This is a genomic window from Nicoliella spurrieriana (genome assembly GCF_023380205.1).
GTDB lineage: Bacteria > Bacillota > Bacilli > Lactobacillales > Lactobacillaceae > Nicoliella > Nicoliella spurrieriana.
Genome location: NZ_CP093361.1, coordinates 749,728 through 865,070 on the forward strand (window position 1 = coordinate 749,728; position 115,343 = coordinate 865,070).

General features: G+C 46.5%; 84 protein-coding genes, 3 pseudogenes and 1 riboswitch (2 of these 88 only partly in view). Of the genes and pseudogenes, 67 read left to right on the top strand and 20 right to left on the bottom strand.

Translation table 11 applies throughout. From position 1 onward, the window contains the following. The 4 genes from MOO44_RS04390 to MOO44_RS04405 all read right to left on the bottom strand — a co-directional run. Positions 1 to 130, bottom strand: the 5' portion of a protein-coding gene (locus MOO44_RS04390; RefSeq protein ID WP_260117200.1) for a MarR family winged helix-turn-helix transcriptional regulator. It extends 320 nt beyond the left edge of the window; 130 of the gene's 450 nt are visible here — the first part of the coding sequence; its start codon is at positions 128 to 130; the stop codon falls past the left edge of the window. Positions 131 to 196: 66 nt separating this feature from the next. Then, positions 197 to 952 carry a hypothetical protein gene (locus MOO44_RS04395; RefSeq protein ID WP_260117201.1) on the bottom strand — a complete coding sequence of 252 codons (756 nt, stop codon included), beginning with the start codon at positions 950 to 952 and terminating at the stop codon, positions 197 to 199. Between the two features lie 138 nt (positions 953 to 1,090). After that, complete coding sequence (locus MOO44_RS04400) at positions 1,091 to 1,840, bottom strand: ABC transporter permease (RefSeq protein ID WP_260117202.1); 750 nt, start codon at positions 1,838 to 1,840, stop codon at positions 1,091 to 1,093. After that, the gene (locus MOO44_RS04405) at positions 1,840 to 2,751 is read right to left on the bottom strand and encodes an ABC transporter ATP-binding protein (protein WP_260117203.1); all 912 of its coding nucleotides are present in this window, start codon (positions 2,749 to 2,751) and stop codon (positions 1,840 to 1,842) included. The genes MOO44_RS04400 and MOO44_RS04405 overlap by 1 nt, the downstream gene beginning before the upstream one ends. A 204-nt stretch (positions 2,752 to 2,955) precedes the next feature. On the opposite strand from MOO44_RS04405, the gene MOO44_RS04410 reads away from it, so the two are divergent. Continuing rightward, the gene (locus MOO44_RS04410) at positions 2,956 to 3,294 is read left to right on the top strand and encodes an aggregation-promoting factor C-terminal-like domain-containing protein (RefSeq protein ID WP_260117204.1); all 339 of its coding nucleotides are present in this window, start codon (positions 2,956 to 2,958) and stop codon (positions 3,292 to 3,294) included. Positions 3,295 to 3,405: 111 nt separating this feature from the next. Continuing rightward, on the top strand, positions 3,406 to 4,059 hold the full coding sequence (gene trhA / locus MOO44_RS04415) for a PAQR family membrane homeostasis protein TrhA (protein ID WP_260117205.1): 654 nt from the start codon (positions 3,406 to 3,408) through the stop codon (positions 4,057 to 4,059). Positions 4,060 to 4,098: 39 nt separating this feature from the next. Here trhA and MOO44_RS04420 read toward each other — a convergent pair whose 3' ends face one another. Further along, positions 4,099 to 4,422: a DMT family transporter gene (locus MOO44_RS04420; protein WP_260117206.1), complete on the bottom strand. Its 324-nt coding sequence runs from the start codon at positions 4,420 to 4,422 to the stop codon at positions 4,099 to 4,101. A gap of 158 nt (positions 4,423 to 4,580) precedes the next feature. On the opposite strand from MOO44_RS04420, the gene MOO44_RS04425 reads away from it, so the two are divergent. Together MOO44_RS04425 and MOO44_RS04430 are read left to right on the top strand one after the other, a co-directional pair. Further along, on the top strand, positions 4,581 to 5,186 hold the full coding sequence (locus tag MOO44_RS04425) for a nitroreductase family protein (RefSeq protein ID WP_260117207.1): 606 nt from the start codon (positions 4,581 to 4,583) through the stop codon (positions 5,184 to 5,186). Positions 5,187 to 5,330: 144 nt separating this feature from the next. Beyond that, the gene (locus MOO44_RS04430) at positions 5,331 to 6,524 is read left to right on the top strand and encodes an aminotransferase-like domain-containing protein (protein WP_260117208.1); all 1,194 of its coding nucleotides are present in this window, start codon (positions 5,331 to 5,333) and stop codon (positions 6,522 to 6,524) included. Positions 6,525 to 6,590: 66 nt separating this feature from the next. On the opposite strand, the gene MOO44_RS04435 is transcribed toward MOO44_RS04430, so the two are convergent. Further along, complete coding sequence (locus tag MOO44_RS04435) at positions 6,591 to 7,745, bottom strand: DUF3290 family protein (RefSeq protein WP_260117209.1); 1,155 nt, start codon at positions 7,743 to 7,745, stop codon at positions 6,591 to 6,593. Positions 7,746 to 7,979: 234 nt separating this feature from the next. Between MOO44_RS04435 and MOO44_RS04440 the strand changes: the two genes are divergently transcribed. From MOO44_RS04440 to MOO44_RS04495, 12 genes and pseudogenes are all read left to right on the top strand, one after another. Then, positions 7,980 to 8,453, top strand: a complete 474-nt coding sequence (locus MOO44_RS04440) for a C40 family peptidase (protein WP_260117210.1) — start codon at positions 7,980 to 7,982, stop codon at positions 8,451 to 8,453. A gap of 36 nt (positions 8,454 to 8,489) precedes the next feature. Continuing rightward, complete coding sequence (locus MOO44_RS04445) at positions 8,490 to 8,729, top strand: hypothetical protein (protein ID WP_260117211.1); 240 nt, start codon at positions 8,490 to 8,492, stop codon at positions 8,727 to 8,729. A gap of 190 nt (positions 8,730 to 8,919) precedes the next feature. Next, positions 8,920 to 10,215, top strand: coding sequence for an MFS transporter (locus MOO44_RS04450; protein WP_260117212.1), 1,296 nt, complete (start codon positions 8,920 to 8,922; stop codon positions 10,213 to 10,215). Between the two features lie 117 nt (positions 10,216 to 10,332). Beyond that, entirely contained in the window at positions 10,333 to 10,848 is a 516-nt protein-coding gene (locus tag MOO44_RS04455; protein WP_260117213.1) for an MGMT family protein, read from the top strand. 43 nt (positions 10,849 to 10,891) lie between these two features. Continuing rightward, a pseudogene (locus MOO44_RS04460) lies at positions 10,892 to 11,608 on the top strand (DNA/RNA non-specific endonuclease); the annotation flags it as partial. 284 nt (positions 11,609 to 11,892) lie between these two features. Next, a complete protein-coding gene (locus MOO44_RS04465) occupies positions 11,893 to 12,249 on the top strand; it encodes an iron-sulfur cluster biosynthesis family protein (protein WP_260117214.1) in 357 nt (118 codons plus the stop codon). Positions 12,250 to 12,379: 130 nt separating this feature from the next. Further along, complete coding sequence (locus MOO44_RS04470) at positions 12,380 to 13,036, top strand: SDR family oxidoreductase (protein ID WP_260117215.1); 657 nt, start codon at positions 12,380 to 12,382, stop codon at positions 13,034 to 13,036. A gap of 94 nt (positions 13,037 to 13,130) precedes the next feature. Further along, positions 13,131 to 14,753 carry an ABC-F family ATP-binding cassette domain-containing protein gene (locus MOO44_RS04475; RefSeq protein WP_260117216.1) on the top strand — a complete coding sequence of 541 codons (1,623 nt, stop codon included), beginning with the start codon at positions 13,131 to 13,133 and terminating at the stop codon, positions 14,751 to 14,753. Between the two features lie 69 nt (positions 14,754 to 14,822). Next, positions 14,823 to 15,524, top strand: a complete 702-nt coding sequence (locus MOO44_RS04480) for a class A sortase (protein ID WP_260117217.1) — start codon at positions 14,823 to 14,825, stop codon at positions 15,522 to 15,524. An 84-nt stretch (positions 15,525 to 15,608) separates the two neighbouring features. Further along, positions 15,609 to 16,355, top strand: a complete 747-nt coding sequence (locus MOO44_RS04485) for a hypothetical protein (RefSeq protein WP_260117218.1) — start codon at positions 15,609 to 15,611, stop codon at positions 16,353 to 16,355. 194 nt (positions 16,356 to 16,549) lie between these two features. Next, the gene (locus MOO44_RS04490; RefSeq protein WP_260117219.1) at positions 16,550 to 22,252 is read left to right on the top strand and encodes a glycoside hydrolase family 70 protein; all 5,703 of its coding nucleotides are present in this window, start codon (positions 16,550 to 16,552) and stop codon (positions 22,250 to 22,252) included. A gap of 80 nt (positions 22,253 to 22,332) precedes the next feature. Then, entirely contained in the window at positions 22,333 to 28,071 is a 5,739-nt protein-coding gene (locus MOO44_RS04495; RefSeq protein ID WP_260117220.1) for a glycoside hydrolase family 70 protein, read from the top strand. 61 nt (positions 28,072 to 28,132) lie between these two features. On the opposite strand, the gene MOO44_RS04500 is transcribed toward MOO44_RS04495, so the two are convergent. After that, a complete protein-coding gene (locus tag MOO44_RS04500) occupies positions 28,133 to 29,443 on the bottom strand; it encodes a DUF5776 domain-containing protein (protein ID WP_260117221.1) in 1,311 nt (436 codons plus the stop codon). Positions 29,444 to 29,669: 226 nt separating this feature from the next. On the opposite strand from MOO44_RS04500, the gene MOO44_RS04505 reads away from it, so the two are divergent. Continuing rightward, a complete protein-coding gene (locus tag MOO44_RS04505) occupies positions 29,670 to 30,215 on the top strand; it encodes a TetR/AcrR family transcriptional regulator (protein ID WP_260117222.1) in 546 nt (181 codons plus the stop codon). 16 nt (positions 30,216 to 30,231) lie between these two features. Beyond that, the gene (locus tag MOO44_RS04510) at positions 30,232 to 30,780 is read left to right on the top strand and encodes a TetR/AcrR family transcriptional regulator (protein WP_260117223.1); all 549 of its coding nucleotides are present in this window, start codon (positions 30,232 to 30,234) and stop codon (positions 30,778 to 30,780) included. A gap of 33 nt (positions 30,781 to 30,813) precedes the next feature. Here MOO44_RS04510 and MOO44_RS04515 read toward each other — a convergent pair whose 3' ends face one another. Next, entirely contained in the window at positions 30,814 to 30,999 is a 186-nt protein-coding gene (locus MOO44_RS04515) for a hypothetical protein (protein WP_260117224.1), read from the bottom strand. Positions 31,000 to 31,040: 41 nt separating this feature from the next. Beyond that, positions 31,041 to 32,261, bottom strand: coding sequence for a DUF2075 domain-containing protein (locus MOO44_RS04520; protein WP_260117225.1), 1,221 nt, complete (start codon positions 32,259 to 32,261; stop codon positions 31,041 to 31,043). Between the two features lie 303 nt (positions 32,262 to 32,564). On the opposite strand from MOO44_RS04520, the pseudogene MOO44_RS08725 reads away from it, so the two are divergent. Continuing rightward, positions 32,565 to 32,669, top strand: a pseudogene (locus tag MOO44_RS08725) (KxYKxGKxW signal peptide domain-containing protein); the annotation flags it as partial. A 59-nt stretch (positions 32,670 to 32,728) separates the two neighbouring features. Here MOO44_RS08725 and MOO44_RS08730 read toward each other — a convergent pair. Beyond that, positions 32,729 to 33,310 carry a magnesium transporter MgtE N-terminal domain-containing protein gene (locus MOO44_RS08730; protein ID WP_423802929.1) on the bottom strand — a complete coding sequence of 194 codons (582 nt, stop codon included), beginning with the start codon at positions 33,308 to 33,310 and terminating at the stop codon, positions 32,729 to 32,731. Between the two features lie 898 nt (positions 33,311 to 34,208). On the opposite strand from MOO44_RS08730, the gene MOO44_RS04530 reads away from it, so the two are divergent. The 3 genes from MOO44_RS04530 (at position 34,209) to MOO44_RS04540 (ending at position 38,714) form a co-directional block, all read left to right on the top strand. Then, complete coding sequence (locus tag MOO44_RS04530) at positions 34,209 to 35,792, top strand: KxYKxGKxW signal peptide domain-containing protein (RefSeq protein ID WP_260117227.1); 1,584 nt, start codon at positions 34,209 to 34,211, stop codon at positions 35,790 to 35,792. Between the two features lie 222 nt (positions 35,793 to 36,014). Next, entirely contained in the window at positions 36,015 to 37,631 is a 1,617-nt protein-coding gene (locus tag MOO44_RS04535) for a KxYKxGKxW signal peptide domain-containing protein (protein ID WP_260117228.1), read from the top strand. 282 nt (positions 37,632 to 37,913) lie between these two features. Continuing rightward, positions 37,914 to 38,714 (top strand): KxYKxGKxW signal peptide domain-containing protein, encoded by an 801-nt coding sequence (locus tag MOO44_RS04540; RefSeq protein ID WP_260117229.1) that lies wholly within the window; start codon positions 37,914 to 37,916, stop codon positions 38,712 to 38,714. A gap of 108 nt (positions 38,715 to 38,822) precedes the next feature. Here the strand turns inward: MOO44_RS04540 and MOO44_RS04545 are convergent, their stop codons facing one another. Continuing rightward, the gene (locus tag MOO44_RS04545) at positions 38,823 to 40,565 is read right to left on the bottom strand and encodes a phospho-sugar mutase (protein WP_260117230.1); all 1,743 of its coding nucleotides are present in this window, start codon (positions 40,563 to 40,565) and stop codon (positions 38,823 to 38,825) included. A 339-nt stretch (positions 40,566 to 40,904) separates the two neighbouring features. On the opposite strand from MOO44_RS04545, the gene MOO44_RS04550 reads away from it, so the two are divergent. From MOO44_RS04550 to MOO44_RS04655, 22 genes are all read left to right on the top strand, one after another. Then, positions 40,905 to 41,888, top strand: coding sequence for a beta-ketoacyl-ACP synthase III (locus MOO44_RS04550; RefSeq protein WP_260117231.1), 984 nt, complete (start codon positions 40,905 to 40,907; stop codon positions 41,886 to 41,888). Positions 41,889 to 41,918: 30 nt separating this feature from the next. Then, positions 41,919 to 42,167: an acyl carrier protein gene (locus MOO44_RS04555; protein WP_260117232.1), complete on the top strand. Its 249-nt coding sequence runs from the start codon at positions 41,919 to 41,921 to the stop codon at positions 42,165 to 42,167. A 29-nt stretch (positions 42,168 to 42,196) separates the two neighbouring features. Continuing rightward, positions 42,197 to 43,099: an ACP S-malonyltransferase gene (locus MOO44_RS04560; protein WP_260117233.1), complete on the top strand. Its 903-nt coding sequence runs from the start codon at positions 42,197 to 42,199 to the stop codon at positions 43,097 to 43,099. Position 43,100: 1 nt separating this feature from the next. After that, positions 43,101 to 43,835: a 3-oxoacyl-ACP reductase FabG gene (fabG, locus tag MOO44_RS04565; protein WP_260117234.1), complete on the top strand. Its 735-nt coding sequence runs from the start codon at positions 43,101 to 43,103 to the stop codon at positions 43,833 to 43,835. A 25-nt stretch (positions 43,836 to 43,860) separates the two neighbouring features. Continuing rightward, entirely contained in the window at positions 43,861 to 44,286 is a 426-nt protein-coding gene (locus MOO44_RS04570; RefSeq protein WP_260117235.1) for an acetyl-CoA carboxylase biotin carboxyl carrier protein, read from the top strand. 3 nt (positions 44,287 to 44,289) lie between these two features. Beyond that, complete coding sequence (locus MOO44_RS04575) at positions 44,290 to 44,700, top strand: 3-hydroxyacyl-ACP dehydratase FabZ family protein (protein ID WP_260117236.1); 411 nt, start codon at positions 44,290 to 44,292, stop codon at positions 44,698 to 44,700. A gap of 15 nt (positions 44,701 to 44,715) precedes the next feature. Beyond that, positions 44,716 to 46,098, top strand: a complete 1,383-nt coding sequence (locus MOO44_RS04580) for an acetyl-CoA carboxylase biotin carboxylase subunit (protein ID WP_260117237.1) — start codon at positions 44,716 to 44,718, stop codon at positions 46,096 to 46,098. Continuing rightward, positions 46,079 to 46,906, top strand: coding sequence for an acetyl-CoA carboxylase, carboxyltransferase subunit beta (accD, locus tag MOO44_RS04585; protein ID WP_260117238.1), 828 nt, complete (start codon positions 46,079 to 46,081; stop codon positions 46,904 to 46,906). Before MOO44_RS04580 ends, accD begins: the two co-directional genes overlap by 20 nt. 16 nt (positions 46,907 to 46,922) lie before the next feature. Next, entirely contained in the window at positions 46,923 to 47,696 is a 774-nt protein-coding gene (gene accA, locus MOO44_RS04590) for an acetyl-CoA carboxylase carboxyltransferase subunit alpha (RefSeq protein ID WP_260117239.1), read from the top strand. 21 nt (positions 47,697 to 47,717) lie between these two features. Continuing rightward, on the top strand, positions 47,718 to 48,485 hold the full coding sequence (gene fabI, locus MOO44_RS04595) for an enoyl-ACP reductase FabI (protein WP_260117240.1): 768 nt from the start codon (positions 47,718 to 47,720) through the stop codon (positions 48,483 to 48,485). Between the two features lie 2 nt (positions 48,486 to 48,487). Beyond that, positions 48,488 to 49,066 carry a 4'-phosphopantetheinyl transferase family protein gene (locus MOO44_RS04600; RefSeq protein WP_260117241.1) on the top strand — a complete coding sequence of 193 codons (579 nt, stop codon included), beginning with the start codon at positions 48,488 to 48,490 and terminating at the stop codon, positions 49,064 to 49,066. A 21-nt stretch (positions 49,067 to 49,087) separates the two neighbouring features. After that, the gene (gene fabZ / locus MOO44_RS04605; protein ID WP_260117242.1) at positions 49,088 to 49,540 is read left to right on the top strand and encodes a 3-hydroxyacyl-ACP dehydratase FabZ; all 453 of its coding nucleotides are present in this window, start codon (positions 49,088 to 49,090) and stop codon (positions 49,538 to 49,540) included. A 12-nt stretch (positions 49,541 to 49,552) separates the two neighbouring features. After that, a complete protein-coding gene (gene fabF, locus MOO44_RS04610) occupies positions 49,553 to 50,788 on the top strand; it encodes a beta-ketoacyl-ACP synthase II (protein ID WP_260117243.1) in 1,236 nt (411 codons plus the stop codon). Between the two features lie 376 nt (positions 50,789 to 51,164). Next, positions 51,165 to 54,677: a hypothetical protein gene (locus MOO44_RS04615; RefSeq protein ID WP_260117244.1), complete on the top strand. Its 3,513-nt coding sequence runs from the start codon at positions 51,165 to 51,167 to the stop codon at positions 54,675 to 54,677. 137 nt (positions 54,678 to 54,814) lie between these two features. After that, positions 54,815 to 58,150 (top strand): KxYKxGKxW signal peptide domain-containing protein, encoded by a 3,336-nt coding sequence (locus MOO44_RS04620; protein ID WP_260117245.1) that lies wholly within the window; start codon positions 54,815 to 54,817, stop codon positions 58,148 to 58,150. A 403-nt stretch (positions 58,151 to 58,553) separates the two neighbouring features. Continuing rightward, positions 58,554 to 58,724 carry a hypothetical protein gene (locus MOO44_RS04625; protein WP_260117246.1) on the top strand — a complete coding sequence of 57 codons (171 nt, stop codon included), beginning with the start codon at positions 58,554 to 58,556 and terminating at the stop codon, positions 58,722 to 58,724. Between the two features lie 580 nt (positions 58,725 to 59,304). Then, positions 59,305 to 61,119: a hypothetical protein gene (locus MOO44_RS04630; protein ID WP_260117247.1), complete on the top strand. Its 1,815-nt coding sequence runs from the start codon at positions 59,305 to 59,307 to the stop codon at positions 61,117 to 61,119. Between the two features lie 109 nt (positions 61,120 to 61,228). Then, positions 61,229 to 61,330: riboswitch (TPP riboswitch) on the top strand. 87 nt (positions 61,331 to 61,417) lie between these two features. Further along, positions 61,418 to 62,734 (top strand): uracil-xanthine permease family protein, encoded by a 1,317-nt coding sequence (locus tag MOO44_RS04635; RefSeq protein ID WP_260117248.1) that lies wholly within the window; start codon positions 61,418 to 61,420, stop codon positions 62,732 to 62,734. Then, a complete protein-coding gene (locus MOO44_RS04640) occupies positions 62,721 to 63,839 on the top strand; it encodes a LuxE/PaaK family acyltransferase (protein WP_260117249.1) in 1,119 nt (372 codons plus the stop codon). Before MOO44_RS04635 ends, MOO44_RS04640 begins: the two co-directional genes overlap by 14 nt. Further along, the gene (locus MOO44_RS04645) at positions 63,839 to 65,308 is read left to right on the top strand and encodes an acyl-CoA reductase (protein WP_260117250.1); all 1,470 of its coding nucleotides are present in this window, start codon (positions 63,839 to 63,841) and stop codon (positions 65,306 to 65,308) included. The genes MOO44_RS04640 and MOO44_RS04645 overlap by 1 nt, the downstream gene beginning before the upstream one ends. A gap of 11 nt (positions 65,309 to 65,319) precedes the next feature. Continuing rightward, positions 65,320 to 66,081 (top strand): SDR family oxidoreductase, encoded by a 762-nt coding sequence (locus MOO44_RS04650; protein ID WP_260117251.1) that lies wholly within the window; start codon positions 65,320 to 65,322, stop codon positions 66,079 to 66,081. A gap of 682 nt (positions 66,082 to 66,763) precedes the next feature. Next, positions 66,764 to 67,198 carry a hypothetical protein gene (locus MOO44_RS04655; RefSeq protein WP_260117252.1) on the top strand — a complete coding sequence of 145 codons (435 nt, stop codon included), beginning with the start codon at positions 66,764 to 66,766 and terminating at the stop codon, positions 67,196 to 67,198. 200 nt (positions 67,199 to 67,398) lie between these two features. Here MOO44_RS04655 and MOO44_RS04660 read toward each other — a convergent pair whose 3' ends face one another. Further along, positions 67,399 to 67,785: a hypothetical protein gene (locus MOO44_RS04660; RefSeq protein ID WP_260117253.1), complete on the bottom strand. Its 387-nt coding sequence runs from the start codon at positions 67,783 to 67,785 to the stop codon at positions 67,399 to 67,401. 72 nt (positions 67,786 to 67,857) lie between these two features. Then, positions 67,858 to 68,847 (bottom strand): D-2-hydroxyacid dehydrogenase, encoded by a 990-nt coding sequence (locus MOO44_RS04665; protein WP_260117254.1) that lies wholly within the window; start codon positions 68,845 to 68,847, stop codon positions 67,858 to 67,860. 379 nt (positions 68,848 to 69,226) lie between these two features. Between MOO44_RS04665 and galE the strand changes: the two genes are divergently transcribed. The 10 genes and pseudogenes from galE to MOO44_RS04715 all read left to right on the top strand — a co-directional run bounded on the left by galE (position 69,227) and on the right by MOO44_RS04715 (position 97,640). After that, positions 69,227 to 70,219 (top strand): UDP-glucose 4-epimerase GalE, encoded by a 993-nt coding sequence (gene galE / locus MOO44_RS04670; protein WP_260117255.1) that lies wholly within the window; start codon positions 69,227 to 69,229, stop codon positions 70,217 to 70,219. 70 nt (positions 70,220 to 70,289) lie between these two features. Further along, positions 70,290 to 71,189, top strand: coding sequence for an aldo/keto reductase (locus tag MOO44_RS04675; RefSeq protein WP_260117256.1), 900 nt, complete (start codon positions 70,290 to 70,292; stop codon positions 71,187 to 71,189). 85 nt (positions 71,190 to 71,274) lie between these two features. Continuing rightward, a complete protein-coding gene (locus MOO44_RS04680; RefSeq protein WP_260117257.1) occupies positions 71,275 to 71,421 on the top strand; it encodes a hypothetical protein in 147 nt (48 codons plus the stop codon). Positions 71,422 to 71,590: 169 nt separating this feature from the next. Beyond that, a complete protein-coding gene (locus MOO44_RS04685; protein ID WP_260117258.1) occupies positions 71,591 to 71,857 on the top strand; it encodes a hypothetical protein in 267 nt (88 codons plus the stop codon). Between the two features lie 69 nt (positions 71,858 to 71,926). Further along, positions 71,927 to 91,012 carry a hypothetical protein gene (locus MOO44_RS04690; RefSeq protein ID WP_260117259.1) on the top strand — a complete coding sequence of 6,362 codons (19,086 nt, stop codon included), beginning with the start codon at positions 71,927 to 71,929 and terminating at the stop codon, positions 91,010 to 91,012. 96 nt (positions 91,013 to 91,108) lie between these two features. Continuing rightward, positions 91,109 to 92,017, top strand: a complete 909-nt coding sequence (locus MOO44_RS04695) for a DMT family transporter (protein WP_260117260.1) — start codon at positions 91,109 to 91,111, stop codon at positions 92,015 to 92,017. A gap of 280 nt (positions 92,018 to 92,297) precedes the next feature. Next, positions 92,298 to 93,689: an APC family permease gene (locus tag MOO44_RS04700; protein WP_260117261.1), complete on the top strand. Its 1,392-nt coding sequence runs from the start codon at positions 92,298 to 92,300 to the stop codon at positions 93,687 to 93,689. A gap of 75 nt (positions 93,690 to 93,764) precedes the next feature. After that, positions 93,765 to 94,745, top strand: a complete 981-nt coding sequence (locus MOO44_RS04705; protein WP_260117262.1) for a DMT family transporter — start codon at positions 93,765 to 93,767, stop codon at positions 94,743 to 94,745. 77 nt (positions 94,746 to 94,822) lie between these two features. Then, positions 94,823 to 95,804, top strand: a pseudogene (locus MOO44_RS04710) (DMT family transporter). A 108-nt stretch (positions 95,805 to 95,912) separates the two neighbouring features. Then, positions 95,913 to 97,640, top strand: coding sequence for a hypothetical protein (locus tag MOO44_RS04715; RefSeq protein WP_260117264.1), 1,728 nt, complete (start codon positions 95,913 to 95,915; stop codon positions 97,638 to 97,640). A gap of 22 nt (positions 97,641 to 97,662) precedes the next feature. Here the strand turns inward: MOO44_RS04715 and MOO44_RS04720 are convergent, their stop codons facing one another. Further along, the gene (locus tag MOO44_RS04720) at positions 97,663 to 98,340 is read right to left on the bottom strand and encodes a YczE/YyaS/YitT family protein (protein WP_480241888.1); all 678 of its coding nucleotides are present in this window, start codon (positions 98,338 to 98,340) and stop codon (positions 97,663 to 97,665) included. 73 nt (positions 98,341 to 98,413) lie between these two features. Here MOO44_RS04720 and MOO44_RS04725 point away from each other — a divergent pair, with 73 nt between their 5' ends. Then, on the top strand, positions 98,414 to 98,728 hold the full coding sequence (locus MOO44_RS04725; protein WP_260117266.1) for a DUF7671 family protein: 315 nt from the start codon (positions 98,414 to 98,416) through the stop codon (positions 98,726 to 98,728). A 49-nt stretch (positions 98,729 to 98,777) separates the two neighbouring features. On the opposite strand, the gene MOO44_RS04730 is transcribed toward MOO44_RS04725, so the two are convergent. Beyond that, positions 98,778 to 98,993, bottom strand: a complete 216-nt coding sequence (locus tag MOO44_RS04730) for a P8 family protein (RefSeq protein WP_260117267.1) — start codon at positions 98,991 to 98,993, stop codon at positions 98,778 to 98,780. Positions 98,994 to 99,147: 154 nt separating this feature from the next. On the opposite strand from MOO44_RS04730, the gene MOO44_RS04735 reads away from it, so the two are divergent. Then, complete coding sequence (locus MOO44_RS04735) at positions 99,148 to 99,669, top strand: TetR/AcrR family transcriptional regulator (RefSeq protein ID WP_260117268.1); 522 nt, start codon at positions 99,148 to 99,150, stop codon at positions 99,667 to 99,669. Positions 99,670 to 99,727: 58 nt separating this feature from the next. On the opposite strand, the gene MOO44_RS04740 is transcribed toward MOO44_RS04735, so the two are convergent. Beyond that, entirely contained in the window at positions 99,728 to 99,931 is a 204-nt protein-coding gene (locus MOO44_RS04740; protein WP_219054080.1) for a cold-shock protein, read from the bottom strand. A gap of 216 nt (positions 99,932 to 100,147) precedes the next feature. On the opposite strand from MOO44_RS04740, the gene MOO44_RS04745 reads away from it, so the two are divergent. The 3 genes from MOO44_RS04745 to MOO44_RS04755 all read left to right on the top strand — a co-directional run bounded on the left by MOO44_RS04745 (position 100,148) and on the right by MOO44_RS04755 (position 101,256). Further along, positions 100,148 to 100,855: an NAD(P)H-dependent oxidoreductase gene (locus tag MOO44_RS04745; RefSeq protein ID WP_260117269.1), complete on the top strand. Its 708-nt coding sequence runs from the start codon at positions 100,148 to 100,150 to the stop codon at positions 100,853 to 100,855. After that, positions 100,855 to 101,031 (top strand): hypothetical protein, encoded by a 177-nt coding sequence (locus MOO44_RS04750; protein WP_260117270.1) that lies wholly within the window; start codon positions 100,855 to 100,857, stop codon positions 101,029 to 101,031. The genes MOO44_RS04745 and MOO44_RS04750 overlap by 1 nt, the downstream gene beginning before the upstream one ends. 102 nt (positions 101,032 to 101,133) lie before the next feature. Then, positions 101,134 to 101,256 (top strand): hypothetical protein, encoded by a 123-nt coding sequence (locus tag MOO44_RS04755; RefSeq protein WP_255552537.1) that lies wholly within the window; start codon positions 101,134 to 101,136, stop codon positions 101,254 to 101,256. Positions 101,257 to 101,300: 44 nt separating this feature from the next. Here the strand turns inward: MOO44_RS04755 and MOO44_RS04760 are convergent, their stop codons facing one another. Then, positions 101,301 to 101,735, bottom strand: a complete 435-nt coding sequence (locus MOO44_RS04760) for a hypothetical protein (RefSeq protein ID WP_260117271.1) — start codon at positions 101,733 to 101,735, stop codon at positions 101,301 to 101,303. 78 nt (positions 101,736 to 101,813) lie between these two features. Here MOO44_RS04760 and MOO44_RS04765 point away from each other — a divergent pair, with 78 nt between their 5' ends. The 5 genes from MOO44_RS04765 to MOO44_RS04785 all read left to right on the top strand — a co-directional run bounded on the left by MOO44_RS04765 (position 101,814) and on the right by MOO44_RS04785 (position 108,203). Further along, positions 101,814 to 102,752: a ribonuclease H family protein gene (locus tag MOO44_RS04765; protein ID WP_260117272.1), complete on the top strand. Its 939-nt coding sequence runs from the start codon at positions 101,814 to 101,816 to the stop codon at positions 102,750 to 102,752. Between the two features lie 36 nt (positions 102,753 to 102,788). Further along, the gene (locus MOO44_RS04770) at positions 102,789 to 103,340 is read left to right on the top strand and encodes a sugar O-acetyltransferase (protein ID WP_260117273.1); all 552 of its coding nucleotides are present in this window, start codon (positions 102,789 to 102,791) and stop codon (positions 103,338 to 103,340) included. Positions 103,341 to 103,482: 142 nt separating this feature from the next. Beyond that, positions 103,483 to 104,850, top strand: a complete 1,368-nt coding sequence (locus MOO44_RS04775; RefSeq protein WP_260117274.1) for an MFS transporter — start codon at positions 103,483 to 103,485, stop codon at positions 104,848 to 104,850. Between the two features lie 317 nt (positions 104,851 to 105,167). Beyond that, positions 105,168 to 106,781: a BCCT family transporter gene (locus MOO44_RS04780; RefSeq protein ID WP_260117301.1), complete on the top strand. Its 1,614-nt coding sequence runs from the start codon at positions 105,168 to 105,170 to the stop codon at positions 106,779 to 106,781. Positions 106,782 to 106,847: 66 nt separating this feature from the next. Continuing rightward, complete coding sequence (locus MOO44_RS04785) at positions 106,848 to 108,203, top strand: MFS transporter (protein ID WP_260116047.1); 1,356 nt, start codon at positions 106,848 to 106,850, stop codon at positions 108,201 to 108,203. 26 nt (positions 108,204 to 108,229) lie between these two features. Here MOO44_RS04785 and map read toward each other — a convergent pair whose 3' ends face one another. Continuing rightward, complete coding sequence (map, locus tag MOO44_RS04790; RefSeq protein WP_260116048.1) at positions 108,230 to 109,024, bottom strand: type I methionyl aminopeptidase; 795 nt, start codon at positions 109,022 to 109,024, stop codon at positions 108,230 to 108,232. Positions 109,025 to 109,178: 154 nt separating this feature from the next. Here map and MOO44_RS04795 point away from each other — a divergent pair, with 154 nt between their 5' ends. The 3 genes from MOO44_RS04795 (at position 109,179) to MOO44_RS04805 (ending at position 111,755) form a co-directional block, all read left to right on the top strand. Beyond that, positions 109,179 to 110,045, top strand: a complete 867-nt coding sequence (locus MOO44_RS04795; protein WP_260116049.1) for an alpha/beta hydrolase — start codon at positions 109,179 to 109,181, stop codon at positions 110,043 to 110,045. Positions 110,046 to 110,127: 82 nt separating this feature from the next. Then, positions 110,128 to 111,558, top strand: a complete 1,431-nt coding sequence (locus tag MOO44_RS04800; protein ID WP_260116050.1) for an MDR family MFS transporter — start codon at positions 110,128 to 110,130, stop codon at positions 111,556 to 111,558. Between the two features lie 14 nt (positions 111,559 to 111,572). Next, on the top strand, positions 111,573 to 111,755 hold the full coding sequence (locus MOO44_RS04805; RefSeq protein WP_260116051.1) for a hypothetical protein: 183 nt from the start codon (positions 111,573 to 111,575) through the stop codon (positions 111,753 to 111,755). Positions 111,756 to 111,806: 51 nt separating this feature from the next. Here the strand turns inward: MOO44_RS04805 and MOO44_RS04810 are convergent, their stop codons facing one another. Further along, positions 111,807 to 113,801 (bottom strand): alpha/beta hydrolase family protein, encoded by a 1,995-nt coding sequence (locus MOO44_RS04810; RefSeq protein ID WP_260116052.1) that lies wholly within the window; start codon positions 113,799 to 113,801, stop codon positions 111,807 to 111,809. Between the two features lie 32 nt (positions 113,802 to 113,833). Then, on the bottom strand, positions 113,834 to 115,343 hold the 3' portion of the coding sequence (locus tag MOO44_RS04815; RefSeq protein WP_260116053.1) for a M13 family metallopeptidase. 410 nt of this gene lie beyond the right edge of the window; 1,510 of the gene's 1,920 nt are visible here — the last part of the coding sequence; its start codon lies off the right edge, out of view — the gene reads right to left on this strand; it ends in the stop codon at positions 113,834 to 113,836.

Sequence of the window (115,343 nt, forward strand, 5' to 3'; positions counted from 1 at the left end):
GCAAAGTAATATACTGAACGTAAGTAAGGTTAAATTTCTTTAGTGGCTTTTGGTATAGTTTATTGTATAACTGATGGGTCCGCGAAACTTGGAAACATAGCTGTCGATCCAAATCAATACTAAAATTCATAATAATCCCTCCTAGCATAATTATATTAGAACATCATACTAATTATACCAGAAAATATAGAAAGATTTAACGTTTTAGCGGTTTCATGTATAAAAAGAGACATAATGCCAAAACTGTGAAGATAACTCCGTAGATTAAACTTCCTGTAATCGCTTCTGGCCGGTATAACTTGGTCAAGGTATGGTTAATTGGCTTAATTAACTGGTTTTCGACCATCAAGAAGTTAAATGGTTCCCACTTTAAGAACCGGTGGTGGTAAACGAAGAGAAACCCGATCCAGGCAATTCCTAGTCCGACGTAATTAAGGCCGATGCCAGTGGCGATTGCGCCCATGCGACTCTTAATCCCGCGGCAGAGGACCATTAAAAACATAATCATCGTGCTCATAATGAACATGTGGATTGCATTTCCGTAAACCACGATGTTGAACTGCTTGAATGAATGCATATCCTGCCCGCCAAAGACGATTAGTTGCATTAAAATAACTAGGATCACGCTAATTAGCATGAAGAAGACGTATGAACACACCAAGAAGATGCATTGGCTGAAGAAGACATCGATCTTACGATGGCCCTTATCAATTAAACTGGCTAGGAATTCACGGGTATCGTGGCTACCAAAGGAAAGGCTAGCTAGGATCATCATTAACAGTCCGATTACCACGTTCGCGGTCCCTAATGATTCAAAAAAGTTTTCGGCGTTGATGAGGTTCCCAAAGGCCCCCCAGATAGCAACAACAATGATGTACAGTGCTAGGATCGCACCGAAGATGAGTGAGAGCTTGCCCTTTTTGGCAAACGTTTCTTTAATTGCATTAAACACAAAAACGGACCTCCTGATCCTGGTAAAATCTAAGATATTATTTAGAGTTTATCACTTTTTTAATGGTAGTCAATAGTGATAGGACGGCAATGAAAAAGCTTAAACCATTATTACGAAATGGTTTAAGCTATGGGTGAATTAGATATTGCGGCGGTTAAAAATTACATATGCAATGATTAAGAAGATGACTCCATAAATTGCTGCCCCGGCGGTGATTGCATTTAAGCTTAAGCCGGTCAGCTTATGGTAGGGGGCAAAGTTATATTGTTGTTGAACTAGGAAAAAGTTAAATGGATTGTACTTCACCCATTCGTACTTGTGGATTAAAATCGAAAGCACGCTGCCCAGTAGTTGGGTCGCTAGGATCGATGCCACCCCGATTCCAATTGAACCACCGGAACTCTTTGCGATGTTACTGATCAAAATCACGAAGGCGGCAATCAAGAACACGTAGATTGATTGTCCGATCGCAATGTGGGTCGTTTCGTGAATCATCTTTGCGCTGACCGGGGTCGAATTGAAGAAGATGACCTTAAGGATTAGCGTAAATAGGTAGTTGAAAATTACGATGCCGACGTAGATCCAAATGAGGGTGACTAACTTACTAATGAAGACCTGCAGTCTGGAATACTGGCGGGATAGTAGGTTTTTGATCGTTTTATTAACAAATTCATTGGTGATAATCGTACTAGCAATCACGACCATGATGATTTCCAAAATTTCAATTGACTGTCCGGCGCTGGTGATAAAATCACTGCCCGTCATGATGTGGAATTGCTTGGTGCCCACTGCCATCAGGAGTTGAAAAACGAATAGGATCACCAATGAGACCCATAATGACCTTCCCTTAATGGCTTTGTAGGCTTCCTGTCTTAATAGTGTCAGCATTACTTGATTTCCTCCTTTTGATTATCAGCGGTTAATAGCTTCAACAGTGATTCTTCTAGGTCTGCACTAGCCACCTGGACGTTTAAAATGGTCACGTTCGCACTTACTAATGCTACCATTGCTGCGTTTAAGGCCCCAGCGGTGTTGTTTAATTCAACCAACTTATCGTTAATATGGGCGTCTAATCCGGAAGCTTGCAATGCGGTAAGGGCTTGCTGTGCATCTGCGGTCTCAATCTTAATTAACTGGTGGTCACTATTCAAAAATTCAGCAGCGGGGGCTTGTTTCACCACGCGCCCGTGGTTAATTACAACGTATGAGTCGGCAATCCGCGCTAGTTCATCGAGTAGGTGGCTGGAAATTAAGATGCTAATTCCACGACTAGCTAGCTTTAATAGCAGGTCACGCAGGTCATGGGTCGATTGGGGATCCAAACCGTTCATCGGTTCATCTAGGATCAAAAGCTTGGGATGGTTCAGCAACGTGATTGCAATGCCCAGTCGTTGCCGCATTCCTAATGAATATTTTTTGGCCTTGCGCTTAGCGAACTTTTCAATCTGGGTATCTTCCATAATCTGCTTTATTTCAGCAGCGGTCGTTACCCCCTCATTATAGAGGTGCAGATGGTCTAAACCACTTAGGTTATCGTAGAGTGCCGGGGTCTCAATCATCGTGCCCACGTTTTTTAATGCCTTTCGATGGTGGCGATTGAGCGGTTGGTTGTTGATTGAAATCGACCCATGTGAGTAGTTGGTCAAGCCAACGATTGTTTTCATGATCGTCGACTTCCCAGCTCCATTGGGGCCGATTAATCCTAAAATCTTCCCTGCTGGAATTTCAAAGCTAACGTTATGCAGAACTTGTTTTTGACCATATTTTTTATTAAGGTTGGTCACTTTTAACATTGCCATTTCACTTCTCCTTTAGTTAATTACTTATGTAACTAACTATACCATAATAATTTAAAATATCAAGGTTTGATATTTCAAGTTCGTAATATCATGTAATTAAGCTGTAATATTTTGATAATGCTCATGTAAGATTGGTCGTGTAGAGTATTAAATATCGAATCAACCAATACATAACCAATCTTTCAAGGAGGAACAATTTCCCATATGTTAAAAAAATTAGTTTTTACTTTCTTAGCTACCGTATCAATGACCGGAGCATTTATCGCTAGTAATGAAGCATCAGAACCGACTGCAAATGCAGCTACTTCTAACTTATCAAAGAGTGACGCTGCTGCTAAAAAGTGGATCGCATGGCGCGAATCCAAAAATTCATACACTGCAAGTAATGGTAGATATTACGGTAAGTACCAATTAGGAATTGGTTTATTACATGGGAATTACTCCGCTGCCAATCAAGAAAAGGTTGCCGATAACTACGTGAAGAGTCGTTACGGGACTTGGTCAAACGCTAAGCGCCACTGGTTGACCCATAACTGGTATTAAAATTAAGCTTAAAAGATTAAGGAACCATGTTGAAATTAAAAACATGGTTCCTTTTTTGTGTTTTCGGGTATAATAAAGATGCTTTTAATAATTAGTTAGAGGGGTTTAGGAATGGAGAAGTTACCCGCATTTTTAAACAATCAAAAATATTTACTAGTTAATGAGATCTTAAGCGCCATTACCCATGGAATTGGGGTGGGGTTAAGCATTGCCGCTGCCATCGTACTAATCATTCATGGAGTCCATGAGGGTGGCGGGATGCGCATTACGACCTTTGTGATTTATGGAATCCTGTTGGTGCTTTTCTACCTGGCATCGACGTTGTTTCACAGTCTGTACTTTACAAAGGCGGAGCATTTATTCCAAATTTTTGACCACTCGGCCATCTACCTATTGATTGCCGGGACCTATCTGCCATATTCATTAGTGACGATTGGTGGAAAGCTGGGTTGGTTGATCATTACCGTGATTTGGCTAATGGCGATTATTGGGATCGTTTACAAATCGCTATGGATGGGGAAGTTTAAAATCGCCTCGACCATAATTTACGTGGTGATGGGCTGGTTTTGCATCCTGGGGGTGCACCGGTTAATTATCGGCCTGGGCTGGAGCGGCTTTTTGCTCCTGTTAGCCGGGGGGATTACCTTTACCTTCGGGGCGGTGATCTATAGTTTTCGAGCGATTCCGTTCGGCCACGTGATTTGGCACCTCTTCGTATTGGCGGGCACCACCTTGATGTATTTTTCGATTTACTTTTATGTATAAGCAAAGCTTTGCTGCGACCACCGGTCGTAACAAAGCTTTTTATTTGGGCTCAAAGAGGTTCAAAATGACCACCCCGGCAATGATCAACGTTAACCCCAAAATGGTCATTAATGTAATTTGATCCTTCCAGATCAGCACCGAAACTGCGGTGGCCAGGATTAATCCCACTCCGCTCCAGGTGGCGTACGCAATGTTTAACGGAATTTTGACCATCGCAATTGATAGGAAGTAAAAACAAAGCGTAAACGAGATGATTGATCCCAGTGCTGGGAGCCAGCGGGTAAATCCCATTGAGGCCTTTAGTAAGTTAGTGCCAATCATTTCACCAATGATTGCTAAAAATAAAAATAAGTAGTAATACATAGTCCCATACCTTCTTAAGTTAGAATCACGCCTCAATTATAGTCCAGAATGAAGCTTTTGCATTCTTTTTTAACTTTTTGAGCATTTGACTAACAAAAAGTAAGCATATGTGTTATGATGGTTCTATTAAATCATTACCCCCAGGGAGGAATTTATTCATGAAAGACGAATTTTTAAACTTAGAAAAGCAACGGCGCACGATTTACTCATTAGGGCGGAACGTTAACCAAACCCCAGAAGAATTAGTGCCATTTTTGGAATCAGTAATCAAGAACACACCATCCGCATTTAACAGTCAAACGACCCGGGTTGTATTTGCCTTTGGCAAGGCCCAAGACAAGGTATGGGATATCGTGGCTGATAATTTAAAGAAGGTCATGAACAATGACGAAGCATTCGAAAAGAACACGAAGCCAAAGATCGATGGCTTCAAGAATGCATTCGGAACGTTACTATGGTTCACTGATACCGACGTGGTTCACGGCCTAGAAGAACAATTCCCAGCTTACAAGGAAAACTTCTATGACTGGTCAGAACAAGCCCAGGGAAATGCTCAATACGCCGTTTGGACTGCCTTAGCAGAAAACGGATTGGGTGCGAACTTACAACACTATAACCCACTAATCGATGCTGATATCGCAAAGGAATTTGATATTCCAAAGAACTGGCGTTTACGGGCTCAAATGGACTTTGGTTCAATCGAAGCTCCAGCTGGTGACAAGGAATTCATGGAAGATTCCGAACGGTTCCGCGTTTTTAAATAAGCACTTCTAATTACTCATAAATGATTGATCAATCCAGGATATGAAAATATTCTGGATTTTTTTTGGCAAAAAGTTAGCAATGCTTGAAGAAATGTAATATAATTCTAACTAACATGAAATTGATTCAATTTAGGAGGCGTCAATATGACCAAGTATAATTTTTCAAGCAGAGTTCCGTTAACGAATGACAATCCCTTTGGGGAGATTTTGACCGTGGCTAGCAAGCCGAGCATTGTCTCGTTTGCAGGGGGCCTACCCGCGCCCGAACTATTCCCGGTAGCGGAAATTCAAGCGGCCGCGAATCGGGTGTTTGATGAAGCCGGTCAAACCGTCCTTCAATACAGTCTCGCGCAGGGAAACTTACAGCTTCGTCAGTTGATTAGCCAGTACATGCAAACCCGTGGGTTAAATGATGCTCCCGATGACCTGTTAATCACCACTGGTTCCCAACAGGGCCTGGATTTGATTGCTGAAATGATGGTCAATCCGGGGGATGTGGTAATCAGTGAAAAGCCGACCTACCTGAGTGCATTAGACGTCTTTAAGACCTATGGTGCCGAAACGGTCGGGGTCGACATGGATGCCGATGGGATGAAGATGGACGAATTAGAAGCCACTTTAAAGCGCCACCCGAACACCAAGTTGGTCTACGTGGTGCCCAATTTCCAAAATCCGACTGGGAATTCGATGTCATTAGCCCGTCGGCAACGGCTGGTAGCGCTAGCTGAGCAATACGACTTCTTGATCATCGAAGATGACCCGTACGGAGCTATCCGGTATGCAGGGGACCCGATTGCACCGATTAAGTCGTTGGATTCAAACGGCCGCGTTCTTTACACCGGGACCTTCTCCAAGATTTTGGCTCCCGGATTACGACTCGGCTGGATCAGCGCCGCAAGTGAATTAATTACCAAGTTGACGTTACTTAAGCAATTTGAGGACGTGCACTCTGATAATTTGACCCAGGCGATCATTGCTCAATACATGCAGGATAATGACATGCAAAAACACATTGACCACATTACTAGTAACTACCGTGACCGTGGTGAGACCATGCATGCAGCGATTGAAAAGTACTTCCCAGCGGGGACTGAATTAACGCACCCTGAGGGTGGAATGTTCCTATGGGTCAAGTTACCGGGTAATCCCGATATTGACCAACTATTCGCTGAATGTATTAAAAATAACGTTGCCTTCGTTCCCGGGGCACCATTTTTCCCGGACAATCCAGAGACTAACACGATGCGGATGAACTTCTCAAACCGTTCGGTCGCTGAAATTGAATCCGGCATCAAGAAGATGGGGGCCGTGATTAGCAGTTTAATTTACGCTAAGTAAGCCGAGTTGATACTAAAAAATGCTTCACTGGTAATTTACCAGTGAAGCATTTTTTAATTGAATTCATTATTTGATTTTATTAGTAGTATCTTGAATAAAACTCTTGACCGAACGGTGTTGGTGTTGTGGGTATGGGACTAACACTAACTTACCATTGATTAATTGGCCTAGATAAACTTGTGAAACGGAGAGGTTTTGCTTATTAACTTGCTCTTCGACCCACTTTTCATCCTTACCAATTCGATCGAGCACTGATTCATCGACCTTGCCATCGGTAATCAATGGGTATCTAATTGATTCGCTCCCGTAGGTCGTAATCGTCATCTGACCGTTTTGTTCGAGAATCGCGCTCTTCACATCTTGGAAGCTTCCGATATTTTCTAGCCGTAACTTAAAGGCTAAATCGGAACCGGTCATTCCGTTTTTAAGTGCATTATCAACGATGATGTTTCCATTCGTAATGATCTTTTGCGGGTTCCCGGTCAACATCCGTTTGAAGAAGTCGGACTGGCGAACGAGCAGCTTACTACCGAAGATGATCAATGACCAGATCAACAACACGATGAAGAACTGTAGAATCGTGATTGCATCATTGTAAATCATCCCACCAATGATACCCCCAAGCACGTAGTTTTGGAGTTGGTCGATCGCATTCGACGGCATCAAGTTCCCCTTACCGGAGAGGTTGATTTGAATGACTAACATGATGAACCCAATCAATAGCTTCATCCCTAATACCACGTAGATATTATTCATGAAGTTAAAGTTAAAGTGGTTGGCGACCACGTAGTTCGGCTTATTATACACCAGGTTAGTTGGGGTCAAGCTATACCCACTTTGGTCGTTATTGAAGTCGACTTGGTAGTATTGCTTACCGGCTTTGATCGTCATCCCGTTTTGCAACTGGGTCGAATTAGCATACATTTGCGAAAGCGGGACGTGCTTTTGCTTACTGATGTTTTTCAACATCGTCGCCGTTTGTCCGGACTGACTAGAACTAGACTGAGCGGACATGAAATTACTGAATTGCAAACTAACGAAGAGGATCGCTAGGAAACACAAGACGATGAAGAAGTCACGATACTTCAAATTGGTCCGGTTTCGTAAGTATAAAACGCCCAAGACGATAAATGCGACCACGAACGCTCCAGCGATTAAGGATAGCCATAGCGTGAGGTTGCTGAAGTTTTGGGTTAAGTAATGATATGAAAATAGATTCAATGAACTTCACTTCTCACTTAAAATTTTATTGTACATATTTATTATAATCGAATCGATTTAATTTTACTATCTTCAAATTAATTATTACAAAATTAGTCACTTCGTGTAATCTTTTTTAACCAAACTGATACATTCATGCATTCTACCTGTAGTATTGATTCTTTATAATGAACTTATTAATTAAAGAAATCGACCAATAATACTTAAACCACGGAAGGGAATTTACATTACACCATGATTAAGCATTTGACCCACTACCTATTAGCAATTGCGACCATTGTTACCTTAACGATCGTTACTGATTCATTGTCCGGCGCCCGGACCGTTCATGCTGATACTGACGGCCAAAGCGAGAATTACGACCAGATTTATAAAGTGGCTAAGGCTAAATTAGGCACGCCATATTCATATGGTGCGACCGGGCCTAGTCGGTTCGATTGTTCTGGATTTACCCAGTACGTTTACCGCAATGGGGGCGACCAAAAGATTGCCCGGACTGCTCAAGCGCAATACAACACCACCCAAAAGGTATCCAAAGCCAACCGGCAAAAGGGGGACTTAGTCTACTTCGGCAGCAGTAAGCGCAGCATTTCACACGTCGGCCTCTACATCGGGAACGGTAAGATGATCAACGCCCAAAACCGTGGCGTGATCGTCGAAGCCGTGGCATCGCCATGGTGGAACGCAGTTGGTTATTCTAGACCATAATTACATTACAATCACTTCGACCAATGGGGGCTTCCATTGGTTTTTTTAATCCCGTTTGAAATTAATATCACTTTTTCTAATTTAACTATTGAAATTATTAATGTTTGCGATATAATACTTATAAATCAACAAAGCCAGTTAATTACATACAGTAATAAATCATTAGTAGCAGCTGAAGGTGGGCTCAGCGAGTGCCAGGTCGGTGTGATGGCACCCCAGCTTAGTTGCAAAAGGGATTTGTTAGCGGTGGCTGCTTTTCGAGGCGGCCAGGTCTGATCACCTTTATTTGATCCGGGTCTTTAGTGGCGAAAGCGACTAAGGACCTGTTAAGGCCGGTGGTCGTGAGGCACCGGTGAATAAAGGTGGTAACGCGTCGGCGACGTCCTTTTCAAATCATTTCCATTCGAAATGGTTTGAAGGGGGCGTTTTTTTGTTGAAAAACTATTTTAAGAATTGGGGTATCAATATGGATATTAGTACTGATAAAGCAACTTTGATGGATCAAGTCAACCGGGCACATGAATCCAAATTATTTTACAAGATTGTCGCACTCGTTGCCGGCGGGATGTTTCTAGACGCCGTCGACGTATACTTAGCTAGCGCCATTTCTAGTTCGATCGTCAACACCCACTGGTCGGACGCCCAACATAATGCATTCTTCCTCTCAAGTGGGTTCTTAGGGCTGTTCATCGGCTCGATCCTAGCGGGAATCATCGGCGATTTGCGGGGGCGCAAAACGGCCTACCAAATCAACCTCTTGTTGTTCGGATTTTTCACCTTCTTAGGCGCCTTTTCGGTCAACGTCGACATGCTGATTATTTGCCGCTTGATCGCAAGTATCGGGCTGGGTTCTGAAATCGTGACCGGTTATTCAATGGTCAACGAGTTCGCGCCCGTCCACAGCCGTGGCAAGTGGTGTGCCATCGTTTCAACGGTCGCTAACCTCGGTGCTCCGGTAACGATCATGATTTCTAGTTTCATCATTCCGGTCTTCGGCTGGCGGGTCATGTTCATCGTGATCGGGATTCTTGCCGTCTTCATCTGGTTCTTGCGGCGTGACATTCCCGAATCACCACGCTGGTTGATCAACCACGGGAAGGAAGCAGAAGCAAAAGCGGTAATTGCCCAAATGAACGTTCAACCCGCTGCATCACAAGCAAATACGCAAGCAAAGGATAACTTTAAGCACCACGCTATGTGGGTCAACTTGGTAATCGCAACGATTGCGGTGTCTGCAGTCATCATTTGTCAATACACGTTTACTTCCTGGGTCCCAACCCTATTGGTCAAGCGCGGCATTGATGTGCATAGTTCACTATTCGCTTCTGCCATCATGTTGATGGGGGCACCGATCGGATGTGCGTTCGGGTCGTTTATGATCGACAAAATCGGTCGGAAGAAGGTCATCGTGCCAGCGTTCTTTGTTTCCGCGATTTTGGGGATGATCTATGCGCAACAAACCACCATTACCGGAGTTGAAATCATCGGGTTCGCATTAAACTTTAGTCTCTACGTCCTAATGGCGAGCGTGGTTGCCGTATACGTCTCAGAACTATTTACCACTAACGTGCGTTTCAGATGTGTGGGAATTGCGAACGGAATTTCCAAGCTCTGTACGGTGGCAATGCCAATCGTTGTCACCTGGCTATTGATGATTGCTTCACCAATGATCATCTTCATTCTGATGGGAATTATTTCAGCCTTTGCCGGCGCAATGGTGTGGTTCTTCGGGGAAGAGACCAACCATCAAAACGTCGATTAAAGTTTAATTCAATAATGAAGGACTACCGGTGGGTGGTCCTTTTTTAGTTGGCGAGCGAATTTTGTATTTTTCCACAATATGTTAAAATATTCCTATAAGAAATCTAGGGGCGTCGAAATGGAAAAATTATATTGGGATACAATTCAATTGAGCAATCAAAAATTGTATTTTACCGTAAATAATAATGGGTTGAATTTTATTTCAGACCCCAATCAAAATTTGTCGCAAGTATACGACTTCTATCCGCATGCGCAGTTCGAATTTCGGAAACAACCAGCGGTAACGAATCGGTACGTGGAAACGTTTGAAAACTACATTCTGGGCGATCAAAAACAATTACGCCTCCCGATTGACATTGCAGCGGCTGGTAATTCTGCATTGCGGAAAGTCTGGCGGGTCATTTATCAGATTCCATATGGATCGATCGAGACCGTCCAATCGGTTGCCGCCCAGGCCGGGGTTAAGAAGGAGACCGTCGAACGGGCCCTGCGTGAATCACCACTGACGATGATCATTCCGGTCCACCGCGTTTTTTGTCCCGAAAATCTGGGGCAGGATTTACGCGGCGGGGTCGCAATGCGGACCCAGTTGATTGAGATGGAAGCTATGAACGGCTTAGACGACATTGAATAGGAGCATTGCAATGAAGAAATTATTAGCGTTTTTGATTACCACGATGCTGGCTGTAACGCTAGTCGGGTGTCAAAGTAATCAGCAGCAAACCAGCCGGTCGGAGCAAAGTAGTGGGCGGGAAATTACCGCTAGTCAATTGCCACACCTGGACTATCAGGTCGGCCGCCAAGCCGTGATCGAAGTCAATGGCAATAAGAGCACCTTGAATCCAGCGGATTGGAAGCAAAACCAGATTCAATACGCAGCTTTGGATGCTAAGAACCGGACTTCAGCAGCGAATACCGCCTACCTGGAATCTAGAAACGTGGCTAGCAGTTCGCTACGGAGTCGCCAGACGGTGTATCCGACCGGGTGGCACCAAAAGTTCATTAATAATGAAGCCATCATTAACCGGGGGCATTTGATTGCCTATAGTCTATCCGGTGGCATCAATACCGATGGGGACTACCAGGCAGGCTTAAAGACCGGTGATCAGAATAATTTGAAGAACCTCTTTACCCAATCGGCCTTCAGTAACCAAAAGCTACAGACGATTTATGAAACGTTAGTCCGAAACGCCTTAAAGGACCACCGCAAGGTCATCTACCAGGCCCAACCAATTTTTCGGGGAAATGATTTGATGGCGCGGGGGATTCACCTGCAGGCGTTATCGACTGATCGAAAGTTAAACTTCAACGTCTACCTATTTAACGTGCAACCGGGGGTCAAATTTGATTATGCGACCGGTCGTTCCAAGGTCGACCACACGATGAACGTGCCCGCACCGGCGAATGCGTCCTACTATAGCGGTGGGCACCGGCAAACTAGCTCGGTCGGGGCGATTTTGGGCGCCTATGGGGCGTATAAGACCTACCAACACTACCGGAATCGGAAGGCCGAAACGGATTTTAGTTCGACCAGTAGTCACCGGACTTACCACTACCGGACGAATCACCACCGCACTTACCACCGTCGGTAAATTGATTTGCGTACAACATAATTGACAGGCTACAAATCCTGGGTATGATAGTTAATGTAGATTAAATTTAAAGGGGGATTTTAATAATGAAAATGGTAATTACCGCTGAAGCTAAGGCGAAGATCGAAAAGGTTGCCGGACCACACACGAAGTTACTATTGAGCTTAGATGACGGGGTCGGCCCATTCTCAGACGTCGGTTCATGTGCAGTCGATACTTCCTTTGACCTGGTCGTGGTCGATGCAGATTTAGATGTCCCTGATTTCAACAAAATAATTGACAGTAACATGGGTCCAGTTTATTATAAAGATTATTCAGGACAATACGTCGATGCACCAGGATTGACATTGACGGTTCAATATAACCAATTGGCGCTTAAGAACGACAGTGGGTTGATTGATTCAGGAGTGGCAATCTTGGATAAAACAAAGGCACCCAAATAATTTTGCAATCAGGTTAACTTCGTTTGAAGTTAACCTTTTTGTTTTCTTAAGAATTGAAGGCGTGTCGGTATAATTAATTGGCCATCATTGATACAATAATGACATTGAATCAATTAAGGAGGCAATTGAAATGGCAAATGTTTTAGTAGTAGGCGCCCACGGTCACGTGGGGAAGTTAATTGTGGCTAAGTTAGCAAAGGCTGGTGAACAGGTCTTTGCCGGCTTCCGGTCTGAAGCCCAGTTCCAGACGGTGGCGAACATCGCAAACGTTACCCCGGTCGAATTCGACTTGACCGCGGCGCCCGAAGCAATGGCGCAGGTCTATAGTACCCACCACATCGATACGGTCGTCTTTAGTGCCGGCTCTGGTGGTAGTACCGGCGATGACATGACCCTGCTAATTGACTTAGATGGTGCGGTCAAGACGATGGATGCCGCAAAGCAAGCGGGTGTGCAGCGCTACGTGATGGTCAGTGCAGCCGGCGCTGACGACCGCAGCTTTTGGCCTAAGTCAGGCTTGCACACTTACTATGTTGCTAAGCACTACGCCGATCGGATTTTGAAGGCAAGCGCCTTGGACTACACGATCGTGCGGCCGACCCTGTTAACTAACGATGCGGGGACCGGCAAGATTGCCGTCAACGGGGCACGCCTCGGTGGCTCGATTCCACGTGACGACGTAGCTTCAACCGTCGTTGCGGTGCTCAAAGATCCTAATACCGCGCGGAAGATTTACCAAATTACCAGTGGCGATGACGCCATTGACGCTGCTTTGCGTGTTGAGTAGTCCCAACGGTTATGGTAAAGTAATAATAAGTAAATTGTCGCAAACAACGTCCTAGTGCCTAGTTGCCGGGGCGCTTTGTGTATGGAGGATTAATATGATAACTGTTAGTAACATGGGCCTGCATTTTTCTGGTAAGAAGCTCTACGAAAACGTTAATTTAAAGTTCACTCCCGGAAATTGTTACGGGGTGATTGGGGCCAACGGGGCCGGTAAATCAACCTTTTTGAAGCTGCTTGAAGGGAAAATCCAACCCACCAGCGGAAGCATTTCAATTGGTGAACACGAGCGGATGTCGAGTTTAAATCAAGATCACTACGCATTCGAAGAGTTCACCGTCTTAGACACCGTCATCCAGGGTTACAAGAAGCTCTACGATATCATGAAGGAAAAGGATGCGCTCTACGCCAAGCCTGATTTTTCTGATGAAGATGGGGTCCGCGCGGCTGAATTGGAGGGTGAATTCGCCGAAATGGACGGCTGGAACGCCGACTCCGAAGCTTCACAACTATTGCAAAGCATGGGAATTCCGGAATCGATGCACGGCTTAAAGATGAGCGAATTGACTGAAGGTCAAAAGGTGAAGGTCTTACTCGCCCAAGCATTATTCGGCAAGCCCGATATCTTATTGCTGGACGAACCGACCAACGGGCTCGATAACCACACCGTTGAATGGCTCGAACACTTCTTGGAAGACTACCCGAATATCGTGATCGTGGTCTCCCATGACCGGTACTTCTTAAACCAAGTTTGTACCATGATGTGTGACGTGGACTTCCAAAAGATTCAAATGTACGTTGGAAACTACGACTTCTGGCTCAAGTCCAGCCAATTAGCTGCCAAGCTAAAGGCTGATTCCAACGCCAAAAAGGAAGATCAAATTAAGGAATTAAAGGAATTTATCGCCCGCTTTAGTGCGAATGCTTCCAAGTCCAAGCAAGCGACCTCCCGGAAGAAGCAATTGGACAAGATTTCTTTGGATGACATTCAGCCATCCTCGCGGAAGTATCCGTTCATTAACTTCGAGACCGAACGTGAGATTGGAAATGACTTATTGCGGGTCGACAAGGTCTCAAAGACCATCGATGGGGTCAAAATCTTAGACAACGTGACCTTTACGCTTCGGCCGGGTGAAAAGACGGCCATCATTAGCCGTAATGACCTGGCTGCAACGACGATGATGCAAATTATCGCCAGTGAAATCGAGCCCGACAGCGGGAGCGTGACTTGGGGGCAGACCACCAAGCGGTCCTACCTACCAAAGAACTTCAACGCCGAATTTGAGGGCAGCCACCTCTCGATCATGGACTGGTTACGCCAGTTCGCACCGAAGGAAGAAAGTGACAACACCTTTATCCGCGGGTTCTTAGGCCGGATGTTGTTCTCAGGCGATGCCGTTGACAAGCAGGTCGACGTGTTGTCCGGGGGTGAAAAGGTCCGCTGCATGCTTTCCAAGATGATGCTGCAAAAGGCTAACGTCCTCTTGTTCGATGACCCGACGAACCACTTGGATATGGAATCGATTACGGCCTTAAATGATAGCTTGATCGCATACCCGAGTTCGATCATCTTTACTTCCCATGACCACCAGTTCATTCAAACGATTGCTAATCACATTATCGAAATTTCCGATAAGGGCATCGTTGACCGGGCGGACACGAAGTACAATGACTTCTTGGATAACTCAGACATTCAAAAGCAAGTCGCAAAAATCTATTAATATTAAGGGGGATTGGCAGTTGGTGCCAATCCCTTTTTTGCTCTATAATGGGCGCATGGAGGGATGGATATGAGGAAAAAATGGCAACTCTGGGTCGCCATCATCCTATTGGTGGCGGGACTGGCACTACTTAGCATTGAGCCGGTCAAAACCGCACTAGTAGCGGGGTATCGACCGACAGTTACGCACGAACAGGCCGCAAAGAACCAACGCCAGACTAAGCAGGCGAATTATAATATGAATCAGGTCAAGGCGGTGACGATGAACCAAGTCATTAACGCCCGCTTGCACGCCAAGGACGTCAAGCCGGTCGGCCAGATTTTGGTCCCCACTGCTGATGTGCATTTACCAATCGCTTTGGGGGTTGCAAACAACACGTTGATGCTTGCGGCCGGGACGATGCGTGCCGACCAACAGATGGGGAAGGGTAATTACGCCCTGGCTGGCCACCACATGTTGAACAAACAGGCGTTATTTTCGCCGTTGTACTACAAGGCCCGGGTGGGCACAAAGGTCTATTTGACCGATATGAACAAGGTATATCAATACCAGATTACGACCCGTAAGATCATTAGCCCCTACGACGTGCAGGTAATTGATAACACCAAGCAGCCACTAATTACGTTGATCACTTGTAACGACAGCGGGAGCAAGCGCTTATTGCTGCGGGGCAAATTGATCGCTACGATGGCGTTAAAGCAGGCGCCGGCAGCGGTGGTCAAGCTGTTGCATCAAAAAACGAATAATTATAACGTTTTGGCGGGCTATTAAAATGATAAATAATGTTGACATCTTTTGTAATTTTATTAAGAAAATGATATATTTATTATGATTAATTTAAGGAGATGGATACATATGAAGATTAAAAAGACGCTATTAATGACGGCTTTATCACTCACGTTAGTGGCTCCCACGGTACTAGGGGCCTTCAATAGTGAAGCCCAAGTGACCGTTAACGCCGCTAAGAAGCACAAGGCGAAGTCACACAAGGCTAAGAAGACGACTAAAAAGACTAAAAAAACGACTAAGAAGGCTAAGAATGGCAAGGTCAAAAAGGTGAAGAAGACTACCAATACGACCACCACGACTACGACGACGAACCCAACAACTACTACGACGACCCAAACGCCAACGACCACGACGTCCACTGCGACGGCGTCGACGCCAGCAGCCCAACCAGCTGGCAACAGTGATCAAACTGCATTCAATAATGCGGTCGGCCCACTAGCGGTCTACGCTAACCCCGGGGGCCAAAACACCTACATCGTAGGAAATGGGACCCAGTTTAACAAGGGTAATTACACGGACTATCGGGATGCATTGAACGCCCTTACGACTGACATGGGGAGTACCGATGCTTACGATAACACTAACTACGGGAACAAGGCCGTTCAAGAATTTCAACAACAGGCTTCCCAATTAGCACAAGCATTCAACGGCCGCTTCTCCAGTTATGACAATCAAGTCATTTCCCAAGCAGCTTCGCGGGTGCAACAAAACTGGGCTAACTCAATGACCAGTTCATCTGCACGGGACCAACAATGGAATAACGTTCAAAACCTATTGAACGCCATTAGTGGTGGTTTCAGTAAGTTGAACTAATCGTTAAATAATTAGCAATTGAATTCATGAAGCCCGGCTATTACTTTGGATAGTCGGGCTTTTTACATATTTTTAAAAGTCAGGTTAATTCAAACTTTAAAAATCTTTAAACAATTTAAATATTTTGTTACAATATTAATGAGTTAAATTGGACGGCAGTGTTTGATATATCAGCTGTTTACGGAGGAATTATTATGAATAAGAACACTAATAATAAAGCAAGTAATAATAAAATTCACTATCAAAAATTTGATTATAAGGTTAATGGTTTAAACAAAAAGTGGGTGCTTTCAGGAATTGCGACCACCTTCTTTTTGATGGGGATTAGTCAGGTAAATGCCCATGCCGATGAAAAGCCGACCGACACGACTGCGGTGACGAACACCACCACCCAAAGTGCTTCGACTGATAACACTACGACACCTAGTTCATCAGCTAATAACAACTCCACTACGGTTAGTTCAAACACTACGACCAATAATTACAATCCGTCGAATGGGGCCACGCCATCCACCAATTACTCCCCATCTAATAATTACACTCCATCAAACACAGCTAATTCGTCCAGTAGTGATCAATCCACGACCGGCAGCTCGAGTGCAAGCTCCAGTAGTGCGACTGCATCTAGTACTGCATCCAGTTCTAGCACAACCAGCACGAATGCTAGCTCTACAGCTAGTCAATCAGCCGAATCCAGTGCTAGTGCATCTGCCAGTGTTAGTTCCTCATCGGACAGCACCTCCAGTTCAAGTGCCAGCACTTCCGTAAGTGCATCTGCCAGTGCCAGTTCCTCATCGGACAGCACCTCTAGTTCGAGTACCAGCGCCTCGGCCAGTGCTTCCGCTAGTGCTAGTTCCTCATCGAACAGCACCTCCAGTTCGAATGCCAGCGCCTCGGCCAGTGACTCCGCCAATGCCAGTTCCTCATCGGACAGCACCTCCAGTTCGAGTGCCAGCGCTTCGGCCAGTGACTCCGCCAATGCCAGTTCCTCATCGGACAGCACCTCCAGTTCGAGTGCCAGCGCTTCGGCTAGTGACTCCGCCAGTGCTAGTTCATCATCGGATAGCACCACCAGTTCCAGTGTCGATTTCTCAGCTAGCGCCACGAGTGCATCGAATTCAATCGTCATCATTGCATCCGGCAGCTACAACCCCCTTAGCTCAGCTTCCGGCTCTATTAGCGGTGCCACCAGTGCAGCGAGTGCAAGTAGTTCCGCTGCGGACAGTAGCTTTAGTGGCATCCAAGTGCCTGCTGATCCGACCGTCATTAGTCCAAATATCAAGGCCGTGGATGGGACTTATCACTACTACAACAATAGCGGCGAAATGCAAAAAAACGTCATCGTTAACAACGGCAATCAAATTGCCTACTTTGATAATAATGGAAACTACGTTGCACTAAGTAACAGTTTGCCAAGCACCACCGTTACCACTGTCAATAATACTTATGCACCATACAATGCGATCTACAGTCTCGATAGCAGTAACGTGACGACGACCAACGGTTTCTTGACCGCCGATAGTTGGTACCGGCCAACGGAAATCCTGCGCGATGGGACCACCTGGGAAGCATCGACGACTGCTGATTTCCGGCCACTCTTAATGGTCTGGTGGCCCGACAAGCAGACCCAGGTCAACTACTTAAACTACATGAAGGCCAACGGCCTTAGTGACGTTGCCTACACTGATAACGACAGTCTCGATGACCTCTTGACCGGGGCCCATAACGTCCAAGCCGCAATTGAAAAGAAGATCTCCGCTAATAACGGGAACACCGATTGGCTCAAGACCTTGATCTCAAACTTTGTTAACACCCAATCGATGTGGAATTCCGCCAGTGAATATGGTTCGGCTAACGATGGGTACCAGGGTGGTACGTTGGCCTTCGTCAACAACGCCTTGACCCCGTACGCTAATTCTGACTACCGGTTGGTTAATCGCTCACCGGCAATGCAGACCGGGACTGCTAAGTACAATTATGATTCATGGAACGGGTCTGAATTCCTGTTAGCCAACGACGTGGATAACTCGAACCCCATCGTGCAGGCCGAAGATTTAAACTGGCTACACTACATGATGAACATCGGGACGATTACCCAAAACGACCCGAGTGCAAACTTCGATGGGATCCGGTTGGATGCCGTTGATAACATGGACGCCGATTTATTGCAGATCATTTCCAATTACTTCAAGGATGCTTATCAAACCAACGCCAGTGATGCGAATGCGAATAACCATCTGTCGATTTTGGAAGACTGGAGTAAAAACGACGCCTACTATAATAAAGATAACGGGCAAAACCAACTCACGATTGATGACTACTTCGTCTTTAACTTGAACAAGGTCTTAAATGCCGACCCGAGCGCGCGGACCGACATCAGTAATTTGATCGACGGTAGCTTAGTAAACCGGACCGACGATAGTACTGAAAACACCGCGATTCCAAACTACACGTTCGTGCGGGCCCATGATAGTGGGGTCCAAGAAAAGCTCTTCAAGATCATCAACGACCAAATCGACCCGTCATCGACCGGGTATAACGCCACCCAACAAGAATTGGACGAAGCCTTGAAGATCTACGATCAAGACATGAACTCCACTGATAAGAAGTACAATTACTACAACATCCCATCATCGTACGCCCTGTTGTTGACCAACAAGGACACGGTCCCACGGGTGTACTACGGTGATATGTACACTGACGATGGCCAATACATGGCTAATAAGTCACTGTACTTCGATGCGATCCAATCGATGCTGACCGCCAGAATTAAGTACGTTGCTGGAGGCCAAGCAATGGCGATGGCTAACAACGGCGTGCTAACTTCCGTGCGGTACGGGAAGGGCGCTGACACCGCGACTGACCAGGGGGATGCTGAGACGCGGAACTCCGGAATTGCGGTCGTTGAAAGCAACAATCCCAAATTACAAAACACCCAGGTCACCATCAACATGGGGGCTGCGCACAAGAACCAAGCCTACCGGCCACTGCTGTTGACCACTGACGGTGGGACGCAGGAATATGATACCGATGACGCTGCCAAGGACGACGTGATTTACACCGATGCCAACGGGAACTTGACGCTGAGTGCTGACCAAGTTAAGGGTTACAGCAATCCGCAAGTCTCCGGATACCTTTCAATGTGGGTCCCAGTCGGCGCCAGTGCCACCCAAGACGTTCGAACGGCACCATCGACGACCCAAAGCACCGATGGGGAAACGCTGCACTCGAACGATGCGTTGGATTCCAACGTCATCTTCGAAAGCTTCTCGAACTTCCAATCGATGCCACAAACCACTGATCAATATGAAAACGTAGTCTTGACCAAGGTGGCCCCAATGCTCAAGCAGTGGGGAGTCACTTCCGTGCAAATGCCACCACAGTACCGCTCCGTTGACGGCAACGAATTCATTGATGCGACCGTGAAGAACGGGTACGCCTTTAGTGACCGGTATGACATTGGTTATGGCACTCCTACGAAGTACGGGACGGCCCAACAACTGACCGATGCAATCAAGGCATTGCACAGTCAGGGGATTCAAGCAATTGCCGACATCGTGCCGAACCAGTTGTACGACTTGAACACCCCCGAAGTGGTTGCTGCTACTAGACAGAACCAATTCGGTGCTTCCACTGGTGAATCTTCCATCTACAACGATTTATACTACGCGAAAACGACCGGTGGCGGGACCTACCAACAACAATATGGTGGGGCTTTCTTAAGCCAATTGGAACAGGAGTACCCAGACCTCTTTACTGATATTCAAATTTCGACTGGCAAGCCGATCGACCCAAGCACGTTGATCAAGCAATGGTCCGCTAAGTACCTAAATGGAACCAACATCCAGGGCCGGGGTGCCGACTACGTGCTAAGAAATGCTGGGAATAACCAGTACTTCATGGACGGAACCCAGGGGACGAACCTGCCTAATCAATTACTAGGTACCAGTGTCCAGACCGGGTTCGATAATGATAACGGGGACGTTGCATACTACACGATGAGTGGGCAAAAGGCCGTCAGTGCTGCGGTGAGCGTCGATGGCGATTCATACGCGTTTGATGCCAATGGCAACATGCTGACGGGTGAATACACCAGCGATGGGACCGAATACCTGGCATTGCCAGATGGAAAACGGGCTGCCAACGTCTTCTACAATGACAACGGGCAGTTGAAGTACTTCACCACCAATGGGAGTCTCTTTACCAACGGCTTCATCAGTAACCCTGCTAACCCATATGAATTCTACTACTTTGGTAGTGACGGGGTTGCCGTAACAGGACCGCAAACGATTAACGGCAGCAAGCTCTACTTTAACAGCGATGGGATTCAAGTGAAGGGTCAATTTGTACAAAATCCAGACCAAAGTTGGTCATACTATGACGCCAATAGCGGCAACATGCTAACTGGGAGTCAAACGATCAACGGCCAACGGCTGTACTTCGACGCCAATGGTGAACAGGTGAAGGGCCAAATTGTCTCCATCGGTGGTAGACAACAATACTTCGATGGGACTTCCGGGACCCTCGTTACTAATCAAAATGTGACCACCAACGGTCAGACCTACTATGCGAACTCTGAAGGGGTCTTAAGTCGGGTTGGTTCTGAAAGTAGTGATAGCGACACTTCCAGTTCCGCTAGTGCAGCCACCAGCAGCGCACCGATTTATAACGCATCCGGGGCCGCCACTGGTAACTACAGCCCATCTGGTTCAACCAGTGGGAACGACAAGCCGGCCACTAGCACCACCAGCAGTAATGCTAGCACGGCTAGTGTCCAATCCAGTTCTGCTACCAGCAGTGTGAGTGCTTCCAGTGCGCAATTCAGTTCTGCTACCAGCAGTAGTGCTAGCTCCTCGAGTGCGCAATCAAGCTCCGCTACCAGCAGTAGTGCTAGCTCCTCGAGTGCGCAATCAAGCTCTGCTACCAGCAGCAGCGCCAGCTCGTCGAGTGCGAAGTCGAGCTCCGCTACCAGCAGTAGTGCCAGCTCCTCGAGTGCACAATCCAGTTCCGCTACCAGCAGTAGTGCCAGCTCCTCAAGTGCGCAATCGAGCTCCGCTACCAGCAGTAGTGCCAGTTCTTCGAGTGCGCAATCCAGCTCCGCCACTAGCAGTAGCGCTAGTTCTTCGAGTGCGCAATCCAGCTCCGCTACCAGCAGTAGCACTAGTTCCTCGAGTGCCAAGTCGAGCTCCGCTACCAGCAGTAGCACCAGCTCCTCGAGTGCGCAATCGAGTTCTGCCACCAGTAGTGCTAGTGCTTCCAGTGCGCAATCGAGCTCCGCAAATGGCTTCATGCCATCCTATAACTTCAAAACGCTAATCTCCAGCAATAGCAGTAGCAGTCAATCAGCTAGCGCCCAAAGCGTTAGCTCCGTGACCCCGAGTGCCAGTGCAAGCAGCGCGGTTCAATACGTAAGTAGCACCGACTTCCCTGATGATTACGATCAATGGAATCAACAGACGGCCAAGAGTGCTGATACCACCACCGTCAAAAGCGCAAAGGCGACTGCGAAGGAGAAGTTGGATGCCGCCATTCAGAGTTTATCAGACATTGAAAAACTCCTCGATGAATCCAACACCAGTGCGAACAAACGGAAGTACGATAAGGCATTAAAGCAGTATTACTACGATGAAAAGGCATACTTGAAGATTGCTAAGCTCTACAGTAGTCGGTATTACCATGACTTCGATAGTGTCACTTCGGTCGTTAAGCTCAAAAAGGTGGCATATTCCCATTCCTCAAAGAAATTCACGAAGCAAAGTCGCGTGAAGAAATTTAAGAAGGGGACCGAATTAAAGGTCAAAGACATTGTCAGCCGGGGCAAGATGACCCGCTTGGTACTAAGTAATGGTAAGTACATTACCGGGCTGAAATCATTTGTAAGTCTCAAAAAACGTTAATTAATAATGGCAACAAGCGTCGTTAGGGTCATTCCTATGGGCGCTTGTTTACTACATAGAATAGATTTGGAGATCCCGCTATGAAATATAACCAATTTGAATATCGCAACCACTATCAAATGTATAAGTCTGGGAAAACCTGGGTCGTTGCTGGAATTGCCACGATCGGAATTTCAATCGCGACTGAAATGCACGTGGCTAATCAGGCCTTTGCGGATACTAACCAACCGCAAACGGTGGTCAACCAGGATCAGGGGAGCAGTGCGACTGCTTCGGCTGATCAACCTGCAGCTAGTTCCAGTAGTGCCCCGGCCGACCCGGCCGCCACGACCAGCGAATCAAGCACCAGCAGCCCCACCAGTGAAGCGCCTGCTACCGAAACTACCGCCAGCCAATCGGCCTCCAGTGCAGTTGCCAGTGCCATTACTGCCAGTGACTCCAGCGCACCCATTAGTTCTGCGTCGAGCAGTGAGACCACTAGCGCAATCACTTCGAGCAGCGCTAGTTCCAGTGTTGCTACCAGTAGTGCCAGTTCAAGCACCACGGCCAGCAGCAGTAGTAGTGTCGAGTCAGTTACTGACCGTAACTTAGGCAGTAGTAGTTCCGATTCACTAGGTTCCGGTGCGATTAGTGCTGCGGCCATCAATAGCGGAAATGCAGTGAAGAACGGCTTTATCTTTAACCACAATAACTGGTACTATGCTGATGAAAATGGGAACTTAGTGACCGGCAAACAGGTGATTGATAATCAAACCCTTTACTTTAATGCCGATGGGACCCAGTTAAAAGGGAATTTCTTGACCAATGATGGCAATAAGGAATACTTTGACCCCAATAACGGGGCGATGCTCAAGCGTTCGTTCTTTTCATTTGCGAACCAGTGGTACTATGCCGACGAAAACGGCAACGTGGTGACCGGGCCCCAAACGATTGATAATGCGACGTTATACTTCAACGCCGACGGTTCACAGGTCAAGGGCGGCTTTGTTTTAAATGACGGGCATAATCAATATTATGATCCCAATAATGGAGGCTTGGTCAAAAGCAGCTTCTTCTTAAATCAATCTCATTGGTACTACTCCGATGCAAATGGCGACGTTGTCACGGGCCTGCAGACCATTGATGGCAACACGCTGTACTTCAACGCCGACGGTTCACAGGTCAAGGGCGAAGTAGTTAATGATAACGGCAAGCAGCTGTACTTTGACCCCAACAGCGGGGGATTAGTGAAGGATAACTTCATCTCATTAAATGGCAAGTGGTACTACGCGGATGCTGACGGCTCGATCGTGGATAATCCCACGACCATCAAGGACGGTCTGTTCGTTGCCAACGGGAATTTGTATTACCACGACCCGACGACGCAACAACTAGTGAAGGGCCAAATTCTAAATGTAGACGGGAACCTGTACCAATTCGATAGCGCTACCGGGGCTGCGACTGCGCTCAACAACTACACGAACGGGAGTTGGAAGCAGGTCAAAGTGACCAGCAGTGACGGTAGCCAGGTCGATCGTTACCAATACCTGGATGCGAACGGCCAACCACTAACCGGCCTGCAAATGGTCAACGGGAGCCTCTTGTACTTTGACCCGACGACCGGGCTGCAACTAAAGGGTGGCGCTGCCAACGTTGATGGCGTGAACTACTACTTTGATGCCAACCTCGGCACCCTGGTGGGCACCGTCGATCAGGTCGTTAACAACGGGCAATATGTTACGAATAATGGCAATACCCAGTACGTCGACGCGTCCGGCAATCCGGTCAAGGGCCTGGTGGCGGTCAATAATAACCTGCAATACTTTGACCCGACCACTGGTGACATGGCGAAGAGCACCCAGATGGTGGCCAACGGGGCGACCTATTACTTTGACAAGGATGGCAACGGCCAATATCTCTTTACGAATACCGGCACCCCAGTTGCCAATGATTTTACCGAACATAACGTGGTCAACAGCACCGCTGCGAGTGACTTTACCAACACCGTGGACGGCTTTTTAACTGCGGACTCATGGTACCGGCCCAAATACATCTTAGCTGACTGCAGTAACTGGCGGTTATCCAACCCCGGTGAATACCGGCCGTTGATCACCACGTGGTGGCCAAATAAGAACGTCGAGGTGAACTACCTCAAATTGATGCAGAATAACGGGCTGTTGGCCAATAACGTGAACTACGATTTATTTACCGCGCAAAACGTGTTAGATAGCGCTGCCCAAACGGCCCAGGTAGCGATTGAGCAAAAAATTGCGCAGACCGGTAGCACCGATTGGTTAAATGACTTGTTGTTTAATGGCGACTCATCGTTCGTTAAGCAACAGTTTATTTGGAATAAGGATTCTGAATATCAATGGCAGGGGGATGCATGGTTCCAGGGTGGTTATTTAAAATACAATAATAGTCCGTTGACCCCGAATGTTAATTCTGATTATCGTAATTCTGGAAACCAATTTGATTTTTTACTGGCTAACGATATTGATAATTCCAATCCGGTCGTTCAGGCAGAAAATTTAAACTGGCTTTATTATTTAATGAACTTTGGAAGCATCACCACTAATGGAGCATCGCAGGATGCCAATTTTGATGGGGTCCGTTTAGATGCCGTTGACTTTATAAATAATGATGCAATTCAAAGAGCATATAGCTATCTGAAGGATGCTTATAATTTGACCAGTGATGCAAATGCCAATCAACATCTTTCAATTGTTGAGGCTGGTCTGGATGCCGGAACCACTAGTTTTGATAACAATGCTTTGACTGAATCTAACTTTAGAGTGGCAGTTAAGGATTCATTGTTGAATGGACCGGGCAAGGATTCATCGCTATCCAATTTAATTCAGGATATTGATAGTAACGTTGTGCTCGCTGATCACTCTGCTAATTCCACTGAGGCTGGAGTGCCGAACTACTCAATCATTCATGCCCATGATAAGGGGATTCAAGAAAATGTAGGGCAAGCAATTACTGACACCACTGGTGCAGACTGGACGAACTTCACTCCTGAGCAATTAAAACAGGGGTTGGCTGTGTACTATGCAGACCAACGGGCGACGATTAAAAAGTATAATGATTACAATATTCCAAGCGCCTATGCCATCATGCTCACTAATAAGAGCACCGTTCCGCGGGTATACTATGGTGATATGTATCAAGATGATGGCCAATACATGCAAAATCCAAGTATCTATTATGATGCGATTAACTCACTAATGTTAGCACGGAAAAAGTACGTTTCCGGTGGGCAGGCAATGAGCGTTGATAAAAACGGTTTCTTAACCAGTGTCCGGTTTGGGAAGGGCGCTAACAACAGTAGTGATGCCGGTGATAGTGATACTAGAACGCAAGGAATTGGATTAATTGTTAGCAATAATCCGAATGCTTCTTTAAGTGGGGGTAGTACGGTCAGCTTGAACATGGGGGCTGCCCATAAAAACCAAGCTTACCGGGCGTTAATGCTCACTACCAAGGATGGCATTCAAACCTATAATTCAGATGCAAACGCTCCCGTTGCATATACCGATGCCAATGGGGTCTTGACGTTTTCTAGTAATGATATCAATGGGCAAAGTAATACCGCAATTAAGGGGCAACTAAATCCACAGGTATCAGGATACGTTGCGGCCTGGGTCCCAGTCGGTGCGACTGCTGATCAGGACGCTAGTACGGCGCCATCAACGACAACGAACACCGATGGTAAAATTTTCCACTCCAATGCCGCGTTAGATTCAAATTTGATTTTTGAAGGTTTTTCTAACTTCCAACCAATGCCGACGACCCATGATGAGATGACCAACGTGGTAATTGCTAAAAATGCCCAACAGTTCAAAGATTGGGGAATTACCAGCTTTGAATTTGCGCCACAGTATAAATCAACTAAGGACAATACGTTCGTTGATTCAACCATTCAAAATGGATATGCTTTTTCTGATCGATATGACTTAGGATTAAGTGGTGATACCAAATATGGGGATGCGAACGACCTAAGAAATGCAATTAGTGCTCTTCATCAAACCGGAATTCAGTCAATTGCCGACGTTGTTTACAACCAACTATATGGATTAAATGGTAAGCAAGTCGTCTCCACTTCACGGGCTGGAGTAACTGGAAATGACGTTTCACTACCATTTGGTAACCAGCTATACGTTACGAACACCATTGGTGGTGGTCCGTATCAAGAACAATATGGGGGAGCGTTCCTAAAGCAACTCCAAGCAAAGTATCCAGATTTATTTAATGCTCAAACGTATAGTTACTATGTAAAGAATTATAGTAATAACGGTAGTGGACCAGCATACCTGACTGATGCACAAAGTACTAGATCCGCAATTCCTGATGATGAACCACTTAAGCAATGGTCAGCTAAATATATGAATGGGACCAACGTGTTAGGACTTGGAATGGGCTACGTGCTTAAGGATTGGAATACTGGTCAATACTATAAGATTGCTGGGGATGACTCATTCTTGCCAGATAGTGGGGCAACCACCGTACCAAGTAGCAGTGCTGCAGCTAGTGACAGCGTTGCCAGTTCTGCTAGTGCCTCATCAAGTGCAAGTAGTAGTGCAGTTTCGAGTGAATCTGCTAGTTTGTCATCAAGCGCAACCAGTAGCAGTGCTTCTAGTGAATTTGCCAGTGCCTCATCAAGTGCACCAAGTAGCAGTGCCTCCAGTAACTCTGCCAGTGCCTCATCGATCGCACAAAGCAGTAATGCATCTAGTGAATATACTAGTGCGTCATCCAGCGCACTAAGTAGCAGTGCTTCCAGTAATTCCGCTAGTGCATCGTCAAGCGCAACCAGTAGCAGTGCTTCCAGTAACTCTGCTAGTTCGTCATCGAGCGCCACGAGCAGTAGTGCATCCAGTAACTCTGTCAGTGCCTCATCGAGCGCCACGAGCAGCAGTGCATCGAGTAACTCTGCTAGTGCCTCATCAAGTGCACCAAATAGCAGTGCTTCCAGTAACTCCGCCAGTGCCTCATCCAGTGCCCAAAGCAGTAGTGCATCTAGTGGATCTGCTAGTGCATCATCCAGCACAACCAGTAGTAGTACTACGAGTAACTCTACCAGTTCCTCATCGAACGTAAAGAGTAGTAGTGCATCGAGCAATTCCACCAGTGCTTCATCCAGCGCCACGAGTAACAGCACTTCCAGCAACTCCACTAGCGCCTCAGCCAGCACCCAATCCGTTACTACCTTCACCGCCAGCTCGTCCAGCGCCCAAAGTAGTTCCGCGTCCGCACCGTTCTACAACTACAAAACGGTGGCATCGAGCAGCAGCGTCCCATCAGCTAGCTCACAAAGCGCAAGTTCAGTCAGTGCCGCTAGCTCCAGTAGTGCCGTGCAATCCGCAAGTAGCACTGCGCTTCCAAGCAGTACTGCCGAAACTACTGAGCAAAGCAGCGCTTCCGCTAAACCAACTGCCAAGCAAACTGCAAAGCAGCGCCTGGATGCTGCGATCGATAGCCTAACTGCGATTGAACAATTGCTCAGTGAAAACAATACGAGTGCGAATAAGCGCAAGTACGCAAAAGCACTGAACCAGTACTACTATCGCGAAAAAGTCTATCTAAAGGCCGCTAAGCTATACAGCAAGCTGTACTACTACGACTTTGACTACCTCACGACCACCGTCAAGCTCAAGCGGACGGCTTACGTTCACTCCGCAAAGCGGTTTACGAAGGGTAGTCGCATCCGGAAAATCAAACCGGGGACGAAGCTAAAGATCAAGCGCGTCGTCAGCCGGGGCAAGATGACCCGGTTCGTATTAAGTGATGGCCACTACATCACGGGCTTAAAATCATTCGTTCAGATGTTAAAATAATCCACAAAAAAATAAGCATTCCTAATCAACATTAGGGATGCTTATTTTATTTGCAATCAGCTTATTTAAAGAAACTCTTCATTCCAGTCACGTAGTTATTGCCCGTCACCTTGAAGACCGATGAATCATCAGAAGTGATCACGCTAAGCACTGACAAAGTGGTGCCCTTCTTAATCTTTTTGACCCGGTACTTCTTCACGAGGTCTTGATTATTGTAGGTATACAAAGTCTTCTTAGTCGTAATCGTCTTGAACGGCCCGTCAAATGAGTAGTAGTAATTCGAATTGTAGTTCCCGTTCGCAACTAGCAAGTCACGTTCGGCATCATTTAAAGTCTTAGTGGCCTTCTTAACCGCCTTACTGGTCTTAGCCCTCTTCAACGCGGCCTTGGCGGTCTTGACCTGCTTTTGTGCCTTTGCAATTGCTTGCTCTGCTGAATCAACATCGCTGGCGGCTGCGGAACTGGCAGCGGCGCTACTTTGGGCAGCACTCTTCGAAGCAGCGACACTACTTGCACTGGCGCTCTTCGCAGCACTCTTGGCCTTAGCCTTCGCAGCCTTTGAAGCCGCCTTGGATGCGGACTTTGTGGTCGTGGATGCTGCACTAGAAGTAGCTGAGGAAGTAGCACTAGCAGCCGAACTACTGGTAGCAGCTGAAGAACTAGCGACGGTGCCGCCACCCTCGGTCACGGCCTTATTAGCAAGGCCCAACACTAGGTTCGAAGCACTGCTCATTTGTGGCACCAGTGCATAGGCGCTGGTCATTAACCCCATTTGGACGTTGAATAACGAAGCGGCTTGGCTCGCAGCAGTGGAACCCTGGGCTAAACTGCCACCGTTTAAATTAGCGGCACTGGCGGTAATTGTTGTGACCCGCAATTGATCAGCGGTGTTGCTGGCAAGGGCGGAGAAGCTAGTCGCTTGACCGACCAAGGCTAACGCAGTCGAATTGGCGCTATTAGCAGCCGAGGCATCGTTACTAGCCGCTAGGTTAACCTTTGCTGCTGAATCAGCACTGCTTAATGCAGCTGAGTTAGCGCTGGCGTAACTATTCACCGCCTTGACCTGTTCGTCAATATTGGACTGTGCGATCGAAGCGGTACTGCTAAGCGTGAGCGTGTAAGCAAGGTACCCGGAAGTGGTGTTCACCGGAGCACTTGATGCTGACGAAGCCGAAGCTGATGATGAAGCTGCCGAACTCGCCTGGGACGTCACGGCCGCGGCACTGCTAGTGGTGGTCTTAGTGGCGGCGTTAACGGATGCACCCGCACCACCTGCAACCCCTAGTAATACGATTGATGATAAAATGACCCATTGTTTTTTGACCTTATGTAGCACTTTGTGGGCCGTTGGCATTTCTTTACGATTTTTCATTTTTAATTCAAACCTCCTATGGTAATATAATATAAAACCTTTATAACACAATCATTTTGATAATTCTATGATAAATAGTTGATTTAATCAGGATTTAATTTAAAAAATAGTTGAATGTGATTAATTTTCGTGCAATATATTGTTATAATGATAACAAAAGGTTAAGTTTATAGTAATCTTGGGGGATTAATGCTAAACCTATGTTTTAATAAAGTGAGGTGATTTGATGCTAAAGACCAAACGAATTGTTGCGGAAGCGTATTTAAGATTAGTATTGAGAAACACGATTTTAAATGTTAGTAATGATGACATCATTAACGAATCGGGCGTTTCACGGGGGACCTACTATAATAACTTTGGGAGCCAGCAAGAAATTCTAGATTACGTGCAAAATACCATGGTGGCTGAATTTGTCGATCCCATCCGGGACCGCTTAGCAGCCTTAGATGATGACGTCGACTTTGACCAAGCGGTTTCTGAAATTGCTCAGGTCAGCGTGCCATTGATTTACGACCACCAAGATCGAATTCAATTCTTAAACCAGTGTTCATTGAATAACATTTGGGAAAAGCCGCTTTTGCAGGCATTCAAACAGTTTATTAGTAAGAAGCTACCCAGCGACAAGTTAAATTCCAAGAACCTAAATATCATGATGAATTACATCATTATCATTATCGGAGCCTGGATTACCGAACCAGAGCCAGCTGATCCGGATACATTTATTGCTGAGTTTAACCAATTATACAAACAAACCATTACGGGATTAATCTAATCGGGGGATCTGTTCAATGACTACAAAATCCAAAACTAAGATTGTGAATGCATTCTTATCCTTGATTAATCAAAAGTCGATTCTGGATATTACCAATATTGATATCATCAATGAAGCGGACGTGTCGAAGGGGACTTTTTACCACCATTTCCACTCCAAAAATGAAATCATCCGGTATTCAGAGGAGCAGATTGACCAGCAGATTGTACATGCATTTATTAAAGAATATCGTCGCGAAAATAAGCCTGAATTGACTCCTGAGGTATTCGTGGACATTTTTAGCAAGACTGCCATTCCAATCGTCTACCAAAACCGGGATCAGATTCGGATCCTACACGGCAGCGACGTAAACGAAATTTGGCGCCATTACTTAGAAATTCATTACTTCCGTATCATGCGGCGCGTCTATCCGGATGACGATACTTTTCACATCCGGCTATTCATTAAATACGTGAATTTAGTCGTTTCCTTGTGGATTTCCGCATTAATTCCGATGGACGAAGCGGAATTTCAAAAGCGCTTCAAGGAACTACTTGAATCAAAGCTATTAATTAATAAAAAATAGGATTACTACCACACCTGCTGGTAGCAATCCTTTTTATTTCCGCTGATTACGAATGAACCTTACATAACTATAGATCAAAATAATTTCGACCGCGGATAACACGATTTCAATCACCGTATTGACCGTGTCCGGCAAGAAGCGCGTCAAGAAGAGGTAGTGGATCAACATAATTACTGCGACCACGACCAACGCACTTCGGAGCAAATTAAACTTCTTCAATGCAGTCACCTACCTTAATCAATACTCCCATTATACATGATTTAGGCATCTTGGTGTTGCTGCCAGAGCTGATTCAAGCGCACCCGTAACTTTGGATCGTGTACGAAGAGGTACAGCCCCTTTACCCCCCGCTTCATTAACACATTGACCGAATTAAGGACCAACGTCTGCTTGATCTGCTCAAACTCCTTCGGGTCTGTGATGTCCTTGCGTTTCTTCAACGATTCGGGATCGGTCAGCTTGCTTAGGTCCACGTAAACGTTGTCATCATCGTCCAGTTTAATCGGTGGCCCTAAAATGACGCCCACGTAGTTCAGATCGAAGCCCTGGCAGGTATACATCGAACCAACTTCGTTAATCGTCGACGGTAGCTCCGACCACGGCGTCTGGGTGTAATTATACTGGTCCCACGGGAGTTTGAAGTCGCCTTCAACGACGTAGTGCTTGCCACCATCCAAAGTCGATGGGTAGCCGGTCGTCGAAACGATCCGCGACAGTCCGACCTCCTGATTGCGCTTGACGATTTGCTTGCGCATCTCCTCGGCATCGTCAAAGAGACGGAAGTCATAGTTCTTACCAATATCGGCAGGGAAGGGGGTCAACTTACCATCGGTGAAGGTGTTGATCCACTTGACCAACCCGTCGCTGGCGTTCATGCGGAACTGGTGCTTTAAGTGGTACTCGCCGACCGTGTAGGGGGCAATTAACTGCTTGAGCCGGTCCACGGTCCAAAAGCTCTTCGTCCGCAGCACCTGCCGATGGTCAAAGACCAAAATGGTGATCTGCGAGCGCTTGATGATTTCAGCGAGTTGGTTATCCTGACGGAACTTATTGTACGCATCACGCTTGGATAACAATAGGTGGGCTTCATCAATTAGGGTGATGTCGGAATGGCCATCAGCCTTTGCCATTTGGTTAATGAACGACGTCGGGCGGTTAAAGTTCTTCTTTAGCACCCGCGCCTCATGGCCGGCGATTTGCTTGTAGACCTTGAGGATTTCAGGGTGGTTGACCAAGAAGTAGTTCTTAGTGCCCGCCAGTGGACCGTGCGAATCAGCACTCATCTGTTGAAAATCATAAAACAGTTGGCTTAAGATGACGCTCTTGCCAGTCCCTGCGTCCCCGTAGATGACGTAGACGGCGGGTTTTGAATCGTGAATGTGGGCGATGGCAAATTGCTTGATGCCATCGATCATTGATTGCTGTTCACCCGTCAATTGGTGGGTGTCGGCTTGTAACTTATTAACGGTAGAATTATCCATTATCGTTCCTCCTAACGGAATTGCTATTATTAATATAGGCCATTTATGACTAGATGAGAAATAAAAAGTAAAAAAATGACTTTAATGCGAGTAGCGATTATTCAACTACGATGCCCTGAATTAGCTGTAGCTACGGGGTTTGACGAACCAATTCATTTCTCACTTATAATTAGAAAGTGATATTTTTATTATAAAAATGGACTTTTTATTAAAAAATGGTTGCGTTTTAATTAGACGAGTGTTAGCATACTACTTGTAACATAATTCATATATATTTTATAACATATTTAGGGAGGTATTATTATGAAAAATAATAGTAAGGAACACTATCGTCTATATAAGTCAGGTAAGAGATGGGTTACTGCTATGATCGTTACGACAGCCGTAGCTGGTGCTGGGTTTGTAACGGCAAGCAACAATGCTGGTTCTACATATGGTAATGCTGTTACTGCTCATGCTGATGGCACTCAATCATCAGGCAGTGATACAAACAAGTCAGAAAGCAGTACTAACACATCCTCAACTGCATCAGGTGAGAGTGGAGCTAACACATCCTCAACTGCATCAGGTGAGAGTGGAGCTAACACATCCTCAACTGCATCAGGTGAAAGCGGTGCTAACACATCCTCAACTGCATCAGGTGAAAGCGGTGCTAACACATCCTCAACTGCATCAGGCGAAAGTGGAGCTAACACATCCTCAACTGCATCAGGTGAAAGCGGTGCTAACACATCCTCAACTGCATCAGGCGAAAGTGGAGCTAACACATCCTCAACTGCATCAGGCGAAAGTGGAGCTAACACATCCTCAACTGCATCAGGTGAGAGTGGAGCTAACACATCCTCAACTGCATCAGGTGAAAGCGGTGCTAACACATCCTCAACCGCATCAGGTGAGAGTGGAGCTAACACATCCTCAACCGCATCAGGCGAAAGTGGAGCTAACACATCCTCAACTGCATCAGGCGAAAGCGGTGCTAACACATCATCAAATGGCACAGGTACTAGCAGCACCGCGACACCATCGTCTGGTTCAAGTACCACTAGCACTACCCCATCAAGCAGTACTACACCTAGTGCCAGCTACTATGGTTACTCATACGCTAGCTTCACACCATCATTCAGCTACGCTACTCCATCTGCATACACACCAGCTTCATCCACTGCAACAAGTAGCGCACCTGCAACGACTAGTTCATCAGCAACTAGCGGATCATCTTCAGCCACTAGTTCTGCATCCAGTGCTGAATCAAGTAACTCATCCGCTGTAAGTGCTAGTTCAGCTCCTTCATCGTCCGCTACGACTTCTTCTGCATCAGCTACGCCATCTGCTAGTTCTGCTAAGAGCACTAAGTCAGATAAGGCTAAGACTTCAGAAGCTAAGAGTAAGAGTGTTAAGAAGTATAGAACTGCAGCCAACAAGGCTAAGCAGGCTGTAAATAAAGCGAAGAAAGCTGCCAAGAAGGCTAAAACAACAAAGGCCAAGAAAGCTGCCGCTAAGAAGGTTAAGGCTGCTGAGGCTAATTACAAAAAAGCAGTTAAGGCTTACAACGCCGCTAAATAGTTTTGATTAGGATACGGATTTCAATTAGGGACCGGTCGAGAGACCGGCCCTTTTTGTGATTCAATTAAATTTAGCGGAATTATATTGCTTCATCATATCGATCGTTTACTCCCAGAATAAAAATAAAATCCAGAGCAATATTTAATCATTGCTTAATTTTTAGTGGTATAATAATTATATAAACTACATAGAGGGGGAACCACAATTTAGATAGCAAATCTGATGCGGTTACATCTAATAAATGTCGTTAATTAACCACGAATTGAGCTTTGAACATCATTGGATTTTTATTAGGCAATGATTAATTTATTGCCAATATTGTTACAAATTTCATAAGTTTAGTGGTATCATAATAGAGTAATATATTTTAGGAGGTTTTTACCTATGAAAAACAATAATAAGGAACACTATCGTTTATACAAATCCGGTAAGAGATGGGTTGCAGCCATGATCATGACTGCTGCCGTAGCCGGTGTCGGTTTCGTAGCATCAACGAACGTACCAAGTGCACCATTTGCAGTGGCAGCACATGCAGATGTTGCTAATCCAGGACTTGTTGATTCGAATTATACTTCTCAAGTTAATTCAGCAGCTGGAGTAGCATCATCAGTATATGCTACCTCAGCAGTATCATCAGCATCATCAGCAGTATCATCAGCAACAAAAGTTGTAAGTAGCAAAGCTGATACTTACAGTTCTTTATCATCACAATCATTAGTAGTTAGCCTTGCATCATCAGCAGTTAGTTCTGCATCATCAAATGTAGATGCACAGACAAAGGCATCATCAAGTGCAAGTGATGAAGCATCAGCAGCATCAGTAGTAGCAGCATCAGCATCAGCATCAGCAGCAGCTGTATCTGCATCAGCAAACACTGTTATTAGCAGTGCTAGTGTTGTTGCTTCTAGTGCTTCTAGTGATGCTAGTGTTGCTTCAACTGCCGCTGTTAAAGATGCATCGTTATCAACGTCAGCATCAGCAACAGTGTCTTCTGCAGTAAAAGTTGAAGATTCTGCTAGTGCTGTACAATCAGCAGCATCATCAGCAGCATCATTAGCATTAAGTGAAGCAGCTTCATATTCAAGTGTAGCATCTTCAAAAGCTAGTGCTTCAAAGGGTGCATCAAGTGCATTAAGTACAGCAACTTCACTATTAGCTGATGCAAAAGATGCAGCAGCTAAATTCTCAACTGATGGTACTCCTACTAGTTCAGATGTAGCCAGTGCACGTAGTGAATTAGCATCTGCACAAAGCGAACTTGCATCAACAGTATCTGTTTACACGAATGTTACTGCTCCAGCATCTTCTGCAACTTCAGTTGTATCATCAATTGCTGCAGCAGCAAGTAGTGCATTTGGTGATTCATATGGTCAAACTAGCGTAGCTGCTGCTGTCAATAAGTTCAAAGCTAGGCTTAATGATTCATCATCATCATTATTATCATCAGCATCATCAGCATCATCATATGCTAATGCTTTACTTGCATCATCTAACCCATCAAATACATCAACTACTAGTGTGGTAGCACCAACCACTTACTACAACGCCCAATCAGCAACTTCATCCGCTGCTTCTAATGGGAACTACGTACCATACGCAAACTCATTGAACGGTTACTTGAACGGATCAGTATCAGCATCATCCGCTGCTAGTTCTGCTTCAAGCTCAACTAGTGCAAGCTCATCAGTTGCTAGCTCAAGTGTTGCAAAGACTGTTCCATCAACTGACTTCCCACAATACGAAGAACCAATCAAGCCATTAGTTCTTCCAGAAACTCCAGTTCTTAAGAGTGCTAAGAAAGCTGCTGCTAAGGTTGACGTAGCAGAAGCTAAGAGTGCTCTTGACAAGGCTAAGAAGTCAGCTAAGAAGGCTAAGACTTCAAAGGCTAAGAAGGCTGCTGCTAAGAAGGTTAAGGCTGCTCAAACTAAGTACAACAAGGCAGTTAAGGCTTACAAGGCTGTAAAATAATAATTGATTAATCTTTTACTTAAGGAGCTAGTTTTTACTAGTTCCTTTTTTATTTTTGTTACTATTAATATAGGACTATTAAATATAAAAATTAATTTCTTTGACGATGTTTTAAATGTATTTCTATGTACTTTTGTTACTAATAATGATAGAATGTACTTAATTAATTTAGTTTATTTACATAAGCTAGTTTGTTGTAAAATTACTAGGAGGTAATTCTTTATGAAGAATACTAATAAGGAACACTATCGTTTATATAAATCCGGTAAGAGATGGGTCGCAGCCATGATCATGACTGCTGCCGTAGCCGGTGTCGGTTTCGTAGCATCAACGAACGTACCAAGTGCACCATTTGCAGTGGCAGCACATGCAGATGTTGCTAATCCAGGACTTGTTGATTCGAATTATACTTCTCAAGTTAATTCAGCAGCTGGAGTAGCATCATCAGTATATGCTACCTCAGCAGTATCATCAGCATCATCAGCAGTATCATCAGCAACAAAAGTTGTAAGTAGCAAAGCTGATACTTACAGTTCTTTATCATCACAATCATTAGTAGTTAGCCTTGCATCATCAGCAGTTAGTTCTGCATCATCAAATGTAGATGCACAGACAAAGGCATCATCAAGTGCAAGTGATGAAGCATCAGCAGCATCAGTAGTAGCAGCATCAGCATCAGCATCAGCAGCAGCTGTATCTGCATCAGCAAACACTGTTATTAGCAGTGCTAGTGTTGTTGCTTCTAGTGCTTCTAGTGATGCTAGTGTTGCTTCAACTGCCGCTGTTAAAGATGCATCGTTATCAACGTCAGCATCAGCAACAGTGTCTTCTGCAGTAAAAGTTGAAGATTCTGCTAGTGCTGTACAATCAGCAGCATCATCAGCAGCATCATTAGCATTAAGTGAAGCAGCTTCATATTCAAGTGTAGCATCTTCAAAAGCTAGTGCTTCAAAGGGTGCATCAAGTGCATTAAGTACAGCAACTTCACTATTAGCTGATGCAAAAGATGCAGCAGCTAAATTCTCAACTGATGGTACTCCTACTAGTTCAGATGTAGCCAGTGCACGTAGTGAATTAGCATCTGCACAAAGCGAACTTGCATCAACAGTATCTGTTTACACGAATGTTACTGCTCCAGCATCTTCTGCAACTTCAGTTGTATCATCAATTGCTGCAGCAGCAAGTAGTGCATTTGGTGATTCATATGGTCAAACTAGCGTAGCTGCTGCTGTCAATAAGTTCAAAGCTAGGCTTAATGATTCATCATCATCATTATTATCATCAGCATCATCAGCATCATCATATGCTAATGCTTTACTTGCATCATCTAACCCATCAAATACATCAACTACTAGTGTGGTAGCACCAACCACTTACTACAACGCCCAATCAGCAACTTCATCCGCTGCTTCTAATGGGAACTACGTACCATACGCAAACTCATTGAACGGTTACTTGAACGGATCAGTATCAGCATCATCAGCTACTAGTTCTGCTTCAAGTGCTGCTAGCTCTGCTGCTTCATCAGCATCCTCAACTGAATCAAGCACTGCTAGTTCAGCATCATCAGCTACTAGCAAGAAGGCTAAGAAGGCTGGTACTTCTACTTCATCTAAGACCACTAAGGCTAAGAAGAAGACTACTAAGGCTGAAGTAAACAAGGCTAAGAAGGCTGCTTCAAAGGCTAAGAAGGCATCAACTAAGGCTAAGAGTGCAGTTAAGAAGGCTAAGACTACTAAGGCTAAGAAGGCTGCTAACAAGAAATACAAGGCTGCTACTAAGAAATACAAATCTGCTGAAAAGAAGTACAAGGCAGTATTAAAAGCTTACAAGAAATAATTACTAGTTAATTTTAGAATATCTGATTAACTATCTAATGATTTAATTGATTTAAGGCTAATTCCAATTCAGATTGGGATTAGCCTTTTTTATTTAGATAAGGAGTTTATATTTAAGATTGTTTCAACCCTATTCAAAACTTCTTAAATGTTTTTATATACTTTCTTAATAGTTAGTGCTAATATATAAATGTATTTATTGCTTAAGTATATTTTAGCTATGTGTTTATTAAGTATATTTTAGCTACATATATTAATTTATATTTTATTGGAGGTAATTCTTATGAATAAGAATACTAATAAGGAACACTATCGTCTATACAAATCAGGTAAAAACTGGGTTACTACAATGATTATGACTGCAGCTGTTGCTGGAGCTGCATTTGTTGCTACTCCAAATGCACAATCAGTATTTGCTGATGCTTCTGGTTCTGCAGCTCCTGCTACTGTATCAAACGCTTCAAATGCTTCTAGTGCAGCTAGTTCTGCAAGTTCTGCTCAATCAAGTGCTACCGTTAATGTTTATTCAGGGACTAGTACTACTACTTCAAGTAGCAGTAACTACGTTGTTAGAGTAGATAGTTCAGTATCAAGTACTGCTTCAAGTGCTACTTCAGCTTCAGCAACTCCTGCTGGTTCATCATCTGCATCATCATCAGCTACTAGCAGTAAGGCTAAGAAGGATACTAATTCAGCTAAGAAAGTAACTAAGTCAGAAGTAACTAAGGCTAAGAAGGCTGCTGAAAAGGCTAAGAAATCAGTTGATAAGTACAAGCAGGAAGTTGCTAAGTACAAGAAGGCTGTTAAGGCTGCTAAGACTAGCAAGGCTAAGAAAGCTGCACAAAAGAAGTATAAAGCAGCCCAAAAGAAATACAAAGCAGCTGTTAAGAAGTACGATGCTGCTACCAAGAAGCACACGAAGTTAGAAAAGGCTTACAACAAGGAACACAACAAGACTACTAAGAAGTCAAAGAAGGCCACTAAAAAGACTACTAAGAAGTCAAAGAAAGCTAAAAAAGCTAAGAAGACTGCTAAGAAAACTTCCGCAAAGAAGACTTCAGCTAAAAAAGCAGCTACTAAATAATTAATACTAATTAATTTTAAGGGATAATTGACGATTTAGTCAGTTATCCTTTTTTATTTGATTAAAGAAAAACCGAGATTGGAATTTTCCAGTCTCGGTTTTTATCTACTATTTAGTTAATTTTTCAATTAATTCATGAATCGCTTGCACGTACTTATCAAGTCGCTGCATTGCTTCGTCCTTAGACTGATCTTCAACGCCAACGTAGAACTTGACTTTGGGTTCGGTTCCAGAAGGGCGGATTGTGATCCACGTTCCATCATCGAGCCAGTACTTTAAGACGTTTGATTGTGGCATGTCAATGGTTTCGGTAGTGCCATCATCGATTGTCCGGGTGGCGGTTTGGAAGTCTTCCATTGATTTGACGTGTTCACCCGCGAATTCGGTCATCGGGTCGTTTCTGAGGCTTTCCATAATCGCAGCCATCTTCTTTTGTCCTTCGAGGCCTTCGAATAGTTTTGAAATCGTTTTTTCTTCAAAGTAACCGTATTTTTGGTACATTTCTTGGAGCCCGTCGTAAAGTGTCATCCCCCGTTGCTTATAGTAAGCAGCAACTTCGGCTAACATCATCGTCGATTGGATTGCATCCTTATCGCGCACGAACGGCCGGATTAAGTAGCCATAACTTTCTTCAAAGCCAAATTGGAAGGTGTGTTGGTGGTTTTCTTCAAAGGTCTTGATTTGTTCGGCAATGTATTTAAAGCCGGTCAAGACGTTCTTGGTATCGACGTGGTAGTGAGCGGCAATCTTAGTGGCCAGTTCGGTCGAGACGATGGACTTCACGATGATTCCATTGTCAGGGAGCGTGCATAATTCCTGCTTAGCTTGGAGGATGTAGTTTAGCATTACGCTGGCAATTTGGTTTCCGGTCATCAATTGGTATTCGCCATCCGGTTGTCTGACTGCTGCCCCAAGCCGGTCGGCATCCGGATCGGTTTCGATTAGGATATCAGCATCGACTTGCTTCCCGAGTTTAATTGCCAGGTCGAATGCTTCCCGGTATTCCGGGTTCGGGTGTGGGGTGGTTGGAAATTCAGGGTCGGCAATCGTTTGTGCGGTCACCATTTCAAAGTTCTTAAAGCCGGCAGTCGAGAGTGCCCGGCGGCCGATGTTCTTCCCGGCACCATGTAATGGCGAGTAAACAAACTTCAGGTCCTTACCGACGGTGTTAATTAAATCAGCATTAATATTGACCTGTTTGGCTTCGTCTAGGTACGCTTGGTCAATGTCTTCACCGACAACGCTAAGCAGTCCCTGCGCCCTTAAATCGCGAATTTCAAGCGTTTTAATTGCGAACAGGTCGCTAGCTTTGTGGGCGGATTCGGTAATGATTGTGGATTCCTTTGGTGGCATTTGGCCCCCGTCCTCACCGTAGATTTTAAAACCGTTGTACTGCTTAGGATTATGGGAGGCGGTGATCATGATTCCGGCGTAGGTGTGTAAGTGGCGCACCGCAAATGATAGTTCGGGCACCGGTCTGATGTCATCGACGATGAACGACTTAATACCGTGTGCACCGAGCACCTGGGCAGCATTGTAGGCGAAGTCGCGTGAACCGTACCGGGGGTCAAAGCTAATTGCGACCCCGCGGGCCTTATCGCTTGGATCCAGTTGGTCCATTAGCATCGCAAGCCCTTCGGTCGCTTGCCTTACCGTGTAAATGTTCATCCGGTTCAAACCGGCTCCGATGATGCCCCGCATCCCGGCGGTCCCAAATGATAGGGTCGCCCCGAAGGCGTCGGTGATTTGAGCTGCGTCATTTTCCATCGCCCGTAGTTCATGTTTTAAATCGACTGGCATGTCTGGTTCATTGCGCCATTGTTCGTAAGTTGATTTGATCTTTTCATCCATAGTATAATTCCTCTCTTTAATGGAACTGAATTAGTATGTAGCTTGGTTAATTGAACACTTCAAATTATAATTCAAACGCTGAATTTAAGTCAATTCAGGGCGGTGAAATTAAACGATTCATAACTAAAAGCTAATCAGATGTTACAAAATAGATTATGTATCACATTATTAAATTTGCGCAGATCGTCTTGAAAAATTGCATTAAATGGGTCTTTTCATGTTATAATATATCGTTGTCAATTAAACTTACCATTTTTAATTGGCTCAATCTTTAGATGTGAGCTATGATAAGCATTGAAGCATCAGGAATTACCATCACATGGATATTAAGGAGATATTATGAGTACTTTTTCAATTATGGCGACCGCTAAAGCTGTTCCAGATCGAGTGGTCACTAATGATGATCTAGCTCAAATAATGGACACTTCCGATGAATGGATCAGTCGACGGACCGGGATTAAGCGCCGGCACGTCGTTACCGATGAGACCAATACTTCGCTCGCGACAAACGTAGCTAAGCAATTATTAGCGAAGACCCACGTTAGCCCAGAAGCAATTGACTTCATCATTGTAGCGACGATGTCTGGCGATCAATTAATGCCATCGACTGCCGCAGCCGTTCAGGGGCAGCTCAAGGCGGGCCACGCCTTAGCCTTTGACATCAGTGCTGCGTGTTCTGGATTCTCATACGGTTTGGACGTAATGAACGCGCTACTTGCGACCCATCCGGATTCGACTGGAATCTTGATTGGGAGCGAAGCATTGAGCAAGCTCATTGACTGGCACGACCGCACGACCGCCGTCTTATTCGGCGATGGTGCCGGTGGCTTGTTGGTCACCAACCGCAGTGTGGATGCACAGGGCCAATTTTTATCCGGCCAGCTCGATACCTATGGGGCTGACGGCGATTCACTGACGATGGGTAAGATTGCGAACCGCTCGCCGTTTACCGACGGGCAGGCCCAATCAGACCTCCCATTACACATGGATGGCCACCGGGTCTTTGACTTTGCAATCCGCCGGGTCCCAGAATCGATTCAAAATGCGGTCGCTCAGGCCGGCCTTAAGCTATCCGACGTGGACTTTTTTATCTTACACCAAGCCAATCAACGCATCGTCAAGAGCGTTGCCCGCAAGTTAAAATTACCGTTTGATGACCGGTTCCCGATTAATATCGACGAATACGGAAACACTTCAGCGGCGAGCGAAGCGATTCTACTCGCTGAGTTAGTGGCAGCCGGTAAGGTTAAGCGCGGGGACATCCTAGTGATGGCCGGCTTTGGTGGCGGTCTAACGACCGGAACTGTTGTAATTAAATATTAGAATTTAAACTTTATGGAGAGTGAATTAAACATGGCAGACAAGAACGCAATTTTCGACAAGATCAAATCAATCGTAGAAGACCAAACTGACGATGTAAAGGCAGACGACATTAAGTTAGACACTAACTTCAAGGAAGACCTTGACCTTGATAGTTTAGATATTTTCGAAATCATCGACGAATTAGAAGATGAATACGATATTGAAATCGACAGTGACAACGACATGTCCACTGTTCAACAATTAGTTGATTACGTTGCAGGTCAAGTTGACGCTAACTAATTAGAACCACTTGATTAGGAGGGTTTATTTTGAATCTCTGTTATTTATTTAGCGGTCAGGGAAGTCAGTTTGCAAACATGGGTCAAGACTTATACCAGACCGAACCGCTGTACAAACAGACGGTCGATGAAGCATCAGATGTATTGAATTTAGACCTAGCCGATCCTAAAAATTTTGATGATCCAGCAAACGTTCAAATTGCCATTTTGACCATGAGCACTGGGATTGCCCGTTTATTAGACGCGCAGTTACCAATGCCTAAGGCAATGTTTGGACTCAGTCTGGGAGAGTATAGTGCTTTGGTATCTGCTAAAGCACTTTCTTTTCAATCTGGACTAAAATTAGTTCAGGATCGGTCTAGGTACATGGATGCAGCGGGGCGGGCCAATCCGGGCGCCATGGCGGCGGTTTTAAACCTCGCTCCCGACGTCGTTGCTTCCGTTTGTGATGCAATCGATGGGGTCTACCCTGCGAACTTCAATACGGAAAAGCAAACCGTGATCGGTGGGCAAGCCGATGCAGTCGCACAGGCCAGTGTGGCCCTTAAGCAACAGGGGGCTAAGCGCGTCGTGCCACTCAAGGTCGCCGTGGCTTCCCACACCCCGTTGATGCAGCCCGCTAGCGAACAGCTAGCGACCCGCTTAGCTTCGGTCGAATTTGATGCACCGCAAACGACCGTCTTGAGTAACACCTTAGTGGCACCGTTTACAAAGGAGAACCTCAAGGACACGTTGGTCAAGCAGCTGGTGAGTCCGACCCACTTCATGGGCGACGTGCAAGCCGCTGACCAACTGGGCGTGGATGCCTTCGTCGAAATCGGTCCGGGCAATACGCTCAGCAAGCTCGCCAAGAAGACCGCTAAAAAACCAACTTTCAATATCGAAAGTGTGGACACTTTAAATGATTTTAGAGCCAAATTGGAGGAATTCTAAGATGACTGACAAACGCGTAATTTTAATTACCGGTGGGACCAAGGGGATTGGGCTCGCAACTGCCCAATTACTAGCGAAAGATTCCGCTAACCTCGTGGTCGTAAATGCCCACCGGGCATTGGGGGCTGAAAAGACCGCTGCGTTAAAGGAACAATTCGCAAATGATATCGACGTCGTAATCGGTGACGTGGCTAAGGAAGCAGACGCTAAGCGGATGCTAGCCGAAGTCATTGAACGCCATGGGACGATCGACGCATTGGTGAATAACGCTGGAATCACCCAGGACAAGCTCTTGACTAGAATGGGGACCGACTCATTTGAAGAGGTGCTACGGACCAACTTGGTCGGAGCCTTTAACATGACGAAATTTGCGATGAAGACGATGCAAAAGAAGCGCACTGGGAGCATTGTGAACCTTTCCAGTATTGCTGGGTTGCACGGGAACATCGGGCAAGCCAATTACTCCGCAAGTAAGGCCGGGTTAGTCGGGTTGACTAAGACCACCGCCCAAGAAGGGGCGTTACGTGGGATTCGTTGTAACGCCGTGGCACCGGGGATGGTGAAGTCCGATATGACCGACAAGTTAAGCGACCGGAATATCGAAAAGTGGGAACAACAAATTCCATTGGGCCGCTTCGGCGATCCTGCTGACATTGCGGATGCAATTCAGTTCTTATTGAACAACAGCTACATTACCGGTCAAGTAATCACCTTAGATGGTGGTTTGACGATTTAAGAAGAAAGATTAGGAGTTTTTGTAAATGGATGAACAAGATGTCGAGAAGTTAATTGATAAGTTCGACCAGTCGAATTTGACCGAGTTAAGAATTGACGGTCAATTATACTTTAGTAAGCTAGACCATCCTGCTCAAGTGACCGCCCAACCGGCTGCCCCTGCTGCTAGTCCTGCCGCTCCCCAAACCAAGGCGGCGACTGCTAACAACGCCGGTGCGAAGATTAAGGCGCCACTAGTTGGAATCGTCTACTTTGCACCAAGTCCAGACAAGCCGGTCTTCAAAGCGGTCGGCGACCACGTTAAAAAGGGTGAGACCGTCTGTGTGATCGAAGCAATGAAGGTCATCAACGACGTGAAGAGTCCGGTTTCTGGAACGATTACCAAGCAGTTAGTATCCGATGGTGACATGGTCGAATACGACCAACCCATCTTTGCAATCGAGGAGGACTAAATCGTGAGTTTCGAAGTTGATAAATTTATCCCCCAACGCTACCCGTTTCAAATGATCGATCAAATCGATGAAGTGCGGCCTGGCGAGGGGTCCAAAGCAACTAAGTACTTAACGATCAATGAATGGTTTTTCCAAGGTCAAAATAATCCCGTGATGCCACGACCAATCGTGCTAGAATGCCTAGCACAAACGGGCGTGGTTTCGCTGTTATCAATGCCAGAATATGAGGGCCACAACGTCTTCTTTGGTGGGATTAAGGACGCCGAATATCAAGACGACTTCAGACCGGGAGACACATTATCATTAGCCGTTGAGATGACCAAGTTAAAGCGCCAAATCGGCGTGGGGCATGGGACGGTGACCCGCGATGGCGTGGTCATCTGTACCGCTGACTTAGTCTTTGCGATTGAATAGATAAAGGATGGTTTGATGTTTAAGAAAGTATTGATAGCCAACCGGGGTGAGATTGCGGTCCAAATCATCCGGGCGCTGCGCGAAATGGGGATTCAATCAGTAGCCGTGTATTCGACTGCTGATCAGGATAGCCTGTTCGTTAAGCTTGCCGATGAAGCCGTTTGTATCGGTGGTCCGCAACCGGGTGAATCATATTTAAATATGGAAGCAATCATTGATACCGCCGTTTTGACCGGCAGTGATGCAATCCATCCGGGATATGGCTTTCTATCCGAAAACGCTGAGTTCGCTGAACTCTGTGAACAATGCCACATCAAGTTCATTGGCCCCAGTGCCAGCGTGATCGATTTGATGGGGAACAAGGCCCATGCTAAGGCCACGATGAAACAGGCCGGGGTGCCCACGATTCCGGGGAGTGATGGAGCGGTTAAGACCGTCGATGATGCCATCACGGCCGCTAATCAAATTGGGTATCCGGTAATGTTAAAGGCCGCCGCTGGTGGTGGTGGGAAGGGAATCCGCAAGGTCGTTGATGACGACGCCATGCGGGCAATCTATCCGACCACCCAGCGTGAAATTAGATTGTCGTTCGATGATGATACGCTCTACTTGGAAAAGGATCTAAGCGATGCTAAGCACATTGAAATGCAGGCGATTGCTGATCAAGCCGGCCACGTCGTGTACTTTCCCGAACGGGACTGTTCACTGCAACGCGGGCACCAAAAGATCATCGAAGAAAGCCCCTGCATGTTAGTGAGCCAAGAGCAACGTGACTACCTGGGTTCACTAGTGGTCAAAGCAATGCAGGAGATCGGGTATGAAAATACCGGGACGATTGAATTTCTGCTCGACGAAAAGAACATGCAGTTCTACTTCATGGAAATGAACACCAGGCTACAGGTCGAACACACCGTTACCGAAGAAGTGGCGGGCGTGGAATTGATCAAGTCCCAGGTCATGGTGGCCCAGGGCGAAAGCTTGCCATATACGCAGGCTGACTGTGCACCGAAGGGCTTTGCAATTGAATGTCGAATTAATGCTGAAAACCCAGCGACTGGTTTTACGCCATCGCCAGGTAAGATTAAGGCGCTCCGCTTCCCATTTGGGACCAAGGGCGTTCGCATCGATGCCGGGGTCGAAGCGGGGGATGTGATTTCGCCGTTCTACGATTCGATGATTGCGAAGCTCATCGTGCACATGCCGACGAAGGCCCAGGCGGTCAATAAGATGCGCCGGGTCATCAAGGAATTTAAGATCGAGGGCGTGGCGACGAACCAAGCCTTCCTCTACGACCTCCTTGACGACGAGCACTTCAAGGCCAGTGACTTTAATAATATGTACATTGAGAATTCATTTTTGAAAGCGTGGTTGAATAAAAATGACACAACCAAATCATGAAGCCACCCATGACGACTACCAAGCCCGCATGGACCGGATTCCAGACCACCTCTTTGTGAAGTGCCCGATTTGTGAGACCAGCTTCTATTCCAAGAAGCTCGGCCGGTTCAACGAGTGTCCAAATTGCCACTACGGGTTTCGGATTGGCGCTCAACAACGGATCGATTTGATTTGTGATCCGGATTCATTTGAAGAATTGGATGCGCAAATCAAAGCACCGGAGCGCTTCAGTGACGATGCGAAGTACATGGGTAAGCTAGCGAAAGCGCGCAAGGCGACGGCCATGGATGAAAGCGTCATGACTGGCATTGGTAAGATTGACGGCCATCCAGTCGGCATCGGGGTCATGGATTCCCGCTTTATCATGGGGAGCCTAGGGACCGCGACGGGTGAAAAAATCACCCGGTTATTCGAACGGTGTACGCTCGATGGGCTGCCGGTCATCATGTTCACCGCCTCTGGTGGTGCCCGGATGCAAGAGGGCATCAATTCATTGATGCAAATGGCGAAGGTGTCCACGGCAGTTGCTGATCATGCAAAACAGGGCTTATTATACATAAGCGTCCTGACTGATCCAACGACCGGTGGGGTGACCGCTAGTTTTGCAATGGAAGGCGACATTTTGATCAGCGAACCGCATACGCTGATCGGGTTTGCTGGTCGCCGGGTGATCGAAAAAACGATTCAACAGGTTCCACCGAAAGATTTTCAACGGGCGGAAACGTTGCTCAAGAACGGCTTTTTGGACCAAATCGTCCGGCGTCCGGACCTACGACCGTTACTCGCCAGACTACTGGCTTGGCACTAATTAAGGAGGACTGATGATGAGCGATAAAAAAGCTTACGACCGGGTCTTAGCGGCCCGTAGTAGTGATAAAATTAGTATCCAAAAATTAGTTGCTGGCATCACGGAAGACTTTGTAGAGCTCCATGGTGACCGGGCATACGGTGATGACGATGCGGTTTACGCCGGCATCGGGACCTTAAATGGCAAGCCAGTAACGATTGTTGGAATTCAAAAGGGAAATAATAATGAAGAAAACCTTGCGCGTCACTTTGGTTCTGCCGAACCGGATGGCTACCGTAAGGCGCTGCGGTTAATGAAGCAGGCGGAAAAGTTTAACCGGCCGATCATCACGTTGATCAATACCCCGGGGGCCTACCCGGGCGTCGACGCTGAATACCACGGCCAGGGCTACATGATTGCCCAATCCATCATGCAGGGCTTAAACCTCACCGTCCCTTACATCAGCGTAATCGTTGGTGAAGGGGGCAGTGGGGGTGCGATTGCACTTGCGGTCGGTGATGAAGTCTGGGCGTTTGAAGATAGTGCGTACTCCGTGCTATCGCCCGAGGGCTTTGCCACCATTTTATGGAAGGATTCCAGTCGCGCCAAGGAAGCCGCTGAACAAATGGGCTTGACGGCCGAGGAACTCCTGGCTAACCACATTATTGACCGGGTGGTACCCGAAGTGAAGACCGCTGCTGATGTTGCCGCTTTTAAAACCGCATTAGATGCAAAAATCAAAGAATTAGAGATTAAACCAATCGACCAGCTGCTAGCTGATCGACATGCCCGCTATCGGAAGTTTAACTAATGAATTGGAGGAAAATAACTCATGGCAGGAATTTTAGATGGTAAAAAGATCGTCGTAATGGGGGTCGCAAATAAAAAGAGTATCGCTTGGGGTTGTGTGCAAGCATTAATGGATCAAGGGGCCCAAGTCATCTTGACCTACCAAAACGACCGGATGAAGCGGTCATTGGATAAGTTACTTTCAGACGTTGACTTACAAATGTTCGAATGTGACGTTGCTGAAGACGCCAACGTTGAAAAGACGTTCACTGCAATCCACGAATCCGTTGGGAACATCGACGGGGTCATCCATGCGATTGCATACGCCGATAAGGACACGCTTGAAGGCGGCGTTAAGAACGTTAAGAAGGACGGCTTTAACCTCGCCCAAGACGTTAGTGCCTACTCATTTATCTCCGTTTCCCGTTACGCTAGTGCCATCATGAACGAAGGCGGTAGCATCCTTACGTTGACCTACATCGGAGCAGTCCGGGCAATTCCGAACTACAACATGATGGGTGTGGCTAAGGCCGCCTTAGAAGCCGAAGTGCGCTACCTAGCTGCTGAACTTGGGAAGAAACAAAACATCCGGGTCAATGCCATTTCAGCCGGTGCGATCAAGACGCTAGCAGTGACTGGAATCAAGCACCACGGTGATTTACTTAAGATGTCAGAAGGCTTTACCGTTAATGGGAAGAGCGTGACCCCAATGGACGTAGGAAAGTCAGCTTCATTCCTATTAAGTGACCTGGCTTCCGGTGTGACCGGTGACATTATCTACGTTGATAACGGGGTTCACTTAATCGTATAGTCATGGTAACGTTAAGAATTGATTCAATTCAAAATCCACGCTACCAAGCAACGTTTGAACGTTACAAATTGGGGAAAAAGTATAATCCCCGCCAATCAATTGTGGGGACGTATTTGCTAGCCGATTGGTTAGCTGAAACCCCCGCAGTGATAGCAAGTGGCCGGTTATTTGACCACGGTCCACATGGCAAGCCGCGGTTAAAAAGCGGGGCGCCACAGTACAACCTTGCCAATTCTTATGATAAGGTAGTGCTAGCAGTTGCGGACCAGCCGATCGGCGTGGATTTAGAAAAAATCCGGCCGTACGACTACCACCGGATCCACCGTGCGTTTCGCCCCGAAGAACTGGATTACCTAGCTGGGCTCTCCGGAGCTGAGCAAGTCCGGGCGACCTTTAAGATCTGGACGATTAAAGAAGCGGTCTTAAAGTTAGTCGGGATGGGGATTCCCGGTGGCATCCGGAGCATGCAGATTGATTTAAAGACGTTCGCACATGCGAACCGTTATGGCCAATCAATCCGGTTGTCCCCGTTATACGTCGGAATGGACTATGTCGGGACGATTGCACAATTTGAAGAATAAAGCTTATTAGGAGGACCAATAATGGCTGTTTTAGATATTACCGAAATCATGGATTTGATTCCAAACCGCTACCCAATCCTATACATTGACCGGGTAGATGAATTAGTACCGGATGAAAAGATCGTAGCCACTAAGAACGTGACGATTAATGAAAACTACTTCCAGGGCCACTTCCCTGGCAACCCCGTGATGCCTGGGGTCTTGATCATTGAATCAATGGCCCAAGCCGCATCGATCTTGATTTTGAAGAGTGAAAAGTACAAGGACAAGACCGCCTACATGGGTTCGATCAAGAACGCGAAGTTCAGAAAGATGGTCCGTCCTGGCGACGTGATCCGCTTTGAAATCACCATGAAGAAACAACACAGTAACATGGGGACCGTTGATTGTATCGCATACGTTGATGACAAGAAGGCTTGCCAAGCTGAATTATCATTCATCGTCCCTGACAAGAAACGCCCAGAAGCTGAATAGGAGGACGCTAATATGGAACATCGTGTCGCAGTTGTCGGAATTGGTGCCGTGACCCCACTTGGCAACGACGCTAAGACCTTTTTAGACAATATTTTTGCTAACCAGACGGGAATTGCACCCATTACCCACTTTGATGCCACTGATACTGGCATCACGGTCGCTGCTGAAGTGAAGGATTTTGACCCATTGAAGCGGATTCCAAAGAAGGTTTCCAAGCGGATGGATGATTTTTCCCGCTATGCCGTATACTCAGCCTTCGAAGCCATGGAAATGGCCGGGCTTGAAAAGGGCAGTTACGACCCAGAAGAAATCGGGGTCATCTATGGTTCCGGAATCGGTGGCTTGACTACGATTCAAGAACAGGCCATCAAGATGCATGACAAGGGCCCTAAGCGGGTCTCACCATTCTTCGTGCCAAACTCCATCATTAACATGGCGGCCGGGAACATTTCGATTAACCTGGATACCCGCAACATTAATGAAGCTGTCGTAACCGCCTGTGCTTCTGGAACCAACGCGATTGGGGATGCCTTTGAACGGATTAAGATGGGTAAGGCGACCTACATGATCACCGGTGGTTCTGAAGCATCGATCAACGAACTAGGGATTTCCGGGTTCGCTGCGTTGACGGCATTGTCAGAATCGACCGACCCCCTTCACGCTTCGATGCCATTCGATAAGAACCGTAACGGGTTCGTGATGGGTGAAGGAGCAGGAACCTTAGTGCTTGAAGACTACGACCACGCGGTAAAGCGGGGTGCTAACATCCTCGCTGAAGTGACTGGTTATGGTTCAACTGGGGACGCCTACCACTTAACTGCTCCCCGGCCAGACGGAAGCGGAGCCATCAAGGCGATGCAAGAAGCCATCAAGGAAAGTGGGATGACCGAAGCCGACGTTGATTACATCAACGCGCACGGGACCGCGACACCAGCGAACGACTCTGCTGAATCCGAAGGGATTGCTAAGTTATTCGATGGGGTCAATGACCACTTGAAGGTAAGTAGTACCAAGGGCCAAACTGGCCACGCACTGGGTGCCGCCGGTGCATTGGAAGCCGTGATCATGATCGGTGCCATGCAACGCGGGGTGTTACCAGTCAACGTCGGGATGTTTGACCTCGACCCAGAAGTGAAGACGACCATTGTGACCGATGAGAATAAAAACGCACCGGTAAACTTTGCGTTAAGTAACTCACTTGGGTTCGGTGGCCACAACGCCGTGCTTGCATTTAAGCGTGCTAAATAATTGCATATATAATAGAAGCTAAATTGATTATCAGTCAATTTGGCTTTTTATTTTGAAATTGATCAATTTTTTAAGATTTTGCTCTGTTATTATGATTTGGTTATGTTATAATACTTATACAATGTTTAAAGGATAAACATTGCCGTAACCGTTATTTTTATTCATTATCTTACACGCTGGTTACGAAAATTACAGCAATATTAAAGAATGCTTGATATTGTACAAATCACATTTTTTTATGCTATAATACCAGTTGTTATGTAATTGTTGCATGGCGGTTACATAATGCCGATGAGGCATTTTGTTTTGTCCTGTATTAGCATATTAGAAGTAAGGCAATCGTGCCTTGCAAAAATTATTTATGAGGTGATCTTTTATGAAGTTCAACAAGAACCAATATCGTGTTAATAACGATAAAAAGGTTATGCATAAGAGACACAAACAATGGGTTGTATTATCCACTGTTGCGTTTTCTTTATTAACTTTCTCAGCTGTTGAAGCAACTTCAGTTAACGCTGATAACGTTTCAACAACTACTACTAGCTCAGCTACCAGCTCAGCTACTTCAAGTGCTACTAGTTCCGCTACTTCAAGTGCTACTAGTTCCGCTACTTCAAGCGCTACTAGTTCAGCTACTTCATCAAGTGCTACTAGTTCTGATTCATCAGCTACTAGCTCATCAGCTACTAGTTCAGTTAGTTCATCAAGTGCTACTAGCTCATCAGCTACTAGTTCAGACGCTTCAAGCGCTACTTCAAGTGCTTCAAGCTCCAGTGCTGCTAGCTCATCAGCTGCTAGTTCAGTTGCATCTGACTCCCCAGCACAAAAGAAGGCTTACGATGATGCTAAGTTAAGTGCATACCGGACTACTTACTACTCTGCAAAGAGCGTTTACACTGCTAGCTCCACTAAGGCTAACAAGGCTAGTTACCTTAAGGCCCGTGCTGCTGTTGACAACGTTAAGTACCTATACGCACAAAAGTACGATGGTGCTAACGTTTTAACTTATAACTACAACCGGATCTTAGCTGCTGGTAACTACAAGGTTGCTGCTGCTGATCTTAAGCTTTCAAAGGCTAAGACTGCTGCTGCTAAGAAGTCCGCTAAGAAGTCATTAGCAGCTGCTAAGGCTGACTTAAAGACTTTCAAGGACAACTACGCTAAGGTTGAAAAGTTACGGAAGGCATTTAACAAGACTGGTTCATACGACTTAAACGTTACTTTTGACGTTCCAGTTGTACCAAGTAGCTCATCTAGCGAAGCTTCAAGCGCTGCTAGTGCTAACACTCAATCATCCACTGCTTCCAGTGCTTTGACTGATAACCAAGCATTATCAAATGCTTTCGTTAACGCTTACAAGTTAGCACAAAGTGGTTACCAATACCGTTTTGCTGCTGACTCCTTAGCTTCAGAAGTTGACAAGAACCTATACGGTAACGTATACACTAACAACAACTCCACTAAGAACTTCAGTCAAGCTTACATCAATACTCCAGCTGCTGTTAAGTACGCTCGTTTACTTGATCAATTAGCTAACACTGCTGCTACTACTAGTGGTTCAGACAATGCTAGTGTTACTTCACAATACGCATCACAAGCTGCTGTTTACGCAAGTGAAGCTAACGCTGGTTTATCAAAGGCTGACTCATCTACTGCTGCATCAGTTGCTTACGCAATCAGTAACTATGCTGCTGCTACTGGTTCATCCGTTGCTGTTTCAGTTAACGGTGCTAACCAAGTAGTATTCCTTGGTGCTAAGTCAGGTAACGATGCTCAATACCTTCCAAACCTATTAAGCAATGCTGCTGGTCTTTACTCAGTAGCTGCTAACAACCTTTCAGCCGCTGTTTCAGCTACTGACTGGGATAAGGCACGTGCTTACGCTGGCCAAATCTGGGCTTACCAAGGTGGAGACTTCTCAGCTACTCCAAGTGATACTAACTCCGGCGCATCTACTTCAATTGCATACTTCGATAACCCTGTATACAACTTAGGTTCAGATGTTGCTAGTGTATTCGTATCAGCTGGTAACTCATTAGCATCATCAGTTGGTGTTTCAAACACTGCTAGTGCTGCTACAATCTACTCAGCAACTTCAAACGTTTACAACCGTTTCGCAACCTTAGGTTACGACCGGAACGTTTACAATGGTGTTGCTAACGATTCTAACTTCGTTGCTTCATCAAGTGCTGCAGTTTCAAACGCTGTTTCATTAGTTCAATCACTAACTGGTTCAGCATTTGTTGACTACGATAACACTAACGTTTCTACTTCAAATGGTAGTGCCGTTCTTTCATACGGTGCTGGTAGATACGCTTCACTTGCTGCTAACGGTACTTTAGTTGATGCAAATACTGGTGTTGCTCTTAATACTGCTGATCAATTAGCAAACAAGGTTAACAATGCTCAATACGTTGCATTGAAGGCTTACACCGTTGCTTCACAAGCTGTTGCTTCAGCTTCATTTGCTTTGTTTGGTAGTGCTAATACTCTTCCTGCAAGTCAAACTGCAAGTGTATTTGCATCAGTTGCCGCTGCATTTAGCAATGCTAACAGCAATGGTGGTTACAATGCTTTTGCTGCTGCTAACACTATTAATGGTGTTTCTTCTGCCGCCGGTGATACTGTTACTGCTGGTGTATTAAATACTTTCAAGGGTTCAACTGGTTATGACTTTGCTAGTGCTGTTAACTCATCTAACTACAGTCTTTACTCTAGTTTAGCAACTTCAGCTGCATCTTCTGCTTCAGTTGCATTTTCATTAGCTAATGTTGGTGGTGCTTCACAAGCTTCACTTAACGCTGCATTTAAGTCAATCGTTGCAAACAGCGTTGACTCAATTGCACATTCATTTGCTAACAATGTTAATGCTACCTACAGTGACTTTGCTAGTGCTGTTAATGGATACAGAGCAAGCAACATCGTCTACACTGATGGTTATGGATACACTCACACTTCTAATGTAGCTGGCGTATATGATGGATTATTTATTAACAATAACCCATTATCAGCATCTGCTAAGGACGGTGCTTTAGTTTCTAATGACTATGATGGTTACCACTTAACTGGTGCTACTAGTTCAGCAGCACTATCATTTGCTGCATCATTTGCTGATTCAGCAAGTGCATCATACCAAGCTGCTAACTCAGCTACTTCAGTTGCTTACTACAGTGCTGCTAGTGCTTACACTTCAGCTGCTAACGTATTCTCAGCTGTTCAATCATCTGGTGATACTAATGGTGTTGCTACTGCCGGTGTATACTTCAAGTACAACAATAGTGATGCTGCTACTGTTGCAGCTACTACTCCAGCTGGCGCAACTGTTAACACTAACGGAGTTGTTTCACTTGCTGCTGAATACAAAATTGTTGAAGCATTCAATGCTCCTTCAAGTGCATTCAACTCAGTTGCTAACTTAGTAAGAGCTAACGCTTCAAATGCTAATACAAGTCTTGGTGATTCAGCTGCTGCACTTAATAACTACCTTCCAGCATTGTCTTCAGCAATTAACTCAGCTGAATACGCTGCTAAGGTTGCCTTCAGTGTTGCTGATGGTGCATGGAGCTCAGCATTTAGTAACTACAACAGTTACGCTTCAGAAGCTGCTCAATTTGCTTACAATGCTGCTTCATCAGCTGCATTCTCAAACGCCGCTTCAAATGCTAAGGTTGCTATGGCTTCAGCATCTGCTGCTAAGGTAAGTGCTGCTAACGATTACTTCGCTGCTCCTACTTCAGTTGCTAACTCTGCTGCTTCATCAGCTATTGCTCAATTGAACAATGGCTTCAGCAATGTTACTTCAGCTGAATCAGTTGCTGCTGACGTATTCAACCCATACAATGTTACTTTCTACGCTAACATTAACAACGCTAACAACAACACTAAGTAAGATTTAATCTTACTTAAAATGTTATTAATAGCTTTATAAAACTTTTCTTCAAGGATCTAACTGCGGTTAGGTCCTTTTTTTTATGAAATTAATGTATAATAGTTAATATAATTGTTTTATAAGTAAGGGGTATTATAATGTTTAAAAAATCGAACGAAAATAAAATTCATTATAGAATGTATAAGTCTGGTAAACAATGGATTACTGTTGGAATTGTTACCACTATATTAGGTGTAGGTGCGTTTTCAATTGATAAACAATCCGTACATGCTGATACTAATGAAACGCAAATTGTTAGTGATAATAACTCAGTTAATACTAATAATAGCACTAATAAATCCAGCTTATCTGATTCAAATGTGAGCAGCGTTAGTTCTATCAGTTCTGTATCTAGTTCTGAAGCTAGTGTTTCTATTACTAGTATGGCTAATTCACAAGGTGCTAGTAGTTCAGCTGATAGTTTTACTACTTTGAATGATAGTACTGGTTCATCAATTAGCTTAGCTAGTTCTTATGCTTCTTCTAAAGTGGACACCACTAACGATTTACTTACCAATACAATTGTTAATCAGAACTTTCATTATAATGTTCCACAGGGTTACTCTAATGATATTCAAACAATCTTACCCCATACGAATAACAATGGTGTTACTGACTACTACGATATTTATTATTTAAATAATCCCCATCCTAACCAGGTTTTATTTAGTGATCAATGGTACCATGTAACAACTACAAATTTTAAAACATTTACTCCTTTCGATAGTGCAAACCCCACTAGTGTTAACAATGTTGCAATTCCTGATCCTGACTATGTAGATTCAAAGGGCAATAATGATGTTGAGGTTGCAGCTAATAATAAGGATGGAATTCCTTGGAATTATGTTGCCACTGGTTCTGTTATTTATAATAACGGATTATTAACTCGTGATGAATGGGGAAATCCGATTGATACTAATGCTAAATTAGCTTATTTTTCGACCTATACAGGAGTAGATCAAAAAATTTATCTTGCATACAGTAATAATGATCAGCAATTTCATCCATATTCAAGCAATCAGGTAATTCAAAAGAGTGATTATGGAATTACTGCTGCTGATTTTAGAGATATTAATGTTCTTAGATACAATAATAAGTTAATTGCATACATATCTGGTGGTTGGGAAAGAAAAATGTATGTTTTGACTAGTAATGATGGTTTAAATTGGTCATATAATCCAGCTAATGATATTAATCTTGATGATGGACATGCAACGGAAGTGGAAACACCAATTATAAAGGTAATCAATGGTCAGGCATTTATGTTTTATTCTTGGCATGGTGGAAACAGTAGTGGTGATACTAATGATTATCGTGCAAATGGTGCCATTAAGGGTGTCATTGGTAGTGACGGAATTTTTAGATTAACTAGTGATAGTAAGCCGTTTGTTGTTGATGGATCTACTTACCGTGGTGATACCTATGCTGGTAATTACACGAATATTGATCCTGATACATTAATTAATATTAATTGGTCAGGGAGTTGGATTTATTCTCCATTGAATACGATTAGTGGGTATTCATTTACTAAGCATAGTGGTAGTTTTGCAATGCCACGTTTGGTGCAATATATCAATGGTCAGTTAGTTTATACTACGGTTGAACCTAACAATAGTTTGATTGCTAGTTATAATTTATCTAACAACGTTAAAAATCCCATTCTGGTTGGAAATAATAATAAATTGGATTTGTCGTTTGCTGATTCAAATTCAGATAAGGTTATTACATTGGATCGTTCTAATTCAAAAATTAAGATTAAAATTAGTAATGGAAAATTAACTGTAAACCGTTATAATGATTTAAAATCATTACTTACAAAAAAAGATACGACTCCAATTTCATTGAATAATATTTCAAAAGCTGAATTATATATTGATAATTCTACAATTGAGCTATATCTACCTGAAGCAAACAAATCATATAATATCGTTAACCTTAATGATATTCAAAATGAACCATATAAATTGACCGTGAATACTGACGCAAGGGTTGATAATTATGAATTTAATACTAATGCACCTGCACTAACTTCTGATAAAATTAATTTAGTTGTTAAAAATATGAATGCTTATGTTCAGAACGATATTAGTAGTGTAAATTCACTTAATAGTATTATTAATAGTTATTATGCTAATCGGACTAAGGATGCTGACTACGATGATCTTAGTGGGAAAGCTAGTGCTGCTGCTAGTGGTTTGAGTGATGCACAAAGTTCACTTTCATTAGCTAACAGTTATGCATCTAAAGCCGATTCATTATCTAGTGCCAGTGATGCCAGGGCTGATTTATATTTAGCATTAGCTAGTTCAGCATATGCTAGTGCTTCAAATGCTGAAGACTATGCAACTCAAGATATTATGATTGCTAACAATTCAATGGCTGCAAAGGCACCAAGTGCATTTACAAGTGTTGATAATTTAAATACGATAAATGGACGTAATGTTAAGTTTATCAATGGTCAACAGGTTAATGGTAAGATTATTACTGATCAAGATGGTAATGCACACTATTACGATCCGATTAATGGAAATGAAGTTAAGAATGCTTTTTATGCTAATAATGGAAAAACGTATTATTTTGATGAGAATGGTAACATGGTCAAGAACCAACAGTTGCAAATCAATAACTACTACTATTCATTTAATCAAAATGGTGAAGCATTAACCGGACAGCAAACAATTAATAAACAGGAATATCTCTTTGATAGTAGTGGGGCTCAGATTAGAAATCAAATTGTTAAGAATAATAGTGGTCATTTCTACTACTACGGTTCAAATGGAGCTTTAGTTACTAAAAGTAGAAATATAAACGGCCAAAAGCTAACAATTAAAAAGAATGGCCAAATCACAAGTAGTAATAAGGTACTAACGTTAAATGATTCGATTACAGGTAGAACTGTAGATTACTATATTGGGAAGAACGGGAAAGCAGCTGGTGGAGTTAAGCAAATTGGTAACCTACTCTATGATTTTGACAAAGATGGTAAATCAATTAATGGTGTTTTTGTATTGAATTCTAAAAATAATGTTATTGGTTATCGTGATGCTTATGGAGTAACTGCAAGAAATACTTATGGACATAGTTTTACAAATGATGACTACTATTTCTTTAATAAGAATGGAAGACCAGTTATTGGGAACTTCACTGGTAATGGAGTTGAACAATATTATAATAAAAAGGGTGTTTTAGTTGTTAGTGCATTCTTACATTACAGTGGTGGTCGTCTTAAGTATGCTGACCGAAATGGTACGATTGCTCAAAATCTATTATTTGAAGTTAATGGTAAAAAGTATGTAGCAATTAACGATGGATACTTATTACAAAATAGTAAGTTAACAATTAATGGAACTTGGTATTCTGCCGATAAGAATGGGGTATTAACGAAAATTAAGAAGCCTAAGGATATTAATACCCAGCCTAAGCAATCAGTTTAAACAAAATAAAAAATATTAATCTAAATTAAAAAGCTTATTCCTAGTAATTATAGGAATGAGCTTTTTAAATAATTGATTTTAATTTGACATCAAAGAGGTGGTAGTAGACATCTTTAAATCGTTCCGGTGGGATTGGTAGCGGGCTGGTGATCCAGATTTCAATGATTGCCAGTGAAAACTTCACGATTAATCGGAGGTAGTTTGCGTATTTTCCGTTCGGATCCAATAGGCGTCTGATTAACTTGAGGTACTTATGCTTTAGGTAGCGTTGCCAATCACCATTAATCGATGAATTGTAGAGGATCCGGATTTTCTCACGGTAGGTGTATATTTCAGGAATCGTGGTGTCGGAAACACACTTTAATAGGACGTCTAACGACTGGGTCGCTTGGATGTAATGGCCATGGTCTACGATGGAATGGATAATATTACTGTCGATTTCATGGAAAATGAATTGTTGAATGTGGCGCTGATCATTAAAGTGGTTGTAAAACGTCCCCTTGGAAATGCCAGCCTCGGTAATGATGTCATTATTAGTAATGTCGTTTGCATTCTGGGTATCGAGCAGAATTAGATATGCATCTGCTATTTTGGACTTGGTTTGATTAATAATTACACCTCTTATTACAATAGTTTAACAGTAATATTACAATATTATAACACGGAATTCACTACCGGTATAATTTATTGGACAATTTGAGTCATTTTGGGTTGAAAATTGAACTATTTTATAACCGGGGTTCAATTCTAACTAATTTGTTAAGTTCTAAATATTTAGTTAAGATAATAGTACATATCAAACGATATTGCCATTCAATTGATTCCTAATTTAGTAGCGTACCTGATCGATTCGCTGCTGAAATCCTAACTGACCATTAGCATTCCTTTAAAATCAAGGCGTTAATTGAATGGCTGAATATCGTGGACTTAAAAGATATTTTATCTCTTTTATAATTATTCACATAGCATATCAGAATCTCTCATTCTTAATAAATCCATCAGTCAATTGATTGATGGATTTATTTTTATACTAGTGGTTCGAAACGGTCTAACCGTCCAAATATTACAAATTGTCACAAACAATCGGCATGGATTATACTAATCACAGTTATGAATTAGTTATGAATTCTATTTTAAAATGGCGGTGAATATTCATGAAACGATGGGGATTGATCACGACCCTAATGGCAGCGACAGTGTGTTGGTGTGGCTTGACACATCAGCATGCTTCAGCAGCCCAGCAATACTATGCTAATTTCAATCAAAATTCAGTGGCAAATCCGCCCGAGTTACAATCGGGAAACGGGTTAACGCCCACGAATCAACCGGCCACGACGGTGGGCAGCATCCCACCGACCGTGGTCTATAACGGCAAGTTCAATCAGACCCAATACCAGATGGACCAGCAAAACCCCAGTCACAGCTACACCGATCAACAGGGGACGACGACCTTTAATACCGACTACTACCTCCCGAACGGCTTCCACGTTGATTCGCGGGAGTACGGCAATTACCAAAGCAGTGCCCAGATCGGTGATAATATGTATTTTGTTGAATCATTAGGCGACAAGGTCAAGCAGGGGGCGATTGCGAAGTACAATACGACCGACTTGACGAACCTAGGGGTCCTGGGTGGCAACGGTGACGGGCGTGATTTAATTTGGAAGGCATATACATATACCTCCCCATACACGGCCTATGGGCAAGCCAACTTAAAGCTGGCTGCTAACTACCAATCGGTGTTAAACGATGCGCAAAACAGCGATAATGACTCGCAAAATGCGGTCCAGAATGCAAGTGCGCAGGTGGCTAGTGACCAACAGGATAATCAGGCGTACCAAGCCGCGTTGCAAAAGATTACGAATGCTGCTGACCAATATGCTGCTAAGGTCCAATCAGCATTGGTCAAGCAACGCCTGTTCAATGCGAAGATTACGAAGCGGCTCGCGGCTAGTAACTACGTGGCCTACTTTAACCAGGTCACGGCTACGAGCCTGAAAACCGCCAATCAAGTCACTACCAAGCGCAAGCAGGTGGTCAAACGCTTGCGGAAGGCTAAGCCGGCCCAACGCAAGGCGCTTATGAAGCAGTTAAAGCAACTGACGGGGCGCCAAACACAGCTAAGGGCGACCGTTAAGGCGGCCAAGGTGGCGTTAAAGCAGTTCAATCAGGGGATCGGGAAACGGTATTTGACTGCGACCCAGAACGTGAACGACTCGAACCAGTTGGTCAACCAGGACCAATTAGACGTGCAAACGGCTGAGCAGAACGTGACCCATAACGTGCAGTCGCTAGAGGCCGAACACGCCCAGTATTTGAAATACATGGCAATCGTAGATGCGGCGCAGGTGAGTCCGTTGTTAAATATCGGCCACGGTCAGACGTTGTCGTATAATCCGGTCACGCAGAACCTCTATTTGGTCCAAGACGATACGCTGGCCAATCTGCCGGCGGGCGGGACGAATACGATTACCGAAATCAATCCGACCACGTTGCAGCCGATTAAGCAGTTCAACTTCCCGTTGATCAATGGAAATGCAAATTACAGCATTAATACGCTGACCTTTGATACGGCCGGGAACGCCTACTTTGGCCGCAAGGAGTCGGTCGTTGAAGCCGGGCAGAAGAGTTTTTCGACCTACCAGATCTACAAGGGGACGCTGAATGAAACCACCGGGGCGGCCAATTTTAGCGCCGTACCGCAAAACATTAACTGGGGTGGGTATAGTAACCAAAACCTTGATTATGATGCATATAACAACCGGATGTACATTGTTTCTGATAATATCATCACCTCGGTCCCATTAGACAAGCTGGTGGCGGGGACGCTCCAGCCAAGTGACGTGCACTACATGTCGTTTGGGATTAACCGTGAATTTGAGGACCTGTCGTTTGATGCGCAGGGGTACGGGTACCTACTGACGCTGTGGAGTCCGGAAGTGATGAAGTCACAGGCGCCGTTGGATTAAATGAATAAAAGCGTGGTTAATTTTACATTGACCACGTTTTTATTTTGGAATGAAAAATCAAGGGGGGCTTTTAGGTTGGCTACTTACTATGCTATACTCAGGTTACTTAATTAACTGCAAGGGGAGCCGTTTGGCTGAGAGTAGGTCCGTCCTTAACCCTTATGAACCTGATCTGGTTAGTACCAGCGTAGGAATGCAGCGACTTTGATTTTAAATGGAAACTTTTTCAATTTGCGGTGGTGAATTGGGTTCTCAGTTTAATTAAGCCAAATTGCTTAATTTAAGGAGAGATGTTTTCATGGAAAATGATCAAGCAACCACTGATTTGTCCACCAATGACTTAAAATGGGGACAAACATTTCTTGCTAGTATTCAACATATTTTTGTTTCAAACGTGTGGTTAGACCCGATTTTTGTTGCGTCCACTGCGGGGCTATCACTAACACTATCCACTAACTTAGTGAATGCAATTTTTATTGCATCTGGGTTGGTGACCATTATTCAAGCGACCAAATTAGTACGACTTCCAATCGTTCAGGGGCCCTCTGCAGCTTTTGATGCATTGATGATCAATGCGGGAAAGACGGGGACCCTGCCAGCTGCAGGCGGATCGATTTTACTGAGTGCTATTTTGGCGTTTTTTTTAGCAATTACGGGATTATTGGGGAAGCTGACCAAGTGGTTAACGCCCGCAATTACCGGGACCATTATTTTTCTTGTGGGGATTTCACTAGCCAGCTTCACGTTAGAAGAATTTTTGGGCGGGAATCCGACTGCTGCAAGCTTTGCTGCCCCTAAGACACTGTTAGTAGCGATTGTCACCGCTGCCATTGTGGTGGGGCTCTCCATCTTTGGCCGGGGCTTTTGGCACCGCTATTCATTCTTGATTGCGCTTGTGGTGGGGGATGGATTGGCCTTTGCGACTGGGATGATCGACCTCTCGGGACTGGCGCATAAGCCCCTCTTTGGGTTCCCACAATTATTGCCGTACGGAATGTTACGGTTCAACTGGACGTTATTTATTACCTTCTTCATTGCCTATTGTGTGGCAATCATCGAAGCCATTGGGGTGTATGAGGCCTCGGCGGATGTGACCAAGACTAAAATTGACCAAAAGCGAATTGAAAAGGGGATTGCTGGTGAAGCAGCGGGTTCGATTCTTTCTTCAATGATCGGTGGGTTCCCAACAACGGCCTTTGCTCAAAACCTTGGGGTAATGAAGCTGACCGGGATTCATTCACGCAAGCCAATCCTATTGGCTGGGAGCTTGTTATTAGTGTTCGGCTTTATTCCTAAATTAGGGGCCTTTCTATCACTAACCCCGGCACCAGTAATTGGTGGAATGTTCTTACCAGCCGCAGCAACGCTGATCACGACTGGCTTTGCGATTTTAAAACGGGCTGAGAGTAACGATACGAATAATTTGATCATTGGGTTATCGATTATGTTGGCAATCGGCATCCCTGCCTATGCGACTAATTATTCGGGGGCACTGAGACCACTATTAACGAATAACATTTTGCTTGGGGCAATTGCTTCCGTATTACTACACATTTTGTTAGTGGCAGTGCCTAAAGCGTTTCAACGGCGGGAGGTCAATCATGAATCAAATTAAAAATGATGTCTTAACATTTATTCAACAGCATCCAGCAATTGGGACTCCTAATGACGACCAAGACTTTAATCAGCTTGCGTTAAAAATTTTTAAATATCAGTTTGAGCATAACTTACCATTTAAAAGCTATGCGAAGCACCAGCGCAAAACACCGCTGTTGGTACATGACTGGACTCAAATTCCGTTGATGCCGATTCGGGGGTATAAATACCTGTCGTTATCCGCTACTCCGATTACTCCTGATGAGCCGGTATTTATGTCCAGTGGGACCACGGATCCGACCCACCGGAGCCGGAATTATCATCCGACGTTTGAGACCTGGGATGCCTCGATGAAGGGGCCGTTCAAGCAATTTGTGATGCCCGATCGAGACCGGATGCGCATCATCGGATTATTTCCGGGGGCAGATGTGAATCCACACTCCTCGCTGTCAAGATACGTTAGTAAGGCACTGGCGTTCTTTGGTGATGATCAGAGCCACATTTACGTTAATGAGCACGCCATGGACTTTTCCAGCATCGTCGGCGCCTTGCAAACAGCGATTAAGCAGAACGAGCCGGTAATGTTATTGGGGGCTAGTTTCTCGTACGTGCACCTATTGGACTACCTAAGGCAACACGACCTGCACTTTCAGTTGCCCGCTGCGAGTCGCATCTTTGATACCGGGGGCTTTAAGGGCCAATCCCGGGAATTGGGCTTGAATGACTTATTACAACAGCTTAGTGCAACGTTTGGGGTCGCACGGGACCACCATATTAATATGTATGGGATGACCGAGGTTTGTTCGCAGTGTTACGACCGCAATCTTTTTGATATGGCTCACCATCAGCCCGTTCATGATACTAAGTTGGCTCCCGCCTGGGTCCGGATTCGGATTCTAGACCCAGACACCTTGGCGCCAGTTCAGGCTGGACAAACGGGCTTAATTGCCTACTATGACCTGACTAATTGGAATTCATGTGTGGGGATTTTAACTGAAGATCTGGGGGTGCAATCTGCTGCTGGGTTTAAATTACTGGGGCGGATTAAGGGGGCCGAGGCCAAGGGCTGTTCAATTGCGATTGATCAACTATTGACTGCGACTAACGCCAGGGGGCAAAAGTAATGCCAGCAACCATTAAAATCATCCCGCTTGATATCTTTAAATTACCGGATTCAATTAGCGTTCAATCATTTCGGTATCAATCAGTCACGGTGGGGACCACGGTGTATTCACTCCGGTATCCGGTAATCGATGCGGATGCGATTGCCCACACCGCCCGCTTAATTGAAGCCCACCAACAAAGCGATTTAGCCAAACGCACCGTTGCTGAAATCATTGACGTGATCGACCGCGCCATTCAGCTCTGGACGCAGCCCCAATATCCACAGCGTTGCCTAGCAATGCAGTTGATTCCAGTATTGACTGGGTATAATGCTGAAACAGTTGCATTAGAAATGAAGCGCTTTGTGCGGGTCTTTCGGAAGAAGGAACTCCTGCGGTTCGTGGATACGGAGCTAGACCAGCCCGGGATTTTGGATCAATTTCATCCACAGAAAATTGGAAGTAGCACCAAGGCGTTTGGCCCGAACGGGATTTTCCACGTTTTCTCAGGGAATATTCCGGGGTTGCAAATTTGGCCGCTAGTGATGGGGATGCTAGTTAAGTCAGCGAACCTAGGGAAGACGTCATTAGCTGAACCGCTCTTCCCAATTTTATTCATGCAATCCATTGCAGCAATCGATCAGCGCCTCGCGGATTGCGTTGCAATTATGCCATGGCAGGGGGGAACGACTGCATTAGAACGAGCCGCAATTGACAATACCGATGCCACGATTGTTTATGGCTCCAATCGAGCTGTTGAGGGCATCCGGAAGCTGGTTCCGACTGAAAAACGCTTTCTCCACTATGGATATAAGATTAGCTTTGCAATGGTTGGTAAAGAGGCGCTCACTGCTGAATACTATCCTAAAACCGTCAAGCGCGCCGTGGAAGACGTTGCGGTGTATGACCAACAGAGTTGTTTATCCGCGCAAGCGATTTTTGTGGAACGCAATGGTGCGGTGACGCCCCATCAATTTGCTAAGTTAGTGGCGACTGAATTACAAAATTACCAGCTAAAACGGCCGCGGGCGCAGTTGACGACCGAAGAAGCGGCTGCAATTGTGCGCCTGCGGAATGAATATCAACTAAAGCGGGTTCAAGGGGCTTCCGTAGATGTGATTGAAAGTGCGCATGATACTAGTTGGACCGTTATTTTTCATGACCATCCGGGCTTTGCGAATTCACCGTTGAACCGGACGGTCAATATCTTTGCCATTGGCCACCTGGAAGATGTGAATCAATACCTAGCGCAATATCAACAGTTCCTGCAAAGCTGCGGCCTAGCGGTGGCCCCGGAACGGGTGTTTCCGCTTGCAAATCAATTAGGCCGCATCGGTGTTGACCGCGTCTCTGCACTGGGTGAAATGACCCGTGCAAAACCGGGCTGGCACCATGACGGGGGCTTTAACCTATTAAGCCTGTTGCACTTTGTGGATGTTGAACGCAATGCTGAGGACTTAGCTGAACACTATGATCCAGATGTCGAATAGGGGGAAATGAAATGTTACTTGATAATAAAGTGGCCCTGGTCACCGGGAGTAGCCGTGGAATTGGGGCTGAGATTGCAAAACAGTTCGCGAAACAGGGGGCGATCGTTGCAATTAACTACCTCCATAGTAAGACCCGTGCAGAACGGGTGGTAGCTGAGATTAATGCTGATGGTGGGACCGCATTTGCGGTGCAGGCTGATGTCCAAGATTCAGCTGCGGTGGATGCCATGTTGGCCCTAATCAATGATCAATTTGACGGGGTGGATATTGTGGTTAATAACGCCCTCAAGCACTACCGCTTTAATCCAAAAACTAGAAAAACGAGTCAAGCGATGGACTGGACTGATTATCAATCCCAATTGGATGGGAGTCTAAAGGGCGCCTTTAATGTTTGCCACGCTGCGGTTCCACTGATGAACGGCGAAGGGCGCATTATTAACATGGTCAGTAATTTAATCGAATCGCCGGTGATCCCTTACCATGACTACATTACCGCTAAGAGCGCGTTAATGGGCTTTACCCGGTCGCTAGCGGCTGAAGTGGGGCGGTTGGGCATCTTGGTGAACGCAATTGCCCCAGGGTTAACGTATCCTACTGATTCCAGTATTGAAACGCAGAATGATGTTCGTGAATCCATCGTTAGTAACACCCCGACCGGCCGGCTCACCGTGCCACAAGATATTGCCGGGACTGCGACCTTCTTGGCTTCGCCACTAGCTAGTAACATTACCGGTCAGTGTTTATATGTCGATGGTGGCTTGGTGATGCATTAGTTGAATAAGTAAAAAAATGACTACCATTACCGGTGGTCATTTTTAATTTCAAAGATGTTCTAATCATAATTGTTATTAGCAATTTTAAAAGTAAATTTATCTATATCTTTGATTATCTTACTTGCATTTCTATTTTTGTTTCGTACTTTTCCTACCAATGTAAGTGAGTTAAATCTAATTTATTGAAATCAATATCATTTACTGATCCGATAATTAACTTTTTTCCGTTGATATATGATAGTTACCAGTTAATAAGACTAAAAAAGGTACAGCAAATAGCCATACCTCCCTTATATGAGCACTGAGTAATTAGATGTCAATTACCGCGACTAGTGATCGGATATAGGCCTCCGTCAGGCAATATTACGTGCTCCAGTAATAATTTATCAATCAGGAAACGATCAGTTCATCAATAGACAAACCTTCGCATATTTCCTCAAAGTTATCTTAACAGTTTTTATATCTATTTCAATAAATTAGTTGTGCTAAAATAATTGAAGAAGAAATCTATAGCGTTTAATATATTCGATATGGTTAAATTATGTTAATATTACTTTGATTTAAAAGCGTAAATTTTATTTAATAGCTTGAAATTTATTGAATTAAATGATATTATATTTATAATCAATAAGTTATTTAAAAGCTTTTTGATTTTAATTTTATAAAAATGGAGTTGATAATCATGGAACATACATGGTTAATGCAGGAAGATGTGTTTGCTTACTATGTTGCAAAATTTGAATTTAAGAATTTGAATTTAAATAACTATTCAATTGCCGCTAATCAGATTCAAACAACATCTGATAGTCTTAGGGCAAGAGTTCAAAATGCTAGATATGTAATCAATAGTATTAAAAATAACAAAAATAACAACAATAATAACAACAATAACAACAATAACAACAACAAAAACAATAACAACAACAATAACAACAATAACAACAATAACAACAAAAACAATAACAACAATAATAATATCAAGGGATTAAGTCATGCTGCAAATCAAACAGAATCAGTAGTAGTTTTTATGGAGGAAATGGAAAAACATTATCAACCTACAAATGCTAATGATACTTTTGAACAACATTTACAAAAATTCTTAAATGCTACCTTGTAAAAAACAGCTTAATCAACATTAACCCCCGATTGATTGGACAGAAAATGTTCAAACAATCGGGGGTTTTGCTTGCACAGGATATTGACAAATATTAAAAACAAAAATAGAATCTCAATTACAAAATCGATGGTTATAATTGAGATTCTAGCAAAAAAGGCAGATGCTAATTACTAGCATCTGCCTTTAATTTATGAAGCGAATTACTTAAGAACTTTGTCAACGACCCCTTCAACGGAATCCTTAGCTAATGGCTTGTATTCATTCTTCTTTTCGTCAAGTTCATATGCGTCGACGTCGTTTAAGCCGTCCACATCGATGTCCTTGTAGTCCTTACTATCGTTTACGGCTTGCTTAACTTCTTTTCCAGTTCCGTAAAGTAAGAAGCCACGGGAATCCTTTTTGGAAAGTAATTCTACCAACGTCTTACGGTAGTCTTCAGCCTTGGATTCACTGTGATCGATGGTTTCAGCAAGGTTTAATAAGGTGTTCCAGCCATCAGTAGGGGTGATGGTATCTTCCTTAGCACTCTTTTTAACGTCGTTTAAACGATGTTCAACTTCTTTAGCAGCATATTTCTTTTCACTCATAAATAATACCCTCTTTAGTTATTTAATATATCACTAATTTACCACATGCTTATGAAGAGTCAAGCAATACGCCTAGTTAACCGGACTGAACGGTGTTTCACCATCGAGGATTTGCTTAGTGTTATTCAGTGAGATCTGGACCATGTTCTTGACCGCCATGTCGGTGTAAAAGGCGATGTGGGGAGTCAAGACCACGTTCTTCATTGGTAATAAGGTGTCGATGTATGGATTCCCCGTCTTTTCACCGGGGAGCTTGTGGGAGAAGTAGGCGTCTTCGTCTTCGACCGTATCGAGGCCGGCGGATTGAATTTCACCCGTCTTTAGGGCTTCGATCAAGTCCGGGGTGTTGACGACCTTTCCCCGGGAGGCGTTAATGAAGATGGCACTCTTCTTCATCTGGGCAAAGCGCTTTTGGTCCATGAAGTGGTACATATCATCGGTCAATGGCGTGTGCATCGTGACCACGTCGGCCGTGGATAGTAGCGTGTCGTAATCAACGTATTCGAGGGTGTCGCCTAGTTCCGGACGGTGAATCGGATCGGTAGCGATGACGGTCGAACCGAGGGCCTTGAAGATGCGGGCTACGGTGCTGCCGATCTTTCCGGCCCCGATGATCCCAATCGTAAGGTTGTGGATCTCAGGAGCTTCCACGCCGGCCCAACTGAAGTCGTTGTGGTGTTCGTTGACTTCGATCATGTGGACCTTTCTAAGTAGGTTCATGGTCAACGTCAGGGTGTGTTCTGCGACTGAGCGGGGCGAGTAAGCCGGCACGTTGGTCACGGTAATTCCGTTGTCGCGGGCCGCTTTTAGATTGTAGGATTCATAACCGGTACTGCGCACCGCTAGGTTCTTGATGCCGTGGTCGGCTAGGGCTTTGTAGACGGCGGGGTCTTCAAGTGGTTCTAATTGTAGGACCGAGACGCCATCGTAGCCGTCGACTAAATCAACGTTGTCCAGGCTGAGTTGGGCGGGATTGGTATCGACGGTTACGCCGTTGGCCTTAGCCCATTCGTCAGCTGCTGGTTGTTCATCCGGTCTTGCACCGAGCATTAAAATTTTCATGAATAAATCCTCCTAAATAAAAAGCCACCCACTGATTTTCATCATGGGTGGCAGATTGTTATGCGCACCCGCGCTAAGCTGCATGGCGAAATTGCGCGAGTGGTTTGAAATCAAATCGAAAGGACCTTGACAGCTCGCGATGACGTCGATGCACCGGCAAACTGCCAAAATCGGTCACTAATATTTAATTGAGTGTGTTTAATAATCATGATTACCAAACCCCTTCGATATTAGTTATCCTTATCATACAATTTTTGCGTTAAAAGTCAAGATTTTCTTTATTTTATTGAGTTCTGTTAAAGTCCGTTGCGTACCACTTCTAAATGTAAGATAATTGAAACATTAATTACTTAGAGCAGAGAAAGTGAGATGCATTACTATGGCAATCTTGGTTACAGGTGGCGCTGGTTACATTGGTTCACAGACCGTCGCAACGTTAATTAAGGATGGCTACGAAACCGTCGTGGTCGATAATTTATCCACTGGGCACCGCGCCGCAGTGGCTCCCGCAGCAGAATTTTACGAAGGGGACGTTCGCGACCGCGAATTTTTGGACTATGTCTTCGCCCATGAATCCATCGATGCAGTGATTCATTTCGCTTCTGATTCGATCGTGGCGGATTCGATGAAGGATCCATTGAAGTACTTTGATAATAACGATGGTGGGATGATTTCACTTCTGGAATCAATGCGCGACCATGAAATTAACCGGCTGGTCTTTTCATCAACGGCGGCGGTGTATGGCCAGCCCGACCAGATGCCGATTAAGGAAACGACGCCAAAGCACCCGACGAATGCGTACGGGCAAAGTAAGTACATTATGGAACAAATGGCCAAGTGGGCTGATTCCGCCTACGGCATCAAGTTCACGGCGTTACGCTACTTTAACGTCGGTGGGGCGAGTGCTGACGGTTCGATCGGTGAGGACCACAATCCAGAGACACACTTGATTCCGATCATCCTCCAGGTCGCCAGTGGCAAGCGGGCGGTCTTTAAGATGTTCGGTGATGACTACCACACCCCCGATGGGACCAACGTGCGGGATTACGTCCACGTCGTTGACCTCGCCGCCGCCCACGTGTTGGCAATGAAGCGCCTATTAAATGGTGGTGATTCACAGGCCTTTAACCTCGGGTCTTCGCACGGCTTTTCGAACTCCCAGATTTTAGCGGCAGCCCGCAAGGTCACCGGTGATGCGATCGAGACCGAAAAGGCACCACGGCGTCCCGGCGACCCCGACGAATTAGTCGCCGATTCGACCAAGGCGCGGACCGAACTGGGTTGGCAGCCCCAATATGAAAATATTGAGACGATTATTGCCGACGCCTGGCGCTTTATGGAGAAACACCCACGGGGATTTAAACGCGACTAAGCAAGTTAATTGCAGGCAGCTCCTGATTATTCTACAATGGTGTTGTAAATTAATTTAAGGAGGTACCATCATGGAAGGATTAACTACCACCACAAAGTTAAATAACGGTGTGGAAATGCCTAGACTTGGAATGGGGGTTTGGAAGAGCGATAACACGACTGCTAAACACTCCGTGATCGAAGCACTCAAGCACGGTTACCGGATGATCGATGTTGCAAAGCAATACGGAAATGAAGCCGGGACCGGTGAAGGGATTAAGGAAGGCTTAGCCGCCCTTAAGATGAACCGTAAGGACCTCTTCGTTACGACGAAGGTTTTTAACGGCGACCAAGGCTACGACACGACGTTGCATGCATTTGAAGGGCAGTTAAAGCGCCTCCAATTGACCTACGTGGATCTACTTTTGATTCACTGGCCAGTTGACGGGAAGTACATTGACACCTGGAAGGCAATGGAAAAGCTCTACCATGATGGCAAGGTCCGCGCGATTGGGGTTTCTAATTTCAATAACGAACGGATGGACGACCTATTGGCCCACGCCACTGTGACGCCCGCTGTTAACCAAATGGAATTTAACCCAATTTGCCAAGACCAAGACATCGTTGAACACGATAACCACCTAGGGATTCAAGTCGAAGCTTGGTCACCACTTGGTGGCGGGGAATCACTGAGTGACCCTGAAATTAACAAGTTGGCTGAAAAGTACGGCAAGTCCGCTGCCCAAGTCATCCTACGGTGGGACTGGCAACGTGGCATCGTAACGATTCCAAAGTCATCCCATGAAAAACGGATCGTTGAAAACAGCGACATCTTTGACTTCGAACTTTCGGATGAAGATGTCGAAACGATTAACAAGTTAGACAAGGACAAGCGTTCATTAACTTACGATATGTTCCAATGGCACAATCCTAAGGGTGCGCCTGATGACGTTGATAAGTGGGACGATTCACCTGCTGACTACAAAGCTTAATTGAACATCAATTTATAAAAATCGGTTCTCTTCACGGAGGGACCGATTTTTTTGCGTATTTAGCAGGGAGTAAGGAGGGATGACGATGGCAGAACCGAACCATTTGGATACCGAAGGTTTCTTCGCAGCAATCGACCAATTAAAGGAAGATATAGCCCGGATCGATAGTCAATTTCCGGATGATCCGGACCGCGCAGCAGAAGAATTGCGCAAGCTCTGGGAAACCGAGTAATGACTAGGAGAGTCGCTATTTAGCGGCTCTTTTTTGTTGCAATTTTTGTAATATTCTTGGCTTTCAAACTACCTTTCGTTAGTGGTATGATATAAGGGAGTATTTTTAAAATTGTTTAATGGGATTACTACCTAAAAAATTAGTCTAATGGATAAAGGAAGTGTTAGTCATGACAGAAAAATCAAGGAATCACGAAGCGAGTGCGGGGGTGCCATCCCTGACTGCTAAAAAAGCAGCGCTTCGTAAATTCGTGGCGCTTTCTGACATTCAGTTACAGGCGCTCATTGACCGGATTGCCCCAGACGATCGCAATCGCAAGGTTTTACAAGCGAACCTGGAGCAGCAAAGTAACCTCATGAAATCGCAGATCGATAAGGTGACCACCATTGAAGAGGCGGATCAGCTTTACGATCGCTTTGAAAAAGAATTTAAATAACTACTAAAACCATGATTAAAAACGTTGACCAAAATAAGCATTATCAATCACGTTAAGGAAGGTGCAATATTGATGGGATCAGAATCTAATAAAATCGATGCCAAGGCACAATCAATGCAATCTGACGGCCCCGCTGCCGCCCACCAAGCAGATGCAGTTAGTTCCCTGACTGCTAAGTCTGAATTATTGGTTAATTCAGTTGCTAAAAAGGTGGTGTTGGAATACGCCCGTTCAGCGATTGCAGCTGCCGTCGATTCAGCCAGCCAGCGCGCTGACCAATTAGCCGCTCCCGCTAGGAGTAGTGCCAGCGTTGCACTCTCACAATTCGCGGATTCGGCATATACCAATGCGGTAAACTACGCAAATCCATCCGAAGCAGTTGCAGGGGTGGAAGCATTCACTGCGAATGTCGACCATGCCATCGACACCGCTAATTTTTCGTCTGCCAATGACGTGGTCATGCATGCGGCGAACTCACTGGTTAATAAGACCACGGTGTTAGGGGCCTCTGCTGCCGATGACACTAAGCTAACGATTAACAGCGCCTTTGATCAAATCAGCACTGAATTAAGTCAGCAGGCTGACAACATTGCCGGTGCCGATTCGTTAGCCCAAAGTGGGGTGGACCACCTAGAATCACTGACCAGTGCGGCCGTGTTATCGTTTGCTAAGCACGAAATGGAAGCGACCTACCTCCAGTTCAAAGACGAATTGTTCCAATTATCCGACGCCGTGGCTCAGGATGCGATCGCAGAAATTCACAGCGTGACCGACCCGACCTATGCGTGGGTCCAATCCAACGCCGCAGCGCCTGCAAGCGCCAGTGCCCAGGTTAGTACGGCGATTACTTCCATGAATTCGATCTTCGCCAGTTACGGAAACGTCCTAGTATCAGCCGGAGTTGCTGAATACGCTAGTAACGCCTATTCCGCAGTGGCTTATTTAAGTGGCGATCAGTTATTGAACGCCAACCGGATGATCGATAGTGCCGCCCGGGTACTGTTGAACAATTCGATTGCTACCAGTAACATCGATGCCCAATCGATTAATCAAATCTACGGCTTGATTCCAGTGGCTTCGAATGCCATCAAGAGCATTACCGACGAGGTGAACCACTCGTTTGCCGACCGGCAGTTAAGTGCAGCTACCGTTTCAGCGGCTGCTACGACCAGTTCGTTGACGCCCGCCGGGAAGGTCCACGTCGACTTCTCGATCAATTCATACGTTCAACAGGCGCAAAGCGAAGTCGCCGCAGTCGTTAACGACCCCGCCACGTTGAACGCCACCCTGAGTTCGGCCACCAGTACGATTGCTTCGATGGCGACCGCTGCCATGGTTGCCGATCCATACGCATCCGCTGCCCACCAGTTGCAAACGACGGTGGCAAGCGCCGATGAACAGCTGAGCCGGCTAAGTGGGGTGGCCCAGTTAAACGCCACCAGTGCGGTCCATGTCGCCACCACCAGTGCGTCCGCAGCGTTAGATGCGAACCACTTTGATGCTGCGCAATTGACGGAGACGGTGCAGACGATTGGTGAACAGGTCGACGGAATTATCGACCACTACGCGAATTCGGCTGCCGTTGACCAGCTAAATGGGGCCTATTCCGCAGCTGATTCGATGGTGGTCCAGTTGGGGACCAAGGCTGAGCGCAGTGCCGCCCGGACTCAAATCGAAGCCATTCGTGACTCCGCTGCCCAGGTGATTGCAGCGCAAAGCGACGTGGATTCGGTCGTTGCTTCCGCTACGGATACGCTCCATTCGACTGCCGTGCAGTTGATTCAAAGTGATCCGAACCGTTCGGCCCACTACGCCGTCCAAATGGTCTTGCGTTCAGCGACTGACAAGGGCGCCTACCTGGATGCCATCAGCCGCGATAACGCTGTCAGTGAGGTTGCGATGGTCGCAACCCGGGCCAGTTCGGCGATGGTGAAAAACGCCGGGCGCGCCAGTGCGTTAGCCAATGACGTTGAGCAGGCCTCGCTTGCTGCCGACCGGATCATTGACCACTATGCGGTCGAAGATGCCCGCTCGAAGACCCACAGCATGGCCAGCAGCGCCCACCAGCAAATGCAATTCGTCAGTGACGTGGCCTTTGCTGACCAAGCGGCGAGCCAGGTGGCGGCCGTGCAAAATTCAATGAACATGACGCTTTTCCATAATAGCGACCAACTAGCGGTTGTTTCACAAGCAGTTGTTGATGCCCAAGCTAATTTGACGAGCATTGCGGACTACTACGTCCAAACCGACGCGGTGGCCGCTGCCCACGCCAAGCTAGCTTCGTTGGCCAGTACCGCTGCTGTTACCACTGCGGATCTAGATGAGGCTAATCGTGGCAACGCCAATCGTGAAGTCGCCCACACGCTCCAAAGCGCCCAGGCGGCGTTAAGCGCCACCAGTGGCCACCACCAAGTTGCTGAGCAGGCCGCTGCTTCCGTGACGGCGACATTGAACCACTACACGCTCGCCTATACTAGCGTGGCGGTTAGTAGCGCCGCTAGTTCTGCTAATCAGCACTTAGCCCAAGTCGGCATTGGTGACGATCAAACGGCGCGTGAGATTGCAAGCTTCGTGCAGGCAACTGATGCTAACATCGCAACGGACCGTGATAACTTTGCCAACGTCTTGTTGGACGTCCGCAATGGGATTGCACAGGTCAATTCCTACGTGGATGCAGCGGTCAAAAAGAACCCGCATGCCTCGGCGGTCAACACCGTCCAGAGCACGGCGGCGCGCCTAACTGCTGAACGCTCAGCTGCCAACTACGACTTTGCGAACTTCAGCAGTGCGGTGGCCAAGACGACCAGCGTGAACTGCAAAACGATTAGTCAAATTAATGATACCGCCACGATCGACCAGTTAATGTCGGTCGCGGATACTGAAAACATGCACCACTACCAAAGCAACGTGGCTGCGTCAGCTACTGCAGCGCTGTCCGCCGTGGCTAAGTCCGTTCGGCAAAAATTAATTGCCGTCGGGGTCACGATTGACGATCCGTTGGATGAATTGATGGCAGAATACGCTGAAATCATCAACCGGGATGCAAGTGATGCCCGCTTTGCTGCCATTGACCAGCAGTTGGGGACGCTTGAGCTCCAATCGCTATTTGATAATACGATCAAGGACCATCCGCAGGCTGCTAAGCGCTACGAACTAGAATCGATGGCCAGTGCCGCCAGTTCCGTGGCGGCTGAATACCTTGCTGAATCAGTCGAATTAGACCGTGATCTCTACCGGGTCGTTAGTTCGGCTACGCAGCAGGTGAATGCCTCTGCCGATGAAGCGGGGATGGCCAGTGCGGTTGCGACCGCCAGTGCCGCAATGGATGCGGTCGTGAATGAAAACGTGGCCGCCAGTGCGCTTCAATTGATCGATTCAGCTGCTGACAGTGCGAACCGCCGGGTAGCCAACATCAAGGACACCGGGAAGTCGATCGATGCGCAAAGTGAAATTCGCTTTAATGCCGAAACCGGGATCAAACTCGTCAAGGCCGATGCGCAGACACCTAAGTTAGTCAACATCGACGTGCGGAACACGTTAATGAAGCTGACCTCGATGACCAGCGCCGCCGTTGGTGATGATACGGTCGCCGCTACGTTAGACCAGATCAATTCGATGGTCGCAAGTGCCCGGGCCAGCGTTAGCTTTGCTGATTCCACCGCTGACTTACGATTTGCTAGCCAAGTCGATCAATACGTGGACCAGGCCCGTTCTGCGGTTGCTGGGGTTGAAGACCGCAATAATGTCGCTCCCCACCTTGCAGGGCTTGAAGTCCAGTTAACGACGTTGACCGACCAGGTCAAGCGCGATTCCGTGAATGCGCAAATGATTGATGCCAAGGCCGATGCCAAGCGCAGTTTGGCGACCTTGCGTGGTCAAGACCAATTAGCATTGAACGGCGAATTGGATGCGATTACGGACCGCGTTGCTGATGCGATCGATCACGATTTAAACGATCCTGAAAACTTAAAAACTGATATTCAAAACGGCTTAACGGCCATTGCCCAGTTGGTGGCGGACGCGATCCAAAAGGATCCGTATGCGACTGCCCACCAGTTGGTTCAATCTGCCGTGGCCACTACGACCAGCACTGCAGATGCATTAAGCGGCAGTGTTGCTAATAATCTCCGCAGTGAAATTGCAAGTGCCAATAGCCACTATGCAGACCAATTGCCCGCCGCTGACGATGCGTCCGTGTCAGCAGTTGCCAGTGGGGCGGTGCAGGCACTGACGATGACGACCAATAATTACGTGGCGGCATACGCTGCCAACGTCATCAATGTAGCACGGGAACGGATTTTAAATGCGTCCCGGGCTTATTCAGGTGTGTCTACTAATACGTTAGAACGCCGTTTCTCTGCAATTTTAGGGATGGCAATGGGGGTCATTCAAAGTGACTTCAACGACTTGAACCTCATTCATTTAGATATTCAAAACATCATTGCCCAACTCGAAGCCGCATTTGAAGAGGCGGTCGCTGCTGATCCAAATGGTCAATACCAATTAGCGGTCACTAAATTAAAGCAATCCGCCACTGCTGCGGCAAACGTTAGCGACCAGCTTACAGCAGCGAACCTCTCCAGTGCGTTAAATAGTGTGGCCAGTGCAGCTGATGGGAATTCATTAGCTGCAAGTGCCCAGATGCAAAGCGTGGTCAATGCATACCACGCTGACCGTGCCGTAGCGGCCGTTAGTAGCGCCGCAACGGCTGCGCAACTCCGCGTTCTGCGCTTGAACGACGTTAGCAAGATCAGTACGTCGGCTGCCATTGATGATTTGGTCAGTTCTGCAAACGGTGAAATCAGCGCAGATGCTGATTATCCACGCTACACCAGCTTGGATGCTGCCGAGGGGATTCAAGCCATCAACGCCCGCTTGGCTTCCGCCGTGGCTAACGATGCCACTGCGGTCACCAGTAGCGTTGCTGCTAGTGCCACCAGCGTTGCGTTCGAACGGATGGGGTCAATGACAGCTGCCGCTTCATTAGTTGCTACGAACCAAATTAAGCGGGTCGTCGACCGGGCCGTTACGAACCAACAACCGACTGAAACGCTGGTTCACCAGATCGACCAAGTTGCCGATCGCTACCTAATCGATTCAGCCCAAGCGCGGTTGAACCAAACTGCCGATGCGGTCAACGACCAATTGGACACCAATCCAGACCAAGAACCAATTATCAAACGGATTCAAACGATTACCAAGGAAACGATGGCAAAGGTCAGGGCGGACGTGAAGATGCCGGCCTACCTCGCATTAGACGTTACCGACGGGGTCGCTGCATTGAACGAGCTCGTATCCGAATACCAAACTGATCCGTTAGTTTCAATCAAAGCCGAGATTAACTCCGCTGCTCAGGACCTGACCACGATGGTTCCTGCAACCGGGAGCGTGAATAGTAATGTCAGCAGTGCAGCCGCCAGCGTTGCGCGGACTGCCATTCAAAACATTGCTAACGTGGCTGATGATTCGAACGCCGTTGCGGCCTTTACGCAGTCGGCCGCCGATCAATTTGACTTGCTCCGCCAATCCTACGTTGCCGAATCCGCAACGGCGGTGGTGCAAAGTGCCATCAGTAGTGCGCAGGTAAGTGCGGCCATGATCGCTGATGAATCGATTGCAGCCCAGTATCACGACCAGTTCTCAGGGATTGCGGACAGCTTTAACCGTCAATTACAAGCTGACGCCAGAAATGCTAGTTTGACCGCGCTCGATATTGAAAACGCAGTCCTTGAAATTAACCAGATTACCGACCAGGCCGTTGCCAGCGACTCGCAGGCTTCCGCTGCCACTACGTACAGTACGGCGGTGAGCGGGGCGCTAAGCGCTGCCTTTAGGAACACCGCTTTAATGACGACCAGTCAAGTGGATAACTACCACAGCGCAATGGCCAAGGTCTTACCAGATTCAGAGGAGGTCCTAAATGCCTCCCAAAGTGCCGTGGCTGACCAGGTCAGTGCGGTCCAGACTGCCATTGCTTCGGTAGCCAACCGCTACTACGGGCTATGGGCCGTTAGTGCCGTCGATCAAGCCGCCAGTGACCTCCTGAGCGGGGCCGCTAATTATAACGGCAGCGTCGCTAGTTGGGCTGCTTCACAGGCGACGAATTACCAAAGCAGCTTTAATGCAAACCTTGCGAAGGATTCGGCCGCGACCGATTTAATCATCCTAGACGCCCAAAACGCGGTCAGTGCCATCAGCGCGACTGCTTCCAAGGCGGCTGAACAGGATTCGACCGCCTTTGCGAACATTGAGATCAATGCGCAGATCAGCAGTGCTAATTCAGTCCTCAGCGAATTAACGGGGCATACCGACAGTACCGCTGACATGCAAATGAACAGTGTCGCCCACCAGGCGAACGCTAGTTTGAACTCCGTTTCGAACAACTTAAATACGGTCATGAAGATCGTTAGCTCGACTGCGGTCGCCATTGATACCGTAGCCAACATGACGATTGCTAGTTCCGCCCATTCGCTAGTGGCCAGTGCGGCTGATTCATTAATGCAACGCGCCGGTCATTTATCGCGGGGGACCACCCAGGCCGAATTGATCGACTTGGTTAAGCAAACCGCATTGACGATCGATGATGCCATCGATTCGAACGCTAGTTACCTGGTCTCCGTGTCGATGGCCGCTGAAGCCGGCGTCGAATCCATGGGGTCCGCAATGCTTGCTGATTTGAAGCAGGACCGCTCCGCCAGCGCCCAAATTGCGTTTGAATCACTAGCATCCTCCGCAGCTGATCAAGTGGGGGCGCTCGATTCGTTCGCCAGTGCGAACTTCAGTAGTGCCGTGGGCAGCATTAGTAACCGCACGACGGCCTACTTAGCGGACCAATTAGACAAGCCCAAACGGGTCAATTCTGAAATTAGATACGCCGGGAAGACGATTCAAAAATTAATGCGGCGTGCGATTGCGCAATCCGCGACCGATTGGGTGACCAGTCAGGCCGCCGGGATTCGTGAACAACTAAGCACGATTGCCGACCAACCGCTCCGTGACCGGGTCGATAGCCAGATCGCAGCGCAGTTAGCAAAGGCCGAGGTCATGATTACAAGCGATGCGTTTGATTATCAGCTTGCAAGCCTGGATGCCGACAACCACTTAAGCGCCATTAATTCGCTGGCTGCGTCTGCATTTGCTAGTGATACAGCGGCCGTCCAATCTACGGCCCATCAACAAGCGTTAGACTCTGCCTATGCCAAGGTGGGTTCCCTTAGTGGCACCCGTTCGGTCGCCTTTGATAGTCAAATTGCGGCGCTTGATGCCAGTGCTGCCGATTACGCCGCCCAATTGGATGCGGTCGGCAACCACTTCATCATGACGTCTGCCAACGCCGTGTTGGATGCGACGGTTGCCAGTGCAAATCACCGCTTGGCGGTCATTAACGATGTCAATGCCCAAGCCGAAGTATTGAAGGACATTGAGCACCGCCAGTCCCAAGCTAGCGTTGCAATCAGTGCGGACGCTCATCATTCTAAGTTTGCCTCCCTGGATGCCAATAACGCCGCCAGTGCGATTGATTTAATGGTCAACAAAGCGGTTGCTAACGATTCAATTGCAAGCGCCACCGTCATGATCGACCAGGCGGCTAGTTCGGTCACCGCTGAAATGCAGGCGGCTTCGATTGACCAACTGCTCCGCTTTGAAAAGCAGGTCCAGATGTTGACTAACAATGCCGAACAGGCGCTCTTAGGACCATTTACCGACAATGACAGCTTGGTATCACAGGCCGAAAGCCAGTTGGTCAGGTTAGCGAACAACTACATGGTGAGTTCGGCTTACAGTGCCGTGGGTTCATTGGCCAGTGCCGCCAGTGACTGGACCAGTGACCTTGCGGTTGCCGATTCATTGAACGTGAAGGCCTACATCGATAGTGCGCTCAATTCCGCTGATTCACAGATTAGCGTGCATAGTGCTGCACCATCACTAGTGGCCGATGCGGTCAATAACGTTGCGAACACGGTTGAACACCTAGCCAGTGACGCGGTCAATAATTCACCAATGGCTGCCGCTAAGCATAGTTTGGCACACTTAAAGAGTAGCGCTGCCACCATTGACCAATCGCTGAGTGGGCTGGATGCGCAAAACTTCAGCAGTGCCATTAATAGTGTGGCCCAAAGTGCAGTCGAACGCTTCACTGAAAACGGGGCTACGATTAACCAACAGGCATTGCAAAAAGCAGCACACTTAATGACCAACCTTTCGAACCTCCACGCAGCGCAGGGGGCAATGGACCAATTGCTACGTGCGGCTGAAAATGCCGAACACAAGATTGACTACCTCGCTGATAATGAAAAGCGGGGCTTGGCATTTACTGACGTTGCCAACACGATTGAGAAATACCGGGACTTGATTGAATTTGATATTGACCACCTCGCCCTAATTAATTTGGATGTAATTAACGGGAAGGCCAAACTAGCAGCAATTGCTAGTGCCGCCGTTAAGGACGATGTGGTGGCCCGTGCAATCGATCGAATGGATCGCCACGCCAGTTCCGTTACCAGTCAAGCCAGTGGATTGGATAGCTTAGCTAGCGCTAATTTAAGCAGTGCAATCAACGACTTGACCGCCCGGGCGATGACTATGATTCAATCCACCGATGACCATCCGGATACGCTGAACAGCCTTAGCCAATCGGCCACCGCGAAAATGGATTCACTGCTGGGGAGCTACGTAACCGCTGCCGCCCACGAACAATTAGCAAATGTGCGGGCCCGTGTCGATGAGCAAGCCGCGCTAATTGTTGATGTGGACCGCGCCAGTTCGCTTAGTACCGAATTGGACGCGCTGCAAAGTAGTGCTGCCGCCCAGGTTAGCCATGATGCCAACCATGCGGCGTTCATTGATTTAGACATTGCAAATGCGGACAGCGCCATGCAACGGGTTGCTAGAAATGCGGTCAATGGTGACGTAAGCGCCAGTGCCGCCGCTCAAGTGCAGGGATTATTAGCCACCGCCACCAGCAGAGCCCAACCGTTGGTCGGCTCTGCTGCCGCCAACTTCAGTAGTGCGATGAAGAGCATGGCGAGCCGGGCCAACCGTGAGACCAGTGGGGTTTATGACTACCAGGATCTAGACAGCATCCTAGCTGCCACTAGTAAGGAGGTCAGTTCGACGGTTATCACCTACCTCGTTGACTCCGCCCATGAACGATTGTCTGCCACCGTAAACGTTGCCAGTACGGCCGTGAACGTGATCGACGGGCAACTGCGCGCGGATGCTAATCGACTGATCGCATCGGCCGCTAACTCCGCTACGCAGATGGTAACTACTGATTCGCATGATGACCAGTTGGTCAGCTTAGATGCGAAGGAGGCCAGTCAAACGATTCTGGACCTTGCAGACTCAGCCGTGGCCAGTCAACCATTTGCAAGCGCTAGTTCGGTCATTGCAAGTACGGCCACGGTCGCAATGCAGCGCGTGGGGAGCTTAACTTCCTTTGCCGCCGCAAACTTAAGCAGTACCATGAACCGCTTGAACACCCAGGCCCGTGCGAGCCTAATCGCCAACGGTGCCGATAGTAAGTCGGCCCAACGGGTCCAATCCAGTGCGATCATGGCAATTAACGAAGTGGCCAATAGCTACGTCGCTAGTTCCGCTTCGCAATTGATTGCGTCTGCGACCGATTCCGCTTCGGCCATCATCGCGCGCTTTGATAATCAAGATGCCGCTTCGACGGCCAATGACGCCATTGATAGTGCTCTTGCGACGGTTGCAAATGACTTCGCAAAGGACCGGAACCAACCGGACTTGATGGCCCTCGATGCCACCAATGCGATTAATGCGATTCAATCGGCAGCGCTCTTTATTACCACGACCGATGAAGTGGCTTCGGGTAACATTTCGATCAGTAACGCGGCTGAATCAGCCTACGCGGTTGCGGACGAATGGGGCCGGACCACGCAGTTCGATAAGCAGGTCCGCGATATTATTGCCGATTCAACGGGCCGGTTTGCGAGTGGCGAAGACGTTGACATCGTGGTGAGTGAGGCATCTGATGCGATCGCAAACGTGGTCAGCTACCTCATCTTAGCCGTTGCCAACGCCCGCTTAGCCGCATTGATTGCCAATGTGGGAAATAATTTGAAGCGCTTGTTAAATGACAAGCAGTATCAAGCCGCCCAATTACGGTTGTTAGAATTTAACGAAGTTGCTAAGCATACGATTCAAAAGGACGTTGCTAGTAGCCAGTTGATCCAATTAGACCTCACCAATATCGAACGGGATTTGACCCGCTTGCAAGCCGAGCTAGTAGCCGTGGACGGCAACGCGGTTGCGTTGAGCGCCGTGGCTGACCATGCCAGTGCAGCGACGACCAATCCTTACGTGCACGGCAGCAGTGACGACTACCTGAACTTTGTGAGTGCCGTTAATACGGTTGTCCGCGACTTCGGGGCCGAGCTCGATCAAGCCACTAGTGCTGCGGCGATCAACCAAATTGATTCATTGACCCAGTCCTACGTTACCAGCCAAGCCACCAATGCAATTGATGCCACGGTGGCCAGCTTAGACGATCAGGTCAGGGATTTGAATAACTTCGTAATCCAATCATCTGCTTACCGGGTCGTTCATTCGATCGCCAGTCAAGCCAGCGTTAACGTGCAAAGTGATTACGCTGACTTTAGCGCGGTCTCATTGGATGCCGATAACGCAATTAGTGCCGCCACTTCCGTGATGGATAATGCGGTCACAAACGACTCGGTCGCCTCCGGGAAACGGGCTGCCCGTTCGATTTACTCGTCGGCAGCAAGCTTTGCCGTTGGCCTGAGTTGGTCCGATTCAGTGGAATTTAGCATGGCGCTTGCCAGTCAATCCGCTGCGACTTCCTACGGGCCAAATGCCAATAATAGTTACTTAGCGAATTCAACGGCTCGCTTTGTGGACCAAATGACCGCAAGCTACGTTGCAAGTTACGCTAATACGGCCTTGCATAACGCAGCCAGTCAGGCGCTTGCTAACCTGGGGCCCGTGAACGCCCAGACGAAGACAAACTTTACCACCGTGTTGCATAACGTGGTGGGTGATTTGATCGACAACGTCGCAAGCGATAACGCCGATCAGGAATTGGTCGATCTCGACGTGCAAAACGGGATCACCATGATTGACAGCCTCGCTGATTCGGTCGTCCGTGCCGATCCTGGCGCAGCCGGCCAATACATCATTGCCAGTGCAGCTAATTCCGCTACCAGCGGGATGGCCTTGGGCGCTGAAATGGATGAGGCGAACTTCACCAGTGCCATCAATAGTGTGGCCAACCAAGCCAGCATTTCCGTTAACCTGGTCAAAAAGGACCTCCGGTTAGTCAACAAGGCGGCTAACTCAGCTGCCCGGAAGATGAACCACCTGGCGACCGAATATCGGAATTCACTCGCCCAATCGACGTTGTACAGTACCTTTGATTCGGCTGCGCTGGTCGCCGAAAGCTTTGCCAATCCTGCAGTTCAATCACAAGCGGCCAATGACGTTCAATCGGCGACCGAACACTTCAGTTCGCTGCTCGATGCCGATGCTGCTAACGCTAGTTATGTCGACTTGGACCTAGCTAATGGGACCGGTGAAATCGACCGGTTAGTGGCCAGTGCTGCGAGCCAGGACCCAGCGGTTCGGACCCACCTATATCTGGATTCAATCGCCAGTGATGCTGCGCAACGCTTGGTCACGTTTGCCGATGATGTTCAATTGAACTTCACCAGTGCTGCCAGTCGGATTACTAATCAGACCGTGGGACTCGTTTCCTACGCTGATGATCCAACCATCGTTTCCGCTGCAATGAGTTCGACGGCTACGACGTTCTACCGGATGGCCAACAGTGCGGTCGTTGATTCTGCATCTGCGACCGTTAGTACGATTGCCTCCGATGCGAGTCGGGCCCTTCAGCTGTTCACCGATGATAACGTGCGTCAACAATTGCGTGCAGACATTCTACGCGTCGAATCCGCTGGACTTGCAAACATCAATAACGATGTGGCCGACGATGACTTGTTGGCCCTAGATATTCGGAATGTACAACGGGATGCATCCGCAGCGGTCAGCTCCGCAATTGACGGGGATCGCCATGCTGCTGCAATCCACCACGTTCAATCAGTGGCGGCTTCATTGAGCGCCGCTAATTCCATCCACGACCAAGTGGAACGGACTCGGATGGGACTGCAGTTGGATAGTGCTGCGCAAAGCGCCCGTGCTGACATCGTAAACGCTGGTTCGAACACCGATTTGATCAACGTAACGGTGGAAGCAACGGCTGCTTCAATGGGGAGCATTGCCCAGACCTTCATGGTCAACGATGCACAAAGTCAGGTGGCCGCACTTACCGCCAGCGCTAATTCAGCGCTCGGCTGGTTTAGCGGTGACCGGCGAGCTTCGCTGGCTGCCAATGTCGACCAGTTAGCTACCGTCATGAATAGTCAGATCGACCGTTACGCCCTAGATCAAAATGCGCGGCAATTAATGGTCCAACGGGGGCAAGCATCCCTTAGTGCATACGTGGATAACGTCATCACCAATGACCATCAAGCCGCTACGAGTGCAGCGATTGGTGACTTGGCAGCCTCGACGGTTGCCAATGTGCACCATCTGTCAGGCACCCACCAGGCTAATTTTGCTAGTGAGGTTGCCATGACGACCAGCAGCGCCAATGCGTTGAACCGGCAAATGGTGAGCGATGCCAAAACCGCCACTGAGTTGCAGGCTTCCACCGCCGATGCGTTCGATCAGGTCGCAAGAAAGTATGTAGCCGAATCCGGTTACGCGGCCTTAGACGCAGTGGCGAGCTCCGCCAATGCACGCTTTACCCAGTACGGAATTGACTTAGACCAGGTTGCAGAACCAGTCCAAAGCCTCCTCCGCGATTACAACAGTATGGTCGACAGTGACGCCGGTGTTGAAGCAACGGTGGCGTTAGATTGCCATAATGCGAGCCTGGAAATGAATCAAATGCTGGCTGAATTTACCGCTGAGGACGTTACCACTAACGCTAAGTGGTCGGTCCAACAGGGGGCCGCTTCATTTGCCACTAGCCTGGGGGTTCCAAGTGACGCCAGCGTTGCTGCTAACTACAGTAGCGCGGTCGCTTCCGTGGTGCATTCTGCTAACGTGGCGCTCGATGAAGCCGCCGTGGACCCAGATGAGGTCAACCAACGGGTCGTTTCAGCTTACCAAGCACTGGGCTCGTTGACCGACCAAGTCGTGGCCGATTCTGCGAACGCCCAGTTGAACAGTGCTTATTCCAGTGCTGCCCAGCTGGTCAGCGCCGTTGCGGCTGATGATACGATTAATGCGGTCTTTAATTCATACGCTAATTTAATTACTACGGATATTGCCAACCGGCGCTTTGCTTCACTAGATGCCGATAACGGGGCGGCTGCGTTGCATCAAGTGGTCGTAAATACGATCAACCAAGACGTGCAAGCGGCCTTTCGGTACCGGGTGGCATCCGATGCAGCCACCATTAGTGCGGCCAGTCACTTGAACCGTGACGACCAGGTCCGCTTTAGTAGTGCGATTGCCAGTGTGGCGAGTGCTGCGACCGTAAGTTCCGTGGCTAATATTAGTCAGATGAACCAGGTGGCCGTCGTTACTAGCCAACAAATGCAATCGGTTGCCGATTACTACGCCGGGCAATCAGCAGTGAATGCCGTTTCCGCAGCCGTTTCCAGTGCAACCGTAAGAATTGCTGAATTTAGTGATGCGGCTGTCAATGCGGTGTTGCAAAACGTTACCAAGAGCGTGGTCAGTGCAATTAGCGTTGATCCGCAAAATCAATTGGCGACTTCACTCTACGCCCATGATGGCGTGGCTGCTGCCGAATCGATTACCGCTAGTTTGATTGCCGATCACCCATTGGTATCGGCCACTGAGCGGGTCAACTCGATGGTGGACCTAGCCACGCACGATGTCTTAATGAGTGACAGCTTAGCCGACATGAACTTCTTAAGTGCGGTCGCTAAGCAGAGCCTGCAGGCTAGTGATGCGTTCGTGACCGCCGAATCCGATGCCCAGGCATTGGATGAGTTGACCAGCCAAACCAGTGCTGCGATTACTTCGATCGCAAATAGCTATGCGTTAGCCTCCGCTACGAGTGCCCTACACCGTGCCAATAATTCGGCAATGATGATCGCCAACCAAATTAGCGATGAACAAGCCCGCTCGCGTGCTGATCAGGGCATTGTCGAACAGGTAAGCTTGGCAAGCAGCGTGATTGCCAATGACGTTGCTGATAAATCACGATTGAACTTGGATATTGCAAACGCAACGGCCAATCTCGATTCAGTGGTGACTGAAGCTGCCGCCGCTGATCCGCAGACGGCGTTTAATAACGAAGTGGTAAGTGCCTTTAATGCGGCGACTTCAAAGGCCCAATCATTGACCGGCAGCCTGGCTGCGAACTATGATAGTGCGATCAATAGTGCTAGTTCTGCGGTCCGCTTCGAAAACGCCTCCGTCAGTTCCGTTGATCCAAGCGCAGTTAGTTCCGCTGCTAAGCGCTTCCAGTCGATTACGCGTGACTACATTACCACATCGGCTGAACAGGTCGTAAGCGCCCACGTGGCGGAAGTCAAGGCCCGGGGGCACTTCAAGGACGACTTTATGAATGAATTGAACTTTGCATTCACGAAGGCCCAACAAACGATTGCACTAGATGCCCACGATGTGGAATTGACCACGTTAGACGTTCACAATGCAATTGATGCAATCGATCGCTTGTACGACAGTAAGATGGCCAAGGAGCCCCAGACGGCATTTGACCACCACTTTGCTAGTCAAGCCGCTTCAGCCAGTGAAAAGATTGGCAAGCTCGATTCCCACAGTGCTGCGAACTTTAGCAGTGCTGCGAACTGGATCGCAAACGAGAACCGCAAGCAGATTGCGACCTTCGATAATTTAGCACCGGCCGTTAAGAACGCTGCTAAGGAAATGAACCGCTTGGCCAACGAATACGTGCGCGGTTCGGCTGCGAACGCGTTGCGGGGAATGTTAGACTCTGCCAACGCCCAGATCGAATTAGTGCATAATTACGTCCAAGTGGAACGGTCCTTCGATCAGGTGGCATCCGCTACGAACTCGGTAGTTGCAACGACTAGTGATGATCCAGCAATCGTTTCGCTCCACGTCGCATCCGCTAACCGCCGGATTGCGTCGATGGCGACGGCTGCCGTGGCTGCTGATTCGCGCGCATCCGCAATGACGCAAATTCATCAATTTGCCGATTCGTTGCAAAGTGCCGCTGATTTCCACGGGGCGCCACAGCAATCGTTTGCTGCAGTCGTTGCAAGCGTTGCTAGTCAGGCCAACGACCAACTATTGGAACACCGGTCAGCAGGCGCCACGATTGCAGATGTTGAACAACGGCTGCAGGCGGCCGCAGGTGACTTGGTAGTCCAAATTGCTGATCAAATGGTGACCGAGGCGCTTGACGTTGCCAATACGCAGGCGATTGAAATTGAGGACATTCACAGTCGTAACCGGACCATCTCCGAAATTGGTCGTCTGGTCAATTCCGCTCGTGAGTTAATTAAACAACACGCGCACCGGCCGTTCTTTGCGTACCTAGATGCCCAAAATGCGGTTGAAGCGGTTGCTAAGGTCACTGGGCATGCGATTGATGCCGATTCGATTGCAAATGCAATCTTGTCGCTCAACCGGATTGCCGACCAAGTCGTAGCTAAGTTACAGTCATTGCTTAAGGCTACCGCCTTAACGCACTTGGATAACGAAGTCCATTCCGTTGCCAGTGCTGCCCGACAGGCAATTAAGGCCTCGACTGCCGACTTGGTCGCGGTGAACGTGAAGTTTGCGTCTGCTGAAAGCCAGGTCGCATCGATTGCCAATAGCTATGTGGCGGCTTCTGCTAACTCCATCGTGGCCAGTGCGGACCAATCCGCCGCTACGCAAATTGAGCAGTTGAGTAACGCCGACGCTAGAAATACCGCTAGTCGCGATATTTTGATGCTAGTTGGTTCTGCCGGGGCCGCGATCGAAAGCGATGCTGCCCACTTCTCCTACGCCTCATTGGATGCCGATAATGCTTCGGCTGCCATTAGCAGTGTGACTGACAAGGCGATTGCAAATGATCCACGGGCATCGGCGAACGTAATGATTGCTACGCAAATTGCCTCGACTGCCGATATGTTGAACGGGATGGGACTTGATGATCAGGCTGCATTTAGTGCGGCTGTGATGCCAATCAAGGCCTCCGCTACGGACCGCTTCGAACGTGCTAGTGGGGATGCGATTACGATTGCCCAGGCTGCTGACCAGTCGAACCTTGAGTTGACCAGCGTTGCCCAAACGTTCATTATGACCTCTGCGAAGGCAGTCGTTAGTTCGGCCGCTGATTCCGCAATCGCCCTTCTAGGTGAGATGTTTGCCGATTCAGTTGCCGTCGTTTATGGTTCCGTTGCCAGTGCAGTCGATGAAGCATTGACGAGACTGGATGGGGACCAAAGCGACTTTGCGACCGTTTCACTGGATGCCTACAATGCTAAGGATGACCTGGCGCGGATCGTTCGGGAAAACCAGAATAGTTACGCCCACTCCGCAATCGATTCGCAGGCCAGTCATGCAGCTTCCATGGCCGGGATTTTGAACGCCCGGTTGAGATCAGTTGCAATTAACGGCATTACCAGGCACGCCAACGCTGCGCACAGTACCGTTGACCTGCACTTTGGGCAAACGGCAGCAACATTATCGGATGTTGCCGCTACTTCTGCGACGATGGATAGTTTGATCAATGAATACGTCATCAAGGATCCGGTAACGTCCGCTAATTCAGTCGTGGCCAGCGCTGCGTCATCTGCGAATGCGAAGGCTGCGAACTTGAATGCAGAATACGTTACTGAAATTGACACTTCGGTCGCTAGCGCCGTTTCACAGGCCAACTCATTGATTGCGATGAATCCTGCTAATTCACTGTTAGATTCACAATTAGCTAGTGATACCGCTAGTTCGATGAATAGTTTCGTGAACATGTACCAGGCAATGGCCGCAAACAAAATCACGACGAGTTACGCGGCTTCCGCCTATGCTGAAATTGACGTGATGGATACCAAGTTCAAGCTATTAGCCAATAGCGCGGTCGCAACCGAAGTGGATAACGTTAAACACGTGCTCTTGGACCATGTCGATGAACCGGACGTAATCTTTGATAACGTTAGCAGCGCTGCTACCAACATGGATTCGTTGGTTGCCGAATACGGTGGCCAAAACAGCAGCGCCGTTGTCGATGCTAAGCAGTCGTTTGCAACGCGGATGTCTGACATGGCTGACGACGTTTATAGTCAAGCACAGGTCCTAAGTATCAATAATCGGGGCCAGATCAACCGTTTGAACAGCTCGGTCGCCAATTCAGCGAGCGTAAGCGTCAGCGGGGCAACGACCATCAGTGGCGTTGGCTCCGTCTTTACCAGCGCTAGTTCGTTGGTCGGCAGTGTGGTCGCAATCGCGGTCGGCTTTGCTCGTGAAACCGCTCGGGCTGAATTAGCCAATGCGGTTCACGACGCCGATAAATCACTGGGGACCTTGGAACCAAACGACAAGCGCGGTGCCAATTCGGCGATTGATACGATCATGGCTGAAACGTACGGTCAACTAACGATTGCAAGCGACACGCCAACGGTTGTGGATAAGACCAAGCAGTCGATCGAAAAGATTCAAGCCGCCGTCAACGCCGCACTATCCAATAACCTGATGAACATTAAGGATAGCTATAAGGCCCAAATTAACAGCGCTGCCCAAGCTGCTTACCAAGAAGAGACCGGCTTTAATGCGAAGGCCAATTCGTTTACGAACGAAACGATCAACCAGGCTGCCAGTGCCGCCAATGCGAATATTGACGGGACGAACAACTTGGCTGAGATTCAAAGGCTCACCAATGCTGGCATTAATTCGATCGATGAGGCCAACAGCGTTGCCGTAACGAACTTCAAGACCAGCGGGAGCTCGATGCTTGCGAGTGCTGCCAATTCGGCAACCGACCGGACGAACACGTTGGATTCTGATGAACGTGCAGCTGTAAATAGCATGATCGGTTCGTTAGTCAATGGTGCTAACTTCGGGTTAGATAGTGCAAGCAACGTTGCCGAAGCTTCAGCTGCCGTGGCATCTGGCACTGCAGCGATTGGCTCGGCAGTTGAATCAACGATTGCAAGTGTAATTAGTAGTGCCATGGCAATGGCCAGTGATTTGAAGGCTGAGACCAAGCGTGACTCCATTCGGATGCAAATTAGCGCTGCGGCCGAAAAGGCGCGGACGTTTGCTACGAGCTTCGAGAGTGGAGCTGCGAGTGCGGTCGATAACTACATTGACCAAACCGCAAGTAGTGCGGCCCAATTGATTATTGATGCGGATAACGATGATGATGCAGAGCAAATTGCTAGTTCGGGGGCCGTGAACCTTCAAATGGCTGCGACTTACTCAGTTGCTGATTCATACGCTGCGTCAATGCAAAGGAGTGCCAATTCAGTGGCTGATTCACTCGCTGATTCTGCCGCTTCGTTCAGCCAAGCTACGGACCACGCGGACGTTACGAGTGCCATCACCGCTGCTACGAATGAGACTAAGGATAAGATCAATGGGAGCAGGGACACCAAGCGAATCAATAGCTTAGTGAACCTGTTGGTTAAGAATTTAAACAAGTTGATCGGTAATGATAACCACGATCAATTTGATATTGACCGGATCGATGCCAAGGCGAAGATTGACCAAACGGCCCACGCATTGCTTGCTAAACTGGGGCCGATGACACATGGGGTTAAGCAAAAGATCACTGCATCGATTCAAAGTGAGACTGAACAGTTGAACGCTCGCATTGATCAATCGACCAGTGCAGAAAAAATTAACCGGGTCGTCGAAGGGGCGAAGAGTCGTTTTGAAGCCCAGATGGTAACGATTAACAACGCCGAGGTCAAGAATGCTAAGGCCGAGGCTAAACAAGTAATTAGTAGTAATTCACAAAATGCATTAGTGAAGTTATCTGGAATTGGGGAGGTCTTCTTGGAAACTGCGACCGAAACGATTAGTGAAGTGATTGAACGGGCATACCGGGATATTGATGCCGCTGAGACTTTTGATCGCGTGACCGAATTGACCAATCAGACCAGTGGTGAAATTAACCACATCGTATCTGAAGCGATTTCGATGAACCAAAAGATGCATTAATTAAGCTTCAATTTGAATCACAAAAAACGGGAATTCAGTTCCCGTTTTTTTGTGTGTTATACTAATAGTGATTAATTCGATTAAGGAGCGGTTTTTTTGCAAGTCAAACGAGAGGGAATCGGTGCGATCCTGGCAATCATTGGTGCGGTGTGCTGGGGGATTCAAGGCCCCATTTCCCAATTCTTATTTCAAGACGATAGCTACTCACCGGAGTGGCTAATGGGGGTCAAAATGACCATCGCCGGCGTCTTGATTTTATTATTTACGACCGGCGTAAAGCACCAACCACTGTTGAAGGTCTGGCAGACGCCAAGGGATGCATGCTTATTGTTAGTGTATTCATTGTTCGGCCTGGCTGCCGTGCAGTACTTCTACCTAGTGACGGTCAGTGCCAGTAACGCCGGGACGGCTACGATCTTACAAAGCCTCGGGACGATCATCATCGTGATTTTAACGGCAATGATTTACCACCACCTCCCATCACGTAATGAGGGGGTTGCGATCGGGTTGGCCCTAATTGGGACCTGGTTATTGGTGACGCGGGGGAATTTGTTCCACCTTGCAATTAGTGGGGAAGCCTTAACGTTAGGCCTATTATTGGCGCTAGCGGGGGCGTTGCAGACGATGCTACCGGTCAGCCTATTAAAACGCCATGACGTTATGATCGTCGTGGGCTGGGGGATGGTCATCGGAGGCGGGTTATTCTCGATCATCCACCCGTTTTGGGTCGATCCACCCCACTTTACCGTTGGCGGGGTGATTGGGGTCGCCTCAATTGTCATTTTAGGCACGATGGTGTCATTCGTGTGTTTTACGACGAGTTTGAAGTACGTTTCGCCGACGGTGGCGGGGATGTTAGATACCTTTGAGCCGCTATCAGCAACGTTAGGGTCGGTCGCCTTTTTGAACACCAGTTTTAACTTCGCAGAGATTTGCGGTGGGGTGTTAATTCTAAGTACCGTCTTTGTGTTAGCACTGCCGACCCTCAAGCCAAATCTAAAATAATTGTAATGAAACAATTGTAATTAGATAATAAATAGGTTAAAATAGGATTAATTAATTTCGAATCGGGAGTTTGTGACATGGATGGAACGGGTTTAAATGCAATGCCATTTGATTAATGCATCCACTCGCTCAGCGCTACCATTTTGCTGGTCCGGGTGGGGTTGCTTTTCATGCGCAATCTTCAACCACTGGGAATCTGAAGTATTTCTAGGTGGAAAAGAGCCATACTAGAATTGTATGGCTCTTTTTGTTTTCGGAAGATAGTTAAGGAGGAATACCATTGAGTTTAGTTTCTAAGATGTTTAGAAAAGAATCGCTGGACAATTACATGGATCAAGACAGTAATTTAAAGCGGACCATGGGAGCATGGGATTTAATTGCGATGGGGGTCGGAACCGTGATCGGGGCCGGAATCTTCATCCTACCCGGGACGGTGGCTGCCACGACGGCTGGGCCTGGAATTATCTTTTCGTTTATCGTGGCTACGATTGTCTGTTCACTCAGTGCAATGTGTTATGCTGAATTTTCGTCTTCAATGCCGGTCGCCGGAAGTGCGTATTCATATGGAAACGTCGTCTTCGGTGAAATCGTGGGTTGGGTGTTAGGCTGGGCGTTAGTCCTTGAATATACACTATCGGTGGCTACGGTCGCTGTGGGGTGGTCAGCCTACTTCCAAACCTTTTTAGGTGGATTTGGGATTCACATTCCAAAGGCGTTGAGTGGCTTTTATGACCCTAGCAAGGGGACGTACGTGAACCTATTCGCGATTTTAATCGTCCTTTTGATTTCATTTATTTTAACGCGGGGGACGAAGTCATCGACGCGCTTGAATAACATTATCGTGGTCATTAAGGTCTTGATCATTATCTTATTCCTAGTGGTCGGGGCATTCTACGTGAAGCCAAGTAACTGGAACCCGTTACTACCATTTGGAACAGCAGGAATCTTCCATGGAGCTTCGGCGGTCTTTTTTGCCTACCTCGGGTTTGACTGTGTGTCATCAGCAGCATCCGAAGTTAAGAACCCGAAGAAGAACATGCCGATCGGGATTTTAGGAACGCTATTTATCTGTACGATCTTGTATGTTTTAGTATCATTAGTCCTGACTGGAATGGTGCACTACAAGGAATTGAACGTTGCGGATCCCGTATCATTTGCCTTGCAATTAGTGAACCAAAACGCCGTTGCCGGCATCATTGCGGTCGGAGCGTTAGCCGGGATGTTCACCATGATGTTGACCATGATCTACGGTGGTTCCAGATTGCTCTATTCGATGGGGCGGGATGGTTTACTACCAAGACACCTGCACAAGGTGAACCACAATAACGTGCCCCACCACAGTGTGTTGATCGTAACGATTGTGATTGCCGTGATGAGTGGCTTTGTGTCATTGGATAAGTTAGCCAGTTTGGTTAACATTGGGACTTTGATCGCCTTCATCGTGATTTCACTCGGGATCTTACCACTGCGGAAGCGCAACGACATTCCGAACCAAGGGTTCCAGGTACCATGGTATCCATACTTACCGATCATCTCAGCTGCATTGAGTTTTCTAATTGCGACCCAATTACCATTGGATACGGTCTTGACCGCATTGGTTTGGTTCGCGCTAGGGTTGGTCCTCTACTTCTCGTATGGGATGCGCCACAGTACCATGAATAAAAATGAGTAAATTTCTCCTCTAAATTTAATTTTAATCGTGTAAAATAAATCGCGAGATTAATTATTGATTATTTGAGGTGTAACAATGCAAGATAAGCAACAAGGAAGGGAAAACGTTGCCCGCGGAATTTTTTGGTCAGCAATGGCTTCGTCGCTATGGGCGTTTTCCGGAATTTTAATGCAAATGGTCGCTAAGAACGGTGCAATCCCAGTTGATTGGTTCATTTCTGCCAGAACTTCAGTGGCGGGAATCTTACTGTTGATTATTGGGGCGTTCCACGTTAAAAAGGATATCTTTAAGGTCTTTAAGGATCGGCATTCGATCATGTTATTATTGATCTATAGTTTGTTCGGACTCGCGGTGAACATGTCGACGTTCTACATGGCAATTCAAACCGGGAACGCACCGACGGCCACGCTATTACAATACATGGCACCGATCTTTATCGTTCTTTACAAGTTCATCTTTCAGGGGAACAAGCCCCTAAAGGCTGACGTGTTGGTCTTCTTTATCGCATTAGTCGGGATCGTGTTGTCCGTTACCAAGGGGAACTTAAACGAATTGGCGATTCCATTCGTTTCGATCCTATGGGGATTGGGTTCGGCCGTTTCAGCTGCCATCTACTACTCGGTTCCACAACCACTGTCCCGTGAAAATTCACCGTTCGTGGTCTTGGGCTGGGGAACGTTGATTGCCAGTGTGCCGTTTAACATCTTCTACGTAGCCGTGCACCACGCACCATTCTTCATCGCCGCACCAAAGCAAGTGACCGCTAGTCCATTGGTATTAGTGGGACTAGGTGGAGTTATCTTGGTCGGGACGATCGGAGCATTCTCATCCATGATTTACAGTTTGAAGTTTGCTTCTTCAGAAGTGCTCAGTATCGTGGATGCCGTTGAACCAGCAATGACGTTCATCTTGAGTTTGATTTGTACGTTGATTCCAATTGCTTTGATTCAGTCGTTAGGGGTTCCGTTCGACCTGATCGAATGTATTGGTGCAGCGTTGGTAATCTATTCAATTTACCTCCTGCAACGGATTCATCGGAACCACGCGGGAAACTGATAGTAATTTTAAAGCGCCTTGACCAGTTGGTTCGGGGCGCTTTTGATGTGAAGCATAATATTAATGGGGTGAATTGAATGGAAAATCAAAGGGAGCAATCCGTTAGGACTCAGACCATGACGGGAATTATTTGGGCAATTTTTGCATCAACGCTGTGGGGGATTTCAGGAACGATTCTGCAGTTAATTTCCAATCCCAAGACCGGTTTTTCGATGCCGGCACCATGGTTTCTATCGGTCCGGACGCTAACTTCCGGGGGTGTTGTTATTGATCATTGCCGCGTGCATGTACCGGGGCGCCATCTTTAACGTCTTTAAAACCGGCCGGCAATTACTTTGGTTAATTGCATACGGCATCTTTGGGATTGGCGCGAACCTACTGATCTTCTACATTAGTGTGCAGGAGGGGAACGCCGCTGCTTCGACGATTTTGCAGTACCTTGCACCGATCTTCATTGTGGTCGGCAGCATCTTGTTCCAACACAAACGCCCAGAATTAAGCGACCTAGTGGTATTTGCAATTGCATTGGTTGGGGTGTTGCTCTCGATCACCCAGGGGGACCTATCGAAGCTTTCGATCTCGCTCAGTTCATTGCTGTGGGGAATTGGTTCCGGAATCACCGCCGCCTTTTACGTCGTGTTACCGCGGCCGGTGTTAAGGGATAACCCGCCAATCGTGGTGTTAGGCTGGGGGACGTTAATTGCCGGGGTCGTCTTTAATGCCGACTTTATCATCCGCAACCACGCGCCGTTTTGGAATGCAGCTCCTAAGCTGCCTGCCGTGAGCTTTTTGGGCGTTAACGTGGCGTTAATTGCCATCGGTGGGGTGGTATTGTTAGGAACCGTCTTTCCGTTCCTATCACTACTCCACGCCTCTAAATTTGCCAGTTCTGAGGTGGTCAGCCTAGTGGATGCGACCCAACCGGTCGTGACCTTTATTTTAAGTATCATCTTTTTTGCACTCCGGCCGAAGCTAGTTGAGATCATCGGGGCGGTCTTGGTAATCGTGGCAATTTCACTACTGCAATATTTCCATAGTCGCCAGGGGGCTAAAAGTTAAGAATTGAGATTATTACCATTTTGAAAATGATTTTAAGCTATAATAAGAATACCCACTTTTGATCAGTGGGTATTCTTATTTAATTTGAAGTTAAGGAGTTTTTATTGGATGGCTAACCAAAAGTGGCGTCAGCTGTGGCCATATTTGATTATCGCAATCGTTGCGGTGGTCGAAATCTTACCACAGATACTGACTAAATCTTACATTGTAGGGATTGATTCGATTTTTCACATGAACCGCTTTTATGATGCGGCAATGCAGATTAAAACCGGTCATTTTAACTACTTCCAGTCCTTTTTCGGCTACCAACAAACCGGTCGGGTGATTAATGCACTCTATGGGCCATTATTTGCTTATTTTAACGGGATACTACTGCTGATTGCTGGGACGTGGTTCAAATTCCAGCTCTTGACCAGTTGGCTCTACCTTTCAATTTCAGGCTGGTTAATGTATCGCCTGGCGATTAAGAATCGGGTGGCACCGGGGCCGGCAGTCGTGGTCAGCGCGATGTATTTACTATCATCGCCCATGCTCTCGTGGGTTTCTGGAACGCAGTTTACCGGCCTGGGCGCCATGTTTACTCCGCTAGTCATGCTAGCCGGGACGAACATGATGCGCAGGGACAAAATTACCGTGATTCCATTGGCCCTTTCGATGACGTTGGTCATTCAAATGCACTTGATGACGAGTATCATCTGTGCGACAGCTTTGATTCCATTCTTCATCGTGGCGTTCATTTACAGTCACCACCGGGGCCAGCTCTGCTTAGACCTATTGAAGGCGGTGGGGCTAACGCTGCTTTTGACCGCCAACGTCTGGGGGGCAATGTTAGAACTATTTAAATCCAATACGTTACTGCCGGTTGCACCCCAGTTAGTAATGAGTGAAAATGCGTTCAACGTCATTAACACCCATTCATACGTTTTAGTGCCGGTTTATACCATCTTATACTTATTAGTGACGATCTATGTAGTTAAGCACTGGCGGCAGTTAAACCTGTTTACGAAGGTGATTTTTGGCAATTCAATGCTGTTCTTATGGTTGTCATCGTACTTCTTCCCGTGGAACTGGATTCAAAAAATGGTTCCAGGAGTGGCGTATTACATTCAAATGCCAGCCCGCTTCTACGTCGTATCGTTTGCGCTGTTGTTTTTAATGGTCGGGATCATCTTGACTCACCAAGCCCCGCACTGGTTGCAAGTTACCAAGTGGTGGCTGGCTACTTTGGCGTTTTTGGGCATCTTTGGGGTGGCTGCCGGGACCGTGATTTTAGGAACGGTGTCATACCATGCCGACCGGGTGGTTGATAACCCTACGAACCTGAAGTTTCACACTAAGCGGCCGCAAAAATTGCGGGCGGCGTTGCACTCGGCGCACCTAAAGACGGCGCTAACGGATATGACCAAGTCGACTCCGGACTACCTCCCGATTAAACGGGCGCTAGCGCCAGATCAATACTTTCCATTTCATCCGTACCATGCTTACACCGTTACGGCGATTAAGAAGAACCATCACCATGTCCGCAAACAAGTGACGCAAAACGGGCTGCGGGTGACGTGGGTGAATTCCGCTAAGCATGCGAAAATGATTCGCATACCGGTCTTCAAATACGCCCATACGAGCGTGGCCCGGGACGGCAAACCATTTACGGCCTATCGGACCTCAAAGGTGGGGGCGCTAATTGTGAAGTCGCACCCAGGTAAGAACCACCTCACGATTGGCTATCGGGCTAGTCGCTGGTTCAAAGCGTTGATTTTGATCCAAGTCCTAGGCGTGATCGGGCTGATTGGCCTGCTGGGCTATCGAGGCCTTAAAAATAACCATCAAAAAAGTTGATTCCAAGCGGAATCAACTTTTTTTAATGGACGCGGTCACGCGCATTGAAGTTATGGACTAGCCTAGGGCAGATGATGCGATCAGCTAACCCGATCAACACTCCGTTACCCAGAAATGAATAAACGGTCCCGATGTTCACTGCGTAAATCCGTCCCTGGTAGCTGGCACAAGCGATTAGGATTAGGATCGGAATCGCCATGTCTAAAAATTGCGAAAGGACTGCGCTATGATGGCAATACTTGAAGCGTAAAATGTTGCTCATGTCATCATTCGGGTGCATAAACAAATTGGCGCGTTGGTATAACGAAATCCCGATACAAAAGAGGGTGACCCCAAAGAGGGCCATCATGATTCTGACACCGACGCTGGCATCTTGGAAGTGCCAGTGGTGAAATAAATTGGTCACAAGGTCGATTAAATAGCTAAAACAAAGGATGTAGCTAAACTCCTCGCAGAGCCGGAGCCAGTCGAAATGCCGAATTAAAAGCTGGTTGGCAATGATGTTGAAGATGCCAAAGGCCATTATGTAAGTTCCGATTGGCAACCCCGTGATGAGGTGTAAATTGACCGCTGAAGCAGTCCAAATTCCGGCACCCTCCCCAGAGATGATCGTGAATGCATTGCCAATTGCGTTGATCAATAGGCCCGCAATGAGGGCGCTGATTCTGATGTGAATGCCGTTATTGTGATTGGAATAAATATGAAGACCTCCCGAATGGTAATATTATCTTGTAGCAAATGATGGTATGATAGAAACAAAATGAGGTGATTGAATGAAGGGCAAGTACAAGGTCAACCGCTACGTCGGGGTCCCGGTGGAAACCGATAATTCTGGAAATTATCAAATTAAACGGGATGGCGATGGGGGCTTTAAGCTCCATGATTGGCGCACCGGTAAGCATACGAACGGTAAGTTTAAGCAGGTCGGCCAGATTTTTCTGACTGAAAATAACCTGAAGGTCGCAGTGGTCGCTTACGAACCGGTGGCGTTTAACCATCGTCATGCGTACACCCCACTACAACGGTTCACGTCCGAAACGGTACCGACAGCTTTGATTGAAACTGCAAAAAAGGCACTTAATTCATAAGAATTAAGCACCCTGATGAGTAAAATATTGAGTGTTGGAGGAACAATGACTATTTCTTCAATACCTTTTCGGCATTAGCCTTGACTTCGTCGTCTGACATGGCTTCATATTTGTCCATTTCATCAGAAGTCTTGATAGTGTCGTGATTATTGTGTTCCATAAAGTAGTCCCACAATGCGTCTCTAACTGGGGTATCTGAATCGCTCCAGTCGTAAACTTCACTCATTTTTCTATCTAAAGTAGTATCTTCTTCAAAATCTGCCATAATAAGATCTCCCTTTCAATATATAAGACTCAATCTTATTATATAGCATTAGTGCAAAAAAATGTTGAATAATGCTCAATAAATTTAATCATTTGAAATTTAGGCGATTGTAATATAAGATTGCAGAATAAGGGAAAAGTGGTGGATGAACAAGATGAGAGATAAATTGGCGACCAAACGGAAAATTGTCGCTGGAATGATTAAATTGATGGACACGATGGCCTACCGCGACATTACGGTCAAGGAGATCTGCCAAGAGACCGGCGTGTCTCGAATGACGTATTACCGCAATTTTCATGATAAAAAAGAGTTGTTGACCTACCACTTTGATGGTTTATTTACTGACTTTATTCAGCAGGTCTCATCTAGTCATTCTAGGACCTTTTTTGACATTGCAACCATTTTCTTTAACTTGATCAAGGCTGACCAACACTTTATGGAGTTATTGATTCAAAACGATTTAACGATCGTATTACGAGAACGCCTCCGGTACTACATTGGAGGATTAGTCGACCAACGGGTCTTAAGGGTGCGCGAACGCTCATCCAAACTATTGATTTCGATGATTTCGGGGGGCTTGACTGAGCTCTTGATTACCTGGACTCAAGATGGGATGCAAGAACCCGTGGAGTCGCTAGTCATTTTTGCTTCTAAGTACATGCATTTTAAAAATTAAACCAACAAAAAAACGGTGTGGATAAAATCCACACCGTTTTTATTAAGTTAGTTAAAGATTAACCTTCAACTGGAGTAACGTTAGCAGCTTGTGGGCCACGGTCGCCTTGTTCAACATCAAGGGTAACCTTTTCGCCTTCGTCTAAGGTCTTGAAGCCATCCTTGTTGATTGCTGAATAGTGAACAAAAACGTCACCGTTATCAGTAGTAATAAATCCGTATCCCTTGTCAGCGTTAAACCATTTTACAGTACCTTGTTCCATAATGTAGAACCTCCATATAAATAAAAATATTAAATGTATCATTAAGCTTGAATCAGATTAAGGAAGTTTTATGAAAAACAAGAACCTTAAAAACTCGAAACTACGTAACACATTAATGTTATAGTACCAGTGTTCTTAAAAATTGTCAACAATGCACGCTTGTCTTTTTTAAGTTAAAATGGGGATAAAGATTGATAAAAGGGGATGGCACTTCAATTGAAAACATTAATCATTATTTCGCATCCAGAAATTAAGGATTCCGGGACCCAGGCATTCCTAAAGGGAGCGTTACGGAATTTAAATGGCGTGACGTGGCATGGACTAGACACAAAATATCCAGACTACCAAATCGACGTGGCTGCGGAGCAAAAGCAATTAGTCGCAGCCGACCGGATTATTTTTCAATTTCCGCTCTATTGGTATAGTTCTCCGGCGCTATTGAAACAGTGGGAGGATGACGTTTTAACACGTAACTTCACCCAAGTAAATCAAGATGGTCGGCTTGCGGGGAAGCAGTTAGGCATCGTCGTGACGCTCGGGACTGCCGCTAAGAATTACACCGTCGGCGGCAGCGAAGGGGTGTCGATTTCGGAACTGATGAAGCCGTTTCAAGCGGTTGCCAAGCAGGCGGGGATGGACTTTTTGCCTCCATTCGTCGTGGACCGCTTTAAGTATCAAACCGCGCAGCAAAAGGCGCACTTATTGTTTGATTACCAAAACTACGTTAATAATCCCCACCCAGCCACATTTAAGGGCCAACAGGACTGGGTGATCGAACGCTTGCGTGATAAAGCCAGTCGGGAGGGTGATGCGACCCGCCAAACGTTGTTGAACCTGACAATCGATCAAATCGAGCAAAATGAAGCGGAACTAGCTAGTTTGAAGGATCAAATCGAAATGATCAAACGGGGGGATGATGAATAATGGAAAATAATGAATGGTTGTTAGAGCAATTACAAAAATTTGCAAAAACGGAACCGGACTTTCCTGACCGCTGCCTATTCGAAGCGGCCCAACGGATGGTTGTCGAACAGGCAAAGCGGATTCAACAGGCCAATGACGAATTGGATGGCCGGATTTGGAGCCCCGATAAGTGGTAATCCAACGGATTTATTTTTAGATTTGATTTTGAATGGTCTTTTGTATTATAATTAAATGGTATATTTCAAAGACAGACTAACAAGCAAAGGAGCGATAAAGTTATGCGTATTTGTCATCCAAACGGTGTTCAAGGCCGTCGTCCAGTTAACCAAAAGAAGGACAAGAAGAAGAACAAAGAAATTTCTGCATTACAAAAATTCTTAAAGCAAAGTCCTGCTAAATAATAACAATGCCCAGTAGATTATACTGGGCTTTTTTATTTGCTAATTTAGTTGTTTAAATCGGCAGCTTCACGTGGGATGTGCTTGTGCTTTGACTTCTTACGGAGCTGATCCTTAAATTCATTAATGTCATCCAAGTGGTTACTCTTCCATTGTTGGTAGGATGAGTGGATATCCATGTCATTCGTCTTAAGCCCGGTGTCTAACCAGAACAAGGCTGCTGAAAGACTGGGAAAGTTATGCAACCACAGGGTCTGACCATTATCAGAGTCAAACGCAACGTAGGAACGGGCATGGCGTTTTAAGAACGTCCGCTTACGAATCTTAAAGGCCTCACGCTTTCGGGTCAGTTTGTAATCAGGTAAAATGAACTTACCATTTTTCTCGAACTGGGGAAAACGTTCATTTTGCTGGTTCTTCTTATCCTTGAGCATTGCCCAAGCATCCTGAACGGTGATTAATGTTGTATTTAACTTAGTCATCACAAAATCTCCTTTTACTTTTATTTTCTCACAAAATGGTTCAAAATCAAAGTCAAAACCCTTACAGGAGGCGATATTATGGCTCATAAATACTATGCTGTTCGAAGGGGCCGCAATCCCGGAATTTACAATAGTTGGCCAGAGTGTTTAGAACAGGTCAAGGCATTTCCCAAAGCGCGGTTCAAAAGTTTTTTAACTAGGGCCGATGCCGAGGAATTTCTAAAGGGCAACGATCCGACGTTGCCGAACGCACCGTCCGAAGCGCCCGCAACCGGCGGACAAGATGTGATTACCGTCTATACCGATGGGGGTTCTAGAAACCACGGCAATCAAAAGGGCGGCCACGTTAAGGACAATGATAAGGCCGCCTGGGCGTATCTAATTCAAATGCCGGACGGGAGCAAACGCAGCGCTGCCGACGGTGAATTGGGCGCCACCAATAATCGCATGGAAGTCATGGCACTGCTAAAGGCGCTGAGCGATTTGGCACAACACGGGTTAGCTGATCACGAAATCGAAGTGGTTTCTGATTCTAAGTACGTCTTAGATGCCATCACTAAGCACTGGTTAGCCGGTTGGAAGCGCCGCGGTTGGCAGACTAGTGCTGGCCAACCAGTTAAAAACGAAGCGCTTTGGAAGCAGATTGACCAAATCATGGGCCAATTCAAAGCCCTTCATTTTCACTGGACCAAGGGGCATGCTGACAATGCCGGCAATGTCTTTGTGGATGAGAAATTAAACGAGGCGATGGATCAAATGGGGAGTTCGGGAACGATTAAGGTGGCCCGCCATAAACAAGCGGCACCGGTGCCCCAGGTAAATGAGACCGTTAAGCAGAACGCCCTTTCCAGCATTGATGGAATTTTGAATGGTGATCAACCGAAAGCATCGGCAGCACCGGGGCCGACTGTTCATCGTGACCGGCTCCACGAACACCCGGTTTCGCCTGATAAATCGGTTAATGATATCGAAAATGAACTCCACCAACTGCACCTCTTTGATGATAATGATGAATAGAAGTGTTACTATGGACCCCATAAGGATGGTGGAAGCATGACAACAGAACGTGACAAAATGACGGCTGGCCAAAATTATGACCAGTTCGATCCAGAATTACAGGCCCAAAGAACGAAGATGCGTAAGGCATTGGGGGCTTTGAACCAGATTTATGATAATCGGGAATTTAACAAGCAATTAAAGCCGCTCCTAGCCGAGAGTGGCGACCATTTATTCGTAGAAAATGGGATTGCGTTTGACTATGGCTTTAACATCCATGTCGGTAATGATTTCTACGCGAATTACCACCTAACGCTACTGGATACCTGCCCAATTACAATTGGTGATAATTGTTACTTTGGTCCGGACTGTGGATTGTACACGCCGGTCCATCCGATTGACCCGGTCCAACGCAAAAACGACGTTGAATTGGGCGCACCAATCACGATTGGTGATAACGTCTGGCTAGGAGGGCACGTGACCATCTTGCCCGGCGTAACGTTAGGTAATAACGTAGTCGTAGGCGCTGGTTCGGTAGTGACCAAGTCATTCGGCGATAACGTGGTGATCGTGGGGAATCCTGCACACGTAATTAAAACCGTGGATTAAATTTCAACCCAAAATGATTTTAGCCGTTGTGGTTAAAATCTTTTTTTAGTTGACAAGGAGTAAAATTTTTTTATATACTTTTAAAAGTGCTTACTTTTAGTTAAGTAAAATTTATAAGGAGACGAAATACAATGATTATTTAATGGAAAAGAAAATATCATCAAGTGTTTTATTAGCAATTATTGCATCAGGAGTTATGACGTTTAGTGGGGTGACGGTGGAGACATCGATGAACATCACGTTCCCCACGTTGATTAAGGAATTTGGCATCGGCCTCAGTGTCGTGCAGTGGATGACCACGATTTACCTACTGGTACTATCTAGCATCATTCCACTTTCGCGGTTCTTAAAGGCCCGCTTTAAAATGAGTACGCTGTTTATTGTCGCCAACTTATTGTTCCTAGCGGGATTAGTGGTGGATGCGTTTGCACCATCGTTTATCTTTCTGCTATTGGGGCGGGTGATTCAGGGCCTTGGGACCGGAATTGCGTTGCCACTAATGTTCAACATCATTTTAGAAAACGTGCCACAGGAAAGATTGGGGGTGATGATGGGCTTTGGCTCCTTGATTACCGCCGCTGCTTCCGCAGTGGGACCAACCTTTGGTGGAATTATTGTTAATACGCTTGGCTGGCGGTTTATTTTTATTATTTTAATGCCAGTGCTATTGATTTCATTATTGATGGGGATCTTTTCAATTCCCCACTTACGGAAGAATGAGCTCAGCTCAGAACGCTTTGATTTAAAGAGCTTCTTATTGATCGTAGCCACTTTCGCAGGGTTAATCATTGGGATTGACACCATTAGTACCAGCAGCTTCTGGAATCCAATGGTGCTCATTCCGATTGTAATCGGGTTGGTCGCATTATTTACATTCATCCGGGTGCAAAATCACTCTGCCCAACCACTATTGCGGGTACACATCTTAAAGAACACCGCCTATGCTAAGTACGTGGTAGCATTTTTCATTAACCAGCTCATCATCTTAGGACTAGCGTTTGTAGTGCCGAACTACGTCCAATTAATTAACCACAGTAGCTCCAGTGTTGCTGGGTTACTGTTATTACCAGGGGCTGTAATTGGGGCGGTCGTATCACCGTTCTCAGGAGCCCTTCTGGACCGCTTTGGTGCTAAGAAGCCGATTTTAAGCGGGATTGCGGTCATGGTGGTATCGCTACTGCTGCTAAGTATCTTTTCGAGCCACCTTGCTAATTCAGTGATCATGATTTTATACAGTTTGATTATGATTGGGGTCGGGTTAGCCTACGGTAACATCATGACCAAGGGGTTAAGTTACCTATCAGGTGAATTACAAGCCGATGGGAACGCCATCATTACCACGGTGCAACAATTTGCCGGGGCGATTGGGACCGTAATCGTTGCGACCATCATTACGAAGGTCGGCGCCATTGGTGGCGGCAACGGTTTATTAGGGTACACTGCAGCCCTGATCTTCCTATTGGTAATTAGCATCATTCAATTGATAACGATTAAAACTACAAAAGAATAAATACGACGGGAACGTTAGCAATGCTTAGCCAACGTTCCCGTTTTTACGACTTCTTTTTAGGGATGCCTAAAAATGTTTCAAATATATTTCACCTTCTCCCCAAGTTGTTCTATAATAAATGATAGAAAATGAAAACGGGAAATTTGATAATCATTTTTAAACCCACCATTAATGAGTGTGGTGCATTATACATACTGGTTTGGCGAGCTTTTTTGTTTCAAATTTTACTATGTTGTCGCTGCGGAGCGGCTGCATTTTTAACTATTTGAGGAGGATTTTTTATCTTTAGAAATAAAAAAATCAACAAGATTATTTTTATTCCGACAGTAATTTTATTTATTTGTGTTTCTGCAGTCTTGATGATTGGCGGTGCTTCGATCAAGGGCGTTTTAAATTCGATTTTAGCATGGGTCTCCGGCGAAATGGGCTGGGGGTACATGTGGATCTACGTCATTAACTTCGTCTTTTTCATCTTCATCATCTTAAGTAAGTATGGTGGCATCAAGCTGGGTGACAAGGAAGACAAGCCCGCTTATGGTAATTTTCAATGGGGCGCAATGGTCTTTGCAACCGCCATTGATGCTAGTATTTTAATGCTGAGCATGGTCGATCCACTTCGTTACATTCAAGACCCACCATTCGGGACGAAGCCATATTCCGAACAAGCATACGGGCTCGCCCACATGCTGGGGCAATATAATTGGGGCCCGATGGCTTGGATGATGTTTGCCGCCCCAACGATTGCGATTGGTTATATTCTATATGTAAAGAAGATCAAGGTGCAGTCGCTAAGTGACTCGATCATCATGTTAAATGGAAATAAACCCTGGCAACGGTTCTTCAAAACGGTGGTCAACATCCTGGTTGTTTTGGGGATCATGGGCGGGGTCGGCGCCTCGGTCGGCTTGGAAATTCCGATTATTTCGAAGGTCTTGAGCTCGTTGACCGGGATTCCAGATAACCTACTGCTTAAATTAGTGCTGTTTACGATTTTATTCATCATCTTTACCTTTACCGTCTTTAAGGGGCTCAAGGGTGGAATTGATAAGTTGAGTAACATGCATATCTGGACGGCGGTCATCTTCTTAGCAATTGTGTTAGCAATTGGGCCGACCGTTTACATCTTAAATTCTGAGACCAACAGTATCGGGTTATTGATTCAAAAATTTATCCCACTAAGTACCAATACGATTCCGAACGGGACGCCCGATACGACCCAACAAGAAACCATCTTTTATTGGGGCTGGTGGTTGTCCTATATGCCATTTATGGGATTGTTCATTGCCCGCATCTCACGGGGCCGGACGATTCGACAGGTCGTAATCGGGATGTTAACTTATGGAGCATTAGGGTGTATGAGTTTTTACGCCATCTTAGGGGGCTATTCCCTCTGGTTACAAAAAACCGGCGAAGTCAATTTAATCCACATCCTAAGTACCCAGGGGCAATCTGCAGTGATTGCGGCGGTTCTTTCTACGCTGCCATTGAAGTACATCATGTTTGCCCTCTATTGTATTTCCTGTTTTATCTTCCTGGCGACGACGATTTCATCGTCAGCATTCGTGCTCTCATCGTTTACCAGTTTACCGTTGGCTCGTGGCGAACAACCCAGTCGGGCGAACCGGATGACCTGGGTGGTAATCTTCATCATCTTCTCGTTTAGTTTGGTGATGGTCGGAGGTTTTGAAACGATTCAAACCTTCTGTACGTTGGCTGGTTTTCCACTCATGTTTGTGGTGCCATTCATCCTCTATTCGATCTGGAAGATGCTGCGAAATGATGAATCAATCAAAACGATTAAAATTAAACGCTCCGAACTTCGGGATGTTAGACGGCAGAATCGGATTCGCCGTAAGAAAATTACGGTCGAGCGGAAAAACGCCGTTGATGGGGATTTGATCCTGTCACCGGATGATCATCATGATGATTAAAGCTAAAAGGATTGGATTAATTCCAATCTTTTTTTCTAACCAATTATGAATTAGGGGGGGATGACAATGGATGACAAACGGGTCCCAATCAAGACCGTGTTAGCAATTATTGCGGTCGCACTGGTGTCGTTTTCCGGCATCATGGCTGAAACTTCAATGAACGTGACGTTTACGACCCTTGCGCAGACGTTCGGGAGTAATTTGAACACGATTCAGTGGGTAACTGCGGGCTACCTTTTGGCGGTAACGATTGCGATTACCACCAGCGCCTACACGACCAAGCGCTTTAGCATCCGGGCGGTTTGGTTAGTTAGTATCTTGCTATTTATTGTTGGGTCATTAGTGGGTGCCTGTGCTTTGAACCTACCGATGTTGATTTTAGGACGGGTGCTTGAGGGGACCGCATCTGGAATTGCAATGCCGCTCTCCTTTAACATTGTTATTTATACCGTCCCGAGCGAACGAATCGGGACCTGGCTAGGTTTTTCCTCGTTGGTGGTTAGTTTGGCACCATCATTTGGGCCCAGCTACGGGGGCTTAATTTTAGATCACTTTGGTTGGCGCGCCATCTTTATCATCCTATTGATTGCACCGGCACTATCGTTAATGATGGGCTGGCAGACGATCAACCATATTGATAACCGTTCGAAAACGAGCGGATTCGATTGGGGCGCATTTAGCCTGTTTGCAATCATCTTAATGACGAGTTTACTCTTGGTGAACCAGTTTGAACAACACGGCTTTAACTGGCCGCTGGGAATTTTGATGGTGGTAGCCATAGTGGCCTTGGTCTGGCATTATCAGCACTCGAGGAAGTCGTTTTTGAACTTTACTCTGTTTAGGCAGGGGCGGTTTTTAGCGTTGTTGGTTCCAGTCGCGTTATACATGTTCTCGATGTTGGGATTAAATTTAATCATCCCGACCCTGGCTGAAAATGAATTACACACGTCCAGTTTTATCGCTGGCTTTGCGTTGTTGCCCGGGGCATTGACCGGGGCCCTGTTGAATCCGTACTTCGGGCGGATGTATGACCACCGTGGCGGGAAGTTACCCATGTACTTGGGGAATTGGATTTTGCTAGGTGCAGTCAGCATCATGGCCACCTTTAAGCTGCAATGGGGCCTAAGCTTTTTGATCGGAATCTACATCGTGTACATTATTGGTCGGAATATGGCCTACTTTGGGGCCCAAACGGCGGCGATTGATGACCAACCCCCGGTCAATCAATCCGATGCGACCGCAATTATCCAGACGTTCCAGATGTTCATGGGGTCAATGGGAACGACGGTCGGGGCTTTGTTTCAGACCCAGTTTGGCATCTTAAATGGTTTCAAAACGTTTAGCTGCTTTTCAATTGGCATCGCAGTGGTAAACGGACTATTAATGTGGGGTTATTATAGAAGTAAAAAGAGATCGCGCTAAGCTTAGTTAGCACGATCTCTTTTATTTTAAAGCATGTATTTTTGATCCGCTTCATGGTCTTGCGAAGTTAAGATCTTAGGGCCATCCTTAGTAATTGCTAGGGTGTGTTCGTACTGCGCAGATGGGGTTCCATCGGCAGATACGTAGTAGGTCCAATCGTCCTTCTTGTCATAGCGATCAGTGATTTGCCAGGTCCCGGTATTGACCATGGGTTCGATCGTAATCGTCATCCCTTCACGGAGCCGCATGCCCTGACCGGCATTCCCGTAGGCGGGGACGTTAGGGGCTTCGTGGATCGATGGTTGGATGCCGTGACCGATTAATTCACGAACGTCACCAAAGCCGTTTTGCTTTTCAACGTATTCTTGAATGGCAGCACCAATGTCACCGATCCGATTCCCAATGACCGCCTGGTCGATGCCAATGTATAGTGCATCGTGGGTCACCTGCATTAACTTCTTGATTTCATCAGAAACGTTACCAACGGCGTAGCTCCAACATGAATCACTTTCAAAGCCGTCCTTATCGACACACATGTCGACCTTGACGATGTCGCCATCCTTTAACTTTAAGCCCTTCCGGGGAATCCCGTGGGCCACTTCTTCATTTACTGAGATACAAGTAGCAAACTTGTAGCCGTCAAAACCCTTTTCTGAAGGGTAGCCACCGTGGTCTTTAATGTACTTATCAGCAAATTCTTCAATTTCCCAGGTATCCAGACCGGGCTTGATTAATTTCTGAAGGCCCTTATGAACCCCCGCTAAAATGGCTCCTGATTCAGCCATTTTTTCGATTTCACGAGGTGATTTTAATGTAATCATCAACATTCGCTCCCTTACTTTATTCTCTCAGTATCTAATTTACTACTTTTAGCGCTAGCATGCTAATGAAATCATTTAAATCCGCTTTTTTTAATGAAATCGGGGGTAATTTCTAGTATTCTTATATTTAGATATACAAAGGAGAATGATTTTTGTGAGCAAACATTTAAAACAGACCATCATGTTAGTGGTGGCGTTAGTCGTTTTACTGGGCGCTGCGATATTTGTGAGCGTTAGTAATAACAATAATAATTCTGGGAAGAACGCTAAGCAGGCGGATAAGCCAGTGCCTACGTTGTATATTAACGGCGCGGATGCCCCGACGAATGCTGCGAATCACTTGTTGACGATGGGTGAACGAGACGGGGGGACCCGGTCATTATCAGTGACCTTTAAAAATGACAAACCCGTTTACAAGGGGAAGTTGACCAAAAAGACCCAACAACCAATGATCAAAGTCACGTTTGGGCAGAAGACGACCGTGTTTGAACAGATGCGTGGGACCTACCAAGTCTTACAATACTTAAAGCAGCATTACGATTATGATAATTATAATGCCGTCGGCTTTAGTGGTGGGGCGATTGCAGCGCTTGCGACCTCTAGTGATAAGGATTCTAGTATTCCTAGAATGAGTCAGTTGATTTCGATTGCGGCCGGTTATGACGGTGTCATGAAGACCAATGATAAGCCGAATTCCAATCACTTGACCAGTACTGGGAAGCCATTGGTCCTGCATAAAGCGACCGCTAAATATCCAGCTTACCAAGACCTTCTTTACAATACCGAGACGATGCCTAAGAACGTTAAGGTGTTAAATATTTATGGAAATAGTGCTGGGAAGGGTAATAACGACGGGGTCATTACGAACGTGTCTTCTGAATCGTTGAAGTACCTGGTCAAAAAACGGACTGATAGTTACCAAGCCGTTAAGGTAAGCGGTTCCGATGCTAACCACACCGGTTTATTTAACCATCCGGTCGTTGATCGCTTTGTCGAACGGGCATTATATGATAAACGCTAATTTATTTTACTTTTGTAAGTAATTGTTATAAAATTGATATTGTTATTAATTTATAATGATTATAATTTGAGGTGATTATATTATGAGCCAAGAAGCACAAAAGGACGTCAGTTATGATTTAAACGGCAAGCCATTTAACCGGCCGTGGTTTATCTTTGTTTTGCTATTCGGTAGCTTTACAATGTCGATTAGCCAATCATCACTGTCCACGGTCTATCCGACCTTTATGCGTTACTTCCATATTTCCGCAACCACGGTCCAGTGGTTGACCACGGCATTCATGTTAGTAATGTGTATTATGATGCCGGTTAGTCCCTGGTTATTAAATAATATCGGGTTTCGGACCCTATTCATTAGCGTCATTGTTTTATTTGATATTGGATCGTTGATAATTTTATTTGCACCGACCTTTCCGATTATGATGTTCGGGCGGATTTTAAAGGCGATTGCAGTGGGAATCTTGTTCCCATCCTATCAATCAGTATTACTCTACATTACCCCGAAGGAAAAGCGGGGGTCGACGATGGGAATGGCTGGATTAGTAATGGGGTCAGCCCTTGCGGTCGGGCCCATTATTTCCGGAGTCGTGCTTAAGTTTACCGACTGGCACGGATTGTTCGTCTTCTTTATCGCATCGGCAACGTTGATTTTATTCCTTAGTTTCCATGCGATTAAGGACGTGATGCCCCACAAGCAAAGTAGTTTAGACTACGTTTCGACCTTCTTATTAGTTGGGTTTGCCGGGATTTTATACGTAGTTAACATGATTGGAAAGCCGAACGTAAACGTGGGCCAGGCAATGTTGATCTTAGCAATTAGTATCATCTTCGTAGCCGTCTTCGTTTATCGGCAATGGACAATGAAGCACCCATTACTCCAATTGAAGGTGTTAAAGACCTTTAACTACGACTTATCGGTGCTATTGACCGGAATTTCATACATTGCATTGATCGTAACGACGATTGTATTCCCACTTTACTACCAAGATATTTTAGGCGTGTCACCATTTATTTCAGGGATGGCATTGGTTCCCGGAGCCGCATTCCTTAGTTTCTTGAACCCGTTGACCGGAAAGTTAGCCGATCGAATTGGGTTTAAGAAGACGATGTTATCTGGGATGAGCATGATCGTTCTGGGGTGGTTATTACTATCGATCATTCCTGGAACGCCAAATATTTGGATCATGATCGTATTAGCAATGTTGATCGAAGGTGGGAACGCCTTTGTAATGATGCCAGCCGTTACGTTGGGAGCTAATTCCTTACCTAAGGAAGTGGTTGCTGATGGAACGGCCGTAACGACGACTGCACGGCAAATCTTAGGTTCAGTCGGAGTTGCGGTCTCAACGTTAGTGTTAACTAACGTTGCCCGTAGTCAACAAGCCAGTGGCGTGTCAGCTGCACTTGCTAACCACAACGCTTACCACGTTGTCTTTATTACGATGTTCATTTTAGAAGTGGTTGGATTATGCTTAGCATTTATGATTCGGTCCACCCAAAATCAAACTAAATAAAAGAGGGCTTTACCATGTGTAATTCCAAGTTAGTTTCAGTTTTATTTCTAGTTTTTTATGCGGTTTTGTTGTACTTCTCATTCAATACCGATATGAACGCCCAGATGATTGCAATGCGCATGATGGGAATTGGAATGTTCCTAGAAGCTGCGGTGGGCGTTTATTCCGCCTTTAAGAAGCATGATCATAAAAAATAGGGTCAACTAAAAAATCCTCCTGATGATTAATTCATCGGGAGGATTTTTTGCTTATGCGTTTGCAGCATCGTTTTTGTAGCGGTTGAACCATTCTAATAGATCTGCGATGCGTTGAATTCTTAAGTTCGGCAGTCCATTTCTGGAAAAGCCGTGGAATGATTGGGGATAACGAATGTAATCACAGTCGGTGCCGGTCTGCTTAACGGCCGTAAACAGCGCCTCGCTTTGGTTGGTGGGACAACGCATGTCGTATTCACCGTGTTGAATCCGCACCGGCGTTTTAATGTTGTGGGCGTATTTAAGCGGGGATTTATCCCAGTAGACCTTTGGAGCATCGGGATCTTCAAAGAGGTCTAGCCCTAATTCGGTCCGGTTGAACCAAAAACCGATGTCACTAGTGCCATAGAGCGCTTGCCAATCGGTCACTGGTCTTTGGACGCTGGCAGCGGTAAAGCGGTCAGAATGGCCCAAAATCCAGCTAGAAAGGAAGCCCCCGTACGAACCACCGGCAACGAATAACTTAGTGGCGTCTAAATCGGCATAGCGATTTAACGCATGGTCTAAACCAGTTAGGACGTCTGAAAAGTCGTGTTCACCGTAATGGCCGATCACATCTGATTGAAAGGCCTGACCGTAGGTGGTCGAACCACGGGGGTTCACGAAGACGACGGCATACCCGTGGTTAGCTAGGGTTTGAAATTCATGGAAGAACGTTTCCCCGTATGCAGCATGGGGACCACCGTGAATGTATAGGATGACCGGACTCTTTTGGCCGGCAGCAAGGTGGTTAGCGTGAACCGTCCAGCCGTCAAGTTGGACGGTTTGGTCCGCAGCTTCATAGGTAAAGTGGTCCACCTTTGCGTATTCATGGTCACGCTCATAACTGGCGTTCGGGTTAAAGATGGTCGTGGCATCCACCTGCTCACCATTAATGGTGAGGACCCGCAGTTCGGATGGGAGCTGTGGGTTAGAAACGCTCATTACGATTTGGTGGTCATCAATGACGCTAAAGTCATAGATTTCTACGGGTTCATCATAGAGTACGTGGTAGTTGCCAGCAGTTCCCGTAAGCAGGACGCTTCGGCCGTGGTGATAGGCATGAACGACATAGTGATCATTATCGAACCATTGAATTGCCTTAGCACGCCGTTGTTGGACAAAATCAGCGACCAGGTTTAATTCGCTCCCACAGTCGTATTGATCATCGGGTTGGGTCACGTTGGTCAACTTAGCATCCGCAAATGAGTACAGCCAGAAGTTATTGACCGTACAATTGGGGTGCTCGTTGGTGTTACCAGTCAATGCTAAGTGCTTACCGTCAGGGGCAAATTGGGCGTCGGAGAAAATCCCACCATCTACGGATGCGGTGATGTAAGTCTCTTGTTTCGTGTCGACGTCGTATAGGTACACGCCCTGGGTCGGATCGAAGTCCGTTTTTAATTCGGGATGGTTGGCCTTGGTGTAGACGATCTTCGTGTTATCAGCACTGATCGTTTTAATATCAAAGTCATCCTTAGTGTCCATCAGTGTGATTGTTTCGTGGGTGTGGACATCGAAATAAACTAGTTGGTAGCTTAGATCATTTGGGAGCCAACCGGTCCCATCCAACCGGTTAAAAATTTTAGTTACGTGCCTAGGCACCGGAAAATCAGTGGTGGCATACTTGGCCTTAACTCGTGACTTAGCCAGTTTTAAGACCAAAGTTTGTTCATCATTTGATTTTTTAATTTGTTGGATGTTATCGCCATGCGTGATTTGTTTGGCAGTCCCACCGGTCAGTGGCATTGCCATGATTTGGAAGTGCTTGTCAGCATCTTGGTGGAGGTAGAATAACTGATTGCCACAGACGATGGGGTCAACATTGATTCCATCATCCGCCCAGACAGATTTATTCTGGTCTTCATCGACACTGACGATTGCACTGCGATACTGGTTACTGGCTTCGTCGATGCGATTTTCAACGAAGAAGTAGCGGTTGCCAATTACCGTGGGTTGGGTGATTGACTTTAGTTGGAATAAATCATGATTAGCAACTCCTGGTTTCATAAGCGTTCCTCCTCTTTACAGTCCCTTTTAAATTACCAGATATTAACTCGGTCCTTTGGAGCTAGGTACATCCCATCGCCAGCAGTAACGTCGAACGTGATGTAGAAATCGGCAAGGTTTTTGACCTGGACCGTGGCACGGAGTTCGGAAGGGGCGTGGACGTCAATTGAGAGTAGTAGTTGTTCGCGTTGTTGAGTGGACTTGTTCCGCCAGATGCGGGCCCAATTAATGAAGAATTGGTGTAAGTCGCAATCAGCTTCGGCCTTGGCAGCCTCTTCGGCACAGCTTAACCCACCGGCATCGGCGATATTTTCCGAAACGGTTAGTTTACCGTTAACCTTGCCACCAGCAAATGGGAGGCCGTCGAATTCCTTGATCATGTTTTGGGCGAGCTGGTCGAAGTGTTCGTGGTCTTCCTTACTCCACCAGTTGTTCATGTTCCCAAATTCGTCAAATTGGGAACCGTTGTTATCAAATGCGTGCGAAATTTCGTGTGCAATGACGGCTCCAATCCCCCCAAAGTTTTCACTTGAAGATTGATCCAAGCCATAAAACGGTGCTTGAAGGATGGCTGCTGGGAAGACGATGATGTTTTTGAACGGGTGGTAGTAAGCATTGACTGTGTCAGCACTCATTTCCCATTTTTCACGATCGACCGGTTGGTTCCACTTACTAAATTGATCTTGAATCGCAATGCGATCGAACGCTTGGACGTTATTGACCAAGGTGCCACCATCCGCTGCTACCTTGACTTTGAACTGCTTGTAAAGCGGATCGATGCGGTCGGGATAGCCCACTAGGATCTTAAGGGAGTTTAACTTCACGATTGCCTTCTTGCGGGTCGCTTCACCCAACCAGTCATTATTGGTCAAGCGTTGTTTATAAACGTTGATCATCTTAACGACCATGTCATGAACGTCTTGTTTGGCTTGTTCACCGAAGTACTTCTTACCGTAGTAATCACCGACAACCTGGCTAAAGGTCCCAGTGGCTAGGTAGTAAGCAGCCCGGTCTTGGCTAGCTGGTTCCTTTTGTCCCGAAATGGCCCGACTGTAGGTTCCACCTAGAACCCGGAGTTCTTCTGAGAGGAGGTTACTGTACGAGACAACGGTTTTAACGATCATCCAGCTCTTCATGAGCGTGAAGTTGTTATCGTCCAATAGGTCGCTCAAAAAGGCAAAGTAGTTTGGTTCGGTGTCGATGACCTGATCGGGAGTCTTGCCGATCAATTCAGTGAGGGCGCGCTTTAAGTCCAATTGGTTAGTGGCTTTGACAAAGTCGGTAAATTTTTCTGGATTGTAGTTTTTAACCATGTCGGCACTTTCCTCGGCGGACTTGACGTTCGGTGCAATTTGGGCATCGTAGTGCTTAGCTTCTTCAACCATCGCTTCAGCTTCATCAGCAGAGTAGCCGACTTTTTCTAACAGAGTCCGAACCATCTGGGTGTAGATGGGCATTAACTGCTTGGCAGCCTGATTATCAGGTTCATAGTAGGTCTTGTCGGGTAGGATCAAACTAGGGGCGCCAGAAAAGAGGGCGTTG

What these genes read in the sequence shown, in the direction of transcription:
- MOO44_RS04740 (WP_219054080.1), bottom strand. Translation starts at nt 99,931, where the DNA reads ATGGAACAAGGTACTGTAAAATGGTTTAACGCTGACAAGGGATACGGA.
- MOO44_RS04685 (WP_260117258.1), top strand. Translation starts at nt 71,591, where the DNA reads ATGACAGAAAAATCAAGGAATCACGAAGCGAGTGCGGGGGTGCCATCC.
- MOO44_RS04540 (WP_260117229.1), top strand. Translation starts at nt 37,914, where the DNA reads ATGAATAAGAATACTAATAAGGAACACTATCGTCTATACAAATCAGGT.
- MOO44_RS04600 (WP_260117241.1), top strand. Translation starts at nt 48,488, where the DNA reads ATGGTAACGTTAAGAATTGATTCAATTCAAAATCCACGCTACCAAGCA.
- MOO44_RS04505 (WP_260117222.1), top strand. Translation starts at nt 29,670, where the DNA reads ATGCTAAAGACCAAACGAATTGTTGCGGAAGCGTATTTAAGATTAGTA.
- fabZ (WP_260117242.1), top strand. Translation starts at nt 49,088, where the DNA reads ATGGCTGTTTTAGATATTACCGAAATCATGGATTTGATTCCAAACCGC.
- MOO44_RS04760 (WP_260117271.1), bottom strand. Translation starts at nt 101,735, where the DNA reads ATGACTAAGTTAAATACAACATTAATCACCGTTCAGGATGCTTGGGCA.
- MOO44_RS04495 (WP_260117220.1), top strand. Translation starts at nt 22,333, where the DNA reads ATGAAATATAACCAATTTGAATATCGCAACCACTATCAAATGTATAAG.
- MOO44_RS04465 (WP_260117214.1), top strand. Translation starts at nt 11,893, where the DNA reads ATGAAAATGGTAATTACCGCTGAAGCTAAGGCGAAGATCGAAAAGGTT.
- MOO44_RS04735 (WP_260117268.1), top strand. Translation starts at nt 99,148, where the DNA reads ATGAGAGATAAATTGGCGACCAAACGGAAAATTGTCGCTGGAATGATT.
- trhA (WP_260117205.1), top strand. Translation starts at nt 3,406, where the DNA reads ATGGAGAAGTTACCCGCATTTTTAAACAATCAAAAATATTTACTAGTT.
- MOO44_RS04675 (WP_260117256.1), top strand. Translation starts at nt 70,290, where the DNA reads ATGGAAGGATTAACTACCACCACAAAGTTAAATAACGGTGTGGAAATG.
- MOO44_RS04545 (WP_260117230.1), bottom strand. Translation starts at nt 40,565, where the DNA reads ATGGATGAAAAGATCAAATCAACTTACGAACAATGGCGCAATGAACCA.
- MOO44_RS04405 (WP_260117203.1), bottom strand. Translation starts at nt 2,751, where the DNA reads ATGGCAATGTTAAAAGTGACCAACCTTAATAAAAAATATGGTCAAAAA.
- MOO44_RS04635 (WP_260117248.1), top strand. Translation starts at nt 61,418, where the DNA reads ATGGAAAATGATCAAGCAACCACTGATTTGTCCACCAATGACTTAAAA.
- MOO44_RS04620 (WP_260117245.1), top strand. Translation starts at nt 54,815, where the DNA reads ATGTTTAAAAAATCGAACGAAAATAAAATTCATTATAGAATGTATAAG.
- MOO44_RS04535 (WP_260117228.1), top strand. Translation starts at nt 36,015, where the DNA reads ATGAAGAATACTAATAAGGAACACTATCGTTTATATAAATCCGGTAAG.
- MOO44_RS04680 (WP_260117257.1), top strand. Translation starts at nt 71,275, where the DNA reads ATGGCAGAACCGAACCATTTGGATACCGAAGGTTTCTTCGCAGCAATC.
- MOO44_RS04400 (WP_260117202.1), bottom strand. Translation starts at nt 1,840, where the DNA reads ATGCTGACACTATTAAGACAGGAAGCCTACAAAGCCATTAAGGGAAGG.
- MOO44_RS04805 (WP_260116051.1), top strand. Translation starts at nt 111,573, where the DNA reads ATGTGTAATTCCAAGTTAGTTTCAGTTTTATTTCTAGTTTTTTATGCG.
- MOO44_RS04475 (WP_260117216.1), top strand. Translation starts at nt 13,131, where the DNA reads ATGATAACTGTTAGTAACATGGGCCTGCATTTTTCTGGTAAGAAGCTC.
- MOO44_RS04730 (WP_260117267.1), bottom strand. Translation starts at nt 98,993, where the DNA reads ATGGCAGATTTTGAAGAAGATACTACTTTAGATAGAAAAATGAGTGAA.
- MOO44_RS04530 (WP_260117227.1), top strand. Translation starts at nt 34,209, where the DNA reads ATGAAAAACAATAATAAGGAACACTATCGTTTATACAAATCCGGTAAG.
- galE (WP_260117255.1), top strand. Translation starts at nt 69,227, where the DNA reads ATGGCAATCTTGGTTACAGGTGGCGCTGGTTACATTGGTTCACAGACC.
- MOO44_RS04510 (WP_260117223.1), top strand. Translation starts at nt 30,232, where the DNA reads ATGACTACAAAATCCAAAACTAAGATTGTGAATGCATTCTTATCCTTG.
- MOO44_RS04580 (WP_260117237.1), top strand. Translation starts at nt 44,716, where the DNA reads ATGTTTAAGAAAGTATTGATAGCCAACCGGGGTGAGATTGCGGTCCAA.
- MOO44_RS04520 (WP_260117225.1), bottom strand. Translation starts at nt 32,261, where the DNA reads ATGGATAATTCTACCGTTAATAAGTTACAAGCCGACACCCACCAATTG.
- fabG (WP_260117234.1), top strand. Translation starts at nt 43,101, where the DNA reads ATGACTGACAAACGCGTAATTTTAATTACCGGTGGGACCAAGGGGATT.
- MOO44_RS04485 (WP_260117218.1), top strand. Translation starts at nt 15,609, where the DNA reads ATGAAGATTAAAAAGACGCTATTAATGACGGCTTTATCACTCACGTTA.
- accA (WP_260117239.1), top strand. Translation starts at nt 46,923, where the DNA reads ATGAGCGATAAAAAAGCTTACGACCGGGTCTTAGCGGCCCGTAGTAGT.
- MOO44_RS04775 (WP_260117274.1), top strand. Translation starts at nt 103,483, where the DNA reads ATGGAAAAGAAAATATCATCAAGTGTTTTATTAGCAATTATTGCATCA.
- MOO44_RS04725 (WP_260117266.1), top strand. Translation starts at nt 98,414, where the DNA reads ATGAAGGGCAAGTACAAGGTCAACCGCTACGTCGGGGTCCCGGTGGAA.
- MOO44_RS04655 (WP_260117252.1), top strand. Translation starts at nt 66,764, where the DNA reads ATGGAACATACATGGTTAATGCAGGAAGATGTGTTTGCTTACTATGTT.
- MOO44_RS04425 (WP_260117207.1), top strand. Translation starts at nt 4,581, where the DNA reads ATGAAAGACGAATTTTTAAACTTAGAAAAGCAACGGCGCACGATTTAC.
- MOO44_RS04555 (WP_260117232.1), top strand. Translation starts at nt 41,919, where the DNA reads ATGGCAGACAAGAACGCAATTTTCGACAAGATCAAATCAATCGTAGAA.
- MOO44_RS04500 (WP_260117221.1), bottom strand. Translation starts at nt 29,443, where the DNA reads ATGAAAAATCGTAAAGAAATGCCAACGGCCCACAAAGTGCTACATAAG.
- fabI (WP_260117240.1), top strand. Translation starts at nt 47,718, where the DNA reads ATGGCAGGAATTTTAGATGGTAAAAAGATCGTCGTAATGGGGGTCGCA.
- accD (WP_260117238.1), top strand. Translation starts at nt 46,079, where the DNA reads ATGACACAACCAAATCATGAAGCCACCCATGACGACTACCAAGCCCGC.
- MOO44_RS04480 (WP_260117217.1), top strand. Translation starts at nt 14,823, where the DNA reads ATGAGGAAAAAATGGCAACTCTGGGTCGCCATCATCCTATTGGTGGCG.
- MOO44_RS04810 (WP_260116052.1), bottom strand. Translation starts at nt 113,801, where the DNA reads ATGAAACCAGGAGTTGCTAATCATGATTTATTCCAACTAAAGTCAATC.
- MOO44_RS04630 (WP_260117247.1), top strand. Translation starts at nt 59,305, where the DNA reads ATGAAACGATGGGGATTGATCACGACCCTAATGGCAGCGACAGTGTGT.
- MOO44_RS04715 (WP_260117264.1), top strand. Translation starts at nt 95,913, where the DNA reads ATGGCTAACCAAAAGTGGCGTCAGCTGTGGCCATATTTGATTATCGCA.
- MOO44_RS04665 (WP_260117254.1), bottom strand. Translation starts at nt 68,847, where the DNA reads ATGAAAATTTTAATGCTCGGTGCAAGACCGGATGAACAACCAGCAGCT.
- MOO44_RS04765 (WP_260117272.1), top strand. Translation starts at nt 101,814, where the DNA reads ATGGCTCATAAATACTATGCTGTTCGAAGGGGCCGCAATCCCGGAATT.
- MOO44_RS04470 (WP_260117215.1), top strand. Translation starts at nt 12,380, where the DNA reads ATGGCAAATGTTTTAGTAGTAGGCGCCCACGGTCACGTGGGGAAGTTA.
- MOO44_RS04750 (WP_260117270.1), top strand. Translation starts at nt 100,855, where the DNA reads ATGGAAAATAATGAATGGTTGTTAGAGCAATTACAAAAATTTGCAAAA.
- fabF (WP_260117243.1), top strand. Translation starts at nt 49,553, where the DNA reads ATGGAACATCGTGTCGCAGTTGTCGGAATTGGTGCCGTGACCCCACTT.
- MOO44_RS04770 (WP_260117273.1), top strand. Translation starts at nt 102,789, where the DNA reads ATGACAACAGAACGTGACAAAATGACGGCTGGCCAAAATTATGACCAG.
- MOO44_RS04785 (WP_260116047.1), top strand. Translation starts at nt 106,848, where the DNA reads ATGGATGACAAACGGGTCCCAATCAAGACCGTGTTAGCAATTATTGCG.
- MOO44_RS04615 (WP_260117244.1), top strand. Translation starts at nt 51,165, where the DNA reads ATGAAGTTCAACAAGAACCAATATCGTGTTAATAACGATAAAAAGGTT.
- MOO44_RS04640 (WP_260117249.1), top strand. Translation starts at nt 62,721, where the DNA reads ATGAATCAAATTAAAAATGATGTCTTAACATTTATTCAACAGCATCCA.
- MOO44_RS04755 (WP_255552537.1), top strand. Translation starts at nt 101,134, where the DNA reads ATGCGTATTTGTCATCCAAACGGTGTTCAAGGCCGTCGTCCAGTTAAC.
- MOO44_RS04450 (WP_260117212.1), top strand. Translation starts at nt 8,920, where the DNA reads ATGGATATTAGTACTGATAAAGCAACTTTGATGGATCAAGTCAACCGG.
- MOO44_RS04650 (WP_260117251.1), top strand. Translation starts at nt 65,320, where the DNA reads ATGTTACTTGATAATAAAGTGGCCCTGGTCACCGGGAGTAGCCGTGGA.
- MOO44_RS04490 (WP_260117219.1), top strand. Translation starts at nt 16,550, where the DNA reads ATGAATAAGAACACTAATAATAAAGCAAGTAATAATAAAATTCACTAT.
- MOO44_RS04570 (WP_260117235.1), top strand. Translation starts at nt 43,861, where the DNA reads ATGGATGAACAAGATGTCGAGAAGTTAATTGATAAGTTCGACCAGTCG.
- map (WP_260116048.1), bottom strand. Translation starts at nt 109,024, where the DNA reads ATGATTACATTAAAATCACCTCGTGAAATCGAAAAAATGGCTGAATCA.
- MOO44_RS04645 (WP_260117250.1), top strand. Translation starts at nt 63,839, where the DNA reads ATGCCAGCAACCATTAAAATCATCCCGCTTGATATCTTTAAATTACCG.
- MOO44_RS04440 (WP_260117210.1), top strand. Translation starts at nt 7,980, where the DNA reads ATGATTAAGCATTTGACCCACTACCTATTAGCAATTGCGACCATTGTT.
- MOO44_RS04705 (WP_260117262.1), top strand. Translation starts at nt 93,765, where the DNA reads ATGCAAGATAAGCAACAAGGAAGGGAAAACGTTGCCCGCGGAATTTTT.
- MOO44_RS04550 (WP_260117231.1), top strand. Translation starts at nt 40,905, where the DNA reads ATGAGTACTTTTTCAATTATGGCGACCGCTAAAGCTGTTCCAGATCGA.
- MOO44_RS04410 (WP_260117204.1), top strand. Translation starts at nt 2,956, where the DNA reads ATGTTAAAAAAATTAGTTTTTACTTTCTTAGCTACCGTATCAATGACC.
- MOO44_RS04420 (WP_260117206.1), bottom strand. Translation starts at nt 4,422, where the DNA reads ATGTATTACTACTTATTTTTATTTTTAGCAATCATTGGTGAAATGATT.
- MOO44_RS04625 (WP_260117246.1), top strand. Translation starts at nt 58,554, where the DNA reads ATGGTCTACGATGGAATGGATAATATTACTGTCGATTTCATGGAAAAT.
- MOO44_RS04455 (WP_260117213.1), top strand. Translation starts at nt 10,333, where the DNA reads ATGGAAAAATTATATTGGGATACAATTCAATTGAGCAATCAAAAATTG.
- MOO44_RS04800 (WP_260116050.1), top strand. Translation starts at nt 110,128, where the DNA reads ATGAGCCAAGAAGCACAAAAGGACGTCAGTTATGATTTAAACGGCAAG.
- MOO44_RS04430 (WP_260117208.1), top strand. Translation starts at nt 5,331, where the DNA reads ATGACCAAGTATAATTTTTCAAGCAGAGTTCCGTTAACGAATGACAAT.
- MOO44_RS04660 (WP_260117253.1), bottom strand. Translation starts at nt 67,785, where the DNA reads ATGAGTGAAAAGAAATATGCTGCTAAAGAAGTTGAACATCGTTTAAAC.